At 46.2% G+C, this 115,343-nt stretch carries 106 protein-coding genes, 4 tRNA genes and 1 riboswitch (2 of these 111 running past the window's edge); of the genes, 55 read left to right on the top strand and 55 right to left on the bottom strand.

Annotated features, from left to right (window positions below):
* Positions 1-1,512, top strand: partial view of an NAD(P)/FAD-dependent oxidoreductase gene (locus F0U83_RS10535; protein WP_138987578.1) — the 3' portion only. 87 nt of this gene lie to the left of the window's left edge; the window shows 1,512 of its 1,599 coding nt (coding positions 88-1,599); its start codon lies off the left edge, out of view; its stop codon occupies positions 1,510-1,512.
* 28 nt (positions 1,513-1,540) lie between these two features.
* On the opposite strand, the gene F0U83_RS10530 is transcribed toward F0U83_RS10535, so the two are convergent.
* The 9 genes from F0U83_RS10530 to F0U83_RS10490 all read right to left on the bottom strand — a co-directional run bounded on the left by F0U83_RS10530 (position 1,541) and on the right by F0U83_RS10490 (position 13,914).
* Positions 1,541-4,180 (bottom strand): nitrate reductase, encoded by a 2,640-nt coding sequence (locus F0U83_RS10530; protein ID WP_138987579.1) that lies wholly within the window; start codon positions 4,178-4,180, stop codon positions 1,541-1,543.
* 301 nt (positions 4,181-4,481) lie between these two features.
* On the bottom strand, positions 4,482-4,820 hold the full coding sequence (gene nirD, locus F0U83_RS10525; protein ID WP_211343660.1) for a nitrite reductase small subunit NirD: 339 nt from the start codon (positions 4,818-4,820) through the stop codon (positions 4,482-4,484).
* Between the two features lie 13 nt (positions 4,821-4,833).
* Entirely contained in the window at positions 4,834-7,386 is a 2,553-nt protein-coding gene (gene nirB / locus F0U83_RS10520) for a nitrite reductase large subunit NirB (RefSeq protein WP_138987580.1), read from the bottom strand.
* Positions 7,383-8,705, bottom strand: a complete 1,323-nt coding sequence (locus F0U83_RS10515) for an NAD(P)/FAD-dependent oxidoreductase (RefSeq protein ID WP_138987581.1) — start codon at positions 8,703-8,705, stop codon at positions 7,383-7,385. Before F0U83_RS10515 ends, nirB begins: the two co-directional genes overlap by 4 nt.
* Positions 8,680-9,465, bottom strand: a complete 786-nt coding sequence (locus tag F0U83_RS10510; RefSeq protein ID WP_138987582.1) for an ABC transporter ATP-binding protein — start codon at positions 9,463-9,465, stop codon at positions 8,680-8,682. Before F0U83_RS10510 ends, F0U83_RS10515 begins: the two co-directional genes overlap by 26 nt.
* Positions 9,466-9,497: 32 nt before the next feature.
* On the bottom strand, positions 9,498-10,421 hold the full coding sequence (locus F0U83_RS10505; RefSeq protein ID WP_246077763.1) for an ABC transporter permease: 924 nt from the start codon (positions 10,419-10,421) through the stop codon (positions 9,498-9,500).
* Between the two features lie 129 nt (positions 10,422-10,550).
* Entirely contained in the window at positions 10,551-11,900 is a 1,350-nt protein-coding gene (locus F0U83_RS10500) for a CmpA/NrtA family ABC transporter substrate-binding protein (protein WP_246077765.1), read from the bottom strand.
* Between the two features lie 293 nt (positions 11,901-12,193).
* A complete protein-coding gene (locus tag F0U83_RS10495; protein ID WP_138987584.1) occupies positions 12,194-13,333 on the bottom strand; it encodes a CmpA/NrtA family ABC transporter substrate-binding protein in 1,140 nt (379 codons plus the stop codon).
* Positions 13,330-13,914, bottom strand: a complete 585-nt coding sequence (locus tag F0U83_RS10490) for an ANTAR domain-containing response regulator (RefSeq protein ID WP_138987585.1) — start codon at positions 13,912-13,914, stop codon at positions 13,330-13,332. The genes F0U83_RS10495 and F0U83_RS10490 overlap by 4 nt, the downstream gene beginning before the upstream one ends.
* Positions 13,915-14,067: 153 nt before the next feature.
* On the opposite strand from F0U83_RS10490, the gene gltX reads away from it, so the two are divergent.
* The 4 genes from gltX (at position 14,068) to F0U83_RS10470 (ending at position 21,885) form a co-directional block, all read left to right on the top strand.
* On the top strand, positions 14,068-15,555 hold the full coding sequence (gene gltX, locus F0U83_RS10485; protein ID WP_138987586.1) for a glutamate--tRNA ligase: 1,488 nt from the start codon (positions 14,068-14,070) through the stop codon (positions 15,553-15,555).
* Between the two features lie 136 nt (positions 15,556-15,691).
* Positions 15,692-16,963 carry a sensor domain-containing diguanylate cyclase gene (locus tag F0U83_RS10480; protein WP_138987587.1) on the top strand — a complete coding sequence of 424 codons (1,272 nt, stop codon included), beginning with the start codon at positions 15,692-15,694 and terminating at the stop codon, positions 16,961-16,963.
* A gap of 111 nt (positions 16,964-17,074) precedes the next feature.
* A tRNA-Ala gene (locus F0U83_RS10475) sits at positions 17,075-17,150 on the top strand.
* A 220-nt stretch (positions 17,151-17,370) separates the two neighbouring features.
* On the top strand, positions 17,371-21,885 hold the full coding sequence (locus F0U83_RS10470) for an NACHT domain-containing protein (protein WP_150036810.1): 4,515 nt from the start codon (positions 17,371-17,373) through the stop codon (positions 21,883-21,885).
* 151 nt (positions 21,886-22,036) lie between these two features.
* On the opposite strand, the gene F0U83_RS10465 is transcribed toward F0U83_RS10470, so the two are convergent.
* The 4 genes from F0U83_RS10465 to creB form a co-directional block, all read right to left on the bottom strand.
* The gene (locus tag F0U83_RS10465; RefSeq protein WP_138987589.1) at positions 22,037-24,268 is read right to left on the bottom strand and encodes an NADP-dependent isocitrate dehydrogenase; all 2,232 of its coding nucleotides are present in this window, start codon (positions 24,266-24,268) and stop codon (positions 22,037-22,039) included.
* 171 nt (positions 24,269-24,439) lie between these two features.
* On the bottom strand, positions 24,440-25,789 hold the full coding sequence (gene creD / locus F0U83_RS10460) for a cell envelope integrity protein CreD (protein WP_138987590.1): 1,350 nt from the start codon (positions 25,787-25,789) through the stop codon (positions 24,440-24,442).
* Between the two features lie 92 nt (positions 25,790-25,881).
* Positions 25,882-27,336 (bottom strand): two-component system sensor histidine kinase CreC, encoded by a 1,455-nt coding sequence (creC, locus tag F0U83_RS10455; RefSeq protein ID WP_138987591.1) that lies wholly within the window; start codon positions 27,334-27,336, stop codon positions 25,882-25,884.
* A complete protein-coding gene (gene creB, locus F0U83_RS10450) occupies positions 27,326-28,003 on the bottom strand; it encodes a two-component system response regulator CreB (protein WP_138987592.1) in 678 nt (225 codons plus the stop codon). Before creB ends, creC begins: the two co-directional genes overlap by 11 nt.
* A gap of 158 nt (positions 28,004-28,161) precedes the next feature.
* On the opposite strand from creB, the gene F0U83_RS10445 reads away from it, so the two are divergent.
* The gene (locus F0U83_RS10445) at positions 28,162-29,754 is read left to right on the top strand and encodes an ABC-F family ATPase (RefSeq protein WP_138987593.1); all 1,593 of its coding nucleotides are present in this window, start codon (positions 28,162-28,164) and stop codon (positions 29,752-29,754) included.
* Between the two features lie 54 nt (positions 29,755-29,808).
* Here the strand turns inward: F0U83_RS10445 and F0U83_RS10440 are convergent, their stop codons facing one another.
* A complete protein-coding gene (locus F0U83_RS10440; protein WP_138987594.1) occupies positions 29,809-30,927 on the bottom strand; it encodes an HD-GYP domain-containing protein in 1,119 nt (372 codons plus the stop codon).
* Between the two features lie 184 nt (positions 30,928-31,111).
* Between F0U83_RS10440 and pyrC the strand changes: the two genes are divergently transcribed.
* Positions 31,112-32,149, top strand: coding sequence for a dihydroorotase (gene pyrC, locus F0U83_RS10435; protein WP_138987595.1), 1,038 nt, complete (start codon positions 31,112-31,114; stop codon positions 32,147-32,149).
* Between the two features lie 32 nt (positions 32,150-32,181).
* Here the strand turns inward: pyrC and F0U83_RS10430 are convergent, their stop codons facing one another.
* From F0U83_RS10430 to thiB, 3 genes are all read right to left on the bottom strand, one after another.
* On the bottom strand, positions 32,182-32,778 hold the full coding sequence (locus tag F0U83_RS10430; RefSeq protein WP_138987596.1) for an ATP-binding cassette domain-containing protein: 597 nt from the start codon (positions 32,776-32,778) through the stop codon (positions 32,182-32,184).
* The gene (locus F0U83_RS10425) at positions 32,762-34,360 is read right to left on the bottom strand and encodes an ABC transporter permease family protein (RefSeq protein ID WP_246077742.1); all 1,599 of its coding nucleotides are present in this window, start codon (positions 34,358-34,360) and stop codon (positions 32,762-32,764) included. Before F0U83_RS10425 ends, F0U83_RS10430 begins: the two co-directional genes overlap by 17 nt.
* Positions 34,339-35,313, bottom strand: a complete 975-nt coding sequence (gene thiB / locus F0U83_RS10420) for a thiamine ABC transporter substrate binding subunit (protein ID WP_138987597.1) — start codon at positions 35,311-35,313, stop codon at positions 34,339-34,341. The genes F0U83_RS10425 and thiB overlap by 22 nt, the downstream gene beginning before the upstream one ends.
* Positions 35,306-35,403, bottom strand: a riboswitch (TPP riboswitch). It overlaps the preceding gene by 8 nt.
* 74 nt (positions 35,404-35,477) lie before the next feature.
* On the opposite strand from thiB, the gene F0U83_RS10415 reads away from it, so the two are divergent.
* Complete coding sequence (locus F0U83_RS10415; protein WP_138987598.1) at positions 35,478-36,215, top strand: phosphotransferase; 738 nt, start codon at positions 35,478-35,480, stop codon at positions 36,213-36,215.
* On the opposite strand, the gene purT is transcribed toward F0U83_RS10415, so the two are convergent.
* The gene (purT, locus tag F0U83_RS10410) at positions 36,205-37,386 is read right to left on the bottom strand and encodes a formate-dependent phosphoribosylglycinamide formyltransferase (protein WP_138987599.1); all 1,182 of its coding nucleotides are present in this window, start codon (positions 37,384-37,386) and stop codon (positions 36,205-36,207) included. The two genes, F0U83_RS10415 and purT, sit on opposite strands and share 11 nt — an antisense overlap.
* 304 nt (positions 37,387-37,690) lie before the next feature.
* Between purT and F0U83_RS10405 the strand changes: the two genes are divergently transcribed.
* The 6 genes from F0U83_RS10405 (at position 37,691) to F0U83_RS10380 (ending at position 41,004) form a co-directional block, all read left to right on the top strand.
* Positions 37,691-38,302, top strand: a complete 612-nt coding sequence (locus tag F0U83_RS10405; protein ID WP_138987600.1) for a methylthioribulose 1-phosphate dehydratase — start codon at positions 37,691-37,693, stop codon at positions 38,300-38,302.
* The gene (mtnC, locus tag F0U83_RS10400) at positions 38,302-39,003 is read left to right on the top strand and encodes an acireductone synthase (protein WP_138987601.1); all 702 of its coding nucleotides are present in this window, start codon (positions 38,302-38,304) and stop codon (positions 39,001-39,003) included. Before F0U83_RS10405 ends, mtnC begins: the two co-directional genes overlap by 1 nt.
* Positions 39,003-39,548 (top strand): 1,2-dihydroxy-3-keto-5-methylthiopentene dioxygenase, encoded by a 546-nt coding sequence (locus tag F0U83_RS10395; RefSeq protein ID WP_138987602.1) that lies wholly within the window; start codon positions 39,003-39,005, stop codon positions 39,546-39,548. The genes mtnC and F0U83_RS10395 overlap by 1 nt, the downstream gene beginning before the upstream one ends.
* An 11-nt stretch (positions 39,549-39,559) precedes the next feature.
* A complete protein-coding gene (locus tag F0U83_RS10390; RefSeq protein WP_138987603.1) occupies positions 39,560-39,964 on the top strand; it encodes a phnA protein in 405 nt (134 codons plus the stop codon).
* 87 nt (positions 39,965-40,051) lie between these two features.
* Entirely contained in the window at positions 40,052-40,591 is a 540-nt protein-coding gene (locus tag F0U83_RS10385; RefSeq protein WP_138987604.1) for an HD domain-containing protein, read from the top strand.
* 206 nt (positions 40,592-40,797) lie between these two features.
* The gene (locus F0U83_RS10380) at positions 40,798-41,004 is read left to right on the top strand and encodes a cold-shock protein (RefSeq protein WP_138987605.1); all 207 of its coding nucleotides are present in this window, start codon (positions 40,798-40,800) and stop codon (positions 41,002-41,004) included.
* A 120-nt stretch (positions 41,005-41,124) separates the two neighbouring features.
* Here the strand turns inward: F0U83_RS10380 and F0U83_RS10375 are convergent, their stop codons facing one another.
* From F0U83_RS10375 to xdhA, 7 genes are all read right to left on the bottom strand, one after another.
* On the bottom strand, positions 41,125-42,012 hold the full coding sequence (locus F0U83_RS10375) for an EamA family transporter (RefSeq protein ID WP_138987606.1): 888 nt from the start codon (positions 42,010-42,012) through the stop codon (positions 41,125-41,127).
* 32 nt (positions 42,013-42,044) lie between these two features.
* A complete protein-coding gene (gene rapA / locus F0U83_RS10370) occupies positions 42,045-44,912 on the bottom strand; it encodes an RNA polymerase-associated protein RapA (protein ID WP_138987607.1) in 2,868 nt (955 codons plus the stop codon).
* 84 nt (positions 44,913-44,996) lie between these two features.
* Positions 44,997-46,016: an S-methyl-5-thioribose-1-phosphate isomerase gene (gene mtnA, locus F0U83_RS10365; protein WP_138987608.1), complete on the bottom strand. Its 1,020-nt coding sequence runs from the start codon at positions 46,014-46,016 to the stop codon at positions 44,997-44,999.
* Positions 46,017-46,123: 107 nt separating this feature from the next.
* Positions 46,124-47,428 (bottom strand): guanine deaminase, encoded by a 1,305-nt coding sequence (guaD, locus tag F0U83_RS10360; RefSeq protein WP_138987609.1) that lies wholly within the window; start codon positions 47,426-47,428, stop codon positions 46,124-46,126.
* 78 nt (positions 47,429-47,506) lie between these two features.
* Positions 47,507-48,295: a xanthine dehydrogenase accessory protein XdhC gene (xdhC, locus tag F0U83_RS10355; protein WP_138987610.1), complete on the bottom strand. Its 789-nt coding sequence runs from the start codon at positions 48,293-48,295 to the stop codon at positions 47,507-47,509.
* Positions 48,292-50,670 (bottom strand): xanthine dehydrogenase molybdopterin binding subunit, encoded by a 2,379-nt coding sequence (gene xdhB / locus F0U83_RS10350; protein WP_138987611.1) that lies wholly within the window; start codon positions 50,668-50,670, stop codon positions 48,292-48,294. Before xdhB ends, xdhC begins: the two co-directional genes overlap by 4 nt.
* Complete coding sequence (gene xdhA, locus F0U83_RS10345; RefSeq protein WP_138987612.1) at positions 50,657-52,102, bottom strand: xanthine dehydrogenase small subunit; 1,446 nt, start codon at positions 52,100-52,102, stop codon at positions 50,657-50,659. Before xdhA ends, xdhB begins: the two co-directional genes overlap by 14 nt.
* A 227-nt stretch (positions 52,103-52,329) precedes the next feature.
* Here xdhA and hypF point away from each other — a divergent pair, with 227 nt between their 5' ends.
* Positions 52,330-54,648, top strand: coding sequence for a carbamoyltransferase HypF (gene hypF / locus F0U83_RS10340; RefSeq protein WP_138987613.1), 2,319 nt, complete (start codon positions 52,330-52,332; stop codon positions 54,646-54,648).
* On the opposite strand, the gene F0U83_RS10335 is transcribed toward hypF, so the two are convergent.
* Positions 54,649-56,085 carry an aminotransferase-like domain-containing protein gene (locus tag F0U83_RS10335; RefSeq protein WP_138987614.1) on the bottom strand — a complete coding sequence of 479 codons (1,437 nt, stop codon included), beginning with the start codon at positions 56,083-56,085 and terminating at the stop codon, positions 54,649-54,651. It abuts the gene before it with no gap.
* 169 nt (positions 56,086-56,254) lie between these two features.
* Between F0U83_RS10335 and F0U83_RS10330 the strand changes: the two genes are divergently transcribed.
* The 6 genes from F0U83_RS10330 (at position 56,255) to F0U83_RS10305 (ending at position 63,636) form a co-directional block, all read left to right on the top strand.
* Positions 56,255-56,425 (top strand): DUF1127 domain-containing protein, encoded by a 171-nt coding sequence (locus tag F0U83_RS10330; protein WP_138987615.1) that lies wholly within the window; start codon positions 56,255-56,257, stop codon positions 56,423-56,425.
* Between the two features lie 2 nt (positions 56,426-56,427).
* The gene (locus tag F0U83_RS10325; RefSeq protein ID WP_138987616.1) at positions 56,428-57,354 is read left to right on the top strand and encodes a DMT family transporter; all 927 of its coding nucleotides are present in this window, start codon (positions 56,428-56,430) and stop codon (positions 57,352-57,354) included.
* Positions 57,351-58,253, top strand: a complete 903-nt coding sequence (locus tag F0U83_RS10320; RefSeq protein ID WP_138987617.1) for a PhzF family phenazine biosynthesis protein — start codon at positions 57,351-57,353, stop codon at positions 58,251-58,253. The genes F0U83_RS10325 and F0U83_RS10320 overlap by 4 nt, the downstream gene beginning before the upstream one ends.
* 114 nt (positions 58,254-58,367) lie before the next feature.
* A complete protein-coding gene (locus tag F0U83_RS10315; RefSeq protein ID WP_138987618.1) occupies positions 58,368-58,970 on the top strand; it encodes a CBS domain-containing protein in 603 nt (200 codons plus the stop codon).
* Between the two features lie 125 nt (positions 58,971-59,095).
* Complete coding sequence (locus F0U83_RS10310; RefSeq protein WP_138987619.1) at positions 59,096-60,253, top strand: type III PLP-dependent enzyme; 1,158 nt, start codon at positions 59,096-59,098, stop codon at positions 60,251-60,253.
* 191 nt (positions 60,254-60,444) lie between these two features.
* Positions 60,445-63,636: a sensor domain-containing protein gene (locus F0U83_RS10305; RefSeq protein ID WP_138987620.1), complete on the top strand. Its 3,192-nt coding sequence runs from the start codon at positions 60,445-60,447 to the stop codon at positions 63,634-63,636.
* 43 nt (positions 63,637-63,679) lie between these two features.
* Here F0U83_RS10305 and F0U83_RS10300 read toward each other — a convergent pair whose 3' ends face one another.
* The 19 genes from F0U83_RS10300 to F0U83_RS10215 all read right to left on the bottom strand — a co-directional run bounded on the left by F0U83_RS10300 (position 63,680) and on the right by F0U83_RS10215 (position 82,639).
* Complete coding sequence (locus F0U83_RS10300) at positions 63,680-64,321, bottom strand: TatD family nuclease-associated radical SAM protein (RefSeq protein WP_246077744.1); 642 nt, start codon at positions 64,319-64,321, stop codon at positions 63,680-63,682.
* A gap of 90 nt (positions 64,322-64,411) precedes the next feature.
* Complete coding sequence (locus tag F0U83_RS10295) at positions 64,412-67,102, bottom strand: bifunctional diguanylate cyclase/phosphodiesterase (protein WP_170221812.1); 2,691 nt, start codon at positions 67,100-67,102, stop codon at positions 64,412-64,414.
* A gap of 196 nt (positions 67,103-67,298) precedes the next feature.
* Positions 67,299-67,925, bottom strand: a complete 627-nt coding sequence (gene phnN / locus F0U83_RS10290) for a ribose 1,5-bisphosphokinase (protein ID WP_211343663.1) — start codon at positions 67,923-67,925, stop codon at positions 67,299-67,301.
* Positions 67,898-69,034: an alpha-D-ribose 1-methylphosphonate 5-triphosphate diphosphatase gene (phnM, locus tag F0U83_RS10285; RefSeq protein ID WP_138987623.1), complete on the bottom strand. Its 1,137-nt coding sequence runs from the start codon at positions 69,032-69,034 to the stop codon at positions 67,898-67,900. The genes phnN and phnM overlap by 28 nt, the downstream gene beginning before the upstream one ends.
* Positions 69,031-69,759 carry a phosphonate C-P lyase system protein PhnL gene (gene phnL / locus F0U83_RS10280; protein WP_138987624.1) on the bottom strand — a complete coding sequence of 243 codons (729 nt, stop codon included), beginning with the start codon at positions 69,757-69,759 and terminating at the stop codon, positions 69,031-69,033. The genes phnM and phnL overlap by 4 nt, the downstream gene beginning before the upstream one ends.
* 24 nt (positions 69,760-69,783) lie before the next feature.
* Entirely contained in the window at positions 69,784-70,560 is a 777-nt protein-coding gene (phnK, locus tag F0U83_RS10275; protein ID WP_138987625.1) for a phosphonate C-P lyase system protein PhnK, read from the bottom strand.
* Complete coding sequence (locus tag F0U83_RS10270; RefSeq protein WP_138987626.1) at positions 70,557-71,435, bottom strand: alpha-D-ribose 1-methylphosphonate 5-phosphate C-P-lyase PhnJ; 879 nt, start codon at positions 71,433-71,435, stop codon at positions 70,557-70,559. The genes phnK and F0U83_RS10270 overlap by 4 nt, the downstream gene beginning before the upstream one ends.
* Positions 71,432-72,532: a carbon-phosphorus lyase complex subunit gene (locus F0U83_RS10265; protein WP_138987627.1), complete on the bottom strand. Its 1,101-nt coding sequence runs from the start codon at positions 72,530-72,532 to the stop codon at positions 71,432-71,434. The genes F0U83_RS10270 and F0U83_RS10265 overlap by 4 nt, the downstream gene beginning before the upstream one ends.
* Position 72,533: 1 nt before the next feature.
* Positions 72,534-73,130, bottom strand: a complete 597-nt coding sequence (gene phnH, locus F0U83_RS10260) for a phosphonate C-P lyase system protein PhnH (protein ID WP_138987628.1) — start codon at positions 73,128-73,130, stop codon at positions 72,534-72,536.
* Positions 73,130-73,579, bottom strand: a complete 450-nt coding sequence (phnG, locus tag F0U83_RS10255) for a phosphonate C-P lyase system protein PhnG (protein ID WP_211343664.1) — start codon at positions 73,577-73,579, stop codon at positions 73,130-73,132. The genes phnH and phnG overlap by 1 nt, the downstream gene beginning before the upstream one ends.
* A 1-nt stretch (position 73,580) precedes the next feature.
* Positions 73,581-74,273, bottom strand: a complete 693-nt coding sequence (gene phnF, locus F0U83_RS10250; protein WP_138987629.1) for a phosphonate metabolism transcriptional regulator PhnF — start codon at positions 74,271-74,273, stop codon at positions 73,581-73,583.
* 36 nt (positions 74,274-74,309) lie between these two features.
* Positions 74,310-75,095 (bottom strand): phosphonate ABC transporter, permease protein PhnE, encoded by a 786-nt coding sequence (phnE, locus tag F0U83_RS10245; RefSeq protein ID WP_138987630.1) that lies wholly within the window; start codon positions 75,093-75,095, stop codon positions 74,310-74,312.
* A 58-nt stretch (positions 75,096-75,153) separates the two neighbouring features.
* Positions 75,154-76,167: a phosphonate ABC transporter substrate-binding protein gene (phnD, locus tag F0U83_RS10240; protein WP_138987631.1), complete on the bottom strand. Its 1,014-nt coding sequence runs from the start codon at positions 76,165-76,167 to the stop codon at positions 75,154-75,156.
* Between the two features lie 27 nt (positions 76,168-76,194).
* The gene (locus F0U83_RS10235) at positions 76,195-76,842 is read right to left on the bottom strand and encodes a phosphonate ABC transporter ATP-binding protein (RefSeq protein WP_211343665.1); all 648 of its coding nucleotides are present in this window, start codon (positions 76,840-76,842) and stop codon (positions 76,195-76,197) included.
* Positions 76,814-77,023, bottom strand: a complete 210-nt coding sequence (locus tag F0U83_RS17330) for an ATP-binding cassette domain-containing protein (protein ID WP_211343666.1) — start codon at positions 77,021-77,023, stop codon at positions 76,814-76,816. The genes F0U83_RS10235 and F0U83_RS17330 overlap by 29 nt, the downstream gene beginning before the upstream one ends.
* Positions 77,024-77,178: 155 nt before the next feature.
* Positions 77,179-78,939 carry a hypothetical protein gene (locus F0U83_RS17165; protein WP_211343667.1) on the bottom strand — a complete coding sequence of 587 codons (1,761 nt, stop codon included), beginning with the start codon at positions 78,937-78,939 and terminating at the stop codon, positions 77,179-77,181.
* 195 nt (positions 78,940-79,134) lie between these two features.
* Entirely contained in the window at positions 79,135-80,652 is a 1,518-nt protein-coding gene (locus F0U83_RS10225; protein WP_138987632.1) for an alanine/glycine:cation symporter family protein, read from the bottom strand.
* 189 nt (positions 80,653-80,841) lie between these two features.
* Complete coding sequence (locus F0U83_RS10220) at positions 80,842-81,387, bottom strand: hydrolase (RefSeq protein ID WP_138987633.1); 546 nt, start codon at positions 81,385-81,387, stop codon at positions 80,842-80,844.
* A 52-nt stretch (positions 81,388-81,439) separates the two neighbouring features.
* Entirely contained in the window at positions 81,440-82,639 is a 1,200-nt protein-coding gene (locus tag F0U83_RS10215; RefSeq protein WP_138987634.1) for a Bcr/CflA family multidrug efflux MFS transporter, read from the bottom strand.
* Between the two features lie 317 nt (positions 82,640-82,956).
* Between F0U83_RS10215 and paaN the strand changes: the two genes are divergently transcribed.
* From paaN to F0U83_RS10190, 5 genes are all read left to right on the top strand, one after another.
* Complete coding sequence (gene paaN / locus F0U83_RS10210) at positions 82,957-84,636, top strand: phenylacetic acid degradation protein PaaN (protein ID WP_138987635.1); 1,680 nt, start codon at positions 82,957-82,959, stop codon at positions 84,634-84,636.
* A gap of 24 nt (positions 84,637-84,660) precedes the next feature.
* Positions 84,661-85,446, top strand: coding sequence for an enoyl-CoA hydratase-related protein (locus tag F0U83_RS10205; RefSeq protein WP_138987636.1), 786 nt, complete (start codon positions 84,661-84,663; stop codon positions 85,444-85,446).
* A gap of 19 nt (positions 85,447-85,465) precedes the next feature.
* Positions 85,466-86,209 carry an SDR family oxidoreductase gene (locus tag F0U83_RS10200; protein ID WP_138987637.1) on the top strand — a complete coding sequence of 248 codons (744 nt, stop codon included), beginning with the start codon at positions 85,466-85,468 and terminating at the stop codon, positions 86,207-86,209.
* Positions 86,210-86,340: 131 nt separating this feature from the next.
* The gene (locus tag F0U83_RS10195; RefSeq protein ID WP_211343668.1) at positions 86,341-87,003 is read left to right on the top strand and encodes an HAD family hydrolase; all 663 of its coding nucleotides are present in this window, start codon (positions 86,341-86,343) and stop codon (positions 87,001-87,003) included.
* On the top strand, positions 87,000-88,016 hold the full coding sequence (locus F0U83_RS10190; protein WP_246077746.1) for a S49 family peptidase: 1,017 nt from the start codon (positions 87,000-87,002) through the stop codon (positions 88,014-88,016). The genes F0U83_RS10195 and F0U83_RS10190 overlap by 4 nt, the downstream gene beginning before the upstream one ends.
* 20 nt (positions 88,017-88,036) lie before the next feature.
* Here F0U83_RS10190 and F0U83_RS10185 read toward each other — a convergent pair whose 3' ends face one another.
* Positions 88,037-88,615: a Maf family protein gene (locus tag F0U83_RS10185; RefSeq protein WP_138987639.1), complete on the bottom strand. Its 579-nt coding sequence runs from the start codon at positions 88,613-88,615 to the stop codon at positions 88,037-88,039.
* 123 nt (positions 88,616-88,738) lie between these two features.
* Here F0U83_RS10185 and F0U83_RS10180 point away from each other — a divergent pair, with 123 nt between their 5' ends.
* The 15 genes from F0U83_RS10180 to F0U83_RS10110 all read left to right on the top strand — a co-directional run bounded on the left by F0U83_RS10180 (position 88,739) and on the right by F0U83_RS10110 (position 100,928).
* Complete coding sequence (locus tag F0U83_RS10180) at positions 88,739-89,260, top strand: YceD family protein (protein WP_138987640.1); 522 nt, start codon at positions 88,739-88,741, stop codon at positions 89,258-89,260.
* Positions 89,261-89,278: 18 nt separating this feature from the next.
* The gene (gene rpmF, locus F0U83_RS10175) at positions 89,279-89,458 is read left to right on the top strand and encodes a 50S ribosomal protein L32 (protein ID WP_138987641.1); all 180 of its coding nucleotides are present in this window, start codon (positions 89,279-89,281) and stop codon (positions 89,456-89,458) included.
* Positions 89,459-89,463: 5 nt separating this feature from the next.
* Positions 89,464-90,495 (top strand): phosphate acyltransferase PlsX, encoded by a 1,032-nt coding sequence (plsX, locus tag F0U83_RS10170; RefSeq protein WP_138987642.1) that lies wholly within the window; start codon positions 89,464-89,466, stop codon positions 90,493-90,495.
* Between the two features lie 98 nt (positions 90,496-90,593).
* The gene (fabD, locus tag F0U83_RS10165) at positions 90,594-91,526 is read left to right on the top strand and encodes an ACP S-malonyltransferase (RefSeq protein ID WP_138987643.1); all 933 of its coding nucleotides are present in this window, start codon (positions 90,594-90,596) and stop codon (positions 91,524-91,526) included.
* 13 nt (positions 91,527-91,539) lie between these two features.
* Positions 91,540-92,283, top strand: a complete 744-nt coding sequence (gene fabG, locus F0U83_RS10160; protein WP_138987644.1) for a 3-oxoacyl-ACP reductase FabG — start codon at positions 91,540-91,542, stop codon at positions 92,281-92,283.
* A 167-nt stretch (positions 92,284-92,450) separates the two neighbouring features.
* Positions 92,451-92,684: an acyl carrier protein gene (gene acpP / locus F0U83_RS10155; protein WP_127695795.1), complete on the top strand. Its 234-nt coding sequence runs from the start codon at positions 92,451-92,453 to the stop codon at positions 92,682-92,684.
* A 98-nt stretch (positions 92,685-92,782) separates the two neighbouring features.
* The gene (gene fabF, locus F0U83_RS10150) at positions 92,783-94,021 is read left to right on the top strand and encodes a beta-ketoacyl-ACP synthase II (protein WP_138987645.1); all 1,239 of its coding nucleotides are present in this window, start codon (positions 92,783-92,785) and stop codon (positions 94,019-94,021) included.
* Positions 94,021-94,911, top strand: coding sequence for an aminodeoxychorismate lyase (pabC, locus tag F0U83_RS10145; protein WP_138987646.1), 891 nt, complete (start codon positions 94,021-94,023; stop codon positions 94,909-94,911). Before fabF ends, pabC begins: the two co-directional genes overlap by 1 nt.
* Positions 94,908-95,945, top strand: a complete 1,038-nt coding sequence (mltG, locus tag F0U83_RS10140) for an endolytic transglycosylase MltG (RefSeq protein ID WP_138987647.1) — start codon at positions 94,908-94,910, stop codon at positions 95,943-95,945. Before pabC ends, mltG begins: the two co-directional genes overlap by 4 nt.
* Positions 95,945-96,583, top strand: coding sequence for a dTMP kinase (gene tmk / locus F0U83_RS10135; protein WP_138987648.1), 639 nt, complete (start codon positions 95,945-95,947; stop codon positions 96,581-96,583). The genes mltG and tmk overlap by 1 nt, the downstream gene beginning before the upstream one ends.
* Entirely contained in the window at positions 96,583-97,602 is a 1,020-nt protein-coding gene (locus tag F0U83_RS10130; protein ID WP_138987649.1) for a DNA polymerase III subunit delta', read from the top strand. The genes tmk and F0U83_RS10130 overlap by 1 nt, the downstream gene beginning before the upstream one ends.
* A 20-nt stretch (positions 97,603-97,622) precedes the next feature.
* The gene (locus F0U83_RS10125; RefSeq protein WP_138987650.1) at positions 97,623-97,973 is read left to right on the top strand and encodes a PilZ domain-containing protein; all 351 of its coding nucleotides are present in this window, start codon (positions 97,623-97,625) and stop codon (positions 97,971-97,973) included.
* A 16-nt stretch (positions 97,974-97,989) separates the two neighbouring features.
* Entirely contained in the window at positions 97,990-98,787 is a 798-nt protein-coding gene (locus F0U83_RS10120) for a TatD family hydrolase (protein ID WP_138987651.1), read from the top strand.
* A 17-nt stretch (positions 98,788-98,804) separates the two neighbouring features.
* A complete protein-coding gene (locus F0U83_RS10115; RefSeq protein ID WP_138987652.1) occupies positions 98,805-99,704 on the top strand; it encodes a radical SAM protein in 900 nt (299 codons plus the stop codon).
* A 123-nt stretch (positions 99,705-99,827) separates the two neighbouring features.
* Entirely contained in the window at positions 99,828-100,928 is a 1,101-nt protein-coding gene (locus tag F0U83_RS10110) for a malate dehydrogenase (RefSeq protein WP_138987653.1), read from the top strand.
* Between the two features lie 71 nt (positions 100,929-100,999).
* On the opposite strand, the gene F0U83_RS10105 is transcribed toward F0U83_RS10110, so the two are convergent.
* The 6 genes from F0U83_RS10105 to F0U83_RS10080 form a co-directional block, all read right to left on the bottom strand.
* Complete coding sequence (locus tag F0U83_RS10105; protein WP_138987654.1) at positions 101,000-101,560, bottom strand: chemotaxis protein CheW; 561 nt, start codon at positions 101,558-101,560, stop codon at positions 101,000-101,002.
* Between the two features lie 106 nt (positions 101,561-101,666).
* A complete protein-coding gene (locus tag F0U83_RS10100) occupies positions 101,667-102,002 on the bottom strand; it encodes a TusE/DsrC/DsvC family sulfur relay protein (RefSeq protein WP_138987655.1) in 336 nt (111 codons plus the stop codon).
* Positions 102,002-102,295, bottom strand: coding sequence for a sulfurtransferase complex subunit TusB (gene tusB / locus F0U83_RS10095; protein WP_138987656.1), 294 nt, complete (start codon positions 102,293-102,295; stop codon positions 102,002-102,004). The genes F0U83_RS10100 and tusB overlap by 1 nt, the downstream gene beginning before the upstream one ends.
* A 3-nt stretch (positions 102,296-102,298) precedes the next feature.
* Positions 102,299-102,661 carry a sulfurtransferase complex subunit TusC gene (gene tusC, locus F0U83_RS10090; protein WP_138987657.1) on the bottom strand — a complete coding sequence of 121 codons (363 nt, stop codon included), beginning with the start codon at positions 102,659-102,661 and terminating at the stop codon, positions 102,299-102,301.
* 1 nt (position 102,662) lies between these two features.
* Positions 102,663-103,058 carry a sulfurtransferase complex subunit TusD gene (gene tusD / locus F0U83_RS10085; protein WP_138987658.1) on the bottom strand — a complete coding sequence of 132 codons (396 nt, stop codon included), beginning with the start codon at positions 103,056-103,058 and terminating at the stop codon, positions 102,663-102,665.
* 74 nt (positions 103,059-103,132) lie between these two features.
* The gene (locus tag F0U83_RS10080; protein ID WP_138987659.1) at positions 103,133-103,813 is read right to left on the bottom strand and encodes a Bax inhibitor-1/YccA family protein; all 681 of its coding nucleotides are present in this window, start codon (positions 103,811-103,813) and stop codon (positions 103,133-103,135) included.
* A 26-nt stretch (positions 103,814-103,839) separates the two neighbouring features.
* On the opposite strand from F0U83_RS10080, the gene F0U83_RS10075 reads away from it, so the two are divergent.
* Positions 103,840-104,793 carry a pseudouridine synthase gene (locus tag F0U83_RS10075; RefSeq protein ID WP_246077748.1) on the top strand — a complete coding sequence of 318 codons (954 nt, stop codon included), beginning with the start codon at positions 103,840-103,842 and terminating at the stop codon, positions 104,791-104,793.
* 71 nt (positions 104,794-104,864) lie between these two features.
* On the opposite strand, the gene F0U83_RS10070 is transcribed toward F0U83_RS10075, so the two are convergent.
* Complete coding sequence (locus F0U83_RS10070; protein ID WP_138987660.1) at positions 104,865-105,344, bottom strand: S-ribosylhomocysteine lyase; 480 nt, start codon at positions 105,342-105,344, stop codon at positions 104,865-104,867.
* A gap of 93 nt (positions 105,345-105,437) precedes the next feature.
* On the opposite strand from F0U83_RS10070, the gene mtnN reads away from it, so the two are divergent.
* Positions 105,438-106,190: a 5'-methylthioadenosine/S-adenosylhomocysteine nucleosidase gene (gene mtnN, locus F0U83_RS10065; RefSeq protein WP_211343669.1), complete on the top strand. Its 753-nt coding sequence runs from the start codon at positions 105,438-105,440 to the stop codon at positions 106,188-106,190.
* 48 nt (positions 106,191-106,238) lie between these two features.
* The gene (locus F0U83_RS10060; protein WP_138987661.1) at positions 106,239-107,417 is read left to right on the top strand and encodes a pyridoxal-phosphate-dependent aminotransferase family protein; all 1,179 of its coding nucleotides are present in this window, start codon (positions 106,239-106,241) and stop codon (positions 107,415-107,417) included.
* A gap of 74 nt (positions 107,418-107,491) precedes the next feature.
* Here F0U83_RS10060 and F0U83_RS10055 read toward each other — a convergent pair whose 3' ends face one another.
* A complete protein-coding gene (locus F0U83_RS10055; RefSeq protein ID WP_138987662.1) occupies positions 107,492-107,983 on the bottom strand; it encodes a TlpA disulfide reductase family protein in 492 nt (163 codons plus the stop codon).
* 173 nt (positions 107,984-108,156) lie between these two features.
* On the opposite strand from F0U83_RS10055, the gene F0U83_RS10050 reads away from it, so the two are divergent.
* Both F0U83_RS10050 and F0U83_RS16965 read left to right on the top strand, forming a co-directional pair.
* Complete coding sequence (locus F0U83_RS10050) at positions 108,157-109,026, top strand: NAD(P)-dependent oxidoreductase (protein WP_138987663.1); 870 nt, start codon at positions 108,157-108,159, stop codon at positions 109,024-109,026.
* A gap of 55 nt (positions 109,027-109,081) precedes the next feature.
* Positions 109,082-109,231, top strand: a complete 150-nt coding sequence (locus F0U83_RS16965; protein ID WP_170221817.1) for a hypothetical protein — start codon at positions 109,082-109,084, stop codon at positions 109,229-109,231.
* Between the two features lie 51 nt (positions 109,232-109,282).
* Here F0U83_RS16965 and F0U83_RS10045 read toward each other — a convergent pair whose 3' ends face one another.
* Positions 109,283-110,155, bottom strand: a complete 873-nt coding sequence (locus F0U83_RS10045) for a DUF1853 family protein (protein WP_138987664.1) — start codon at positions 110,153-110,155, stop codon at positions 109,283-109,285.
* Between the two features lie 111 nt (positions 110,156-110,266).
* Here F0U83_RS10045 and F0U83_RS10040 point away from each other — a divergent pair, with 111 nt between their 5' ends.
* The 9 genes from F0U83_RS10040 to F0U83_RS10000 form a co-directional block, all read left to right on the top strand.
* A complete protein-coding gene (locus F0U83_RS10040) occupies positions 110,267-110,569 on the top strand; it encodes an excinuclease ABC subunit C (protein ID WP_138987665.1) in 303 nt (100 codons plus the stop codon).
* Positions 110,562-112,379, top strand: coding sequence for an excinuclease ABC subunit UvrC (uvrC, locus tag F0U83_RS10035; protein WP_138987666.1), 1,818 nt, complete (start codon positions 110,562-110,564; stop codon positions 112,377-112,379). The genes F0U83_RS10040 and uvrC overlap by 8 nt, the downstream gene beginning before the upstream one ends.
* A gap of 32 nt (positions 112,380-112,411) precedes the next feature.
* Complete coding sequence (pgsA, locus tag F0U83_RS10030) at positions 112,412-112,960, top strand: CDP-diacylglycerol--glycerol-3-phosphate 3-phosphatidyltransferase (protein WP_138987667.1); 549 nt, start codon at positions 112,412-112,414, stop codon at positions 112,958-112,960.
* Between the two features lie 103 nt (positions 112,961-113,063).
* Positions 113,064-113,138, top strand: a tRNA-Gly gene (locus tag F0U83_RS10025).
* Between the two features lie 19 nt (positions 113,139-113,157).
* A tRNA-Cys gene (locus F0U83_RS10020) sits at positions 113,158-113,231 on the top strand.
* Between the two features lie 32 nt (positions 113,232-113,263).
* Positions 113,264-113,350, top strand: a tRNA-Leu gene (locus F0U83_RS10015).
* Between the two features lie 144 nt (positions 113,351-113,494).
* Positions 113,495-113,926, top strand: coding sequence for a Fur family transcriptional regulator (locus tag F0U83_RS10010; RefSeq protein WP_138987668.1), 432 nt, complete (start codon positions 113,495-113,497; stop codon positions 113,924-113,926).
* Between the two features lie 195 nt (positions 113,927-114,121).
* Positions 114,122-115,120 carry a cytochrome-c peroxidase gene (locus tag F0U83_RS10005; protein ID WP_276469557.1) on the top strand — a complete coding sequence of 333 codons (999 nt, stop codon included), beginning with the start codon at positions 114,122-114,124 and terminating at the stop codon, positions 115,118-115,120.
* A gap of 182 nt (positions 115,121-115,302) precedes the next feature.
* Positions 115,303-115,343 carry the 5' end (the start) of an acyltransferase family protein gene (locus tag F0U83_RS10000; RefSeq protein WP_138987669.1) on the top strand. The gene runs 1,843 nt beyond the window's last position, so 41 of the gene's 1,884 nt are visible here — the first part of the coding sequence; its start codon is at positions 115,303-115,305; the stop codon falls past the right edge of the window.

Raw genomic sequence — 115,343 nt, 5'->3', positions numbered from 1 at the left:
CCCGAGCAGCTGGTGGATATTCATGTACACCGCCGAGGGTATGATGCACGGAAAAAGACAAACATCTTTTTGATCTATACCCTAGATGTTGAGACCACAAATAATGAGGCGTTGCTCGACCAGTTTGCTGATAGCCAGCTGATTAAAGCCACGCCCGATATGGCCTATAAGTTTGTAGCGCAAGCGCCAGAAGGCCTGACGGAACGGCCTATTGTTATAGGGTTCGGGCCCTGTGGGTTGTTAATGGGGCTCGTACTGGCACAAATGGGTTATAAGCCTATTATTCTGGAGCGTGGTAAAGAGGTACGCCAGCGTACTAAAGACACGTTTGGCTTCTGGCGCCAGAAAGTATTGAACACCGAATCCAACGTGCAGTTTGGTGAGGGTGGGGCCGGTACGTTCTCGGATGGCAAACTTTACACCCAAGTCAAAGATCCAAACCACTACAGTCGTAAGGTATTAGAAGAGTTTGTCGCGGCGGGTGCGCCAGAAGAGATTATGTTTGTCAGTAAGCCTCACATTGGTACTTTCCGCTTGGTCTCCATGGTTGAGAAGATGCGCGCGAAAATTATCGAGATGGGTGGTGAAATTCGCTTTGAGTCGCGAGTCGATGATCTGCATATCGAGGATGGTCAGATCACTGGCCTCACGCTATCCAATGGTGAGCAGCTACACTCCCGGCATATTGCGCTAGCGGTAGGGCATAGTGCAAGGGATACCTTCCAGATGCTTTTTGAAAAACAGGTGTATATGGAAGCGAAGCCTTTCTCGATAGGTTTCCGTATTGAGCACCAACAATCCGCCATTGATGAAGCACGTTTTGGCCCTAATGCTGGCCATCCTATTTTGGGTGCGGCGGATTATAAGCTGGTTCATCATTGTAAAAATGGTCGCTCTGTATACAGTTTCTGTATGTGCCCAGGTGGTACGGTTGTGGCTGCAACCTCAGAGGAGAAACGTGTTGTCACCAATGGCATGAGCCAATACTCCCGAAGCGAGCGAAATGCTAATAGTGCGATCGTCGTGGGTATCGACCCTAACGATTATCCGGGTGGCCCACTGGCCGGTATCGATTTTCAACGAGAGTTGGAAAGTAATGCCTACCTATTAGGTGGCGAGAATTATGACGCCCCTGCCCAACGTGTGGGTGACTTCTTAAAAGGGCAACCTTCTGATGCACTGGGTGTCGTCGAACCCTCATTTAAGCCGGGTATTAAATTAACAGACTTATCGAAGGCTTTACCTGACTTCTGTATCGAAGCGATTCGTGAGGCAATACCGGCATTTAACCGAAAAATCAAAGGGTTTGCTTTAGAAGATGCTTTACTGACCGGCGTGGAAACCCGCACTTCGTCCCCTCTGAATATCAAACGTGGCGATGACTATCAGAGCATAAACGTACGTGGTTTATACCCTGCCGGTGAAGGTGCAGGCTATGCCGGTGGCATTATGTCAGCTGCGATTGATGGCATTCGTGTTGCCGAAGCCATCGCCTTGGATATGAAGCCCTAAATATCTGATTAGATTAAGATTCTTGCATCTATGCCTGATGAAGATTAATCAGTGATTTCAATTCTGGGACGCAGGAGCCACACTGCGTTCCGCATTTTAATAGTTCTCCTAGTGTATCAATGTCGCAGGCATTGCCATTTGCTAGTGTGTTGATGATTGTGTTTTCGCCTACTTGGTGACAGGAGCAAACAATCTTACCACATGCTTGAGTGCTATCTTGTGGGACCCCTGTAAGTAGCAGATGGCGAGATAACAGAGGTATTGTTTTCCCCATTTGAGACAACAACCATGGTTGGTCTATGGATGGCATATTGATAGCGGAAAAAAGCAGAACAGTGAGTTGCTTATCAATAAAGCCGGCAGCGTGTAGGAAATTTTCGTTAGAGTCCGTGATAGATACCCAGTCTTTAATACGCGGGTAGTATGCTTTTAATCCACTGAGTGTAAAGGTTTTCCCCTCACTCATTAACTCCCAAAGTGTACAGTGTTCGTATGGAATTCGATGCCATTCGACATAGCTAGGAGGTGAAAATGGCAGACTGCTTATCAATACCCCTTGTGAACGTGGGTTCAGAGATTTTGCTTCTACAGGACTATGCTTAAATTCGGGTTGCCCTGATAGAGCATCCCTAATGGGGCGAACCAAGCTATTTGCCTTACCATGGCTGGAAAAAAAGTCGCTCCAATGCATAGGTATAAATACAGAATCTTGGCGCACACTCCGAGTGATCGTTGCTTTAGCAATATATTTTGAAACCGGAGTTTGAAGAGACACCCAACTGTTCTCTTGAATGTTAAAAGCATTGGCTGTAGCGGGGTGTATTTCAACGAAAGGAACAGAAGTATGAGCCAGCAAACGAGAGGTCTTACCCGTTCGAGTCATGGTGTGCCACTGATCACGAATCCTGCCGGTATTGAGAATCAGCTCATTGTGTGTAGCAGGGTATGCGGGAAGTTTAGGTTGAATAGGAATAAGGTTAGCTTTTCTATCTGCTGTAAAAAACACCCCATCTTCGAAGAAACGGGCTCTACCCTTTGGATAAGCTGAGTTAATCGGCCATTGAATAGGAGGCATATTGTCATAGGCTTGGTCGCTCATTAGCGATAATTCTGAAATATCAAAGTCTCGGTTGCCTGAGTTTCTCAAAGCGGACAACTGTGCATGTTCGCGAAAAATATCTGCGCTGGTTTTATAGCTAAAAGCCTCGTTAAATCCCATTTCTTTAGCGATATCACAAATGATCTGCCAGTCGTGGCGAGCTTCCCCTGGAGGCGTAAGAAAGCTTCGTTGGCGCGAAATGGTGCGCTCGGAGTTAGTAACGGTGCCACTTTTCTCCCCCCATGTTGTTGCGGGTAGACAGACATCCGCGTATTTAAGAGTATCGCTAGACAGTGACACATCCTGAACGATAACCAGATCGCACTGGGTTAATGCTTCACGAATACTCTCTGAATCCGGCATGGATACCAGTGGGTTGGTCGCAATAATCCAGATAGCCTTGATCTTGCCTTGAGCTACTGCTTCAAACATATCCACTGCTTTTAGCCCTTCCTGTTGGGCCATGGATGTCGCATGCCAAAACTGCCCAACTTGATCAATATCTTGCGGATTGCTAAATGTCATATGGGCTGCTAGTTGATTAGCAAGTCCGCCGACTTCTCGTCCTCCCATGGCATTGGGTTGGCCCGTGATAGAAAAGGGTGCTGCGCCCACTTTACCGATTTTGCCTGTTATAAGATGGCAGTTGATGATGGCGTTACCTTTATCGACGCCACTAGATGACTGATTAATACCTTGTGAAAAAAGAGTGACTGTGCGCTCTGTTTCAGCAAACCATTGGTAAAACATAGACACGAGATCGTCTTCAAGATCACATATATGGGAGGTATCAGATAAAGTCTGGTGAGATACTTGCTTCAATAGATCCTCATAGCCATTGCAGTGTGAATTGATATAGTTATGATCGATATAGCCGTGCTCAATAAGGTATTGTGCCAAGCCATTATAAAGATAAGCATCAGTACCCGGACGCAAAGCTAAATGCAAATCTGCGATATCACAGCTGGCTGTCTGACGAGGGTCTATCACAACGATTTTCATATGAGGTCGAGCTTGTTTGGCCGCGCTTAAACGCTGATATAAAATAGGGTGTGCCCAAGCAAGATTGGAACCGGTAAGGACTACTAAATCTGCATGTTCAATATCCTCATAACAGGCTGGTACGGTATCACTACCAAAAGCGCGTTTATGGGCAACAACCGCTGATGCCATACAAAGCCTGGAATTTGTGTCGATATTAGCTGTGCCGATAAAGCCTTTCATGAGCTTGTTAGCGACGTAATAATCTTCTGTTAAAATTTGACCAGAGACGTACATAGCGATGGCTTCTGGACCATGTTGCTCAATGACCTGACTTAATTGCTCGGCTATATAGTGTGTTGCACGATCCCAGCTTACTCTTTCGTTTTTAATCGTAGGGTGGAGTATTCGGTCTTGATAGCCGACCGTTTCATGTAAGGAAGCCCCTTTGACGCACAGACTACCTTTGTTCGCAGGATGATCTTTTGAGCCGCTGACGGCAATTAATTGGTTGTTTTCAACCTTAGCATCGACGCCGCAACCCACTCCGCAATATGGGCAAGTTGTTTTAATTATCTGTGTTGTCATGGACTTTTCCCCAAAAAAAAAAGCGCCACCTGAAATCAAGATTCCAAAGTGGCGCCATTGCCATTGCTCCTCAAAGCAGAGACCACAATCTCAGCTCATAATATCTAATGCATGAGGTGTGCCACTTTACTATAAGGGTCTTTTAGCTTCTCACAGTAGTGAAATAGGGCTTAAGCAAGAAATAATTAAATAAAGAGCCAAAGAACAGTGTTTGATTGTGGTGCACAATTGATTGATGTGCACTATTTCGGGAGCGGTAAAAACCTGCAGCCGCTTGCTATTTGGATGCAGGTTGTTTTTATCAGAGAGCCTGAATCATGACTCTATTGTCTACTAATTGAGCTTTCCATGTAGGCAGGCTCACTTTCTCATCCTCTAAACACTCTCCTGTTTCCAGATAGAAGCGCTGCTTGTAGAGCGGAGAAGCCACATAAAGACGACCTTCTTTTGAACCAATGAGGCCTCTTGATAGGATGTTGGCTTGTCCAAAAGGATCGTACTGACTTAGGGCGTAAACTTTTGTTTCGGCAGGGATGTAGAAAAGGGCCACTTGCTTTTCATCAATTAAAGCACAGACGCCGCTATCTTCTACTAAGTCAGATACATCACAAATGTCTAACCAATTAATATCATTCGTCATACTATTCACCAAATTAACCGACTAGTTTAATGAGATCTGATGCTTCAGAAGGTTTCTCTTCTGTGCGAGCAGGCCGGATTTGTCCGCGCTCTTCTACGAATACAATATTGTCATCTGCAGCGTCGCTGTTAACGAAGGTGCGAAAGCGCTTTAATGCGTGCTCATCTTCTATTGTGCGTTTCCACTCACATTCGTAACGATCGACAATCATCGCCATCTGATTTTCAAGGGTTTCTGCAAGCCCTAGTTGATCGTCTATCACTACTTTTCTTAGATAGTCGAGCCCGCCTTCGAGATTTTCCATCCAAACGGAGGTTCGCTGTAAGCGCTTTCCTGTTTTTATATAAAACATGAGAAATCGATCGATGTAGCGAATTAAGGTTTCTTTGTCTAAATCAGTTGCGAATAGATCACCGTGGCGTGGTTTCATACCGCCGTTACCACAGAGGTAGAGATTCCAACCGTTTTCCGTTGCAATAATACCAACATCTTTGCTTTGGGCTTCTGCGCACTCACGTGTACAGCCCGATACAGCAAATTTTATTTTGTGAGGAGCACGTAAACCTTTATAGCGGTTTTCCAGCGCTATCGCTAAACCTGTACTGTCATCGACACCATAGCGGCACCAAGTTCTACCAACACAGGATTTCACTGTTCTCAAAGATTTTCCATAAGCGTGTCCCGTTTCCATACCTGCATCGATTAAAACTTTCCAAATCTTAGGCAGCTCATCCAGTGTTGCCCCAAATAGATCAACCCTCTGCCCGCCGGTGATTTTGGTATATAAATTGTAATCTTTGGCCACTTGACCAATGGCGATGAGCTGATCTGGTGTGATCTCACCGCCTGGGACTCTAGGTACTATGGAGTATGTGCCATCTTTTTGCATATTAGCGAGGAACGTATCGTTAGTGTCCTGCAAACCTACATGGGGCTTATCCAGAACATATTCGTTCCAGCAGGATGCTAGCAATGAGCCGACAAGTGGCTTACATATTTCGCAGCCATGTCCACCATTGCCATGCGTACGCATTAAATCATTAAAGGTCTTGATCTCTTCTACTCGGATGATGTTGTAAAGATCCTCACGAGTATACGAGAAGTGTTCGCAAATATCGGTACTGACTTCTATACCACGGGCTGACAGTTCATGATTGACTAGATCGGTCAATAATTGCACACAGCCGCCGCACCCTGTGGCGGCTTTAGTATCCGCTTTAACGTCTCCGACAGTCTGTGAGCCTTGTGTAATGGAACCGCATACAGCGCCTTTTGTGACGTCGTGACATGAACAAATTTGTGCTGTATCGGGTAAAGCGCTAACTCCCAAGCCTGTTTGGGCATCATCACCGCCAAAGTTAGGAACGATTAATACTTCAGGGTTGGCAGGCAGATCAATTCCGTTAAGCGCATATTGAAGCAAGGTGCCGTAGTCATTGGCTTCACCGACAAGAATCGCGCCGAGAAGCTTGCTCCCAGACTCAGAAACGACAAGTTTCTTATAGACTTCATTGACTTCATCATTATAAATGTAGCATTTCGAGTGTTTTGTGTGAGCATGCGCATCGCCGATGCTAGCGACATCTACACCCATTAATTTGAGCTTAGTGCTCATATCCGCACCGAGGAACTGACTATCTTCACCAATGAGTTGGGATACAACCACTTTAGCCATCGCATAACCTGGGGCAACCAGTCCGTAAATACGTCCGTTCCAAAGGGCGCACTCGCCAATAGCATAGATGTTTTCATCTGATGTTTGGCAGTTGTTATCTATAACAATCCCGCCGCGTTCACCGACTTCAATATCACATTGACGCGCTAAATTATCCCGAGGCCGAATGCCCGCAGAGAAAAGAATAACATCGGTTTCTAAGACTTCGCCGTCGGCAAATTCCATACGATGAAGTGCACCTTCGCCATCAATTATCTGTAGCGTGTTTTTGCCCGTATGTACTTTAACGCCGAGCTTTTCTATCTTGTGTCGTAGTAGCTGTCCACCCCCTTCATCGAGTTGAACTGCCATTAGGCGAGGTGCAAACTCGACAACATGGGTTTCTAACCCTAGGTCTTTGAGTGCTTTTGCCGCTTCAAGCCCTAATAAGCCCCCTCCAACGACAACACCAATCTTTCCTTTTTCAGCTGCAGCCTTTATTGCTTCTAAGTCTTCAATCGTGCGATAAACCAAACAGTTTTCCCGTTCATGTCCCGGAACCGGAGGAACGAAAGGATAAGAACCAGTGGCTAGAACTAACTTGTCAAAATATAAGATAGTGCCTTTATTGGTGTAGACACGTTGATCGTCACGATCAATGCTTGTCACTGTTTCACCAACTAATACATTTAGCCCCCAGCTCTGGTAGGTTTCAATATCGCCCATCGCAAGATCTTCTGCGGTTGCTCCCGTGAAATAACTACTTAGATAGACTCTGTCGTAAGCTAAGCGCGGTTCTTCGCAAAACACGGTAACATTGAACTGATCAATTTGACCTGAATCGGCAAGGCTTTGTAAAAACTGATGGCCGACCATGCCGTTACCAATCACAATGAGATTTTTCTTCTTCATAAAGTCGCTCCTGTCAGATCATTTTCTGACCCAAGGTGTGCAGATTCGGCAATTGCAGAATGGGTTGTAAGATCCCCAAGTAGCAGGGGAGGCAACAAGTGGGGTATTGGCTGTTGGCTGTCTAGAAGTTCAAAGTAGGTATTACCTCCCTGAACATCACCAAACAGCACGATGCCGACCAAGCGTTGGTTGCGTAGAATGAACTTTCGATAGATATGGCTGGCGGTATCTTGGATTAGAATGACTTGATCATCGGTTTTTTCTGAAATGTCGCCAGCCGAAAACAGATCAATTCCTGATACTTTTAACTTAGTTGGAGAAGGTCGTTGCACATAAGGTGATTGACGCGAGTAGATTAATCTATCTGCAAGGATTTCGACTTGATCCCATATCGGAGCAACTAAGCCGAACGTTGTATTTTTATGTTCGATGCATTCCCCCAGTGCACTGATATTGGCGTCACTGGTTAAGAGGTTATCATCGACTTTAATGCCGCGATTGCAGGCTAAAGATACCTGACGAGCCAAGGTGATTTCTGGCGTTATACCCGTTGCGATGATCACCAGATCGACTGAGAGCGTAAGACCGCTCTTTAGTGTAGCGGTTTTAACCGCTTCACTCCCTTCAAAAGAGGCTACCTCGTCATTGAGTATTGAGTTAACACCGAGCGCCTCCATCGATGTTTGTAACAATGCACCCGCAGCGGAGTCTAGCTGGCGATTAAGCAAATGAGACGAGCGGTGTATGACCGTTGTGTGGACGCCCTGTAGTGCAAGCCCATAAGCGGCTTCAAGCCCCAAAAGTCCGCCTCCAATAACGAGCGCCTTTTTCGCTTTATGGACTACTTGGAGAATACCCTCTACGTCTTTAAGAGTACGAAAAGCAAAAATGTTTTTCAGGTGTTGGCCTGATGCTGGAATCTTAGCGGGGCGAGAACCTGTGGCAAAAACCAGATGGTCGTAACAGAGCTCAGTCCCGACATCAGTTGTCAGAGATTTTCGATCAGTATTGACATGGATGACTTTCTCGCCAGAGTAGAGCGTGATCCTATTGGCCTCATACCAAGCGAGTGAATTTAAAATGAGTGCTTCTTGAGTAATCTCACCCGCCAGTAATGGAGACAGCATAATACGGTTGTAGTTGGGTGTGTTTTCTTCTCCTATAACGGAAATGTGATAGTGCTCTGCATCACGTTTAATTAATGCTTCAAGGAGCTTCCCGCACGCCATCCCGCAGCCAATGATGACTAAATGCGGTTTCTTTAGGTTTGTATGGATAGGGCTATTCATAGGATTATGCTGCTTTACAATGTTTCTCATAGAGGAAACTCAACACTTCGTGGCGGTAATGGTTGTACTCAGGATCATCAGCGAGCTGTATCCGATTCCTTGGGCGTTCTAACCCAATATCCAAAATTTCACCGACGGTAGCAGCGGGGCCATTGGTCATCATGACAATACGGTCAGAGAGTAGAACTGCCTCATCCACATCATGAGTGATCATAATGACGGTGTTATTCAGGTCGTTTTGTATGTCCATCAGAGAGTCTTGAAGGTGAGCACGAGTCAGAGCATCCAAAGCACCAAAGGGTTCATCCATCAGCAACACCGTTGGTTCCATTGATAAGGCTCGCGCGATGCCTACACGTTGTTTCATGCCGCCAGATATTTCATCAGGGCGCTTGTCCAAAGCATGGCTCATATGGACAAGTTCAAGGTTATGGAGAATCCATTCGCGCATCTCCGCTTTAGATTTTTTCCCTTTAAAAACTTGTTTAACTGCAAGCTCTACGTTTTGATAAACGGTTAGCCAGGGTAATAATGAATGGTTCTGAAATACCACGGCTCTTTCTGGGCCGGGCTCAAATACTTCTTTCCCATCAAGAACAACACCACCGCGAGTTGCCTGGTAAAGACCAGCAACGATATTCAGAACGGTTGATTTACCGCAACCCGAGTGTCCGATTAAAGAAATGAACTCACCTTCTTTAATCTTCAAATTAACGCTATCCAAAGCCTTGAATGGTCCATTTGGCGTTGGGAACTCGATAGATACATCGGAAATGTCTAAATGAATCATGATGTTTCTCCAGTAAATTTTTACGATGTTTCTTAACGTAATGCTGATGATTTATCCCAGGAAACCTTGCGCTGAATAACCAGCATCAGACGATCCAATAGGAAGCCGATAAAACCGATAGCAAGTACCGCTACCATGATGCGACCCAACGAATCAGAGCTTCCGTTCTGAAACTCATCCCAAACGAATTTTCCCAAGCCAGGGTTTTGCGCAAGCATTTCTGCCGCAATCAATACCATCCATGCGATGCCCAGCGATAAGCGAAGGCCTGTAAATACGGCAGGTATAGACGCGGGAATCACAATCTTAATAACGTGTGTTAGCCACCCAAGGCGCAACACCTGACTGACGTTCTGTAAATCCTTGCTGATACCTGATACACCAACGGCAGTGTTAATTAAGGTTGGCCACAAAGAGCAGAGGGACACTGTGAGTAGAGAGGTAATGAATGACTTGGCAAACATCGGGTCATCGGAGGTATAAACGGCACTGACGACCATGGTTACCAGTGGTAGCCAAGCTAAAGGAGATACGGGTTTGAATAGTTGGATCAATGGATTAATAGCTGAATATAATGTGCTGTTAAGACCAATCATGATCCCTAATGGAATGGCAATGACGGAGGCCAAAATAAAGCCTGCCATGACTGTAATTAGACTGGTTAATATCTGATCAAAAAAAGTGGGAGAGCCGGTATAAGGGCGAATTTTTATGGTAGCGTCTGGATTTTTTTCGAGTTTCTTAGCATTTCGTGCTTCCTGGCGCTGATAAAAAGCCTCCTCTTTTTGGCGTTCGGCTGTATGCTCTTCAATCAGTGTTAATGATTGCTGATACACCTGCGCGGGGCCAGGGAAGGTGCCCAATGAGGTATTGATATTTTGCGCACCAATATGCCACACAAAAAGGAACGCCAATAACCCGATCAGCGGAACCCCCGTGTGCTTTAGAATCAGCATGAGCTGATCTCCAGGGCGATCACCTTTAATTATCTGTATAAAGGGGGTAAGCCAGTTCATTTTAAGTAAGAGGGTGCTCATTGCTTGGCTCCTTATATGGCCCTCGTTTGAGAGGGCCAGGTACTGATATCACAGTGTTTCGTCGTTTTTTAGGCCGATTTTGAATTGCTTTAGATAGTCATTTGGTTGACGGCCGTCGTAGGTAATGCCGTCAATGAAATGCGTTTGTGGTTCTCGGAAACCTTCCTCAGTTGCAAAGTCAGGGAAGTCACTTGCGTCCATGACGCCATCGTCAATAAGGGATTGAGCTGCTTCTGCGTAGATATCTGGGCGATAGACTTTTTTCGCAATATCCATATACCAGCTGTCTGGCTTTTGATCAGGAATTTGTCCCCAGCGACGCATCTGAGTGAGATACCAAATAGCGTCTGAGTAGTAGGGGTAAGTGGCGTTGTAACGGAAGAACACGTTGAAGTCAGGGACATCTCGTTTGTCACCTTTCTCGTATTCAAAAGAACCGGTCATAGAATTGGCGATCACTTCATAATCTGCCCCCACATAATTAGGCTGAGATAAAATCTTTACAGCTTCTGGGCGGTTGGCGTTGTTGTTTTCGTCTAACCATTTGGCTGCACGAATCATCGCTTTTACAACGCGTTTGTGAGTGTTGGGATAATTTTCTGCCCATTTACTGGACACCCCAAATACTTTTTCAGGGTTGTTTTTCCAGATTTCATAGTCTGTCACGACAGGCACACCGATGCCTTTGAACACGGCTTGCTGGTTCCAAGGCTCACCCACGCAGTAACCATAGATAGTGCCGGCTTCTAGTGTGGCGGGCATTTGAGGGGGAGGTGTTACCGATAGCAGAGCATCGGCATCCAGTTTTCCTGACGTATCACCTTTATGAGGTGCATAATAGCCGGGCTTAATACCACCTGCCGCCAGCCAGTAACGAAGTTCATAGTTATGAGTAGATACCGGGAAGACCATCCCCATATTGAAGGGCTTACCTTCAGCTTTGTATTTTTCGACAACAGGTTTTAGGTAGTCTGCTTTGATTGGGTGGACCGGTTTACCATCGGCATCTTTTGGAATGTGAGGCTTCATCTGTTCCCATATTTCATTAGATACGGTGATTGCGTTACCGTTAAGGTCCATGCTGAACGCTGTAATGATGTGGGCCTGTGTTCCAAAGCCAATAGTTGCGCCCAGTGGTTGCCCTGCGAGCATATGGGCACCGTCAAGTTGCCCATCGATTACTCGGTCTAACAAAACTTTCCAATTGGCTTGGGCTTCTAATGTCACATACAGGCCTTCATCCTCGAAAAAACCTTTCTCGTAAGCGATAGCCAAGGGAGCCATATCGGTGAGTTTTATAAACCCGAATTTTAAATCTTCTTTTTCGGGCTCGCCGATACTTGCCTGTGCTACCGACAAGTTCAGCAATCCTGCCGCTGCCGCCGTACCAAAAGTCATTAATGTTTTACGTATTAAGCTACGGCGGCCAATCAGTGTATTTAATGTATTTTTGGACATAGGAAGTCCTCCCAGATATAAAAAAAGAAAGGCGCCCAGCTCGAGAGGGTGAGATCTCGACTGATGGCGCCTTTGCCTGAAAAACAATTTGTAGTGATAGTTTGGATAAGCAGGTAGTGTGCCAACCCGGTAAAGACTGGATTTTAAAAGGGCTTAGCGCGTTTGTAGTGAATATTAAGGATAAAAAAAGACGCTTGAATGCGCCTTTTTTGGTGCGTTGCACAAAAATAGTGCTAGCGAAAGCGCATATCAGGCGGCATTTCGATAGGTTCCTGAGTGCCGTTTATTACCCATGATTCCGAATGGATGCCTTCTGCTTTAGCATCTGCTGACGGAGTATTCAGTTTCATTAGCTCTGCTACCTTACGATAGACGCCTGTTAGATAGGTGTTTCCCGCTGAGGTCTCAGTATCGGGTAGCTGGTGTAAGTTACGAATATGTCGCGTGAACCAACTGGCTTGAGACAGCCACGGGAATGTTGCAGATGGAGGGCTGAAGCGGTGCTTTCCAAGCATCAGGTTTATATTCCCTAAATCAATATCCATATAATGGCTGTCATGGAGTAGCTGAAAACCTAAGCGTTTGTTTTTCTCATCATCCAACCATAAACACGCTTTAAGAATGGCTGAAATAAGCCGCTGATGTGTGTATGGATGATGGTTATGCCATTCTTTGGTAACACCGAGAACCTTATCGGGTGCATTCTCCCAAATTTGGTGGCCGCTCAATAGTTTATGCCCGACTTGGTGAATTTGAGCTATGCTGTTCCAAGGCTCCCCGGCACAGAAGAGATCAATCATCCCCCGTTCCATTGCATCAACCATTTGCGGTGGCGGAACGACGATCTGCCGGATCTTGTTCTCTGGATCAATATTGTAGTGGTTTAACCAATCTCTCAGTAAAAAGTGATGAGTTGAGTAGGTATGAACGGATGCTATGGTCAGTTCTGAGTCGGATGTTTTTAAGTATGACTTCAGAGCCGTAGCGGCCGATTCACTATTCATCGATAGATTTTGGGGGTTAAGCGCATCATAGAGTGGGTTAGATGCGGTAATGGCATTGCCGTTTTGCCCTAAACCTATAGCGGTTACCATAGGCTGTGATGCGCCTAGACCCATACCACTGGCAAGCACGATACCTGCGGGCATTTGAGCGGCATCTAATAGGCCGAACTTTACTTTATCTCTTATGCTTGCCCAAGAAGCCTCTCTAGAAAGGCTGACATCCAAACCTGCTTCAGCAAAGAAAGCGAGCTCTTTGGCAATAACCAAAGGGATGCAGTCCAGCAAAGGGATGAAACCGATTTTGAGCATAGGCTTTTCTGCCATGGGAAATGTCAGTGGAAGATGAACGCTTGAAAATGGGGTCGTCATGACATTAACTCCAACACAGAAATAATATTGCGGGCGATTTCGTACATCGGCTTTTGTTGATCCATTGCCATTTTGCGCATCGCTTTGAAGGCGTGATCTTCAGAACAGTTATTGTGTTTCATGATCAACCCTTTGGCTTTCTCAACGACTTTTCGATCTTCCAGTTCAGAGCGGGCATCGCTAAGCTCTTGTTTCAACGTCTGAAACTCTCTGAATCTAGCCGTGGCAACATCTAATATCGCGCGAATTCGATGGGCTTCGAGGCCATCAACGACATAAGCACTAACCCCCGACCGGATCGCTTTTTCTATAGTGGTTTGGTCACCTTTTTCAGCAAACATAACCACCGGACGAGGCGAGTGTTGATTTAACAATGCCATATTTTCTAGAACATCTCTGTCAGGCGATTCGAGGTCTATGATGATCATATCTGGCTTTAGTTGCTCAACATGTTCGGCAAGTTGGTCAGTTGAGTCGATACGAGCAAGCACCTGATATCCTTGGTCTATCAGCGCTTGTTCAAGCAAAGTTGCTCTGGATGCGTCTTCATCAATAACGAGAACGGAGACATGTATTTTCAATTGAGCTTCTCGTGCATAAGTAAAATCTTAGTTATGCAAAGCTTGAGCCAATTTATTGGTGAGCTAAACTTCCATGTTCAATAGCGGTGCTATACCTCTAAAGGTATAATGGCTGTTTAATTTCGTTCATACGTAAGCTTTGGCAGGAACATAATGACAGTACGTACTCGCGTTGCGCCTTCACCAACCGGCGATCCGCATGTAGGCACCGCCTATATTGCACTTTTCAATCTGGCCTTTGCGCGCCAACATGGCGGGCAGTTTATCTTGCGTATCGAGGATACCGACCAGACGCGTAGTACGTCAGAATCTGAACAAAAGATCCTCGACTCACTCCGTTGGTTAGGCCTTGAGTGGGATGAAGGCCCCGATGTCGGTGGCCCTCATGGCCCTTATCGCCAAAGTGAGCGCAAAGATATGTATGCCCAGTACGCTCATGAACTGGTCGAGAAAGGCTTCGCATTTCATTGTTATCGCACCTCTGAAGAGTTAGATGAGCTACGTGAAGCTCGTCGTGCAGCGGGCGGCCATACAGCACTAAAACAGAGTGATTTGGCGCTGCCCCCAGAAGAGGTAGAAAAGCGAAAAGCTGCCGGTGCGCCTTATGTTATTCGTATGGTTGTCCCAGAAGGTGAAGGTGTATGCGTGGTGGATGATTTACTACGTGGGCCTATCGAGCTGGAGTGGGGTATGGTCGATGCGCAGATCCTGCTGAAATCCGACGGTATGCCAACTTACCACTTAGCCAACGTCGTGGATGATCACCTCATGGAGATCACACATGTTATTCGTGGTGAAGAGTGGATCAACTCCGCACCCAAGCACAAACTACTGTATCAATACTTCGGCTGGGATATGCCAACGCTGTGCCATATGCCGCTATTGCGTAACCCCGATAAATCTAAACTATCCAAACGTAAGAACCCAACCAGCATTCTTTACTACCAGCGTATGGGTTACATGGCAGAAGCGCTGCTTAACTATTTGGGTCGCATGGGTTGGTCGATGCCTGATGAAAGCGAAAAATTCAGCCGTGACGAGATGTTCGCCAACTTTGATATACAGCGTGTATCACTGGGTGGGCCTGTGTTTGATCAGGAAAAACTGAGCTGGCTCAATGGCTTGTGGCTGCGTGAAAACTTAACCCATGAGCAGTTTGCGGCCAAATTCCAAGAGTGGGCGCTTAACCCCGAATACCTGATGCAGATCGTGCCGCTCATTCAACAGCGTGTTGAGAAATTCTCCGATGTTGCGCCTTTGGCGGGATTCTTTTTATCAGGGATGTTGCCGATTAAAGAATCAGACTTTGAGCACAAAAGTGTCACCCTAGAAGATGCCAAGCGTATCTTGCAGTTCAGTGTCTGGTTTTTGGACACCGAAAATAACTGGGATAAAGACCACTTATTTGCACAACTAAAGCAACTGTCAGAACAGATGGGCTACAAGCTACGTGACTTTTTGTTCCCGCTGTTTATCGCTATTGCAGGCACCAATCAGACCGTATCGGTGATGGACTCAATGTCGATATTAGGGCCAGATATGAGCCGTGCCAGATTGCGCCATGCGGTTAATCTGCTGGGTGGCCCATCCAAGAAAGAAGCTAAACGTTGGGAAAAAGAGTTTAAAGAGCTGACGCTTTAGCCCAATCGTACGACGCTTGAATACAAAACCTGTGCAAGCGCAGGTTTTGTTGTTTAATTGATACATAAATTCTGCCGTGTTCTCGTTTGTGAACTAGAATCAAACAAAACTGAACTCTTTATTACGTGGTATATGCATGTTTCTTAGTGGTACACATTCTGAGCTGGCAAGCCAAATAGAAGCGATAGGCACACCGGTGTCTATTTGGGAGAGAGCGAAAAACGGCAAATTCAACTTTGTCAGCGGCAATACACTCTTTCAGCAAATTGTTGATAGCGAGGTCTCCTCTCTTATTGGGCATGACGTTAATGCAGTCATACCACGGTATATCGTTAAAGATGTGAAAGAAGCACTGATTACCTGTGTAAAAGACCAGAAATCTATCGAAAATGAAATCGTCATAGAGCGGCATGGCCGACCTCGTTGGTGGCGCTTTAACTACTCACCTCTGGTTAGCCGAAATGGGGAGGTGGTGCGCGTCCTGAGTACCAGCATTGAAATCACCGAGAAAAAAGAGCTGGAAAAAAGCCTTGAAACCAGCATGAAACGCTTTGAAGCGGTGATTAACTCCGCTTACGACGGCATCATCACCATTGATAATGACCAAAATATCAAAATGTTTAATCAGGCCGCAGGCGAAATGTTTGATATAGCGCATCAGGATGCCGTTGGCATGCCTTTGGTCAACTTATTACCGGGGCGTTTTAGGCATAAGCATAACGACTATGTTGCAGGCTTTAATGAATCACCTGTCATGTCACGCCCCATGCATACCCGAGCATCCGTAATGGGGCTGCGCCAAGATGGGACAGAATTTCCATTAGAAGTCACCATCTCAAAAATCAGAGTAGGGCAAACCACCGAAATGACGGCGGTACTACGGGATATTTCTGAGCGCGCACGCCTAATTGAAGAGCTTCGTGCAGCCGCCGCCACAGACCCGCTAACAGGTATCAACAATCGTAGAAGCTTTGAAAAGCAACTCGAAGCAGAAAGCGCCCGTTGCATACGTTTTGATCACACAATGGCCATTGTGATGTTTGACCTAGATAAATTCAAAAGAGTAAATGACCAGTTTGGGCATACCTACGGTGATACCGTATTACTCTCCGTGGTTAAGCAAGTACAGTCACAAATCAGAGACGTTGACGTGTTTGCACGCTGGGGTGGAGATGAGTTTGTTGTACTGCTACCAGAAACCGGCTTAGATGGCGCACTTAAATGGGCAGAAAAAACACGAAGCTTGGTAGAGCAACAGCAAAAAAACGAAAACCATGCAGGGCTAACCCTGAGTATGGGCGTTACCATCTCCAGTGGAGAGAAAGACTACGCCCAACTACTGGCAACGGTTGATCAACTGTTGTTCTCGGCAAAAGCTGAAGGGCGCAACCGCATCAAACACGAATAACAACACCTTGAAAACTATACCAAAAATAGAAAATCTATTGACACAACCGCTAAAAATGTAGATGATTAGCGCCGATTACAAGATACACCGCTCGTGTGTATCTTTCTATATGGGGCCTTAGCTCAGCTGGGAGAGCGGTTCGCTGGCAGCGAACAGGTCAGCGGTTCGATCCCGCTAGGCTCCACCATATGTTTCCACATCCTACGATTTTTCTATGCGATTTATTTTTCACAGTAGTTGTGTTAAAGCCTAAAGTTTAAGGAAAAACCATTTAGGGCATTTGCGAAAGATTTTTTGTTAACTCAGAAGATAAGGCCCTCTTAGCTGGTGAGATTTTTTACAGGGAAGTATCAGTGATATGATGTCGCCCAATAAGTGTTTATGCCTTTGGCGGAAAATATTGAATCATGAGTCTTGCTGGTATCCGATCAAATAGAGGAGATGCATATCAACGGTCTGTAGCTGTTTACTGGATCGTTAAGATGCTGACGAAGGATGAAATAATTTCAGTTCAGGTTGATTCAGTAGGCTTGCCAGAAGAGACAGAGCTTGTTTATGGCGATGATATTGTTCTTATCAGTAAAGATAGGAATAGAACTTATATTCAGGCCAAAGTGAATCAGGCAGATCATCACTTTTGGAGACTATCGGACAGTGTCTTAAAAGAAGAACTATTATCAGCCAAGAAACAGTTAACAGTGGACCCTAACTGCCTCTTTTATTTCTATTCCCGTACACCTTTTGGTGTTTTTCAACGATTTATTGAAGAAGCTTGTCTTTATTCGGGGGTTGCTGAGTTTAAGAGAGTTGCCGCTAAAAATGTTAAAACCGTATTAGCTAAATTGTCAGATTTTTGGTCTGTTGATGAAAATGAAGCTTTTCTCTTGTGTAGGCGAATAAAGATTGGCGAACACAATGCAGTGAATAGCTGGGGGGAAATATGTATACAGTTGTTAGAGCCTATCTGTTCCAATCCTACGCTTACATATGAGTTGCTTTGGAGTTATATAGACCACCAACACAGCAAACTAGGTGAACCACAATACCTAATTGATAGGGAAAGTGTTTTAAAAAGTCTGGAATCTAAGGGGGTTTATTTATCCTGTGACTTTAATGAGGAAAGCTTTTTAAACGGTGTTCATTCGTTTTCATCTATTGGACGGCAATGGTCTAGGAGTATTGGGGGAGAGAAAATAGCGCGCCAAGAATGTGCTGATTTAATTCAAGCCATAGAGGATGGGGTATCTTCCGTCCTCCTTGAAGATGTCGCTGGTGGTGGTAAAACTTGCGTGCTGTTAGATGTTGTTGATCATTTAGAGTCTTCAACGAATAAGGATTTTTTGTTTATTCGGGGGGATTTATTCGCCTCTATAACTAGTCTAGAACAACTGAGTGAACATGGACTGCCCACAGATTTGGTAGCGCAGGTTTCTAGGTACTCTTCACGTCATAAGTTCACGGTTATTGTTGATTCCTTGGATGTCTTAGCTTTAGGCAGAAGTCATCATTCTTTGGCGATATTTCTAGGGTTAATAGCCGAATTAGAAAATCTTCCGAATGTAACAGTGATTGCTTCATGCAGAAGCTTTGATGCGAAATATGATCCTTTGCTGCGTGAGAAACAGTGGGCTAGCAAGGTCCGGCTGACATCACTTGATTACAATGCCGATGTGGCACCTTTCTTGATCAAACTTGGGGTAGACCCAGATGGTCTGAGTAAGGAGCTTCAGACTCTATTGATTATCCCGCAGAATTTGAAACTGTTTTATACCTTAATTGAACGTGGGCAGTCCCCTGGAGTAATCCAGGCTGATGAATTGCACGATAATTATATCCAGACGATTGTCGCTGAAGACCCGCTATTAGGTAATGATGTAGTTTCTGCGTTAGAGGTTTTGGCTCAGAGGCTACTCGATGATCGAAGTTATCAATTTTCTGATTCTATTTTATCGCTTTCAAATACAGTGATTCAGCGGTTGTTGAGTTCTGATGTCCTTACTCGTGTAACCTCAAACCAGTTGATGTTTAGTCACCAAACCTTAGCTGATGCTATGCGCGTTAGACTGGTTATTAAGTCTGGTAATGACCTCACAGATTTTGTTCTTTCCCAAGCCCAACTTCCTTTTGTTAGACCGTCTGTTCGCACATATGCTCAGCAGCTTAGGAGTGATGAGAGGCAATATATCAAGCAACTTTTACGTTTTATCAATTCTGATGAAGTTGCAGCCCATCTCAAGCGTTTAGTAATAGAGACTCTTGCTGAAAGTACACCTAGAGAGTCTGATGCCATGGTCTTGATGAAGATATCACGCAGTCAGCCTTTAATGTTCAATCGGTTTCTGGATACCGCGAAGGGAAATGAGTGGTTTGAACTTCTTGAAAGCTTATGGTTACCAAGGATGAATGTTGATGCAGATGGGGGGTTGTTAACGAAGTTCTTTTTTTATGCATCCAAGTTTATGAAATCTTATCCGATGGAACTGTTAACAATTTGGCATCAAGCTATTGATGATGAGTGGATGCATAATCGTCAACTGCTATGGTCTGTGGGGCATGGCATTGAGGACTTTGGGCATTGGAACGAACCTGAGTTTTATCGCCTTCTTAAGCGCCTCTTAGATATGGCTGGTGATGAAAGAGGTAGTCTGGGAAAGGTAATTAGCCAGTATGTCGAAAGTACTAATAGTGGGGATCTATTACTGTGGGAATACATCACTAAAGGGTGCAAATCGCCTGAAGAAGTACTGCGTGGGCGAGAAATACAACTCAATTGTGATCGCCATACGTTTATAGACGAAGAGTTTCTCACTAGAAGACTTCAGAACTCCGATGAGTTGCTTCAATTAGCGTTATCGTACCTGGAGCGGTTTGGTAAGGAGGGGCTATATAAGTATGGTGTGGATCTCTTATATGACACTTCTTGGGCTCGGAGGCATTGTGGCCCTGGAATGCACAGTCATGACTCGTTCTGTGAGCTTATGACCTCTGTTGAGAAGGCTTTGAGAGTGAGGGTAGAGGCTGGTGGTGATGCGTTGTGGCATGATTTCCAGCAGAGGATTCGTTCTAGTCCTGAGTTTGGTCTTCGCTATCTTCTTCTAGAACTATATAAGCTTAATGTACTTGATAACCTCGATGGCATTTCTAGACAACTGACAGATCCCGACTTGCTAAAGTTTGGTTCGTTTGGGTACGAGATTTCAGAATTAGTAAGCTGTTCTTTTCCTTACTTAACCGATGAAATACAAGATCAATACCAAAGAATCGTGCTTGAAATGCACTCCGATGATGGTGAAGAGAATTGGATTGATGAAAAAAAATATGAGCTATTGGTCTGTATCCCTTCTATTTTCCGAAATACAAAGGCTGTTCAGATCATAGATAAACACTCTCCATGGTTTGGTGTTTTAAGAGCGGAGCCAGATAAAAGTTCGATAGGGGGAGTTGTCTCTCCACCTGTATCTTCTGACACGTTGAGAGAGTTTAGTAGTGAGTGGATGATTAAGGTCCTTCGGCATTATGATGGTTATTATTCTTTTGCTGATCGGGTGGGTGCACGTCTCCTCGGAGATATGGAGAGTATCACTCAATCGTTAAAGACTGCAGCAACTCTGGAGCCTATACGGTTTCTACCGCTGATCGAACGTATCGTTCAGGAAGGTCTTTCCAGAAAATACATTGTATCGATACTGGAAGGTATATCAGATCATTTAAACTCCCGCTTTGGTAATTCTTCACATCAAGATTGGCGAAAAATAGATCCTCTCCCTGACGGATATGCGTTAGCACTTAATCTTCTTGGGTTGATTGAAAAGTATGGTGGATTAGATAAAAGAGGATATTGTCTAACCCATGCTGTTCAAGCCTGTAGCTTTATTCTTGAGACTGACAACGAAATTGATAGACTGTGCTTCCAGCTTTGGGTTTTATCGACGTCAAGTAGTCTTGAGGTAGATAAAGACGTATCTAGTATGGGACTGATGGGAGCAGCGATTAACTCCGTTAGGGGTATAGCTGCTGAATCAGTGTTGGTTATAAGTAACCGACTTATAGATCAAGAAAAGAACCTGCCACAAGAGCTGATAGATTTATTGGCTCGCTACTCAAAAGATGCAGCTATGCCTGTTAGGGCTGGTTTCGCGCGCAGGTTTCCTTACTTTCATTCACGGGTTCCTGGTTTGGGTTGGGAGCTGTTAGACAATTTGTTTAGCGGTAGTGATTCGTTACTGTGGAAAGAACTTGAGCAGAGTCTGTATTACCAATACTCGCAAAGCTTTGAGAAAGTTGATCCTTACCTTAATCAATACCTTACTTCTAATAGTGAAGATTGCCATGAAGCTTGGGGTAGATTAGCTGCTCTAAGTTATTTTGCCGGACATTTAACAGAAGATGAGCTGTTTGAAAAAGCTGCTTCTGCTTCTACAAACGGTTGTTGGGTAGGTATTGGGCAGGTTTTCTCACACAACCTTATTTCTACCAAGCAAAAAGGTAAGTGTATTAAAGGTCTTTTACGGTTATTTGATAACAGTGATGTAGCTGAGATTTATACTAATCTTGATTTAGAAATGTCCAAGAGAGATATATCAAAAGTGGTGCCAATTTCTCTGGCAACCAAGTTTGTCAGACACTGTCCGGTGAATAATTATAGAGACTTTGATGGTTTACTGGTCTGGGCAAGTATCTATGTTATGTATGACTTTTTAGGTGTTCTTGAGATATTTGAAGTTTTATTAGATAGGCTCTCTCAAGCAGATGAGCCTGTTCATTTCTATCGCTCAGATGACCTTGTTGTTGCTTTAAAGGTTATGTTGCAAGAAGCTGATATGAGTGACGATATTGAGTTGATTGATCGTATTTTATCGTTGCAGGATAAGTTCATAGGCTTGGGAGTGGGTGATATTCAGGAAATTCAAGAAGGTTATTAAGGAAAAAGAGAATAAAGAGTTTTAGTTGACTCATTATGACAGAGAGGTCACTGCGATAACTACTTCCCGACCATCTAAACGAAAAAACCCTGCCAAAGCAGGGTTTTTTAACTTTTAACATTAGCGAATTACTTCGCTATGTTGGTCGATCTTATGATGGGTTAACGGCAGCTAAGGCAGCGTTTAGCGTTGCGCTTGGGCGCATGACGCGTTTTACTGTTTCACGCTTAGCGTGGTAGTAACCATCTAGGTCTGCAGGTTTGCCTTGGCAGGCAGCCAACTCGCCAATGATCTTTTCTTCGTTCTCGGTCAGTGTTTTTGCAAGGCCTGCGAAATGTGCGGCCAGTTCTGGATCTTCGGTCTGTGCTGCGGTTTCTTGCGCCCAGTACATACCTAGGTAGAAGTGGCTTCCGCGGTTGTCCAGCTCACCTGTTTTACGTGAAGGTGACTTGTTGTTTTCCAACAGTTTGCCGGTTGCTGCATCTAGCGTTTTAGCCAAAATTGCAGCGCGCTTGTTGCCTTGCTTGATACCCATATCTTCTAAAGATACGGCCAATGCAAGGAATTCGCCCAGTGAGTCCCAACGTAGATGGTTTTCTTCTTCTACCTGTTGTACGTGTTTCGGTGCAGATCCGCCTGCGCCTGTTTCGTACATTCCACCGCCTTTCAGCATGGGGACGATCGACAGCATTTTCGCTGAAGTACCTAGTTCCATGATTGGGAACAGGTCAGTCAGATAGTCACGTAGTACGTTACCGGTAACAGAGATAGTGTCTTTGCCACGAATCATGCGATCCATCGAGAAACGGATAGCTTGGCTGTACGACTTAATAGTGATGTCTAGGCCTTCGGTGTCGTGTTCTTTCAGGTACTCTTTAACTTTCTTAGTCAGTTCCAGATCGTGAGCACGTTCTTGGTCTAACCAGAAAACAGCAGGAGTGTTTGATTGGCGAGCGCGGTTTACAGCCAGTTTAACCCAGTCGCGTACAGGCTCATCTTTCGTTTGGCAAGCACGCCAGATGTCGCCAGCTTCTACTTCATGCTGCATCAGTACTGTACCGTCGGCAGCTACCACGCGCATTGTGCCTTCTTCTGTTTCGAAGGTTTTATCATGCGAGCCGTATTCTTCTGCTTTTTTAGCCATCAGGCCTACGTTAGGAACAGAGCCCATGGTTGTAGGGTCGAATGCGCCGTTTGTTTTACAGAAGTTGATCATGTCTTGGTAGATACGCGCGTAAGTGCTCTCTGGCATAACGGCTTTAGTATCTTTTGGACGTCCATCAGGGCCCCACATTTTACCAGAGTTACGAATCATCGCTGGCATAGATGCATCGACGATAACGTCTGAAGGTACGTGCAGGTTCGTGATACCTTTAACCGAGTCAACCATCGCTAGTTCTGGACGGTGCTCATGGCATGCGTGAATCGCTTCTTCGATCTCTTCGCGCTTAGAGCGAGGCAGATCTGCAATTTTGTCATATACGCTACCGATACCATTGTTCGGGTTAACGCCTAACTCTTTGAACAGGTCGCCGTACTTATCGAACAGCTCTTTGTAGAATACGGTTACCGCGTGACCAAATACGATAGGGTGAGACACCTTCATCATGGTTGCTTTAACGTGAAGCGACCACATAACGCCTGTTTCTTTAGCGTCTTGTAAAGACTCTTCGAAGAAGTCGCGCAACGCTTTGCAGCTCATGCGCATGCTGTCCAGAATTTCACCTTTTTCCAGTGAAAGTTCTTTTTTAACTTCTACTTGACCATCTTTAGAGACGAATTCGATACGCACGTCGCCAGCTTCAGGCATGGTAATAGACTGTTCACTGGAGAAGAAATCACCGTTACGCATATAGTCTGCGTGAGTACGAGATGCCTTGCTCCATGCGCCCATAGAGTGAGGGAACTTACGAGCGAAGGCTTTTACTGCAGCCGGCGCACGACGGTCTGAGTTACCTTCACGCAGAACAGGGTTTACGGCACTGCCAAGGATTTTAGAGTAGCGCGCACGGATCTCTTTATCTTCGTCCGTTGATGGCGCTTCTGGGAAGTTCGGGATGTTATAGCCCTGAGATTGCAGCTCAGAGATACAGCCTTTCAGCTGTGGAATAGATGCACTGATGTTAGGTAGTTTAACGATGTTTGCATCAGGATCTTGCGTGAGGTCACCCAAGAAAGCCAAGCCGTCTTCAACCTTCTGCTCGTCTGTCAGGTTCTCGGGGAAAGCGGCTAATACGCGCCCGGCCAATGAGATATCAGTGATTTTAACGTCAATACCTGCTGCCGATGTAAAAGCACGGACAATAGGTAACAGCGAGCAGGTCGCCAGAGACGGTGCTTCATCTGTTAGGGTGTAATAAATTGTATGTTTATTTGTAGTCATTTTTCATCCCCGAATATTCTTAGCTTAGTCGCCAAAGGCTTGATTTTCAGTAACTTGTGGCCACTGATCTCCACGATATCAAGCCATTTCAGTATGTTTTGCGGTCAAGATTATACCGGAAGAGTAAGCTTGGTTATACGTCTGGCCTATGCACTTAAGGATAATACGACCCTATTTTTGTAAAAAATCTACAGGTTTTTTTGCATCCTGACTGACTTGATGCCAGTCGAAGTTTTTCGTGAGCAGCATGACGCCAGCTAGGGCAAGGAATACCAGTATCGACCCAAGCAAGAGTGCGTGATCTTCTGAACTGATGATGATGTAGAGCATACCGTACAACAGCGTAATCATTGCGCCAAAGCCAATCCCCCATACACGGTTTCTTATCATGGCACTGATATAGACGGAGAGTAATAAGCAGCACGCGCTCGTAGCAGATAGGTAAGCGTAGACAAAACCGATATGTTCAGAGAGTGCTATCAATAGTAGATAAAAAAGGCTGATGGATAATCCGACAAGGGTGTATTGCACCGGATGAATTTGTAGCCGTTTGAGGGTTTCAAAAATAAAAACACTCATAAAAGTGAGCCCTACAAAAAGTAGGCCGTATTTAGCTGCCCGGATAGATTGGCGGTAAATATTAACAGGTTCATTAAGTGCGAAACCAAAACGGTTGTTGATTAGCGGGTTACAATCCCCTTGTTGGCAGCTGTTCACGTCTTGCAGTAGGTTGCTGCTGAATTCAGAAACATGCCAGATTGCGGAAAACCCACTCTGCTCTATATGTCGTTCATCCGGTAGAAACTTTCCGATAAAGTTAGGGTGAGGCCAGTTCGCTGCAATGGCGATTTGGGTGTTCTTTCCTGTTGGTGAGAACCAGAGATTATCCATGCCCCGCAAGCCGATCTTAACTGTAAAGTGTGCGGATGAGCCGCTATTTTCTTTTATCAGTGCGTGAACGCCTTGGTTGTTAAAGCTTAAACGGCTACCAGACAAGAAGCTCAGTGGCTCGTTATTCCATTGTATTTCAGGTTGGCTGATGATGCCTCTCATGTCGCTAACAGACACGGCAAGATAGGGCGAGCCTGTCCAGATGACATCGCTACGCTGGCGAAGCTGCTTGATCGGTGTAGTGTTAAAGGAGCCATCAATGTCGAATTGGGTTGAATAGACCGGAAAGGAAAAAATACCGCGGTAGCGGGATTGGGTTGTTAGCTCACTTTGAACGTTTAACTGTTCTGGTACGAGATAAAGTTTGCTGGATCGGGTGACCAACTCTTCAAGTACATTACCCGACTTTTCATCCGTTCTTTTTTTGGTTTCTGTATATTTATAGGGGATCACTAACAGGGGGCCAAGCAGTTGTTGTTCGCCACTCCAGCTGTTGGCTACGCTTTTCCGAGCTTCATCCTGATAGCTCATGCGGTCATAAATGAGGTTCTCAATCAATGTCAGCGCAATAATAGCGACGACACAGCTGAGTATAAGAAAGAGAATTTTTTTACTCAAAAGAGAAAACATGCTTCACGCTCCCGATTTAAAAGGTATGGCGCAATCATAGAAATCGGGTGTGTGACAAGTATGTGGTTTTTGTGTGATTTATCTATGCAATGTTATTTTTTGGCGGGAAAGTGGATGATTGCTTCGGTGCCTTGTGGCAAAGGGTTTAACACGCAAGAGGCTTGGTGTAGATGGCAAATTTGCTGTACAAAGCTGAGGCCTAGTCCTGAGCTTTTTTTACCCGTGTCTAAGCGAGGCAGAGAGTAAAACCGATCAAATACTTTGTTTATTGCATACTCGGGAATGCCTGATCCTTGGTCGGTTACGCTGATGGATACGCCCGCCGTGCTTGTGCGCATAGCGACGCTGATTTCTGCATGTGCGGGGCTAAAGTCGATTGCGTTTTGGATAAGGTTTTCTATCGCTTGCTTTAATAAAAAATGATCACCATTGATGCTGACCTCACCCTGGATTGTGAGTGCCAGTGACTTATCGTCTAAGCGCATCTGAAGCGCATTCTTGAGCGACTCTACTATCGTTTTCAGGTTGACCTTCTCGATGTTATTGAGGGATTGCTGGTTTTCCAATGCGGCTAAACTTAAGAGTTCAGAGATGAGGCGCTCCATCCGCAGGCTTTCTTGATGTACCAGCTTGATAAAATGTTGCTGATCGGTGGCGGGTAGCCCGGTTTCGAGTAGTTCAGCTGCGCTTTTAATGGCGGCAACCGGGCTTTTCATTTCGTGAGTGAGGCTATGGATATAGTTTTCGACGTAGTCTTTACCTTCTAGCTGGGATTTCATCTTCGCCATCGCTTGGGCCAGTTGGTGTAGTTCTAGATCATTGAGTTCAGGCAGTTTAGCGTTACTGCTGCCTTGGCTAACCTCTTGGGCATAGCGGCTGAGTTTGCGAATTGAGCGGCTTAGCCAATAGCTGAGGGTCAGGCCTAATGCGAGCGTGATCAAAATAAGCCAGATACCAAACTGCTTCATGCGGTTTTGTGAACTATCCAGAAAAGGCTGGAGTGATAAATTGGGTTTAATGAGTGTTAAAGCACCAATGATGTCACCTTCCGATAGGATAGGGGCTGCAACGTACATTTCAGTTGAAGTGAGGTCTTTGGGATTGAGGATGGTGCTGCGAGCGCCATATTCTCCTCGAAGGGTTTTGTAGACATCGTTCCAGGTTGAGTAATCTTCACCGATTTGAGAAGGGTCGGTATGAAATTTCACGATGCCCTGTGCGTCGGTTATATAGAGCCGCAATTGTGTCGTTGTTTTTGTGATCGACCAAATAGTGGCATTGAGTTCTCGCTCTTGATAGCGATTTAGTGCCTGTTTGAACAGGCCGTTAGCGAGCCTGTTGTCTAGCAGCTCTGGGGCTGCAAGTTCGGCGAGCAGGTTTGCGCTATCTACTAAGGTGTCTTCAGTCGCTTGGCGAAATCCAGGTTTTAATTCGCCCAGTAGCGCATTCATCAGCAGGTATAAACCTGCCCCAATCAGAAGAAAGAAAAAGAAAAATAGCCTAAGGCTGAATCGTGTTTTAGGGAGGCGAAAAGCCTTAGTTTGCATCTGTGTTACCTAAGCTGATGCTATAGCCTAGCCCGCGATGTGTCTGTATAGGGTCGCGTTCGGGGGTTATCTTGCGAAGTTTGGCCCTTAGCCCTTTTATGTGAGTATCAATCACACGATCAAAACTACCGCTGTTGTCAGGCCAGACGTGTTGCATTAACTGATCTCTTGAGAAAACTTGTTCGGGGCGGGTCAGAAGTGTTGCTAACAAACCATACTCATATCGGGTCAACTCCAGTCTGTGGCCGCTATAACGAATTAGGTGCTGCGATGGCAGGTGCTCGAATAGCTCAGAGGTGGCAGTTAAGGGTTTGATTCGTCGCAGAATGACTTTTACGCGGGCGACCAGCTCTCTGGGGCTAAAGGGCTTCGTTACATAGTCATCCGCGCCAATTTCTAGCCCAACCACGCGATCAATCTCTTGATCCCGTGCCGTTAAAAAGATGATGGGGGCATCGCTAAAGGTACGTATTTTTTTACACAGCTCAAATCCGCTTAAATCAGGAAGACCGACATCTAAAATTAGTAGGTCGTAGGGGTTCTGTTTATGGGCTTCAGCCCCTAACAGCCCTAATAGTTGATGATCAACGCTAAAACCCTCTTGTTTGAGGGCGTATACAAGTGTGTCTGCAATACTTTGTTCGTCTTCTATGATGAGTATTCTCATCGGTCTCCTCCTGCTTGGGAGATCAATATATACAATTAGCTCTGTGAACAAAACATTCGCCAGAATCAATTTGTTTTATGGCATAATGGGCGGCTTTATTGTTGGCATCCAAGCCGCTGAGTTGGTTTGGATAATCATAGAAAAACTGGGATAGAACATTGCTTACAACCGCGAATATCACCATGCAGTTCGGCGCTAAGCCGCTCTTTGAAAATGTATCCGTTAAATTTGGTGACGGGAACCGCTACGGCCTAATTGGCGCTAATGGATGTGGTAAATCCACCTTTATGAAGATTCTAGGTGGCGACCTAGAGCCAAGCAGTGGCAATGTCTCAAAAGATCCGAACGAGCGCATCGGTAAACTAAAGCAGGATCAATTCGCTTATGAAGAGTATCGCGTGATTGATACGGTTATCATGGGCTATGAAGAGCTGTGGAAAGTTAAAGAGGAACGCGATGCCATCTATGCAAACCCGGATATGAGTGAAGAGGATGGTATTCGCGCCGGTGAGCTTGAAGGTGAGTTTGCCGAGATGGATGGCTATACCGCCGAATCCCGCGCAGGTGAATTGTTGCTAGGGGTTGGTATTCCACTAGAGCAGCATTATGGCCCAATGAGTGAAATCGCACCGGGCTGGAAGCTTCGTGTCCTGTTGGCGCAGGTTCTGTTTGCTGATCCAGATATCATGCTATTGGATGAGCCTACCAACAACTTGGATATCAATACGATTCGTTGGCTGGAAGGTGTTTTAAACGAGCGTAACTGCACCATGATCATTATTTCCCATGATCGCCACTTTCTAAATAGTGTGTGCACCCACATGGCCGATCTGGATTATGGTGAGCTTAGGGTTTATCCCGGTTCTTATGATGAGTATATGACCGCATCGACTCAGGCTCGTGAGCGTCTGCTTTCTGAAAACGCTAAAAAGAAAGCCCAGATTTCAGATCTAAAAGCATTTGTTAGCCGCTTCTCGGCTAATGCTTCAAAATCCAGACAAGCCACCTCCCGTGCAAAACAGATTGATAAAATTCAGCTGGAAGAGGTTAAGCCTTCCAGCCGTCAGAACCCTTTTATTCGCTTTGAGCAAGACAAAAAGCTACATCGTTTGGCCCTTGAAGTGGAAGGCTTGAGCAAATCCTTTGATGAGCCGCTTTTCTCTGGCTTCAATTTGATGGTTGAGGTCGGAGAGCGTATCGCGGTCATCGGCCCTAACGGTATTGGTAAAAGTACCTTGCTAAAATGTCTAGTTGGTGATTTGGAGCCCACCTCGGGTGAGGTTAAGTGGTCTGAAAATGCAGAGCTTGGCTACTATGCTCAGGATCATGCGAAAGACTTTGAGACAGATAAAACCCTCTTGGCATGGATGGGGGACTGGGGCAAAGAAGGGGATGATGAACAGGTTATTCGCGGCACATTAGGCCGTTTGTTGTTCTCGCAAAAAGAGATCGATAAGTCGGTTAAGGTGATATCAGGTGGTGAGCAAGGACGTATGTTGTTTGGTAAACTGATTCTTCAAAAGCCAAACGTTATGTTACTGGATGAGCCAACCAACCATTTGGATATGGAGTCTATTGAGTCCTTAAATCTGGCGTTAGAAAACTATCCAGGTACGTTGATTTTTGTCAGTCATGACCGGGAGTTCGTGTCTTCATTGGCAACGCGCATCATCGAGTTAACGCCAACAGGTATCGTAGATTTCCGTGGTACCTATGAAGATTATTTAAGAAGCCAAGGTGTTGCAGGCTAATGCATTGGTAGGTGGGAAAAGCCGTTCGTTTGAGCGGTTTTTCTCGCTAAGTAACTATTTATAGATCAAGTCATCCAAGCCATGTAAGGTGAGGTCTGACTGAGAAGGAAAGTAGTCTTCCAGAATATAGGAGATCTTATCAAAGGTCTCTTGTAAGTCCTCAAACGCATCTACCACAGCTGGATCAAACAGGGTGCCTCTGCCTTGCAGTATAATGTCGCAGGCGCTTGTGTGCTCAATTGCGTCTTTATATGGTCGACGAGAGATAACCGCATCATATACATCTGCCACCGACATTAAGCGTGCAACGACAGGAATTTCATCTCCTTTGAGACCTTGCGGATAACCCTGGCCATCCCAACGCTCATGGTGACTCAAGGTAACTTCTTGAGCAATCTTCAAAAATTTGGAGGCTTTCCCTTTCGTTTCTCTCTCCAAAAGTAACTCTGCAGAGTGAATCGCTTGATACCCATAAATGGTATGCTTTTTCATCTCTTCATACTCTTGTGCATCAAGCTTTCCAGGCTTTTGTAAAATAGCATCTGGGATACCTACTTTGCCGATATCATGTAAGGATGCGGTCTTATAGAAAAGCTCAATAGTTTCATCATCATCCAGTTCCGTTCGGTAATCAGGATGAAAGCGAAGGTGTTCAGCCAGCGCCTTGACGTAGTGCTGGGTTCTTAAAATATGGTTTCCGGTTGAATGATCACGGACTCTGGCAACCGCTGCTAAGCAAAGAATAGCTGCATCTTGCACGGCTAATAACTCATGGTCTAATGAGTCATTACAGTGGTTGGGAGCTGCTACTTTACTGGTGTAGGAGCGTACCATCTCAGCAATATTAATATGTGTTTTTACTTTAGATGCCACAACAGAAGGAAAGAATGGCGGCATTAAAAAGTCTGAAAAGCCAGATTCAAACGCCTGATTACGTAAATCTTGTGATTCATTAGACCAAAATAAAAAACAGGGGACTTGCCTGTGTCTGCATTCTAAAACCACATTGTGGGTATGTTTTAGGTCTTGTGCATCAATCAGTACTAAGGAGGACTCTGGCAGCAGGCGTTGTAGTGGGTGCATGCTGTCTGAAGCAATACGGTAGCTGGCCAGTATTTCTTGCAGAGCGTTGGTTAAAACCTCATTCTGGCTAAATATCTGTATGGTTTTCATTTAAGAGTCCCTTCTGTGATGCTCGAACAGCGTACCATTCGAGGCAGCAGTAATGATGCTTAATAGTACATGAATTTTCTTTTTTTTTCATTTATTTGTCTCTATTTGGGTACTATCGTGTGGAGGGAAATAGCACAGGCATCGTGTATAATTCCATCCTAAATGAGATTGATAAGGATAGGTTATGACAACGCTAACGATTCAGACGCCAGATGATTGGCACTTACATTTTCGAGATGGCGATATGCTCACAGAGACCGTCGCCGCGACCGCTCGATGTTTTCAGCGCGGAATCGTTATGCCTAATTTGGTACCGCCGGTAACCGATGCGACGATGGTGCTGGCTTACAAAGCGCGTATTCTTGCAGCAAGACCGGAGGATTCAACGTTTGAGCCGCTAATGACATTGTTTTTAACCAACCAAACGACCCGCGAACAGATTATTGAAGCCAAATCGGCTGGGATTGTTGCTGCTAAAATGTACCCAGCAGGAGCGACGACTAACTCTGCTGCAGCGGTCAGTCAGTTAGAAGCGCTTTATCCTGTTTTTGAAACCATGCAAGAGCAAGGTATGCTTTTACTGGTTCATGGCGAGGTCACCGATAGCCATATTGATATTTTTGATCGTGAAAAAGTATTTATCGATCAAAAATTAGCCCACATTGTTAAGCAGTTTCCTGGTTTAAAAGTGGTGTTTGAGCACATTACAACGGCGGATGCTGCGCAGTTTGTATCGGAGGCATCAACGAATGTGGCTGCAACTATTACACCTCAGCATCTGTTACTAAACCGTAATGATTTATTAGTAGGGGGCGTACGCCCACATAACTTCTGCTTGCCTGTTTTGAAGCGTAGTACTCATCAGGAAGCGCTCCGTAAAGTGGTGCAAACTGGGTCGGCCAAGTTTTTCTTAGGTACCGATTCAGCGCCTCATGCAAAGGAAGCAAAGGAAAATGCATGTGGCTGTGCAGGGTGTTACAGTGCTTGGAGCGCTATCGAGCTTTATACCCATGTCTTTGAAGAGTTAGATGCGCTGGATAAGCTAGAAGGTTTTGCTAGTCATCACGGTGCAGATTTTTATGGTTTACCTCGTAACGAGGGGACCATTACATTGGTGAGAGAAGACTGGGTTATTCCTGAAGAGATTATCCTACCTAACGGTAAACCTATTGTGCCTTTCTTTGCTGGCCAAACGGTTCACTGGAAAGTTAAGACAGCTTAAGGTTGGTGCGACACCATGCCTAAATGTGCTGACTAGAGTCGAATGGCTCGGTCAGCAACAAGGCTGACATCCTCATCCTGATGAGTGACTAATAGCAATGTTTTACCTGCTCTTTTAGCTTCCTCCCTTGTCCAAAGCGCAGCGGCTCGGCGGCTTTCAGGATCCAATTCTGCAAACGGTTCATCCAATAAAACAATGGGTTCTGGGCGTAAAAGCGTTCTGATCAGCGCGACGCGCTGGCGTTGCCCACCTGAAAGTTGTGGCGGCATTTTTTCCAGCTGGTCGGTAATCCCGAGCGCTTGGCACGCTTGCAGAATCTGTTGCTGGGGGGGCGCTTTTTCAAAACCTAGCTGCAAATTGTTAATAACGGATAGGTGCTCAAAGAGATTATGGTCTTGAAAGAGCATGCTCACTGGTCGTTGCTCAGTCGTTAGCTGGCAGATGTCCATACCATCCCAGAAAATCGCTCCGGATTCGGGTTTGAGAAAACCCGCTATCATATTCAGTAAGGTTGTTTTGCCCACTCCGCTTGCGCCTTGAATGGCAACGCACTCTCCTTTAATTACGTTTAAATCGTAATGTAGCGTATAACCATCCAATACAACGCTAAGGTCAAGAATGTTCAACACGGACGGTATTCCTCGTTTGTGTGCGTTCTAGTAGGAAAAGGATCAACGCACAGATAAATAACAGCAAAAAAGAAGCGGCACTGGCTTCCGCCAACTGATAGCTACCGGCAAACCCATAAATTAGCCAAGGTAACGTGGTCCATTCGGCATTGCCAAAAATGGAGAATATCGCCACATCACCCAAGCCCAGTACAAAAACAAGCCCGAATGTAGAAAGCCATACCGGTTTAATAAATGGCCAAAGTAGTCGCCAGCGATGTCGGTTATTGAGTTTTAATGACCGGACTAAACGATCATATTGTTGATCAAATTGGAGTACTCGTGGCTTTAGCTTTTGTATGGCAAAGGGTACCAGCAACAGTGTGTTAAGTATGACTACGGCAATGATGCCATAGCGATCCAGATCAACCTTAGGTAGCAGAAAGACAAACAAGCCTACCGATAACACCATAGCCGGTGTGATCAGCGTGTGTGTAGCGACAGTCTCAAGCCAGAACTGTTGTTGCTCTTTTTGTTGCAGCGCTGCAGTGCGAATCGGCTGCAGCAGAAGGTAGGCGATACCCATGGCCATCATCGCTGCTACAAAAGCCAAGCCTAGACTGATGGCAGCGGGGCGGGTAATCATACTCAGGTCCTGCCATCGGGGTGTGTAATCTAGTAATCCCGGTAGCAACGCAATATAAGGGAGCAACAACAGTATCCAGCTCAGTAGATAGATCAGCTTAAAAATATTGGCTTTTTGTCGGGAGGGTTGGGGTGGGGAGTGCGGGCTTCCATTATCCACTGACTGCCATGAGAGCGTGCCGAAACGTGTCATGACGGCGTATAGAGTGCCTGCAATCAGCAGTTGTGACCATGCCAGAGTGAGTGCTTCGGCTATATTAAAGTCATATTTGAGCGCTTGATAAATAGCTACTTCTAATGTGGTTGAACTCGGGCCGCCCCCAAGTGCTAGAACCACTGCAAAGCTATTGAAGCATAATACAAAAATAAAGCCGCTGATCACAGCGGATGATTGCCTCAGTACAGGCCATTCCACCGTTTTAAAGCGTTGCCAAGGGGAGAGTTTAAGCTGTGCAGCCAAGCGCCAACTGGTTTCAGGGATAGCGCTCAGTTGTAACCAGATCGACCGAATCGCTAATGGTGTATTCAAAAAAATATGGGCCAGTAAGATGCCTGACAACCCATAGAGGTTCCAGCCGTTCTCTGTCAGTTGGTTGAGTAATGGTGTTAAAAGCCCTGAACGCCCCAGCAGCGCAACCATGCCAGTAATGACGATCAGCGTTGGTGTTACAAAACAGAGTAAACAGAAAGCGAGAAACCAGCGCTTTGCGGGAAGTGTCGGGCAGTAAAATAGCGCTCTGGCAACCGGAATAGCGAGCGCAACAGAGAGTAATGCACTAAGCAATGACTGTTTTAGGGTAAAGCCTAACAGTTCATAGAAGTAGCTATCGCTTAGTAGGTTAATGTCAGGTGAGGCGCTCCCAAAACTAATCAGTCCATAAAAGGAAAGACAGGTAAAAGACAGCACCAGACCATAACTAAGCCAATGACTCATGGCTAATTGGCAGAAGCGCGCCACTCTCTAATCCATTGTTGACGCTGCTTGGCAATCTGCTCAGCTGTAAAGCCGATGGTTTTAGGCTTGATCAGACTATCAAATGCTTCGGGCAGTGTAACATCGTCGATGACCGGTAACATCCAGTTCGTGACAGGGATAATGGACTGCGCTTTTGGGGAGATAAGAAACGTCAGGAACTGCTGAGCCAGAGCTGGGTTTTGCGCATAAGCTGAAATGGCAGCAACCTCTGTTTGTACAATGTGTCCTTCGGAAAAACGCGCTGCTTTATATTGATTCTTTTGTTCAGCAACCTGATGGTAGGCAGGGGATGTGTTGTAGCTGAGAACATAATCGGCGTCACCCTTTAGGAACATGCTATACGCTTCCCACCAGCCTTTAGTGACGGTGACAGTGTGGCTTGCAAGTTGTTTCCAGGCAGAGGGTGCTTCATCACCATAAACGGCCTTAACCCATAGCATCAATCCTTGTCCTGGTGTACTGGTGCGCGGGTCCTGATAGATAACGGAGGCTTCTGACTCAATCAGGGCTTTTAGTGAGGTAGCAGGTTGTTGAATTTTCTCACTGTCATAAATGAACGAGAAATACCCATAGTCAAAAGGTACGAAGGTATCGTCCTGCCCATTAAGATGTGCACTAATTGGATCGAGTGAAATATTATGAGGTTGTGTCAGTTTCGCTTCACGGGTAATCTCGGTAAGGGAGTTATCCAGCCCAAGCAGAACGTCAGCCTTCGTGCGTGCTTGTTCAATGCGAGCACGGTTTAAAATGCTGACGCCATCTTCTACCGCGATAAATTCAATATCACATTGGCATTCTTGTTCGAAGGCAGTTTCCAGCTTAGGTCCGGGGCCCCATTCTGATACAAATGAATCATAGGTATAGATGGTCAGATCTGCCGCGTGTAGAGTTGTTGCGCTAGAGAGTAATAAGCCTGTAAAAAGTTTTTTCATCATGTCCTTTATTCCCTACGCCGGTATAACCCGGATCAGGTTCGACGGGTAAAATCTCAGTCTGCACCGATACAGACACCCCGATAAGAGGGCGCTATAGTACCATAAGTGTGATCAACAGTGAGTAGTGGTGAAGGATGATAATCAATGCTTAAGGGCATACTAAAATGGCGTTGACCTTAGCGGGGTGGCGGCCTCTTGAAGGCCATTCAGGTACGACGAATACACTATTTGTTGGTACTTATAAAAATCAGCCTGCCGTCCTTAGGATAAATTGTCGCAGTGATATTCCGGGTATTAATCGGCAAAGAGAGCAGCAAGTATTGGCGCGTATAGCAGGGTTTAGTTGGGCTCCTGATGTTTTAGAGTCTTCGGTAGATCAGTTGATCCTGTGCGAGTATCAGGAACTTAGCAATATGCCAGCGCAAGCTGATCTGTTGGCTATTGTGGCGCAGTGGCAATCAATATCTGATGTGCCTGAACAGAAGTACGATTTAATCTGGAAAGGTTACCAAGAAAAGATAGATGCCATATCAGCATCCGAACAACGGGCTTCCCTTCAAGAAAATCTGGATCGGACAAGGCGGTTATTTGGTGCATTGCCTAAGATTCCATATTGCCTAGCGCACCACGATTTACACATAGGGAATCTTTTGCAGAACAAGCAGCAGCTTGTTGTACTCGACTGGGAGTATGCAGGCTTAGGCTCTCCTTGGCTTGATGTCGCGGCATTGAGTGAAGAGTTTGGCTGCGAGGAGGCGGCACTGGCGAAGTTGCCGCTATTTGAACACCTTAATACAGCAGACTTTCAAAGCGCTTTGAAAACCGCAATCGCGCTACGGTCCGAGCTGAACCAGCTTTGGTATGCGCTGGTTCAGCCTGAATCGGCGGATGTTAAAGGGTAACCGTGATGTTAGAGGAAGCTTTACTGGCTTTAGAGATTGCTGATTCCACCGTATTATCGCGGGCAAGTACAACACCCATGCGCCGTTGTCCGGCCACTTCGGGCTTACCGAATAGGCGTAGCTGAGTATCTGGCATCGCCAGTACAGCGTCTAAACCAGCAAACTGTGCCTTATTAGAGTTGCCCTCAACTAAAATAACACTGGAGGCACTAGGGCCATGAAAATGAATGTTTGGAATAGGCAACCCTAATATAGCGCGGGCGTGCAGTGCAAATTCCGATAAATCTTGAGATATCATGGTAACCATACCGGTATCATGGGGTCTTGGTGACACTTCACTAAAGAGTACTTCATCGCCTTTGATAAAAAGTTCAACACCAAATAACCCTCGGCCGCCTAAAGCTTCGGTAACCTTCAATGCTGCATCTTTGGCTGCGCTTAGTGCTGCTGAGGACATCGCTTGTGGCTGCCAGGATTGGCGATAGTCCCCATCCACTTGAACGTGGCCGATGGGCTCACAAAAAGCGGTGCCATTGGTATGTCGAACAGTGAGCAAAGTTATCTCGTAGTCGAAATCGACGAAGCCTTCTATAATCACCTTACCTTGACCTGCTCGGCCTCCCTCTTGGGCGTATTGCCAAGCGCTCTCTATCTGATCTTCAGTTTTCACCGTACTTTGGCCTTTGCCTGAAGAACTCATGATCGGTTTTACAACACAGGGGAGCCCAATGTCCTGAATGGCCGCGAGATACTCTTCACGGGTTTCAGCAAACTTGAAGGGAGATGTCTTTAAACCAAGAGTTTCGCTGGCTAAACGACGAATTCCTTCACGGTTCATGGTTAAACGAGTTGCATTGGCGGTTGGAATGACAGTAAACCCTTCAGCTTCAAGCTCGATCAATGTGTCCGTGGCAATGGCTTCTATCTCTGGGACGATTAAGTCTGGTTTCTCGGCTTGAATGACTTCTCGCAATGCTTCGCCATCCAGCATCGAGATAACATGGCTTCTGTGGGCAACTTGCATGGCCGGCGCGTTCGCGTAGCGGTCAACCACAATCACCTCTACCCCTAATCTTTGTAGTTCGATGACGACTTCTTTGCCTAGTTCTCCACCACCACACATCAACACACGGGTTGCGTTTGCAGCAAGAGGGGTGCCAATTGTTGCCATGAGTTTTTATCCTTCAATGAAAATAATTCAGTCATTATACGTGATCAGAAGAAAAATCAGACATTGGACTTTGTTACTTATTAGCTATACTGAATCATGTGAATTTAGGTAGTACGCATTGCGAAAGCGTTGGTTAGTTTTTTCATATGTCTCCTTTGCCTTCGGGCACTTCAACCGAAATCATTTCGGTTAATGATGGGGCGGTCGAAATGGCCGCCCCTGTCTTTAAAATAATTCTGCTTTCCCTTCGTCTGATTGAAAACTTCTCGTAAACTATCAATTTTGTTACTTCGTGAATGTTCAAATGCCAGATACTCTTAAACAATCCGTTATTGATGCGGGGAAGTGGATTGATCAGCAAGGTTGGTGCCCAGCAACCGGTGGAAACTTCTCTGTTCGTATAGATGCAAAGCACGCTTGGGTTACGGCGTCAGGTAAGCATAAAGGTGCTTTGACGCCAGAGGATCTACTACAGGTAGATCTCAAGGGTGTGGTGATTGGCTCAGAGAAGCGGCCATCTGCAGAAACTTTATTACATATGGCTCTTTATGGACTAGATGCTGATATTGGCGCTGTACTGCATACTCACTCCGTTTCATCGACAGTATTGTCGCGTCTTGTGGACGGGGATGTACTCACATTGCGTGGCTATGAAATGCAGAAATCCCTGTCGGGAAACACCACTCACGATGCTGAAGCCGCTATTCATGTTTTTGACAACACGCAAGATATGCCTGAATTGGCCGCGCAGCTACACCAACGTTGGCTGCAACGCCCTTTACAGTGGGGGTTTTTAGTAAGGGGGCATGGTTTATACGCTTGGGGACGTGATATGGCAGAGGCGCGTCGCCACCTAGAGGGGTTGGAGTTTCTGTTTGCCTGTGAGTTAGAGATGATCAAGTTGGGACAACGATAATGACGATAAAAGCTATTCTTACTGATATTGAAGGAACGACAACGGATATTCGTTTTGTCCACGATGTATTGTTTCCTTATGCCCGCCAAGCGTTACCTGAGTACGTGAGTGATCATTGGGATGACGCTATGGTACAAGAAATTATGAGTCAGGCTCGTGCTGAAATCTCACAACCTGATGCAGATAAAGATACGCTGGTGCAGGCATTTTTAGGCTGGATTGATGAAGATAAAAAAGTGACAGCGCTAAAAAGTTTGCAGGGGCTTATCTGGGTAGAAGGTTACGAAAAGGGTGATTTTACCGGGCATCTTTACCCCGATGCGTATCAACATTTGATGCTGTGGGATCAACAGAAGGTTGCGTTATATATCTTCTCATCCGGTTCTGTTAAAGCGCAAAAACTGTTGTTTGGCTACAGCGACTACGGTGATTTGACCCCTGTGTTTTCAGGTTACTTTGATACAACTACCGGCCATAAGCGAGAAGGTGTGTCGTATCAAAAAATTGCGTCGGCGATGCAGTATCCCCCTGAAAATATTCTCTTTTTGTCGGATATTATCGAAGAGTTGGATGCGGCAAAATCTGCGGGTATGCAAACGTGTCTATTAGCTAGGGATCAGTTGCTTGATCCAAAAGAACACCCTATGGCCCGCTCTTTTGATGAGGTAGCCATTTTATACCCGACTACGGGGGAGAAGTGATGAGCGCAATTACGGTTTTTCAAGAAAATGACCCTTCTGCTGTTTTATTCCATAGTATGGACGGCGATGAAATCAGCAGGGTTCTAGGTGAGGTAGGTATACGTTTTGAGCGCTGGATGATTGACTGCCCGATTACACTAGAGATGACCCACGAAGAGGTCCTCCAAGCGTACGATCAGGAGATTAACAAGCTGATATCAGAAGAGGGGTATCAAACCGTTGATATCGCAGCGATCACACCAGATAACCCGCAAAAGGATGAGTTTCGACAAAAATTCCTTCAGGAGCATACGCACTCTGAAGATGAGGTTCGCTTCTTTGTGGCCGGCGAAGGGATGTTCTATCTTCACATAGAAGATAAAGTTTATATGATCCATTGCTGCAAAGATGATCTTCTCTCGGTACCAGATCAAACAAAACATTGGTTTGATATGGGGCCTGAGCCGCATTTTACGGCGATCCGTTTTTTCAACAATCCGCAAGGCTGGGTTGCTGATTTCACTGGTGATGATATCGCTAAGCGTTTTCCTTTATTCGATGAATAGGCTGGAGCAATATGTCAAAAGGGCGTGATAAGCATCAAGAGCGGCATCATGGGTTGTCGCTCTATGGGAAGGACTTGGTCAGGCGCTGTGGCGCGCACTGCGAGCTTTGTAACAGCAGTGGTGTGCCTCTGAACATTTTTGAAGTGCCGCCTGTGGCTGCCGATCCCATTTTTGAACACTGTTTAATGATCTGTGAAACATGCCAGACACAAATTGAACGTCCAAAGCGCATCGATCCTAACCATTGGCGATGTCTTGGCACCACGATGTGGAGCGAGGTAACGGCAGCGAAAGTGACTGCGATAGTGCTCTTGAACTGGTTATCGAAAACGGAACCATGGGCTCAAGAGTTACTGGAACAGGCTTATCTGGATGATGACGAAACAGCTTGGATTTCCCAATGGGCGCTAGACTGATCGAATAGAGCGATCTTTAATCTATTTGTCATAACAGAAACTTAGACTCCTGCCTGAAATCAAATCTACAGGTAGCGAGTCATCAGAATGCAAGTAGACGATGTTGTTCAGCAATTAAAAACGATTTATCAGCGCCGTGGTGTTGAACATTATGGAGAACAGGTTACTCAACTCTCCCATGCGGTCAGTTGTGCCAAACTAGCACATCATGATGGCCAGTCAGATAGTTTGGTTATTGCTGCGTTTTTACATGATGTAGGCCATTTAGTCGACGATCTAGATGGTTTTCAAAGCCGCATACATGATCGAGTCGGTGCAGACTATCTTCAGCAGTTAGGTTTTGATGAAGCGGTGGTTGAACCTATTCGCCAGCATGCGGAAGCCAAACGGTACCTCTGTCATCGTGAGCAGGGGTATTTGGATACACTCTCCGAAGCAAGCCTCATATCTTTAGTCTTTCAAGGCGGTATTATGACAGACGCAGAGGCTGATCGTTTTGAAAACCTTGAACGCTTTAACGAGTGTGTAACATTACGCCGTTACGACGACTTAGGTAAGGCTGAAAATTATATTTTTTCAGAGGCTGAATGGGTCTTTGAAAAGATAGAACTATATTTGAATCAATAAAATAGTTGAAAAGTTAGTTGACTGGCAGGTTGAAGCGCTATACTCTGGACACAGCTTGAAGGCACGTCTTGTATTTATGCACACCATTGCGAAGTTCCTTAGTAGTACCTCGTCCTGTTTTTCATAAGTAAATAGCACCACACTTCCAGCCAGACCGCTCGAATTTTCGGGCACAAAATTACTCTTGAATAAGATAGGATATTATTATGTCTACTACTACTGGTACAGTAAAATGGTTCAACGACGAGAAAGGTTTCGGTTTCATCGAGCGTGAAAACGGCCCTGACGTATTCGCACACCACAGTGCAATCACTGGTACAGGCTTCAAATCCCTGAAAGAAGGCCAGAAGGTTGAGTTCACAGTTACTCAGGGTCAGAAAGGTCCTCAGGCTGAGAACATCGTTGCTCTGTAATACAGAAGCAATAAGCCTGATCTAATCAGGTGGAATAAAAAAAGGTGAGATGAGAATCTCGCCTTTTTTTGTGCCCGTGATTTGGAGCAGATGTTTTACTGTTGTTGAATAGCAAGGTTGTCAGCGAAATAGTGCATTCAAGAAACGTTGGCCAAATACATTAATCATCAGACCAAGCATAATCAGTACAATGCCGATGAGCTGAAGCATATTAAGTGTTTCATCCAATATTAGCCATGCAGTCAGCAAGCCAATAACAGGAACAAGTAAGGTCAAAGGTGCCACTTGTGACGCAGGATAATGGCGCATCAGATATGCCCAAGAACCATACCCAAAGATGGTAGCGATAGCCGCTAAGTAGAAGACAGCTGCTACCGATTTCAGACTGATATTTTGTAAACTGCTGATGATTAAATCAGACCCTTCAAAGTAAAGTGACAAACCTAAAAAAGGCAGAGGTGGTATGAGTGCCGCCCAAATCACGAGGCTCATCAGGTTGACATGCCCTAGCTGGCCAATCTTGCGGTTAATAATGTTACCCAAGCCCCAGCTTGCGGCTGCAGCGATCGTTAAGGCAAACCCGATAAATGTCATCTGCGAAGAGGATGTTTGAGTTGCTAAGAGGGTTAGCCCGCCTCCTGCAATGCCTAAGGATAAGATTTGTGGAAGCTTCCAACGCTCTCCTAAAAAGACTAATGCAAATAATAGGGTGAAAAGCATTTGTGCTTGTAGCACTAACGATGCAAGACCTGCCGGCATACCTAAATACATTGCGCTAAATAGCAGCGCAAATTGCCCGAAGCTAATGGTTAAGCCATAAGCGAATAGCCATTTGAGCGGAAGTTTAGGCGGTTTAATAAAAAGGAGTGCTGGAAAGGCAACGAGTAAGAAGCGTAATGCCCCTAATAAAAAAGGGGGGAGTTCGTCCAGCCCCCAACGAATCACAACAAAGTTAACCCCCCAGGCGAGTACGACGAGTAGGGCCAAGCCCCAATCCTTTAAGCGCATCGCACCCTCCTGTAGGTTTTAATTAAGCAGGGCTAATTACTCACCACTGCGATACGTACGGCATCCATTTTTAATTTAGATGTGCGTAAGTGATTTAAGATACTCTCACGATTAGCCAGTAACTGCGATAGTTCATCTTCACGAATTGAAGGATTGACTTTAATCAGTGCTTGAAGACGTTCTACCTCTTCATCAAGCTGATGTGTTGCTTTGTCCAACGCAGCGGCTATGAGGGTATCCTGCTGCTGCTCGGCGGCTGTCTCGGCTTTTTCCAAAACACTGGAGATCTGTTCGCGGCCATGACGTATCAAATTTTGGGACGCATGACGTTTGACGCGCTCGCCAAGTTTGTTCAGGTGCTCTGAGGTAATAATCTGAGTCAGATTATTACCGTTGCTATCAAACAGTACGCGAACCGTCGCTTGAGGTTGATAACGCTGCAGGTTAAGCGCACGGGGAGCTGCACAATAGAGGACGAAAATAGTCTCAACCAATAAAGTGCCTGGCTGTAGTGGCGGGAGTTTAACGGTGCAGACAGCCGTGTTACCAAACTCACTGCCTGTAATCATCTCCATTGCCCCAGAAACCATTGGGTGTTCCCAGTTTAAGAATTGCATGTCCTCGCGGCCAAGCGCCTCCTCTCTGGAATAGGTCGCCGTGCAGCCATCATCCGAGAGCCCCGGGAAGCGGTGATAAATCATCTGATCGGTTGGCTGTAGAATAACCGAGTGTAGACCATGAGTTTGTTGATCTACGCCGAATTGGTCGAATACCCGTTCCATGTAATCAACCAGCTGGCTACGTTGCTCATACTCGGTAACAGCTTCCAACAGTGCCTCTGCCTGAGCTGGGCGACAAGAGCTCATCTCAAGCAGGCGATCTCGTCCCTTTTTGAGTTCGTCGAGAATCTCTTTAGAGGCAGCTTGGGATGTTGTGATCAATTCCTGAAATACAGCCTCATCCGCGCCATCGAGCAGCAGGGAAGTCAGCGTGTCTTCAAATTGATTTAGGAGCAATTGGCCAGCAGGGCAGGTATGACGAAAAGCGTTGATGCCTTCATCCAGCCAGCGTAGCAGAATCGCTTGGGCACTGTTTTCGTAGTAGGGGACATGAATCTGCACATCATGTTTTTGGCCGATACGGTCTAAACGGCCGATACGCTGCTCTAACAGGTCGGGGTTTAGAGGTAGGTCGAACATAATGAGGTGTTGTGCAAACTGGAAGTTACGCCCTTCGCTACCAATTTCAGAGCACACCAGCACCTGTGCGTATTCCTCTTCGTCGGCAAAATAAGCCGCAGCTCGGTCACGATTGATGAGTGTCATCTTCTCATGGAAAACGGCAGAGCGAACGCCTTTACGTAGCCGGATATACTCCTCCAACGCTTGTGCGCTATCTGCGCTGGCACAGATCAGTAAGGTTTTCTCTAAACGATGATCTTTGAGCCAATTGTCCAGCCAAGCGACTCTTGGGTCCTGTTCTAGCCAATCTTCCCCAATCAAGTACTCTGGTTGGAGTACCTGTTGCAGGGTCGCTTCGGCAGTATCTGTCATTAACTGCAGGGGGGCTTCGAGAGGGTAGGTATGAAGTACGCGTTTTGGGAAGCCTTCTACTGCATCTCTGGTATTTCTGAAGAGTACGCGTCCTGTTCCGTGCCGATCTAAGAGGTGGTTAATGCATTCTTCAAGGGCGATATCTCCTTCACCAGATTGAGCTGACTCAATCAAGGCTGCTGAGGTTTCTTCACCCAAGTAACCATTCAGCTCAGCTTGAAGTGCCGCGTCATTAGCGAGCAGGGATACGCCATTCTCAGCGATGAGCTTTTGAACCAGTGTGTTGACTTCAGCGTAGTGAGTCTGTTCTTCACGGAATTGGTCTAAATCTGAATAACGATCAGGATCGAGCAAGCGTAAGCGGGCAAAATGACTTTCAATGCCTAGCTGCTCAGGGGTGGCTGTCAGAAGCAACAAACTGGGGATGTTGCTTGCCAGTGTCTCAATTGTTCTATAAAGCGGGCTGGTTTCGGTTTCGCTCCACACAAGGTGGTGAGCTTCGTCGACAATCAGCATATCCCACTGGCAGGCTAAAATCTGTTCTATCCGTTCGGCGTTATCGTTGATGAACGACTGGGTGCAGAGGATCAGTTGCGCTGATTCGAACGGATTGTCTGTTCCTGACATCTCCATAGCGGTGCAGCGAAGCTCATCCATAATGCTAAAGCGCAGATTAAACCGGCGAAGCATCTCAATTAACCACTGATAAACCAAGCTATCAGGTACGGTAATTAACACGCGTTGTGCGCGGCCGCTGATGAGTTGCTGGTGGAGTATGAGACCGGCTTCTATGGTTTTACCCAAGCCTACTTCGTCAGCAAGTAATACCCTTGGCGCAAAACGATTTGCGACTTCATGAGCGATGTAAAACTGATGAGGTAACAATTGCACACGACCACCTGATAGACCGTAGGCCGGTGATTTCTGCAGGCGATGATGGTGCTCAAGGGTATCCAAACGCAAGCGGTAACGGCTTAGTTTGTCTATTTGTCCTGCAAATAGGCGATCTTGCGGGCGGTTAAATTGGACAGTGCTGTCTAATTCTAACTCAGGAACAATGAGCTCGTTGCCCTCTTTATCCTTACCGAAATAGATAATACATCCATTTTTTTCGAGACGTTCTGTGATCTCGAACTCAACACCTTCAGCTGTTTGGACGGATTCGCCAACGGGGTACTCCACTCGGCTCACTGGAGCGTTGTCGGTGGCGTAAGTACGCTCCTCTTCTGCGGCGGGAAATAGGATGGTAACGCGTCGGTCTAGGTTGGATGTAATGATACCTAGGCCTAACTCGGCTTCGGTATTGCTGATCCAGCGTTGACCTGGAATAAACTCTGTAACTGCCAAACTGATTACTCTCGTTTTGCTCGTTAGGAAAGGCCGTGCATGATAGGAGCTTAGCCAATATCTTTAAAGGCGTAGAGGCATTTTTTATCCTCTTTTTAATACGCCTTTGTGTATTTCGTCTTGTGAGTAGACGGCGTTATCTAAAATCCAGCCAGTGACCAAAAATGCGGGTGTAACATCAAAAGCGGGATTAAACACGGGTGTATCTTCTGGACTCCAACGCACAGCGCCAAAACTGCCGCTGACACCTCGAACTTCTGCTGCATCGCGTTCTTCGATGGGTATCATACTCCCTTCGGGGCATTCAGGATCAACGGTGGTGTAAGGGGCGACCACATAGAAAGGAATCTTGTGATAATGGGCAATGACGGCTAAGGCGTAGGTGCCCACTTTATTGGCAAAGTCACCGTTAGCAGCAATTCTATCAGCGCCGACCAATACATAATCTACTTTGCCATCGCGCATCAACAAAGCGGCCATGTTGTCGCAGATCAGGGTGTGGGGAATATTAAATTTACCCATCTCCCAGGTTGTTAATCGCCCTCCTTGCAGGAGAGGGCGGGTCTCATCCACGTAAACATGAATATTTTTACCTTGATCATGGGCGGCTCTAATAACACCTATGGCTGTGCCAACACCTGCGGTGGCTAAACTGCCGGTATTGCAGTGGGTGAGAATATGGCTATTCGGCTTGATCAATTGAGCGCCGCGGCTCGCCATCGCGTCACATAGAGCGATATCTTCGTGGAACAGCCGTTCAGCTTCTTTGGGGAGCGCGCCAACACCTTGAGTGTTGAGGACGGACAACATGCTGTCCATGTTATTCATGAGGTTAACAGCAGTAGGACGGGCCGCACGCAAGGTGGCGGCTGCTTCCCTTAACCCATTTTCATCAACACCTTGTTCGGCTAAGTACCCGAGCAGCAAGCTTGCCCCAATGCCAATAAGAGGAGCACCACGAATCTGTAGTTTCTTGATCATATCCACCATAGATTTAACGCTATGGCAGGCAAGCCAAACCTCTTTGTCGGGCAGCTGGTGTTGATCTAACACACTCAGGGTGCCTTGTTGATATTTAAGGCTGGTTGCGATCAAGTCTTGCATAAAAATCCTCGGTTGGAGAAAAAACTGACGTCGATGAGTGTCACTGGAGATTATAGCTTGTATGGAAGAAGGGAGCAGCAGGCTTGTTCTTCGATTTCACAGAAAAGCTAACGTTGATGAGAGACTTCTCCCAGTATATAAGTGGCTTTAACTGCTCGGTCATCTCCTAAGGTCATCAATACGAATAAGCGCTCCTCAAGCGTGGTGGCTTGTGCCATGCGGTATTGCATTAAAGGCGTTGCATGATAATCAAGTACCACAAAATCTGCTTCTGTGCCGGGATGTAGTGTGCCGATATAGGCATCAAGATTTAAGGCTTTAGCGCCCCCCAGCGTGGCCAGATATAAAGATTTGAAAGGGCTAAGTTTTTTCTGTTGTAGCTGCATCACTTTGTAAGCTTCGTTTAATGTTTGCAACATAGAAAAACTAGTACCAGCGCCCACATCCGTCCCTAATCCAACGTTAACCTTGTATTGTTCCATTTTACTAAGATCAAAAAGGCCACTGCCTAAAAACAAATTTGAGGTAGGACAGAACGCAAGTGAGGATTGGGTATCAGCGAGTCGCTGACATTCTGATTCGCACAAATGTACGCCGTGGGCAAACACGGATCGCTTACCGAGCAGACCATAGTGGTCATAGACATCCAGATAGCCTTCTCGCTCCGGAAACAGGGCCTTGACCCACTCAATTTCCTGCTTGTTCTCGCTTAAATGGGTATGCAGATAAAGGTCAGGAAACTCATGCAACAATTGGCCAGCCAGTGTGAGTTGCTCTTCACTGCTGGTGGGAGCAAAGCGTGGTGTCACTGCATAATGTAAGCGATTCTTTCCATGCCAGCGCTGGATAAGGGCTTTACTGTCTTGATAACTACTTTGAGGCGTATCGAGGAGGGCATCTGGTGCGTTGCGGTCCATCATGACTTTTCCTGCGATCATTCGCAGGTGCTTGTCGTTTGCGACTTCAAAAAAAGCATCTATGGATTCTGGGTGCACCGTGCCAAATACTAAAGCGGTGGTTGTGCCATTTCTCAGTAGTTCGGTTAGAAAGAGCTTGGCGACTGTATCAGCATGGTTTTTATCGGAGAATTTTTGTTCCTCCACAAATGTATAGTTGTTTAGCCAATCCAATAATTGCTCCCCGTAAGAGGCAATCATGCCGGTTTGTGGGTAGTGTATATGGGTATCCACAAAACCTGGTGTGATCAGTGCATCTGGGTAGGTTGTTATCGGTGTGTTATCCGCTAGCGAAGGGAGGAGGTCCGCCGCATGGCCTATGGCTTTAATCAGCCCATTTTCGATAACCAGCAATCCATCTTCGAAGTATTCATAACTTGCTGTTGGTCCGACTTCGGCGGGGTCAGCAATCGAGTGGAGTAAAGCAGCGCGAAAAGCTTGGATTGTGTGTGTCATGTGAAGATTGTCCGGTTGTGGGTATAGCTGGGTGCTTTAATGGTTTATTTTACTTGGCTGAGGAGCTGTACGTCAGCGTTAATTGAGTTGGGCAGCGTGGCTGGCTCTTTGCTGATAATGCTGAATGATTTCCGCGGCGATTGAAACAGCTACCTCACCAGGAAGTTTGCCGGGTATCTTTACCTCCCCGATGGGGCAGGTGAACTGTGCTATGGCTTCTTCACTAAACCCTTTATGTTTCAGTCTATGCTCAAATTTACGTCGTTTTGTTATTGAGCCAATCATGCCGACGTAGCGGGCATCACCCCGTTTGAGAATAGCCTCGATAAGTGATTGATCTAAGTGGTGATTATGGGTCATGACTAAATAGAAGCTGTTTTGAGGTTGGTTGGCTATTTCGCTGACAGAGTCATCACTAATGCAGGCGGTTGTATTTTCCGGAATGCTTGCCGGAAAAAGCGAAGCGCGTTCATCAATCCATGTAACCTGAACGGGCAGATTAGCTAAGATTGGGACCAGTGCATTTGCAACATGCCCCGCACCACATAGGCAAATATGTAAGCTGCGGGGAATAATCGGCTCAAAAAGCAATGTAACAGCACCACCACAGCACTGACCTAGGCTGGCACCCAAGGAAAAATGCACCTGTGATGGAGTATGAACATTGTCTTTGAGTAGTCGTTGGGCAAGCTTTATCGCCTTGTGTTCTAGGTGACCTCCACCGATCGTATCGAAGCTGCTCTGTGCAGTGACTACCATTTTTGAACCGCTGTTTCTGGGCGTTGATCCCCGGTTTTCAATAATGGTCACAAGGATCGCTGCTTCCCCAAGAGCCTGTAGTTGGTTGAGGGAGGTTAACCACTTCACGACAAAGGTTCTCTATTTGCCAGTTGGTGTTTTAGCTTTTCAATACCCAACAATACTTTTTCGGGAGTGGCGGGGGCATCTATATCGGGGTGGTATCGATAGTCTGACAAGCTAGAGACAGCATCCTTGATCGCGCACCAGACTGAAATGCTCAGCATAAAGGGAGGCTCTCCTACCGCTTTGGAATGGTAGACCGTATCTTCTGGGTTTTTACGGTTCTCGACCAAATCGACATTAAAGATGAGCGGTGTATCAGAGATCGCTGGAATTTTATAGCTCGCAGGACTGTTCGTCATTAAGCGACCGTGTTCATTCCAGCATAATTCCTCGGTGGTTAACCAACCCATTCCTTGTATAAAGCCTCCTTCGATCTGCCCAATATCGATAGCTGGATTTAATGAAGCGCCGACATCGTGCAGAATATCGGTACGAAGGACTTTATATTCTCCTGTTAATGTATCAACGATGACCTCAGAGCAAGCTGCACCCCAAGCAAAATAGTAGAAAGGATGGCCGCTGGCGCTATCTCTATCGTAGTGAATTTTCGGGGTTTTATAAAAGCCCGTGCTGGATAGCGAAACCTGAGAAAAGTAAGCGTCTTGTACCAATGCGTCGAAGCTCACCAGCGTCTCACCGACTTGAACACAGTTGTTTTTGAATATAATGGCTGAGGTATCCACGTTATACCGTTCAGCCGCAAAGTTTGTTAAGCGCTGTTTTAATGTACGTGCTGCCGCTTGCGCCGCTTTGCCATTGAGGTCCGCGCCTGATGAGGCGGCAGTCGGTGAGGTATTGGGTACTTTGCTGGTATCTGTAGCGGTTATCTGTATGCGCTCGATACTGACTTGTAACTCTTCAGCGACAATTTGAGCGACTTTGGTGTTCAAACCTTGCCCCATCTCTGTACCACCATGGTTCAGTTGAATACTACCGTCGGTATAAATATGGATTAAGGCGCCCGCCTGATTAAGAAAGCCCGCCGTAAACGATATGCCAAATTTGACCGGTGTTAAGGCGATACCTTTACGCAGGAAAGGGTGTTTGTTATTGAATTCGCTAATCTGCTGACGGCGCTGGCGGTAGTCTGCGCTTTGTTTCACCTGTTCGAGAATATCCTTGATGGGATTGTCCTCAATCGTCTGGTAATAATGAGTGATGTTTCTGTCGTGCTGGCCATAGAGGTTACGTTCTCGCACGGTGAGAGGGTCTTCACCTAGAAAGCGTGCTATTTCATCCATAATGTTTTCAATAGCAAGCATCCCTTGTGGCCCGCCAAACCCGCGATAAGCTGTATTGGAGGCGATATGTGTTTTACAACGGTGCCCGGTAATGAGAGCGTCACCTAAGTAATAGGCATTATCCGCGTGGAACATGGCGCGATCCACTATGGAGCCTGATAAGTCCGGTGAAAATCCACAGTTGCCCGACAACTCTATATTGACACCTTGTAGCACGCCTTTTTGGTCAAACCCAACATCGTACTCGACAAAAAAAGGGTGGCGCTTACCGGTCATCATCATGTCATCAGAACGAGCCAAACGCATTTTTGCAGGCATCCCTGTTTTTTGCGCTACAACCGCTGCAAGGCAAGCAGGGCCCGCTGCTTGAGTTTCTTTACCGCCAAATCCTCCACCCATTCGGCGCATATCGATGGTGATTTTGTGCATAGACAGGCCCAAGACGCTAGCCACCAGTTTTTGGACTTCAGTGGGGTTCTGGGTGGAGCAATAAACCAGCATTCCGCCATCTTCAGTGGGTATAACGCTGGATACCTGTGTCTCTAGGTAGAAGTGCTCTTGGCCGCCTATATTGAGTTGCCCTTTAATGCAATGTGGCGCGCTGGCTATTGCTTTGTTAGCGTCACCACGTTTGTGCTGGTGGCTCTGCATGACAAAATGCTTTTTGTGTAGTGCTTCTTTTACATCAAGTAGCGCTTCTAGTGGTGCATATTCAATGGTGGCTAACTGTGCTGCTTCTCTGGCTATGTCATAGGAGGTTGCTGCAACAACAAACAGTGGTTGTCCCCAGTATTCCACTTTGCTATGTGCCAGTAGTGGGTCGCCAGGGAGTACCGCGCCAATATCTAATTGGCCTGGAATATCATCGGCGGTAATCACACAAGCAACCCCAGGGTACTGACGGCAGGCGTTCACATCTAATTTTGTGATGGTGGCATGGGCTTGCTCACTCAGTCGCGCATAAAGGTGCAGATGGTTGGGATACTCCAGTTGATCATCAATATAGCGAGCTTCACCGCTAACATGTCGCTCGGCGCTCTCATGGGGGAGTTTTTTGCCGACACCTGACGTAAGCGTCTGTTTGAAAGCAAGTTCCAGCACTTCAGGGGGCGGGGTAGGAGGGTTAGATTTCGACATGGTCACTCACTCGTGTTATCAAGTTACTATCGTGCTGTGACTCCCACCAAAGCTTCATTAATAGATTTCGGGTGGTTAGGGTGCGGTAGTGTGCACTGGCTCTAAAATCAGACAGGGCGCTGAAGTCGTCATTTAAAGCAGGGATAGCCTTTTCTAATACTGAGAATTGCCATGGCTGGCCTGCGAGTGCTTTTTCACACTTAATGGCTCGTTTAGGGATGGCAGCCATACCACCAAAAGCAATACGCACATTAGTAATCAAACCGTTATGCATCTGTAAGTGAAAAGCACCGCATACTGCTGAGATATCATCATCGAGACGTTTAGATATTTTGTAGATCCGATAGAGGCTTTGCGGGTGTTTTCTTGGGATGCAAATCTTCTCTATATACTCGCCGGGTAATAGGTGCGTTTTGCGGTAGTCGATAAAAAATTCATCTAAAGGCATGCAACGTATATGGCCATTGCGCCTCAGTTGTACGCTTGCACCTGCCGCAATTAAGGCTGGGGGGGAGTCACCAATGGGTGATGCGTTGGCAATGTTGCCCCCGAGAGTGCCTTGGTTGCGAATTTGTAAGGATGCGAATCGATCAAGTAATTTACCCAAATCTGGATATTCCTGACTGAGTATAGAGTGGCAGTGGCTTAATGTGCAGGCTGCGCCTATCTCAATATGGCTATCACTGAGATTGATGCGCTTTAGTGCTTCAATGCGACCAAGATAAACGATGGGGCTTAGGCGGTGATGCATCTGTGTAATTTCTAAGGCTAAGTCGGTCCCCCCTGCCAGAATACGAGCGTTAGGGTTTTGGAGGAGTAGCTTGTCCAGCTCATCAAGCGTTCTTGGAGAGAAGCATTCGCTCCCTTGTGCCTGTATACCGCTTAAATGATCATTTTGTAGCGCCTTGAGTTGGGTAATGGTGTTGCCCGTTTGCTGATCGAATACGTCATTGCTGTGTGTGTCGCAAATCTGTTTTGCGGCATTGATGATCGGTTGGTAGCCCGTACAGCGGCAAAGGTTGCCCGATAGGGCTTCGAGCGTAGCCTCTCTTTGGTATGTCGTTACATTTTTCTGTAAAGCAAAGAGAGACATAACAATGCCTGGCGTACAAAACCCACACTGAGATCCATGATGCTCCACCATTGCTTTTTGCACCGGGTGTAGCTGCGCTTGTTTGAGTGCTTCAATGGTAATTAACTGCTTACCCTCTAAAGCGGGTAACAAGGTTAGGCATGTATTGATCGTCTCATAGGAAAGCGTTTCATCCTGCAACGAAACGAGTACAGCGGTGCAAGCGCCACAATCGCCAGAGGCGCACCCCTCTTTTGTACCAGTCAGGTGTTTGTGTTGGCGTAAATAGTTTAGCACCGTCGTATTGGGGTCGATGGCCTCAATGATTTCTGGTGTTTGGTTTAGGAGAAAACGTATCACCTTGTAGAGCTCCAATACTGTTTACTTGACGGAAATACTGAGTTTAAGAATAGGTCTTTTCTGACTTTTAGGTCAAGTAATAGGCATGCCAAAGCGATCTTCTGTGCTGCAGAGAGTAAGCAATTGCTATACCCGTTAGCTTTTCCTTATAGTGCTAGAGTATATGTGTTGTCATGCCAGCACTGGGCAAGGCTGGGAAGCAGTGGTTTGTTGTTTTAGGTAATAAGATGCGTCAAGTGATAAGAAAAGGCTACCGATTAACCGTCACAGGATTGGTGCAAGGCGTAGGCTTTCGCCCCTTTGTGTGGCACCTTGCCCGTCAGCTGAAGTTAATGGGGCAGGTATGGAATGATGCTGCAGGGGTGACGGTAGAATTGGTTGCATCTTCGCAACAGCGGGATCAATTCATTAAAGCATTGACGACAGCGCTTCCTCCTCTTGCTCGAATCGAACATCTTTCCTGCATGGATGCAGAGTTAGTGATTAATTCTCCGGATTTTCAGATTATCAAGAGCCGCAACGGCGATCCACTAACTGGGTGTGTGCCGGACGCAGCAACATGCCCTGCGTGTATTTCGGAGCTAAAAGATCCCTCTAATCGCCGTTATCGCTACCCTTTTATTAATTGCACCCATTGTGGGCCGCGTTTAAGTATTCTTCGTGGGATCCCTTATGATCGTTACCAAACGAGTATGGCTGAGTTCCGATTATGCGAAGACTGCCAAGAAGAGTACGATAATCCAGCTGATCGTCGCTTTCATGCTCAACCCAATGCCTGTGCTGCGTGTGGGCCCAGATTATGGGTATGTGATGGAGAGAGTAGAGAAATAAACCCTGTCTCAGACCCGTTTCAGCTGATAACTGAACAGATTCGGCAGGGCAATATTATCGCAATAAAGGGAATCGGCGGTTTTCATCTCGTCTGTGATGCGACCTCTAAAGAGGCGCTTCAACGCTTAAGAGAGCGAAAGCAACGCCCAGATAAGCCCTTTGCACTTATGTTTCGTGATTGTGAGAGTGTCCAGCGATATGCGTGTCTTGATTCAGACGTTCGTCAGCTCCTGCAATCGGCCAGCGCGCCGATTGTGCTGTTGGCATCTAAGTATCAGTTACCAACAGAGGTAGCACCCGGCCAGTCACGTTTAGGGTGTATGTTACCTCACTCACCTGTGCATCATTTGTTACTGGAATCTTTTGAGTCCCCCCTTGTAATGACGAGTGCGAACCGCTCTGGCTCGCCGCAGGTGATTGATAACGATGAGGTGGTATCTCAGCTGCAGGGGATCGCTGACTATTATGTTTTGCATGATAGGGAGATTGTTAATCGTGTTGATGACTCTGTTGTGGCAATAAACTCCCACTCTGAAGGGAGTAACAATTATCCTAAAATGCAGGTGATCAGAAGAGCACGAGGCTATGCGCCCGCTCCGATAAAGCTGCCTCCCGGTTTTGAGCGCGCACCGGATTTATTAGCATTAGGTGGCGAGCTTAAGAACACTATTTGTCTGATTAAAGGGGGACAGGCGATAGTGAGTCAGCACCTAGGTGATCTCGAAGATGTGCGCACCTATGATGAATACCTCAATACTATCGAGAGGTATCAATGTTTATATGCACTGAAACCATTTTGCTTAGTGGCAGACAATCACCCAGAGTATCTATCCAGCAAATATGCGAAAGCCAGTGGTAAAAGGGTTGAATGGGTCCAGCATCACCATGCCCATTTGTCCAGTTGTCTGGCGGAACATCAGTGGCCGTTAGAAGGTGAAGATCTGCTTGGTCTCGCGCTGGATGGTCTAGGTCTAGGGGATGATGGCACGCTCTGGGGAGGGGAAATTTTTCAGTTTAACTACCGTCAGTACACTCGCGTAGCGTATTTTGACCCGGTACCTTTGGTGGGAGGTGTTCAGGCGATATTGGAGCCATGGCGCTGTCTAGTAGCGCAACTGCATCATTATGGTTTGCTGGATGAAGCATTACCACAACTCCCTTGGCTGGATGACAAACCTATCCCTGTTATTCGATCAATGCTTAAAAAACAACTGAACTCCCCCATGAGCAGTTCGGCAGGGCGGCTATTTGATGCTGTCGCTGCTTTATTAGACTTATCTCGCGACCGGATAACGTATGAAGGGCAGGCCGCTATAGAACTAGAGTCCTTGGCTGAAAAAGTACTATCTGTGGATCGTACCTACCCGATGGATTGGAGATATGACGGTGAGATGCGGATTCTATGTTGGGATCGCTTATGGTCGGCGATGCTGGATGACCTATCCCGTGATACAGATCCCGCATTGATTGCGTGTGCATTCCACCACTCTTTGGCACATGTTTTGGCAAATTTATTGAATGATTTATCTCAAGCAACCTCTATCACAACGGTGGTGCTAAGCGGGGGCGTTGCACAAAACCGGCTATTGTGTCGACTACTTGCAGAAAAATTAGCTAGCTTTGGCCTGGCGCTACTAACCCATAAGCAGCTACCTGCTAATGATGGCGGGCTGAGTTATGGGCAAGCTGTTGTTGCGGCTGCTCGCCAGTTATAGTTATACCGTTACCTTTGTAAGCTCTTGTGTCATTTTTCTAATCTCTTCACCGACGATCTGAACTGCTCGTTCGTTGCGCTCCGATGGGCGGTCAGTGAAATTCAGGCGCATGCAGTGGCGGTATTTACCGCTGGCTGAAAAGAGCACGCCTGGCGCGATACAGACTCCTAGCGCCATGGTGCGCTCATTTAGCATTACGGTATCAATCTCAACGGGTAACTCGACCCACAGTAAAAATCCCCCTTGTGGGTAGCTAATTCGAGTACCTTGCGGGAAATACTTCTCGATCCAGCCGATCATGGCATCACGGCTTTGTTGGTATTGCGTACGCATTTTTCGAATATGACGTTCATATCCACCTTGGGCAATAAACTCCGCTATCGCAACTTGTGGCAGGGTAGCGGTGCTGGCGGTAACGACATATTTCATATGTATGACTTGGTTGACATAACGGCCCGGAGCAACCCAACCTACACGAAGCCCAGGTGCCAGCGTTTTTGAAAAAGAGGAGCATAAAAGTACGCGACCTTCATTATCGAATGACTTAATCGAAGGAGGGCGGGGTGCGTGGTAGGCAAGATCACCATAGATGTCATCTTCGATGATGGGTAGATCATAGGGTGCAGTGATCTCCAGCAAGCGCTGCTTGTGCTCGACTGGCATGGTGTAGCCTAAGGGGTTATTGCAAGTTGGCGTGATTTGGATGGCTTTAATCGGCCACTGCTCCAGCGCAAGTTGGAGTGCCTCTAAACTGATTCCTGTCTCTGGATGGGTTGGTATTTCCAGCGCTTTGAGGCCATGGGCCTTGATCGCTTGCATCGAACCATAGAAACTGGGTGAATCCACGGCAATAATGTCTCCCGGTTGGCTAATAGCCCGTAAGCTGACGGAAAGTGCTTCCTGACATCCCGTCGTGGTAATGATGTCATCTGGATGCAATCGGCATCCAGAGTCCACCATTAGCCTTGCTATCTGTAATCGTAGTTTATCTGACCCTCTTAGGTGCTCATAAGAGAGGATACTCGACTGCGCATAGCGATTAAGGTCCGACATAATCCGACTGAGAGGTTTTAATGTAGGTGCTTCTAAATCAGGAATTGCCCGGCCAAGTTGGACAATATCTTGACTGGTATTTGCGCATAAAAGATTTAACACCTCCTCCCATTGAGAAACCTCTAAAGGTCGCTGCACCGGTCTACTGACATCGGGCAACTGTTGGGGAGCTTTTTGTCGATTGAGTACATAGTACCCCGATTTAGGGCGAGGCTCGGCAAGCCCCTGATCCTCTAATAAACGGTAGGCTTCTTGTGCGGTTGAGATACTGACTTCAAAGGTTTTACTGACGTCGCGAATAGAAGGAAGCCGCTCACCCGCTTGGTAATAGGATTGTTCTATACGTTCAGAAATAGCTTGGGCAACCTGCTCATAACGTTTCATTACAGTTTTCCTGTACAGTTATTTTTTCGGGTACAGATTGTGGTTTCTATAACGATACAGATAAGTGTTTTTGTTATCTGTGCTGGTTTTAATAATATTTGTCTGAATCTGTATCGGTTTCAGTTTAAGGCATAAGCTATCTTCCATCAATGATATGGAGGGCAGAACGATGATTATTATTGAAGTCATCCGGCGAATATTGGAGCGTTTGAAGTTTTTGCGTCAGCGCCAACAAACACGTAAGCAACTAATGATGTTGAGTGCCTACGCTTTGAAAGACATAGGCATTACACGATCAGATGCTCTGAAAGAAGGGTCAAAGCCTTTCTGGAGGGATTAGTTATGTCACTAGTCACTCGATTAGAACAAGGTTCGCTGTCACAACCAACGTGGTCCGCGCCCCAAAAGGGATTGTTATTAGGATTACTTGCAACGGTACTCTTCTCAATGACATTGCCAGCAACGCGCTGGAGTGTGCAGTTTTTTGACCCGATTGCTATTGGCTTTGGCCGCTCGGCAATTGCATCCATAGTCGCAGCGATTTTACTTAGAGCCTTCAATGTACCTTGGCCGAGTGCGCGTCAGATACGATTACTCTTGCTAACGGCTTGTGGTGTTGTGTTGGGCTTTCCTGTTTTGTCAGCGCTTGCTATGAAAGAGATGGGGGCTGCACAAGGTGGTGTATTGATGGGTATTTTGCCTTTGTTAACCGCGGTATTTGGTAGTCTCCTCAATCATGAAAGAAACCCTCTGGGATTCTGGCTATGCAGTTTGGCTGGTGCGCTGGTTGTCATTGCTTTTTCATGCAGAGGAGGTGCGACATCGGTCTCATTTGGCGACTTTGTGTTAATGCTGGGTATCCTGCTATCGGCGATAGGCTACGCGCTGGGGGGCAAATTATCAGCAGAGATGCCTGGGTGGCAGGTGATCTGTTGGGCTCTGGTTTTTACGGCTCCTATTACTTGGAGTGGCTATCTGTGGTTTGGTGTAGCGCCTTTGCAACACAGTTTCTCCGGCTGGTTAGCGTTTATTTATCTGGCGTTAGTCAGTCAACTGTTTGGCTTTTTTCTTTGGAATAAAGGCTTGGCATTAGGCGGTATTTCACGGGTAAGCCAAATACAATTATTGCAGCCATTTTTCACACTGCTGTTAGCAGGTGTTTTTTTGGGAGAGGTCATCGATCTGTGGACACTCATGTGTGCCGCCTTGGTGGTTGCGCTTGTCTACTCAGGCCGACGTTTTAAGTTAAATCAGGAAGTTAAGTCATGAATAAGCTAGATTTCTATACGCTGGATGTTTTTACTAATACCCCTTTTGCTGGAAATCCGTTAGCTGTTTTTGTTGATGCAGGGCATTTGTCTGATCAGCAAATGCAAAGCATCGCCCGGGAAATGAATCTATCGGAAACTGTCTTCATTCGGGAAAAAACAGCAAAAAATCGTTGGTCCATACGAATTTTTATGCCTAACGGTGAAATTCCTTTTGCAGGGCACCCTACGGTAGGTACTGCTCTATTGTTGCGCTCTCTGGGTTGGCTGGAGACATGGGATAAAGAAGAAGATCTGATCCTTGATGAGGTTGCAGGTGCGGTCCCAGTAGTATTTAAAGGGCAAGAGCCAGAGGTGACGGCGATATTTCAAACGCCGCAACTCCCTGTCATTGATGTTGAGAAGAGCACGTTAACCCAAGCGGACATGGCCGCCATGCTGGGTTTAGCGTCGGCTGATATTGCGGAACAGCCCTTTGTTGCTAGTTGCGGTGTGCCCTATCAGATCATACAACTGACTTCAGTAAAGGCACTCTCCTTAGCTAGATTGAACCTTAGCTATTGGCGAGAAAAGCTAGAAGATCATATAGCTCCAGATCTATGTTTGTTTGCGTATAGTGATTCAGATGTAGATATTCAAATGCGAATGTTTGCTCCTGCCGCCGGTATTGCAGAAGACCCCGCAACGGGTAGTGCCGCTGCTGCCTTAGTGGGAGGGTTGGCATTAAAGCACAATTTGAAAAAAGACACCGGTTGGATGATCTCTCAAGGTACAGAGATGGGGCGCCCTAGCCGCATAGGCACGCATGTACGCATCAACGAATCGGGAATTATTGCTGTTGAAGTATTTGGTGGGGCCGTTGTCATCTCACAGGGCACTCTATTGCGCCAGCCATTGTGAGCAGATTTAACGTTTCGTTGAAAAATATCTGATATAGGTGAACTTTCTGCAAAAGCTGTCTATGCTGATTAAAAGTGACTTCAAATTATAAAAACAAAATAAAGGAGGTCGGCGATGTTTCAAGAATTTCGCCATATACGGTTGCAAGAGATAGCAGATGTTAATTACCTGCTCACGCCTGAACAGTCTACTACACCGATTGGCTTACATAGCCCGGCGGCAGCTGTAATGACTGATTTTGAAACGGTGACTCCTGTCACTGTTTCTCAAGATCAGCAAGTGGATGAAGCACTAGAATGGATGAAGAGCCAACATGTGCGCTTTCTTTTTGCCGTAAATGATAATAACCAACTCACGGGTGTGGTGACGGCCAGAGACATTATGGGGCGTCGAGTGATGTCCCATATGCAAACCAGTGGCGCGGCGCGGGAGGATGTACTGGTTAAACATATTATGGTTGGCAAATCTCAGTTACAAGCACTTACATTTGAGCAGTTACAACATGCAAAAATTGGCGATGTGATGCTGACCTTAAAAGGCTCTGGGGAGCAACATGTCTTGATCATTGATGAAAGCTTAGCCAGTGTGAAGCGGGTGAGGGGCATTATTTCAGCCAGCGATATATCTCGAAAACTCAAAGTGGGTTTTGAAGTAATGTACGAAGCAAAATCATTTGCGGAAATAGAACGAATTATTACGCATGGTGGAGGAATTTAACTGAATCTATTGATCTGTGCATAAATTTATTTATACTCGCGAAAAATCAAATAGCCCGTACTGGAAAGACCATTACGGGCTATTTAGTTTATAACCTATGAGAAATAAACGAGGTGACCCCCGTAGTGAAACACCCTGATCTGATTCAACCGTCAACTTGGACAAAAATTAAAAATCTGGCGGATGCTAAAGAAACGCCTTTTATCGTGATTGACCTAGATACGATCAAGCAGAAATATTTAGAGTTGGCGGCTGGTTTTGAGTATGCCCATATCTATTATGCCGTTAAGGCTAACCCGGCGGATGAAGTGATATCGCTATTGGCGGAGTTGGGATCCAAGTTTGATATAGCGTCTACTTATGAATTAGACAAGGTGTTACGTCACAACGTTGCGGCGGATCGCTGTAGCTACGGTAACACCATTAAAAAGCGTAATGACATTCGCTATTTCTATGAGAAAGGCGTTCGGCTGTTTGCTACGGACTCAGAAGCAGATCTTCGAAACATTGCGGAAAATGCGCCAGGATCTCGCGTGTATATTCGAATTCTAACTGAGGGTGCAGAAGGTGCAGATTGGCCGCTGTCCCGAAAGTTTGGGTGTAGCCCTGAAATGGCCGTAGAGCTTGCAGTCCTCGCCAACGACCTTGGATTAGAGCCTTATGGCATCTCTTTTCATGTAGGATCCCAGCAGCGCGAGATAGATGTGTGGGATGGTGCCATTGCTAAAGTGAAAACGGTTTATGACCGACTCTATAATGATCATGGTATTGCACTAAAGATGATTAATTTAGGCGGTGGTTTCCCGGCCCAATATAATCAGAAGACCAATGACTTCCAGACCTATGTTGAAGAGATAACCCGTTACTTAACAGAAGATTTTCCGGATGATATTCCTGAAATTATTATGGAGCCGGGGCGTTCTTTAGTGGGCGATTCGGGTGTCATGGTATCTGAGGTGGTTTTGATTTCCAGAAAATCCTCCTCTTCTCTAGAGCGCTGGATCTACACGGATGTTGGTAAATTTAATGGCCTAATTGAAACGCTGGATGAATCAATTAAGTACCGTATATACACAGAACGTGATGGGGAAGAAGAAGATGTAATTTTGGCGGGGCCTACCTGCGATAGTATGGATATCATGTATGAAAACCACAAATACCAGATGCCATTATCACTAGATATTGGGGATCGGCTTTATTGGTTATCAACAGGAGCCTACACCAGTAGTTATTGCTCCGTGGAGTTTAACGGTTTTCCGCCACTAAAGAGCTATTTTGTATAATTTCACCTTGCTAGAGGGGCGATGGTATATACCATTTCCCTCTATATATGTTTAAAAAGTTTAGATAAATCAACTGATAAAGTGTTTCTTAAATGCTATATTAGAACATGTTGCAATAGGATTTATAGAGCTTTTTGCTTGTAGGTCTTATACAGATATTCGATCTTATAATCATAATAAAAGAGCTGTCGATGAGAAGTGATACGTCTGGGGATTGGCTGGGTAAAGCGGATCAAACCAGCGTTTGTAATGGGTATTATGACCCGAAGAGGGATGAATTAAGGGTCTATAAACACGAGCCTGAAAAATTTTTAGGTTATGACGATAGTGATTGTCTGCGGGAAGGGTTCTTATCCTCGATTGTACACGCAGATGATTTGCCTTTGTTCAGTGCTGTTTGGCAGCGCTGGCTTGATGCAGATGTTTTTCAGGAGATGAACCTGAGACTGAGGAATGGCAGCGGTGATTATACTGCTGTGAGCTTTCGAATAGCGGGCGACTTGCCTGCAAAGGGAGCGCTATTTCCTCTTCGTTTAATTGCTTATCCTAAGTCTCATAATGGCGCAACCTGCTTACAAAAAAATGCGTTGCTCGCTATGCAGCAAGCTGGCTTTCAAGTTTTATGCCTAAGTGCTAACGGAGATATCCTAGAAGCAAACCAAGCTGCATCCGATTTTTTGGGGTACAGCGTAGAAGAACTGCTACAGCTTAAGATTTTTGATATTGATGCAAAGTGCTCGAAAGAGCGATTTGCCAATATTTTGAGTGAGCTCCGAAGTAATAAAGGCCAAATTCGGTTTGAAACCCGCTATGTCTGTAATGGTGGCGCTTCTCATCCTGTTGAAGTTTTTCAATTATCACTGGCTCAGCCGGAAGGTGATGATCTCTTTATTGCGATCGTACAAGACATATCCCGCCGCTATGAAGACCAGCAAGCGATCGCTTTAGAGCACCAACGCGCGAACTATTACCTCGATATTGCCGGTGTCATTATGGTGACATTGGATTTAGAGGGGAGGGTGACTTTACTCAATCGTTTTGCTTGTCAGCTGCTGGGTGTCGATCAATCAGAAGCGATTGGTTTAGACTGGTTTGATAATTTTCTGCCTGAAGTAGGTAGAGTTCCTGCTCGGCGAGCTTATAACCGTTTAATGAGTTTAGGGACAACACCCAATCAAGAGGTTGAAAAACACGTATTGACCCGCTCTGGGGAAGAGCGCTTGATTTTGTGGTACAACCGCGTGTTGGAAGATGAGCATGGCAATCGTGTTGGCATTCTTTCTTCGGGTACGGACATAACTGATAAGACAGAAATGAGTGGTCAACTTTCGTTGGTTAATGCAATGGTTGACCATAGTTTTGACCCGCTTATTTGCTGCTCCCCTGATGAACAGTTCAGGATTGTTTATGCTAACGATGCAGCTATCCAGCACTTTGGTGTTAGTCCTGAACTGCTTTATAAGACCCATATTTTTGACTGGGATCCTGATCATTCCTTGTCGATCCTTAAAAATAACTGGAGATCGATACAAACCCAGCCTCGTAAAATAGAAACACGCCATCGGCTAGCGACAGGGGAAGAGATCCCTATTGAGGCATCCTCTCGGGCATTTGTTTATCATAATACCGACTACATGATCACGGTTTTCAAGGATTTGCGGGACCGTATCAGCTTTCAAACTGCCGTAAAGACAGCGCAGGAGCGCTCTAAGTTATTACTTGAACACAGTAATGAGGGCATATTTGGTTTAGATTGTGATGGGGTAACAACTTTTATTAACCCTGCTGCGGCCATGATGCTAGGTTATGATCCTGACGAGTTAATCGGCAAAAAAAATCATGATTTGATCCACCACTCTAACGCTGATGGTGTCTATATACCGGAGTCAGAGTGTCGTATGATTTTGGCGATTCATAACGAAAAAAGTTATCGAGTTGAAACCGATGTCCTATGGCGCAAAGATGGTACCTGCTTTCCTGTGGAATATTGGAGTTCTCCGATTCTGGATAATGACCATGTAGTTGGCGCAGTGGTGACGTTCCACGATATTACTCACCGAAAACAAGCAGAGGAGCAAATTCGTTATCTCGCTTTTCACGATTCCCTCACAGGCTTACCTAATCGACGCTTATTTATGGATCGTTTTGAGCACGAGTTATCTCAGGAAAAACGCTCTGGCCTGAAATCGGCACTACACATGTTGGATTTGGATCATTTTAAAGAGATAAACGATACCCTTGGACACCCTGCCGGTGACCAGCTACTGATCGCTACGGCTCAGCGTATTGAAGGGTTACTAAGGGAAGGTGATACCTTTGCACGATTGGGTGGTGATGAATTCGCTATTTTGCAGAGTAATATAAAAGATTTATCGGATGTCGCCAGCTTAGCTTCTAAAGTGATTCAAAGTTTTGATAGTTCATTTCTTGTCTCAGGAAGTCGTCTTCGGACCAATACCAGTATTGGTATTGTAATCTGTGATCTTGAAACCTCCGTTAATGAGCTGATCTCTAGAGCGGATGTGGCGCTATATCGAGCAAAAGAACAAGGTCGTGGTTGCTTCGTTTTTTATCAAGAGGAGATGACTGAGAGGGTGCAGCGAGATGCAGAGCTGGCTCATATGCTCAGCAGTGCGCGCTTCTTACAGCAGTTGTATTTGGTTTATCAACCGCAATTTGATTGTGTATCGGGACAGCTAGTCGGCATGGAGGCACTACTGCGCTGGAATCACCCTCAACGAGGCCTGATTCCGCCGCTTACATTTATTCCCATTGCTGAAAAGCGTGGCATGATTGATGACATTGGTTTGTGGGTTGCTCAACATGTTTGCATGGATGCTGTGAAGTGGTTATCGGAAGATCTACGCTTCGGAACCGTGTCATTTAATCTATCCCCTGTTCAACTACGCAGTGAACAAGGTATCAAACAGTTATTATCTGTACTAAATGAATCGGGCATTCCCTTGGAGACTTTTGAAGTTGAAGTGACGGAATCAGCCTGTATGGATGCATCAGATGAAACCCTAGGGATTCTTGAACAGTATGTTGCTCAAGGTCTGAGAATCGCTATTGATGATTTTGGTACGGGCTACTCTTCAATGGTTGCGTTGAAAAAACTTAGCGCATGTCGTTTGAAGATTGATAAGAGCTTCGTCAGGGATATGCTCCATGATGAAAATGATGGCATGATCGTGAATGCTACTATTGCGTTGGCTCACTCCTTGGGTTTATCTGTTGTGGCGGAAGGTGTCGAATCCAAAGAGCAGCTATCGATGCTCAAAACACAAGGCTGTGATGCTGTGCAAGGGTATTTTTTGGGTTATCCCATGAGTAAAGAGGATACTGAGAAGTTCTTGAGGATTCTTGAAGAACGAACCGGATAGTGGTGATCTATCCGGTTAAATTACATTTTAGGGACGGTTAGACTTAACCCACCTGATCAAGTGTACGGGCGCGAAACTGCGCCCCGCGTTCTTTTGCTAATATCTGGCAGGCTGAAATATCTACACCTTCCAATCCATCGATGGCAGTCGCGGTTACCTCTGGTATCCAATGCGATGCCCTTTCTATAAAAGAAAGCACTGCAGAATAACTGTGAGGTAAGCTCGGTGAGCAATGTTTCTCGTACAGGTGTTCATTTTGGGCGTTAAGGGAAACTGATACCGCATCGATACATGTGGCTAAGAGTGGCACGATATCTTCTTTGTGAAAGAGACTACCAAGGCCATCCGTATTTAAGCGGGTTTTACCACCACTGGCTTTAACCGCATTCGCGATCCTGATTAAGGCTTTTAGTCTTAATGTAGGTTCCCCAAAGCCACAAAAAACTACCTCGTCATACTGTTGCGGATCTCCGATTAACTGGATGATTTTTTCAGGGTCAGGGCGGTTCGAAAGCGTTAAGTTGTAGTCACGAACCTCTTTTGAGTTGTTGTGCTTTGGGCAAAAACTACAGGCAAGCGTGCACCGATCAGTTAGATTCACATACAAATTGTGGCCAATAACATAAATGAGCGTATCAGGCTCCGCGTGGCAGACTCTTTTTGCAGGGTTTGGGCGAGGTTTCACAATTGGCGCTCCATCTCTTTATCTGCCGACACTCTAATCCTGAATCCGCTGTGATGTATTGACAGGTATCAAAGAGAGTTTATCTACCTTTTAAATTTCATAACACAGAGAATAATCGCGCGTACTGTGTTGCCCAAGCCATGCTATAAATTGCTTAACAGGCAAGGGTTTACAGATTGAAAATCCCTGTGCTTGGTTACAGTTGTTTAAGGAGAGTTGGTAGAGTGTTGCTTGGTCTTCTACTCCCTCTGCAACGACGTTTAAACCGAAACTATGAGCAAGACCAATAGTAGATCGAACAATTGCTGCATCTTGCTCATTTGACAGCATATCTGCGACAAAACTACGATCAACTTTTAAGGTATGGATCGGCAGCCGCTTGAGATAACTCAGAGAGGAGTAGCCGGTGCCAAAGTCATCGATGGCTAGGCGAATACCTAATTGGCTAATATCCCCCACAACAGTCTCGGCGCGCTCGGGATCGCTGATAAAAGCGCTTTCCGTGATCTCGATCTCTAAAAGTTCAGCGGTAATATTATGATCAATTAGCAATTTCTGAATAATGCTGGGAAGTGATACATCAATCAGATTTCTGGCCGAAAGGTTCACTGCAATCGGAAGGTTTATTCCTAACGCGGCGAAGCCTTTAATTTGCTGGATGGCTGTCTCAATTACCCAAAGGCTAAGGGAGTGGATAATATCGCTCATTTCGGCAAGTGGGATAAACTCCGCAGGAGGAATATTTCCGAGAGTGGGGTGATTCCATCGAAGTAAGGCTTCACAGCCAACACATGCTTGCGTTTGAATATCTATACGAGGTTGATAGTACAAAGAAAGCTGGTTATCTCTGATGGCTTTGCTTAGATCTGCCATTAGTTTGAGACGCCTTGGACTATGAGCGTCTAAGTAGGTTTGATAAACAACGACACCAGAAGATTGTGATTTAGCACTGTACATGGCGACATCGGCACAGCGCAGAAGTTCGTGGCTGTCATCACCATCTGCAGGAAACAGTGCAATCCCAATACTGCCTCCTAACTCAAGAGTAATTCCTTCAATAATGAAAGGTTGGCGAACGCATTGAGTTGCCATTTTGGCGACAGTACATGCTTGATCTTTATGAGAAATAGAGGGCATCAATATGGCGAATTCATCTCCACCCAGGCGATACAGTATTGCCTGCTGGCTGTTGAGAACACTGCTGAGTTTTTCTCCTAACGCTTTTAAAAGTAAGTCGCCGGTATGGTGCCCAAGAGTATCATTAACCTCTTTGAATCTATCTAAATCCAATAGCATTAAAGCGGCGAGATGTTTGTTATTTCGAGCTTCTTGCAGTGCTAGGAAAGCATCAGTGTGAAGTTGCGTACGGTTTGCCAAGCCGGTGAGTGAATCATGACTAGCACGATACTCCAACTCTTTCTGTGAAGCTAATAAGGCTGACTCAGCATTCTTACGTTCAGTAATATCGTAAGCTATTCCTAAATAACCTGTAATGTGTTGATCAACATCTCTTAATGCTGTGACGGATAGAAGAACGGGGATTTCATGACCATCTTTGTGAATATAGGTCCACTCTCTATCCTCTGATTGTAGCTCTTTACACCGAGTAACAAACACCTCAAAACCTGGTTGTATCTCACGTTCTAGCATGGTCGATAGTTCTTTGGCTCTTTCTACCACCTCACTTGCTTTGTGAATGATCTGTGGTGTCTTACGTTGAATCATCTCATTTGCCGTATACCCTAGTAGGTTTTCAGCTGCTTTATTAAAGGTGAGAATAATGCCATTAGGATCGGTAGAAATAATGCTATAACGGGCACTGTCAAAAATAGCTTGTCTCAGAGAATTAAGCTCAAGTACTTTTTCTTGAGCGATTTTAAGGCTATCAATATTATGCAAGGTGGCGATTAAATGGATTTCTTCATTAAGCTCTAGGCGGTTGAGTTTAAGTGAGACATAGAAAAGGGAGCCATCCTCGCGTTTATGTAGCCACTCTGTACTTTGCTCGTGTCCGTGTAGGGCCTGTTCTCCTAATTCATACGCCTTGCCTTTGGATAATTGCCCGTCGGGTTGGTAAGCTGGGGAGAGAGAGTCTAGACTGCTTCCTAATAGTCTATCTTTGCAGTAGCCAAATAGTGTCAGTGCAGTTTGGTTACAATCAATAACCTGATGATTTTTAATAATAAAAACTCCATCCCCGCACTGCTCGTACAGTAGACGATATCGTGTTTCACTATCTTTTAATGCATAGAAAATACGCAGTTGGGCAATCAAGTCAGAGATAGAGATAGCATAATTACATTCATGTTGACTCCACAGTCTTGGTTGCCCCACTTGTTCAAAACAGATTACCCCTTCTGTTTTACCTTCATACCTAAAGGAAGCGTCCAGCATGGCATGTATGTTGAGGGGTTTTAGGTAGGGTTCAGTAAATTCAAGGGTGCGAGAATCGGTTAATGCGTTGTTGGCATCTAATATTCGATGGTGTTCAATAGCATCAAAGTAGGAAGGGAAATCAGTAGCACGTAGGCGCATACCTCGGGATATTTTACTTTCGTCAGCATCGAACAGTACTTGGCATTCGAGTTCATGCTTATCGGTTAAAAACCAAATACTTGCTCTGGATACGTTCAATGCTTGTGTACAATTTAGTGCAATAACTTGGAAAGCCGAGTTTAGGCTTGTGTTCCACAGTTGTGCGTTCTTCATCAGTGCAACATAGGATGACTGCAGCCTTTGCATACGCGGGGCATGAGATGTTTGGGAGAATGAATCGCGCATGTCTCTTTCCATGTATTCTGATTACCATCTATCAGTCCAATCCATGGAAGAAATATCTGTTCTTACTTGATGCTCCTCATAAGTCTAGGCAACAAACAGAGTAACTAGCAACTTTTTAGCCTGTGACGATAGTTGAATAGAAAAGAAGCTAGTGCAGAAATAACACTCGCTTCTTTTGCCGATGTTCAAACAAAATCTAAACGTGCTGAAACGTATTACTCTCAGACGTGACGTGAGTGATGAGCTTAATTAATTGGCTGACCGCTTCATCAATTGAGCCATTATTATGGATGATTAGGCACTCTTTTGAGAGCGCTCGCGCATAATGTTTTGATCGCATAATTCGTGCTTCGATTGCTTCACTGCTCTCTCTCCCGCGGTTAACTAAGCGCTCCCTAAGAGAGTTCTCTTCTACCTCTATCAATACAGGAATGAGGCACTCTCCATAGTGCTCTATCGCTTCGGGCAGGTGCTCGCGAGAGCCGTTCACAATCACGGAATGGTTTGCATTTAGCCAAGTATCAACTTCACAGCCAATGCCGTAGTAGTGGCCATTTGCTTCCCAGCTCATAGCAAATAAGCCGAGTTTTTGCCTTAGGCGGAACTCGTCGACGCTCAGCTCAATATGGTTTTCGCCACCAGATTGCCAGTGGCGAGTGATATAGCGATGCGCGACCATAAAGCCGCTTTCAGGATGCAGTTGCTCTTTCAAACCGGTTAATAGTGAGTCTTTGCCGCTGCCTGATGGGCCCATTAAGTAGATAATTTTAGCCATGATGATCTCGTCTGTTGGTCCTAAAAAACCCGGTTGCCATCTTTCCATACATGCTCAATGTGCACATGATCATTAGTGAGGCTGCTCCACACCAGATCGGCTTTACATCCTGCTTGAATACGTCCGCGATCCATCAGGCCCACTGCATCGGCAGGCTTTTGGCTAACCATTGAGATCGCTTCAGGTATATCATAAGTGTTGTCATTACGCAGCGCTACGTGGAAAGCCGCATCCAAAAGGCTAGCTGGGTAATAATCACTCGACAATATGTCTAATACGCCATCTGATGCAAGCTGGTGGGCTGCAATATTGCCTGAGTGCGAACCGCCACGTACCACATTGGGGGCTCCCATCATGACCTTCATCCCTTTATGGTGAGCTGCCTTAGCCGCTTCCTGCGTCGTTGGGAACTCGGCAATTACCATATTGTACTGGTGGGATTCGTCTACATGGGCTTGTGTGGCATCATCATGGCTGGCCAGTGGGATACTTTGCTCATTACAAGTACGGCAGATCTCTTTTCGAAAGAGGTGACTGAAGCGTTGGCTTGATGCCGTTTGGCGCTGAATAAAATCATCCATCTCGGTGTCAGATAATTTATATTTACCCTGATAGTATTCGCGGTATTTCTCTATTTTTGCAAACTGGCGCTGACCGGGGGAGTGATCCATAACCGATACAAGTTGTACCGGTGTTCGCTCCAGTAGCGCGTTGAACATATCTAATGTATCGGCATGGCTAACCTCACAGCGAAGGTGTAGCAAGTGATCTGCGCGGGTTAGTTTGCGTGCCCGGGTTTCACTTAACGCATCTACCATACGTGTCAGATTTTTCAGGCGTTCACTGCCTTGAACCACATCCCCGATAGAAATGGCATCAAATACAGTAGTAATTCCAGCGGTAACCATTTGAGCATCATGCACTTTAAATGCTGAAATGCCTGGCCAAGCAACGCCGGGGCGAGGGGTAAAGTGCTTTTCCATGTTGTCAGTATGCAGTTCGATCATCCCGGGAGTCAGGTATCCTCCTTGGCAATCGATAGCAGAGGGGAGTGTGACATGACCGTGATCGATGCTTTCTATGAGGCCTTTTTGTACTGTCAGGGTACCTTTAATGACTTCGTTGGAGAGAACAATATTGGCGTTGGTTAAGATCATGGGAGTATGGCTCCACGTTCGTTATCAATAGGTAGGTCAGGCACGGGTTTGACATCAAAATAGTGATCGGCGACCGCTTCTCTGACTGACTCATCATGAAAAATGCCAACGATTGCAGTGTTACGAGCAAGCGCTTCGTGAATCAGCTCAATGACGACTTCGCTGTTGCGTTTATCTAGCGATGCTGTGGGCTCATCTAAGAGTAAAATGGGGTAGTTGTGAATAAACCCTCGGGCGATATTCACCCTTTGTTGTTCACCGCCAGAGAAAGTCCCAGGAGGAAGCGACCAAAGCCGCTGAGGGATATTGAGGCGTGCGAGTAATTCACATGCTCGAGCCTCTGCTTCAGCGTCCTCGATACCGCGTTCCTTAAGGGGCTGCTTGACCACTTCAAGGGTAGTGACTCTGGGTATAACGCGAAGAAATTGGCTAACATAACCTAACGTATCTCGTCGGATGGCGAGTAATGTCTGGCTGTTTGCGCTAACCAGATTCACCATCTCATCATGATGGCGGATCTCTATATCCCCGCCACCGGCTAGGTAGTTGGCGTAAAGGGTGCGTAACAGTGTGCTTTTTCCTGCGCCGCTTTCTCCATGAAGTACCGTGCATTCCCCTGCATTGATTTGCAGGTTAACTCTGTTTAACACCGGCAATTGAATGCCCCCTTGATTGTGCAGTGTGAAACTTTTGCTCAATTCCCGCACATGGATCATGACTGTCATTGTTGATTCCTTTTTGTTGTACGGTTAAGGGGTAAGCACAGACGAAACGAGTAGTTGCGTATAGGGATGCTGAGGATCGTCCAGAACTTGATCCGTCAGGCCCGTTTCGACGATGTGACCATGGCGCATCACGACCAAGCGTTGTGCTAATAACCGAGCAACGGCTAGATCATGGGTAACGATGATGACGGCGAGATTCAGCTCTGTTACTAAGGTTCTTAGCAAGTCGAGTAAACGTGCTTGTACCGAAACATCTAAACCACCGGTTGGCTCATCCATAAAGATTAAGCGAGGGTGAGTCACCAGATTTCGGGCGATCTGCAAGCGCTGCTGCATCCCGCCGGAGTAGGTTGATGGTTTGTCGTCTACGCGGCTCACGTCAAGCTCAACATCTTTCATCCAGCGCAGACCTTTATCGCGTATCTTGCTATAGTTTCGTTCCCCAACTGCCATGAGGCGTTCACCAATATTAGCGCCTGCTGAAACATTCATGCGTAGTCCATCGCGGGCATGTTGATGCACAACTCCCCATTCGGTACGAAGGAGCCTGCGCCTTTCCGACTCTGGCAGCTTATAAAGATCTAGCCACTCGCCATTGCTACGTTTGTAAAGCACACTGCCTGTATCAGGCTCCAAACGAGCTGAGAGGCTATTTAGCAGGGTGGATTTTCCAGAGCCGGACTCGCCGACAATGCCTAATACTTCACCAGGGTAGAGATCAAAACTGATGGACTCACAGCCTTTACCCGGTGCATAAAGTTTGCTGAGGTTATCGACACGCATTAATGGTTCGCTATTCATTTTTTATGCTCCTGAGGCATGTTTGCGGCGACATTTTCTCGGCAATAATCTGTATCTGAGCAGATGTAGCTACGGGTGCCTTGGTCATCCATAACAACTTCATCGAGAAAGCTCTCGCTTGATCCACAGATAGCGCAACTTTCTTCCCAGCGTTGTATTTCAAAGGGGTGATCCTCAAAATCCAGACTTTCTACTTTTGTGTAGGGAGGAATTGCGTAAATACGCTTCTCTCTGCCTGCACCAAAGAGTTGTAATGCGGGCATCCTATCCATTTTTGGATTATCAAATTTTGGGATAGGTGAGGGGTCCATAATGTAGCGATCATTAACGCGAACCGGATAAGCGTATGTGGTAGCGATATGTCCAAAGTGGGCGATATCTTCATAAAGCTTTACATGCATCACGCCATACTCTTCCAGAGCATGCATTTTGCGTGTTTCTATTTCACTGGGCTCAATAAAGCGTAGAGGCTCAGGAATCGGTACTTGATAGATTAAAATCTGATCATTGGTTAGTGGTGCCTCCGGAATGCGGTGGCGGGTCTGAATCAGTGTGGCTTGGGTTGTTCGTTCAGTGGTTTCAACGCCTGTCAGGTTTTTAAAAAAAGCACGGATGCTGACAGCATTGGTGGTGTCGTCAGCGCCTTGGTCAATGACTTTGAGGACATCCGTTTGGCCGATAACAGCGGCTGTGACCTGTATGCCCCCGGTTCCCCACCCGTAGGGCATAGGCATCTCCCGACCCCCAAAGGGAACCTGATACCCTGGAATAGCGACTGCCTTAAGCAGTGCTCGGCGAATCATGCGCTTTGTCTGCTCATCCAGATAGGCAAAGTTGTAGCCCTGTAGAGTGTCTGTTTGTGTTACTGGGTTCATGAGGTAGGCTCCTCAATATCGGATGCTTTGGCTTTTCTTAGGCGTCTGAGCAATTCTAACTCTGCCTGGAAATCAACGTAGTGGGGAAGTTTAAGGTGAGAGACAAAGCCTGAGGCTTCAACATTGTCACAGTGGGAGAGTACAAACTCCTCCTGCTGAGCGGGTGAGAGCCGCTCTTCATCATAGTCATCCGCTTGCAGAGCTCGGTCTACAAGCGCCATCGCCATGGTTTTGCGTTCGCTTTGGCCAAAGGCAAGACCGTACCCACGTGTAAACTGAATATCTCCGTTGTCCAGCTCGGTAAATCCGTTAATCATTTCGCACTCGCTGACTTGCAGTGAGCCAATGTCGATGTTGAATCCTAGCTCGTCTGGTGTGATAGATAGGTCGACTTCTCCAATGCGTATCTCCCCGGCAAAGGGATGATTTCTGCCGTAACCTCGCTGTGTGGAGTAGCCTAATGCCAAGAGAAAACCCTCATCTCCACGAACCAATGATTGTAAGCGTGCGCTGCGATCACAGGGGTAAGTGGGAGGATCTTGAGTAATGTCGGCAGGTTTGTCACCTGTATCCGTTTCTTTAACGATCAGTGATTCCCGCTCTAGCATTTCCAGTACGCGGGTCATGGTTTCGTGATTGGCTGTAGGGGGTTCTGGCGGTGCCTGATGGTCCGCCTGTGGCTGTTCGCCTTCGGCCAGTAAGCTGAAATCCAGCAAACGGTGGGTGTAATCGAAAGTAGAGCCTAATACTTGTCCACCGGGTAAATCTTTAAATGTGGCAGAGATACGTCGTTCAACGAGCATCTTAGTCGTGTCAATAGGGTTACTGGTGTAAAAGCGGCTGAGTGTGGTTCTATAGGCACGGAGTAAGAAGATCGCTTCTACCAGATCGCCCGCCGATTGCTTGATGGCTAATGCGGCAAGTTCTCGGTCATAAACGGAACCCTCTGTCATGACCCGGCCAACCGCCAGAGGAAGCTGTTCGCTAATCTGTTCGACGCTCAGCTCTTTTAAGTCTAAGTTTCCACGACGCTGTTTTGCTAATAATTCATGGGCGGCAGAGATCGCTTTCTCTCCCCCTTTTACGGCGACATACATATCAGCAAACCTCCACATGGGTGCTGCGAGGAATGCAAAGCAAAGCGTCTTCAGCAGCAAGAATGAGATCCAAACCTAGCGGAAAGCGGTCGGGTCGTGTGGTCAGGTACGTTAGTATGGCGGGGGTAAGGTCAGAAATCCGTATATACACGTCGGTTTCGATACCGGGCCCAGACAGTTTGAGTGTATCTCCATCATCGCCATTTAATGCGTTGACCTGCAAAAGTAGAGTGCATGCGGTTTCAGGGTATTCTACATCGCCCTTATGGAAGCTTTCGGTACTTTGAATTTCCCCGGCAAAGGCGATAGCAAACTGTGCTTTTGCAGCGTCGTCTAGTATGGGGGCTCCTGTGTGGAAGCTTAGGTTATGGCGAATATCTGGTGTATCGAACTCCTTCGACAGCCAAATGGAGGTTTGTTGATCCAGTAACGTTTGGCAGGTGGCAAATAGCGCTTCACTCATGGGGTCTAAAGACTCGGGTGTGGTCAGTTTGCACAGTAAGCCAGGTTCGCTCATCGCTTTAAGTAGTTGGCGAAACGCAAATTGGCTGTCGCTGACTGGATCGGCAAAACCTTTTATCAAGTCGATCCTGCTCATTAGTCTTCTCCTCGCACTAAGGTAAAAAAGTCCACTCGAGTTTTGCTGGTTTGCGTGATTTTCTGTTGGCGGTGAGCATCCTGTTCGGCTTTCAGCGGGATAAGGACAGCCTCAGTAATCTGTGCGTGGTAGGCTTCTAACTGCAAAAGCGCATCGAGTTCGGCTGCGCGTAGTGCATGGGCCTTATTACGTCCGGCTATGTAGCTGTATCCATAGATGCCATCGGGTGTACGAACCACGCAGCGGGTAAGCGGCGTATCGCCTAAATTGAAGGGTTTACCTGTCCCCCCCATGCGTGCTTGTACCTGTGTTAGGCCAATTTCAGGGGCACGAATAGTTTCAAACGGGTGTGTTTTTACCAGAGAATCAGAAAGAGCAATCAACGTCTTAGCAGGGGCCTTCGCCATCACTGATATCCATTGTTGCCTATCATATTGAGAAGTGTTCACTTCAAGGCTCCAAACTGTATTCGAAAATATCGCTGCGGCTGATACTGATGGAGTACTCCATTAAGTCGCCACTAGCGTTAAGGTAATAAAGAGAGTGGATTTCCATCACTGGAATACCACGACCAATGCCGAGCTTTTGGCACTCTTCAAAGGTGGGCATACGTGCTCGAAGGCGCGTTGTTCCTCGTGAGGCATCAAATTGGTAATGCTCTTTTAGATATTGATGCAAGGATCCGGTGTGGTAGGCCTGCATGGTTTCAATATCCACACCAAAAAGGTGGTGCCGAATGAGTGTTGTTGGCTGTTCATCAATGTAACGACAAGTGGATATGACAACGGCATGAGTTCCTGCTGGTTGCTTTATGCGCTTCAGTAGTTCTTGAGGTAGTTCCTGCTCAACGCATTGGGTAACTTCAGTATTGGTTGTCAGTCCTTGTTTGGATAAGTTAAAGGTAAAGCAGGACTGGTGGTGCAAGGCATAATCGATAGGGGATTGGATAACTTGGTTGCCGAGTCCCTGAAAACGTTTCACTAATCCATCTTGCACGAGTTCATCAACTGCGCGTCGTAGGGTATGTCGATTGACGCTGAATCGCTCGGCTAACTGCTTTTCAGGAGGGAGTAAATCTCCTGGGGTATAGTGATCCCTAATTTCATCCCTGAGCTTTGTCGCAATCTCTAAATAAACGGCCATGGTGACTTATCTATACAAGTTAAATGAGCAAAAAAATTAGATAAAGGCTTTACGCAACCGCTGAGAAAGCAAGTCGATCAGGGTGACGCATATAATGATGACGATCATGACCGCAGCGGTTTGTTGAAACTGAAAGCCACGAATACTTTCCCATAGGATGACGCCAATACCGCCAGCGCCCACCATGCCGACAACTGATGCAGAACGAACATTAGATTCAAAGCGGTATAACGAATAGGAGATCCACAAAGGGAGTACCTGAGGGATAACACCATATAAAATCTCTTCTAGCTTATTGGCACCGGTTGCACGTACCCCTTCGACAGGGCGAGGGTCAATCGCTTCTACAGCTTCAGAAAAGAGTTTGGCGAGCACGCCTGTGGTGTGGATAAATAGGGCGAGTACACCGGCAAAGGGGCCAAGACCTACGGCGACAACAAACAGCATAGCAAACACCATCTCGTTAATGGCACGAGTGGCATCCATTAATCGTCTTGTCGGTTGATAGATCCAAACAGGCGCTAGATTTTCTGAGCACATCAAACCTAAAGGAATTGAGCAGACAATCGATAGTACAGTACCCCAAAGTGCGATATGAACGGTGATCGCCATCTCTTCTAGATAGTAATTTATGTCATTAAAGTCTGGAGGGAAAAAGTCTGAGGCAAACTCCAGCATGTTGTCACTGTCTCGGATCAACACCCAAGGGTTCATCTCTGCGGCATCCCAACCCCAGGCAAGCATGATCATGAGTAACCCCCAGCTGAGGGCAGACATCCAGTTAAAAGGTTGGCGAGGTATCGTAGGAGTTAACGTAGTCATAAAAACTTCCGAGGGTAAAACAGGGCAGAGTTCGTCTGCCCTGTGGGGTCTTATTCGATTATTGAGCAGCGGCAGCCAATGCATCCATACGGCGATTTAACTCAGCTAACTGGTTATCGATCTCTTTAATTTTGGCGGCTTTGTCAGCAGCGCTCATATTTGAGTCGTTAACCAATTTGATGCGGTTTTTGAAAAGCACCAACTGGCGAATCGGTAGTAATTGATCATCGCTAGATGCTTTGAAAGGTGCCCACTGGAGTGATTTAAGAATATCCAGCTCTTTGGCGTCATTGGTTTTTCCATAGCTCATCATAAAGTCATAAACTTTGCCTTTTACTTCTTCCGGCAAATTCTTACGCCATACAATAGGGTCTGAAGGGATAAGCGGTGATTTCCAGATGATCTTTACCTCATCCAGCTTTTCCGGATTAGTACGTTCGATTCGACCTAAGCTTTCAGTGTTGTTAGTTGCAACATCAACCTGACCATTAGCCACTGCGAGGAAGTTCGATTCATGGCTAGCATTGGTCATGCGCTTAAACGCTTTTTTCGGGTCAACACTGTTCTTGGCAAACACATAGTAGCTAGGTACGAGGAAGCCAGAAGTTGAGTTAGGGTCGCCATTGCCAAAGCTAAGTTCGGCACTATGCTTTAGCATGTCTTCGACATTGTTGATCTTATGGTTGTCCTTGTGTGCAATTAGCAAGCTCCAGTATCCTGGGTTACCTGTCACATCAACGGTTTGAGCGAAAATTTCACCGCCGGCGCGATCCACGGCTTCCATTGCTGACTTGTTGCCATACCATGCAACATCGACCTTATCAAAACGCATACCTTGGATGATGCCCGCATAGTCAGATGCAAAAAAGGGTTTAACTTCCATGCCTAGTTTTTTAGACATATCTTCCAGGAAAGGGACCCAAATAGTTTTTAGGTTCTGTGAAGATTCTGTAGAGATGATGCCGAAGTTCAGGGTTTTCATCTCTTCAGCCTGAGTAAGGGCAGCGCCTGCAATGGCTGTAGTCAATGTCAGGCCAGTAGCCAGTTTAGACAGCAGTGATTTTAATTTCATGGATCGAGCTCCAGAGTGGGTTAGTTTTTAAACAGGGTTGAGTTGGTAGTTATCAGAAGTCTTTGGTAAAGATGCGGCATCCTGCTGCTGTGTAGCCTGTGGGGTTCCATAAATGTGTGTTAGCTTTTCCGCGCTTAATACGTTCATATCGCCAATGAAGAAAATCTCTCCCTCTTTAAGTGCAACGGCTGTACGGCAATATTTTTGGGCGTAATCAACTTGGTGTAAGGTCACAACGACCGTGATATCGTCGTCTTGATTAATGCGCTGCAGGGTTTCCATGACTAGACGGGATGATTCAGGGTCCAAAGAGGCAATAGGTTCATCGGCGAGAATAATATCGGCCTTTTGCATCAATGCTCGGGCAATGGCTACCCGTTGTTGTTGTCCGCCGGAAAGTTCTGATGCTTTATGCAGGGCAAAGTCCTTTAGGCCGACTCGATCCAGTGCCTCTAGCGCAGCGCGTTTTTCCTCTTCCGTAAACCAGCCTAGTAGGCTGCGATAGCTTGGGATTCGGCTGAGCCCACCGATGAGTACATTGGTCATAACAGATAAGCGATTGACAAGATTAAACTGCTGGAAGACATGACCTATGCGGGCGCGGTTAGCGCGAATGTTTTTGTTAAGACGACCATTACGTTGGATATCATGGTCGAATACACGGTACAAACCCATCCGTGTCTTTGTTGGCGAGTGTCAGCCCTGAAATATGTCTCATCAGTGTTGACTTACCTGAGCCCGAAGGGCCTATAAGGGCAACCATATCGCCGGATGCAACCGTTAGATTGATCCCTTTAAGTGCGATGCTGCTTTTTGAAAATGTTTTTTTCAGGTTATGTATTTCGATGACTGACATTCAGGATTCCTCATGGCTTTATGAGTATCCTATGGGCGAGATGTGACAGATCAGTTATCTAGACATGTCGGTTTTATGAAGCGTTTGTGACAGGAATATGTATTGGAAAAAAAGAACCCAGCAAAAGCCGGGTTCTGATGAGGGGGTAAACTCTGTTACTGAACCGTTATAGTTCTTACCGTGGTTACTTTTCCAGCATAAGCAGTGCCAGGGTATGAGGTTGTTTGACCATTGATAGTGACATTAACGGTAAACGGTATTGAACTAGGGCCGCCGGTATTACAGGCCTCGTAGAAATCGACCTCTATTACATAGTTCCCTTTTGGCGCTGTCGTCCAAGATATGTTCTCTGTTTTACCATTGGCGTAGTTATAACATTGGTTATCCCAATCCAAAGAACCTCCCGTTGACGAACTCGTATTATCCCAGTCGATCAACTCACCATTAGGATCAGTAACGCGAATGTCCAAGTCAACAGGGGAAGCGCTACTGTTCCATGTTAAGCTGACATTGAGCGCTCCCGCCTTGCTGCCCGGTGTCGCTTCGGAGTTACATGCGCAACGTTCTGAAGATAAGCCATGATAGCTACCTACTTGCTCTAGATTAGAGACATAGATCGTGGGTGAACAAAACAGGCCATTCTCATCATAGGGTACAAAAACATCCTTGATTATCTTACTGCCGATGAATTTAGGGGTGGCTATCTGGTTAGTACGGGAAACCTCCTCAATGCACACATCATAGTTACCAGGAGGAATATGCCATTTAGCCGTTGGCCCAAGGTCCTGATTAGTATAAGCGGTGACTAGGCCCTGAAACTGGCTTTGATAGGGGAACGCATCAGGGAATGTAAGATAGTTCACTTTATCAACACAGAATAACTTGTTCTCATAAGCTGAAGCCCCTGTGTTATCCACCAAAATACATTGGTTAGAAAACAGACCGCGTGGAGCTGATACTAAGAACGGTGATGAAAAATGTGTCGTATAGGCTTTTACCGTGTTAGTGCCTGCATCATACTCGCCACCCAGATTTTGAAGAGTGCCATCCTCATTTTGGATATACATAGCCAATTGATTGCCCGGTATATTGCTGGTAACAGGTAATGTCACTGCCACTGGCGTCTGAAAAACATGGCCGGAGGGTGATAGCTTGTACACTTTAGAGGCTAACGCGGTGCCTACTGGTATTGTTACCTTCGCAGTGGTGTCCACCCCCATAGTGATAGAGAGTACACCAGACTCCCCAGAGGGGGTATTAGCGACGGCTCCGACGGGTACTTCTAATTTCGCGCCGCCAGAGGTGGCAATGCTTCCCGCTGTATTTGTAGCAACTGTGACAGACTTTTGCTCTGGCAGTTGACCATTGTTTGTTGATGCTTCGGTAGAACACATGGCGACACCTTCTGCGGCCCAACCAAGCGCTGTCATATCGCTTTGGATATTGCTCAACGTCATATAACGATGATTTGAATCGTTATTAGCAAAACCGTTGTTATAGGATCTCAACACTGGCACACCCGAAGCGCAGACACCATTAACCGGTGTTTCTATATAAAAAGCGATGCCCTCGTACTCCCAGCCGGGATCGTTTGCTTTGACATATTCACACTCCTCCGGGCTAGCAGTATAAAAGTGAGAGTTCGGCCCTCTGCCGTAGAAACGACAAACCGCTTTAGCTGAACTTGGAGCTTCGCCAGCTGTTGGCCATGCTTTAAAAGACTGGCCGGTACGAATCCAGTTACCGCCAGCCCCACCGTTATCTAATATTTGCGTTTCCCCAGATGTAATAAAGTAATGACCAAGAATAGGGTGGTAATACTCTACAACATCAACGCTTCCTGCTTGGGTTGCTGAAGAGAAAGTGCACAAACTCCAGCAGCTTATAAGTGCTAGTGCTTTCTTTGTAGTTATCATTTTAATCAGCCTCCACTGTTCATATCTTGCCTATAAGTAAAATATGACTTTTGCTTATTCTTAGCACTCGTTATCAAAGCGAAGGATGATGAAGATCAATATTAGTATCTAGTTATTTAGTTGTATCTGATGTTATTTGTGAAGAAATAAAAAAGCCGCTGAAATTCAGCGGCTTTGATGGAAGAGAGTCAAGTGTTAGACAGCTTCTTTCTCTTGCTCTTTTTTACCTTCTTTTTTCATCTTATTTACCCAGAAGTCAGCGTCTTCGATGCCTAATTTTTCAGGATCGAAAGTGTACTTCGTTACACCGGCTTTGCGCTGCGCTTCATAGTCTTTAAGCGCTTTAATAGCAGGTTTAGAGATAAAGAAGATGATTAAGATACCAACGATATTCAGCCAAGCCATTAAGCCTACGCCTACGTCACCTAAGCCCCAAGCTAAGTTTGCTGTTTTAACTGTACCGTAGAAAGTAGCAGCTAAAAGCACAAGTTTTAGCAGGAAGTCAAAGCCAGGCAGCTTCAGTGAGCGCTTAAGGTAAGCGAGGTTAGTTTCTGCAATGTAGTAGTAAGCTAAGATAGTTGTGAAAGAGAAGAAGAATAACGCCAACACAATGAAAGGCTTACCTACACCAGGTAGTACCTGTTCTACTGCCGTTTGAGTGTAAGCAGGGCTGTTTGCTGCGATATCAGCGGCGATGTTTTGTACAAGGAATACGCCTTCTGCAGCACCGTGTACGTTGTATGCACCAGTAATAAGGATCATAAACGCAGTTGCAGAGCAAACGAACAAGGTATCAATATAAACCGAGAAGGCTTGAACCAGACCTTGCTGAGCAGGGTGGTCAACTTCTGCCGCAGCTGCAGCGTGAGGGCCAGTACCTTGACCGGCTTCGTTGGAATATACGCCACGCTTTACACCCCAGCCAATCGCAGCACCAAATCCAGCCATAGGCGTAAACGCATCAGAAATGATCATGCCAATGATGCCGGGTAATTGCTCAAGATTGAGTGCTACAACAGAGCAAGCGATAACAATATAAGCAAGTGCCATAAAAGGAACGACAACCTGCGTAAAGCTCGCGATACGCTTTACACCACCGAAGATAATGAAGCTTAAAATCAGCACGATGCTAATAGCAGCAATGATTTTAGTGAAACTGAGATCGCCCATAGAGGTGCTGATCATAGCGCCTGAGCCAAAAGCAAGCTCAGCTGCGTTACCAATACCATTAGACTGAACACCAGGTAGCATAACGCCACAAGCCATAATAGTTGCAATTGCAAAAATCCAGGCAAACCACTTTTGTCCCATCGCTTTTTCAAAGTAAAAAGCAGGGCCGCCACGGTATTGGCCTTCATGTTCTTCTTTATAGATCTGACCTAGAGCTGATTCAGTATAAGCAGTTGCCGCTCCTAAAAAGGCAACGACCCACATCCAAAAAACTGCACCTGGGCCGCCAAAGCCGATCGCGGCTGCGACACCAGCGATGTTACCTGTACCAACACGTCCTGACAGAGAAACCGCCAGTGCCTGGAAAGATGAGATACCTTTGTCAGAACTGTTGCCAGAAAACAGCAAGCGCCACATTTCGCCGAACATACGAACCTGAACGAAACGGGTGAGAATTGAGTAAAATAAGCCTGCGCCGAGGCACAAGTAGATGAGTGCAGGACTCCAGATGATTCCGTTTAGAGAATCGACAATTGATTGCATATGACCATGTCTCCGAAGGGGTGATGCGCGCAAGGCGCTAGTTAGAATTATTGTCCCGAGATTCTATAGATAAATACGCAGAGGATTTTTGGGTTTTTAAGAGGTTTTTTGGGGGATGTTTTCTGTAAAAGAGGAAAATGAGAATATTTTACTAAAGTAGGGGCTAAGGGTTAGCCCCTGATAATTATGCTAGCGGATGTATTGCTGGCTGATATGTCTAAATTCGGGAGTGCCTGCTTTTTGCAGCCATTCAAATGCAACCATCTCACGAGTGACTATGTGGATACCACAGGCTCTCATTCTTTGAAGCGCGCAAGCTTTATCCGTGGGGTTTCTTGAAGATATACAATCTTCTACAACAAAGACTTCTCTGGCTTGTTGCCTTAATTGAATAGCCGTTTGCAGTACACAAACATGTGCTTCCATGCCTATGACGACAACTTGGTCAGGTCGTTTGTTATTGATGGCTTGGTTGCAAGCAGGTTCTGACATACATGAGAAAAACGTTTTCTCCATGTAGGTGCTATCAGTTAATACCTCTTTAAGTGCTTCAATTGTATGGCCTAACCCTTTTGGGTACTGCTCGGATGTGAACACGGGTACTTTCAAAAAGTTAGCAATTTCAATTAACCACTTACTGTTTTCTACCAATGTTTCTCGTTGGTGAATGGCAGGGACTAGCTTGTCCTGTATATCAACAACCAGCAGACATGATTTATCGGGGTGAATGAGCATCCTGTTCTCCTTTTGTCTTCAGACAAGCGCTAAGAAAGAGCCCTTATTAGCTTCAGTTTGGTTGATTGGCTGAAATAGGCTTAATAATAATTAGGTAGCTGAGTAACGCTAAAGTTCCCATAGCGGCAATGCTGGCTGCCATAACCGTTGGCGTCCCTGTATGGCTATGGCCAACTATCAAGCCCACGACGGCAGCTATGGCTGACTGGGTAAAACCTAGCAGTGCTGAGGCTGTACCTGCCATTTTTGGGAAGGGGCCCATAGCACCGGCCATTGCTTGGGGCATCACCATACCTACAGCTATCATAAAAACGACCTGGCAGCTGATTAGCCAATACAAGTTGTGTATTGAAAGTAACGATGCGCTAAGCATTGCACCCCCTGCGATTGTGGCGATGGATGTGCCTAACACTAGCATTTTATTAATACCCAATTTGGGGCCTAACCTTTGGGCAAGCTGTGTGCCTGTCATGTAGCCTAAAACAACGGCGGTGAAGTAGAAGCCGTAGTTCTTCTCGGGTACACCGAAGAAGTCGATCAAAACAAAAGAGGAGCCAGATAGAAAAGAAAACAGTCCTGAGAATGTAAAACTGCAACACAAGGTATAACCTAAAAACACTCGGCTGCTGATTAATTCGCCGTAATTTCTCAGGATAGCGCTGGGCCTTAGGCTATTAACATTTTCAGGTTGCAGAGATTCTCTGATTTTAAAGAAAATCATGAGCGTGACTATAGCTCCGTAGACACCTAGAAAAATAAAAATGGCACTCCAGTTAAATACCAGCAGCATATAACCACCAATAATGGGAGCAACCGCAGGGGCTAAGGCCATGATGGTGCCCATCATAGATAGTACGCGTGCCGATTGGGTAGGGCCATAGATATCCCGAATCATGGTGCGGCCTAATACTGGCCCGCCACAAGCTCCCAGTGCCTGTAAAAAACGATACAGAATCAGCTCTTCAATGCTGGTCGCTGTCGCACAGCCGAAAGAGGCTGCTGTAAACAACACTAAACCACCCAGCAGGATAGATTTTCTTCCAAACCGGTCAGCGAGTGGGCCATACAGAAGCTGGGCAAAGGCAAAGCCTGCAAAAAAGATGGATAAAGTGATTTGAACTTGATCAACAGAGGCATTCAGTTCATCGGTAAGCCGGGGAAGTGAAGGTAAGTACATATCGGTGGAAAGAGGGCCAAGTGCGACGACCGATGCGAGAAGTAAAATAGTAGCTAAAGATGTAGGTACGAACATGGTTGATCCTTTATATCTATAGCGGGTTACTCTAGCGAAATATAATGATCTGTAACAACATCGATTACGGCAACAGATTATTGCGTGAAAAGAAAAAAGGCGGAATCCTCCGCCTGAAGGGCATCGTGCAAAAGTACCAAACAACCTATAAGCAAACCAATGATGGAGAGCAAGGTCGACGAGTGGGTGAATTTTATACATAAGCATAAAGGGATACAATATTTAAACCTGTTTAATGTGTTTATGTATCAAAATAATTGTTGTATTGTTCTCTCATATAGCATGCCACTCCTACAGATTAACGACAGAGAATCATCATGAGCGAAGCATTGAATACCCTGTTTGCCAAACATCAGGACACCCTGAACGCCGCTACCCATGCCATCAAAACCCGTGACTACTGGAGCCCTTACCCAGAAAACCCCAGCCCACGGGCCTATGGTGAAACCGCCAATGCCGATGGCGAAGCCGCGTTTAAAAGCTACCTGAACCAATCCTTCGCACTGGCGATGCCCGGAATCACCGGCGAAGCGGGCAGTGAAGTCTCTCCTTACGGTATTGACCTGAATATCAAATACCCGCTGGTAGACTTGGATGTACTATTACCGGCCATGAACGATGCTCGCAAAGCTTGGCGTGGCGTGGGCCCGCAAGGACGTGCCGCGATCTGCTTAGAGATACTAGAACGCATCAACCAACGTAGCTTTGAAATTGGCTATGCGGTGATGCACACCTCCGGCCAAGGCTTCATGATGGCTTTCCAAGCGGGTGGCCCCCATGCACAAGACCGTGGCCTAGAAGCCGTTGCCTACGGCTACGAAGCGATGATGCATACCCCCGCGAATACCGTCTGGACCAAGCCTCAGGGTAAACATGACCCACTGGTACTCAACAAAACCTACACCGCTGTCGGCCGCGGTATCGGCTTAGTGATTGGTTGTTCCACCTTCCCAACATGGAACACCTACCCAGGCCTGTTCGCTGACTTAATTACGGGCAACCCGGTGATTGTCAAACCCCATCCAGCCGCCATACTTCCTGCCGCGATCAGCGTCAAAATCGCACAGGACGTACTCACCGAAAACGGCCTACCGGCGCACATCGTCTCTATGGTGATTGATGCAGACCCCGCTAAGCCTTGCACCGCCGACCTTGCAAAACGTGACGAGATCAAACTGATCGACTTCACCGGCAACACACCGTTTGGTAACTGGCTAGAAGCGAACTGCACCCAAGCGCAGGTCTACACCGAGAAAGCCGGCGTGAACACCATCATCATCGACTCCAGTGATGACTACAAAGGGATGCTCCGCAACCTATCGTTCACCCTCAGCCTCTACTCTGGGCAGATGTGTACCACCCCTCAGGATATCTTCGTACCTAAAGGCGGTATCGATACAGACCAAGGCCACAAAACCTTTGATGACGTTGCCAACGACATCGCCAGCGCCGTCAGCAAATTCTTATCCGATCCTGAACGTGCTGCTATGGTACTGGGTGCTATCCAAGCCCCGGTCACCGCTGAGCGTATCGAAAACAGCAAAACACTGGGTAACGTTCTGCGGGAATCCGAAGCACTCACGCACCCGCACTTCCCGAACGCACGCGTACGTTCACCGCTGTTGATGAGCATCGATGCTGACCAAGCAGACACCTACATGCAAGAACTGTTTGGCCCCATCAGTTTTGTGGTAAAAACCGACAGCACCGCACACTCCATCCAATTGGCCAGTGAAGCGATTAAAACCCACGGCGCCATCACCCTAGGATGCTACAGCAACAACGACAGCGTACTGGACAGCATTGAAGAAACCGCCTTGGATGCCGGCGTTGCCCTAAGCTGCAACCTGACCGGTGGCGTGTTCGTCAACCAAAGCGCGGCTTACAGTGACTTCCATGCCACGGGCAGCAACCCAGCGGCGAATGCGTGTTTATCCGACTTGGCGTATGTAGCGAACCGCTTCCGAGTGGTACAGAGCCGTCGTCATCCAAAGTGAGCTTGAGTGCTGAGGAATAAAACAATGAGTTACGAAACAATATTAGTAGAAGTTAAGCAAGGCGTAGGCATCATTACGCTGAATCGCCCTAAAGTAATGAACGCATTGAATAAAACGTTGACCTTTGAAGTGGGTCAAGCCGTTGATGCACTTGAGAAGGATGAAGAAGTCGGCTGTATCATTATTACCGGTGGTGATCAGGTATTTGCAGCAGGTGCTGATATTAAAGAGATGAAGGACTTATCTTTTCATGAGCTGCATATGGCTAACTTTCCTTACATTCAGCGGGATTGCTGGCGTGCTATAGATGACGCGCGTAAGCCTGTTATTGCAGCCGTTGCCGGGTTTGCATTGGGTGGTGGTTGTGAAATGACCATGGCTTGCGACTTTATCATCGCTGCGGATACGGCGAAATTTGGACAGCCAGAAATCAGTATCGGAACGATACCTGGTGCAGGTGGTACGCAGCGCCTAACTAAAGCTGTTGGCAAAGCAAAAGCTATGGAGATGTGCCTAACAGGTCGCATGATGGATGCTCAGGAAGCTGAGCATTGCGGCTTGGTTTCTCGTATTGTACCAGCGCAAGAGCTATTAGAAACAGCGTTTAAAACAGCTCGCAAAATAGCCTCTAACTCCCGCCCTGCGGTTATGATGATCAAAGAGTGCGTGAATATGGCGGTTGATGCAGACCTAGGTGATGGTATTGCGTTTGAACGACGTAACTTTGCAGCTTCGTTTGCGTTTGAGGATTGCAAAGAGGGTATGAACGCGTTCGCTGAAAAGCGAAAGCCTGAGTTTAAACATCGTTGATCTGAAATAGAGGACTCACATGCTTGAAGGTAAAAAAGTCTGGATTACAGGGGCTAGCTCTGGCATAGGGGAGGCCACGGCGAGGTGCTTGGCAAAAGCGGGGGCTGAGTTAGTACTCAGTGCTCGCAGGGCTGAGCGCTTGGCGGTTCTAGCTGCTGAATTATCAGCAACGGGTGCGAAGGTACGCGTTGAGCCGGTAGATGTCTCAAGTCGTGCTGCAATGCAAGCCTTGGGTGAAAAGCTTGAAGAGGCTGGCGGCATTGATATTTTGATCAACAACGCAGGTACTATGCCCATAAGCCCTATTCTGGCTGGTCGAGTGGATGAATGGGAGCAGATGATTGATGTAAATATTAAAGGCGTCCTCTATGCAATACATGCGGTGTATCCGGGCATGGCAAAGCGAAAAGATGGACATATTGTTAACATAAGTTCTATCGCTGCTCGACAGACTTACCAAAGCGCAGGTGTTTATGCAGGTACTAAACATGCAGTCAGGGCGATATCCGACACACTAAGAAAAGAAGCAATTCGTTATGGTGTGCGAGTGACTGATATTCAACCTGGTGCGGTTGATACTGAACTGCCAGATAGTATTAATCACGATAAAATTCGCGAAGCTGTTAAGGCTAACATGTATGCAGAGGGTTCGGAGATCCTTAAGCCTTCTGACATTGCTAACGCTATCTTTTATGCGATCACTCAACCCGCCTATATTGATGTGAGCGAGCTTCACATACGCCCCGTAATCCAAGAAAATTGACCCTATAGTGACATAACAAAGCTGAGTGTGTGCTTTGTTATGTCTATAAACTTTTATCTGAGCGGGGCTGTGTGATAAGGTCGCGACCATTCTTTTGATCATGAGCGCTATCGTACTCAAGGAGTTTGAGGGTGTATTCACTGTTGATATTTGATTGGGATGGTACGGTAATGGACTCCACTGACCGAATCGTTTCCAGTATCCAATCCGCCGCGCAGGATTTGGATTTGCTTGCGCTGCAAGATCACGAAGCAAGGGAGATCATAGGGCTTGGATTGAGGGCAGCGATACAGCAACTCTACCCCGGTATTAATGACGCCTTGATCGAGCCTTTAAAAGAGCGCTATTCATACTATTATTTAGAGGCGGATCGAACGCCTACCAGTCTATTTCCTGGGGCTAAAAAGACACTGGAAAGCCTGCATGAAAAGGGCTTTAGGCTTGCTGTGGCAACCGGAAAAAGCCGTCGAGGCTTAGATAGGGTCTTAGCCGAAACCGGTCTAGGTTGGCTATTTGAAGTGACAGCTTGTGCTGATGAGACGGCTTCCAAGCCTAAGCCTGACATGCTAATGGATATATTTCAGCGAACTGGGGTCGAACCTGAGCAGGCTGTTATGATCGGAGATACGGAATTTGATCTTGAAATGGCGGTACGTGCAGGTGTGGATAGAATGGCGGTTAGTTATGGAGCGCATCATATAGAGCGTTTGCGTAAGTATCAGCCGATATTGGAGATTCACAATTTTCATGAGTTAGAAGCGTGGCTAGATGACAACGCAGGAGAGAATAAGTGACGGATAATCACTGGGGCGAACAACAGGATAGTGGTTTAGAAAAGGAGCTTAGCCGTGCCCGAGAAAAAGGCTCAGGCAAAGAATGGAAGCTGATAGAAAAGATGCTCAATGGGCTATTTGTTGAGCAGAGGCGAGCACGTAGGTGGGGTATCTTTTTCAAAGTACTAACGTTTGCGTACTTGTTTGCGTTATTAGCAGTGTTTTTCATGGGTAGAAACATTACAGATGATATTACCGGCGAAAATGTTGAGCATACCGCTGTTATTGAAGTGATGGGCCCTATTTCGGCAGAAGAAGAGGCTAATGCCGATAGCTTGGTTTGGTCACTACGAGAGGCCTTTGAAGCTGATAACTCAAAAGCTGTTATCTTGCGTATTAATAGCCCAGGTGGTAGCCCTGTACAGGCCGGTTATGTATACGATGAGGTTAAACGTCTGCGCGCGCTTTACCCTGAAAAGCCTTTATATGCTGTCATTATGGACATAGGTGCATCAGGCGCTTATTACATCGCTGCGGCAGCCGATGAAATCTATGCGGATAAAGCTAGCTTGGTCGGTTCTATCGGAGTGATTTCGGGCGGATTTGGGTTTGTTGATCTGATGGATAAAGTTGGTGTTGAACGTCGAGCAATGACGGCGGGTGACAATAAAGGCTTCCTTGATCCGTTTAGTCCAATGAAGGAGAGCGATAAAGTGTTCTGGCAGTCGGTTTTGGATACAACGCACCAGCAGTTTATTGATCAGGTTAAAAAGGGACGTGGAGACAAGCTAAAAGAGGATCCTAAGTTGTTCTCGGGTCTAGTTTGGACGGGGGAACAGGCATTGGAGAAGGGCTTGGTCGATGGATTGGGGAGTACTAGTTATGTCGCACGTGAAGTTGTTGGTGTCGAAAAAATAGTAAACTACTCCCCGAAAGTCTCCCGACTCGAGGAGATGATTGATCGATTAGGTGTATCTTTCGGTAAAACCGTAGCTACCAGCTTGGGTTTGAGCAACGGTTTATCCATACGCTAAAGGCAAATGGGCTTGTTAGTTTACAAAACTGACAAGCCCGCTTTTTCCAGCATGGTTGTTAATTTAATTAAAGGAAGCCCTATCAGCGCGTTAGGGTCTTCACCTTCTAACTTTTCAAAAAGAGCAATGCCTAACCCCTCGGATTTGAAACTTCCTGCACAGTTTAGGGGTGACTCTCTATCAATATAGCTCTGGATTTGAGAGTCGCTTAGTGTTCTGAAATACACATGGAAGGGTACGATATCGACTTGAGTGCTGCCTGACTGGTTATCATGGAGGGCAAGGCCCGTTAGAAAAGTAACCTTTTTTCCTGAACAGGCTGTCAATTGCTGGATAGCATTTTCCCGAGTACCCGGCTTGCCTAATATGTGTTGGCCAAGCACAGCGACTTGATCTGAACCGATTATCAGAGCACCGGGAAATTGGTGCTTAAGTGCTTCAGCTTTTGATTGGGCAAGTCGAAGCACCAGTTGTTGCGCGGTTTCTCCGGGTTGCTGAGATTCATCAATATCTGGACTGGCGCATAAAAAGGGCAAACAAAGCTTTTCCAACAAGGCATGTCGATAAGTAGAGCTTGAGGCCAGAACCAGAGGCTGCATGTTTCTTTTTCCTAAAGGGTTATCTATTTATGAATGAAGGCGTAAAATAGTAACGCTTTTTTTTAATAATGGAACCCGTTTTCCTTTGACAGGAGGGCCTTAGAGCCCTAGAATTGCGCGCTTATGTCGTACGGTAACTTACCGAGAATAATTGACCCGCGAAAGCTTGCTGAGCGGGAGATACGGTTGACAGGTACAGCCAGTGTAGAAAAGATGCCGCGTCTGGCGTCCTATCTTTGTGGAGATAGCGATGTTGTGGATGTCGATTTGCTTTTTTCTCTGGATGAATTAAGGATCCGTATTATTACAGGCAATGCCAAAGGTCGTGTACACATGACTTGCCAGCGTTGTCTAGAACCGGTCGAAGTCGATGTCCAGGCAGAGTTCAATCTGGCTATCGCGTTCAACGAAGATAAGGCAAAACAACTGCCTAGATACTATGACCCGTTGATCGTTGAGGACGAAGAGATCGAATTGTTGGACATTGTTGAAGAGGAATTGATCCTCAGTCTGCCTTTAGTTCCATACCATGCAGACTGCAGTATTCAGACCCAATTCGGCGATGAGGATATGGCTAAAGAAGCCGAAATAGAGAAACCGAACCCGTTCAGCGTATTGGCCCAGCTGAAGGCCGATAAGAAATGATTTAGGAGTTAGCTAACCATGGCAGTACAGAAAAACAAAAAGTCTCGTTCACGTCGTGACATGCGTCGTTCGCACGATGCACTTTCTGGTCCGACTTTGTCTGTAGACGCAACAACTGGTGAAACGCATCGTCGTCACCAAGTGACAGCTGACGGTTTCTACCGTGGCCGTCAGGTTGTAAACAACGATAGCGAATAATTTCGTTGTCAAATCGCGTCATTCTATCGGTTGATGCGATGGGCGGGGACTTCGGTCCCCGTGTTACCCTTCCTGCTTGCACTTCTGTTTTAAAAAAACATCCTGCGCTTGAAATTCTCCTTGTCGGCGAAGCTGATTTGCTGAATAAGCAATTAGGGCGTATGCGTTTGTCTGATGATATCAAAGCTCGCTTAACAATTGTCGCTTCAGGTGATTCGGTGCAGATGGATGACAAGCCTTCGGCTGCTATTCGCCATCGTCAGGATTCATCGATGGCTGTGGCTGTGAAAATGGTTGCAGAGGGCAGCGCCGCAGCTTGCGTAAGTGCGGGAAATACGGGGGCTTTGATGGCGTTTGGTCGTCAGCATTTAAAAATGCAGCCCGGTATTGATCGACCTGCGATTATTGCATCTGTGCCAACGATGCAAGGGCATTGTTACATGCTCGATTTGGGGGCTAATGTGGATTGCAGCGAGGAGCATTTACTGCAGTTTGCGATTATGGGAAGTGTTATGTTTGAGGCTCTTGAGGGTGTCCCTGCACGTATTGGTCTTTTGAACATTGGTGAAGAAGCTATTAAGGGAAATGAACAAGTACGCCTAGCCCATGAACTAATACGTCAGCAGAAAGGGTTAAATTATATCGGTTTTATAGAAGGTAATGATGTCTTTGCGGGAAAGGCGGATGTTATTGTTTGTGATGGCTTTGTTGGTAATATCGCACTAAAAAGTAGTGAAGGGTTGGCTAAATTGATCTCTCGTAAAGTACGTCGAAGCTTTACGCGAAACTTATATAGGCGCTTGCTCGCTTTTTTGGCTTACCCTGTATTGCGTGAGTTACAAGAGCAAATGGACCCTTCTCGGCGAAATGGGGCTACTTTGTTAGGGTTGCAGGGTATTGTGATGAAGAGCCATGGTGGCGCTAACAAAAACTGCTTTGCTTATGCGCTTGAGCAAGCCATTATCGAGGTAGAGCAAAACGTACCCAGTAAGATCAGTGAGCGGTTGGCTTCATATCTCACGTCCAAAGATCAATAGGGCGTTCTAATTCCTGCTTAATATTGTAAACTACAACCTTTTTGTAGCATAACATTCATTATGTTCGTGTATAGAGTTCAATGAGTAGAGGGCATCTAATGTCGCAGTCTGTTGCATTTGTTTTTCCGGGCCAAGGCTCCCAACATTTGGGGATGTTGGCTGATTTGGCGTCTGAAAACCCAATTATTCAAGCGACTTTCTCGGAAGCTTCCGGCGTTTTGGGATATGACTTGTGGAACCTAGTTCAACAAGGGCCTGAAGCTGAATTAAACCAGACAGATAAAACCCAACCTGCTCTTTTGACCGCAGGCGTAGCATTATGGCGGCTTTGGCAGGAAAAGGGTGGAAAACAACCGGTAATGATGGCCGGACATAGCTTAGGTGAGTACACTGCGTTGGTGTGTGCAGGTGCTATTTCATTGGTAGATGGTGTTAACTTAGTACGGCTGCGTGGTGAGTTTATGCAACAGGCTGTTGCAGAAGGCAGTGGTGCAATGGCGGCCATTCTTGGGTTAGCAGATGATGCGATTGTGGCAGCTTGTGAGTCTGCTCAAGAAGGACAGATAGTATCCCCTGTAAACTACAACTGCCCAGGGCAGGTGGTTATCGCAGGTGAAAAAGATGCGGTTGATCGTGCCATTGTCGCCTGTAAAGCGGCGGGTGCTAAACGTGCAATCCCTTTGGCGGTGAGCGTTCCATCACATTGTGCCTTAATGAAGCCTGCTGCCGAGCAGTTGGCTGACGCATTGGCTGCTATTGAGGTAACAATGCCCAGTATTCCTGTGATTCAAAATGTGTCTGCATCCGTACCAAGCAGCATTGAGGTGCTTAAGGCTAACCTTTTGACGCAGCTTTATAGTCCTGTATTGTGGACGAACAGTGTACAGTCCATGGTAGATCAGGGTGTTGATATCACTCTGGAGTGCGGTCCGGGTAAAGTGCTATCTGGCTTAAATAAGAAAATTCATAAAGCATTAGTGGTGCAGGCTATTAATGAACCAGCGGGTCTCGACGCTGCTTTGACACTTTGAGAAGGAATACACGATGAGTATTGAGGGTAAAGTTGCGCTGGTAACAGGTGCGACACGTGGTATTGGTAAGGCGATTGCGCTTGAGTTGGGTCGTCAAGGTGCAGTCGTGGTAGGCACGGCAACCAGTGATACAGGGGCACAGTCTATTAGTGACTACCTTGCTGAAGCAGGCATTCAAGGGCGTGGACTGACGTTAGATGTTTCTTGCGCAGAGTCGGTGGAATCTGTCGTTAAATCCATACAGGAAACGTTTGGACCTGTTGCGATTCTCGTCAATAATGCAGGCATCACGCGTGATAACATCATGATGCGCATGAAAGATGATGAATGGGATTCTGTTCTTAACACTAATTTGACTTCTGTCTATAGGGTCGTAAAAGCTTGCTTGCGTGGTATGACAAAAGCGCGCTGGGGGCGTATCATCAGTGTCAGCTCTGTCGTGGCTTCTATGGGTAATGCCGGTCAAGCTAACTATGCTGCTGCAAAATCAGGAATGGAAGGTTTCACTCGCGCTTTAGCAAGGGAAATCGGTTCGCGTAATATTACAGTGAATTGTGTGGCACCTGGATTTATTGATACAGATATGACCAGTGGCCTTCCAGAGGAGCACAAAGCGGCTCTGCAATCACAGATTCCTATGAATCGTCTGGGACGTCCAGAAGAGGTTGCATCGGTCATCGGATTTCTTGCCAGCGAAGGTGGGGCGTATGTTACCGGTGAGTCTATTCAGGTGAATGGCGGCATGTACATGAGTTAAATCAGAGTATTTGACTGAAAGAATTGTTTTTTTCGGCGATTTGTTGATAATTGGCCGTCAGCTGATATGAATTTAAACACACCTCCTTGCTAAGGCAGGGTTGGTTCTAATAAAATCACGATTTCGTACCTTCGGTGTGAAGGGTTGATAAAAAGATAGGAAGAGTTATGAGCAATATTGAAGAGCGCGTTAAGAAGATCATCGCGGAACAGCTGGGTGTTAAAGAAGAAGAAGTAACTAACGAAGCTTCTTTTGTTGAAGACTTAGGTGCTGATTCTCTGGATACCGTTGAGTTGGTTATGGCTCTGGAAGAAGAGTTCGAAACTGAGATTCCTGATGAAGAAGCTGAAAAGATCACAACTGTTCAGCTAGCAATCGATTACGTAAACGCTCATCAGTAATCGACTCGTCATTGAGATCAAGGTTTGACCGAAAAGCCGCATCTATTCCGTAGAGTGCGGCTTTTCTATTTCTATAGATTTTAGACTGGAGTGACGTTATGTCTCGAAGAAGGGTGGTAGTTACCGGATTAGGTATGTTGACACCGGTAGGTAACACTGTTACGGGTACTTGGGAGAGTATTCTCGCTGGAAAAAGTGGCGCTGCAGCGATCGAGCATTTTGATGCTTCCCAGTTTTCTACACGTTTCTCTGCTTCGGTTAAAAACTTCGATGTCTCGGAATATATGAGCCCGAAGGATGCCCGAAAAATGGATCTCTTTATCCAGTATGGTATGGCGGCTGCATCTCAAGCGATCAAGGATTCAGGTATCGAGGTGACTGATGCAAACGCAAGCCGTATCGGTTGTGCTATTGGCTCTGGCATTGGCGGCTTAAGCCTAATCGAAAGCACTTACAATACCCTGAAAACCAGCAGCCCACGACGTATATCCCCCTTCTTTGTACCTGGTAGTATCATCAATATGATATCGGGCAACTTGGCAATTCAATATGGATTCAAAGGGCCAAATATCGCTATCACTACCGCTTGTACAACGGGTACGCACAATATTGGTTCGGCAATGCGTATGATTCAGTATGGTGATGCAGATGTTATGTTGGCCGGTGGTGCGGAGATGGCGACGACAGAGCTGGGTGTTGGGGGCTTTGGTGCTGCGAGGGCGCTTTCGACTCGTAACGATGAGCCACAACGTGCCAGCCGTCCTTGGGATAGAGATCGTGATGGATTTGTACTAGGTGATGGTGCCGGTGTTGTTGTTATTGAAGAGTATGAACATGCCAAAGCACGAGGCGCTCAGATTTACTGTGAATTGGTAGGTTTTGGTATGAGCGATGATGCGCATCATATGACAGCACCTCCCGAAACGGGCGAAGGTGCAGCAAGCTCGATGGCGAATGCTATTCGTGATGCGGGCCTGAATCCTGATCAGGTGCAGTATATCAATGCGCACGGCACCTCGACTCCGGCTGGAGACCTAGCTGAAACGAATGCAGCGAAGTTGGTTTTTGGATCATCCGTTGCGAATGTTCGAATGAGCTCTACCAAATCGATGATTGGACACCTATTAGGCGCTGCTGGGGCGGTTGAAGCGATCTTCTCGATTCTAGCTATTCGAGACCAGGTAGCTCCTCCAACGATTAATTTGGACAACCCATCTGACGGGTGTGACCTGAATTACGTCCCCCATCAAGCGCAAACGTGTGAGATTGAGGCTACCGCTTCTAACTCTTTTGGGTTTGGTGGTACGAATGGCACACTGGTTTTCCGTAAAATCTGATGATAAGGGCCGTAAGGCCCTTATCGCTATTTCATAGGATGGGCGCTATTCGTTCTGCTGCAATATTAGTCAATGGACAATTTTCCTCCTCGGTATCTGCCGCTGACCGTGGTCTTAGTTACGGAGATGGTTTGTTTGAGACTATTCAGATTCGAAAGGGTAGAGCACTGTTATGGGATGATCATATACAACGGCTCCATCATGGGTGTATCCGCCTTGGAATCTCTACTGAAGGTTTGCGCCAACGAATTGAAGCGGATTTTCAGGTATTACTGACGACTGTCGATAACGCTAAGTATGCTCATGGGGTGTTTAAGGTCATAGTTACGCGCGGAGAAGGTCTTCGGGGTTACTTTCCTACACCTGATAATCCTACTACCACTGTTAGCCAAATAAGCAGTGCACCGGATTGGTCTCAGCAATCACGGCATGGAATTTCAGTACGTACATGTAAGACCCCTCTATCCATTAACCCCTTACTTGCTGGAATTAAGCACCTTAATCGACTGGAACAGGTTATAGCCCGAGGGGAGTGGGATGATCCATTTATTGCTGAAGGGCTGATGATGGACACTGAGGGCTTTCTGGTAGAAGGTACGATGAGCAATCTGTTCTTTATTCGTGATAGTGTTTTGCACACACCGCTATTAGACCGGTGCGGCATAGTCGGTGTTGTAAGGCAGGCTGTATTGAAAATCGCGCAGAAAGAGGGTATTCAGACCCGTGAAGAGCGTTATCGTTTAGATGATCTACTTCAGTCTACCGAAGTTTTCCTATGTAACTCGGTGATAAACATCTGCCCTATCGTTCGCTTGGGAAACACAACATGGCCGGTAGGAAGGCTCACTCAAACATTACAGTCGTTGCTTGAAAAGGAATATTGCGTTTGAAAGCTTTGTTGAAATTATCTGTTGTTCTGTTACTGGTGGCTATGACCGTTGCGTATTGGCTGTGGCAGGATATGAATCGTTATATTAAATCCCCTCTAGTACTTTCAGAGCCTGTTTCCTCATTTATCGTGCCTAAAGGAAGTTCTTTTAATCAACTGCTAATGAAGTTGGAAGGTGAAGGTATTATCACTAAGCCGCTTTATTTTAAAATTTTTGCGACCTTAGAGAAACTTAGCCATCAAGTGAAAGCAGGTGAGTACCGTATTGATGAGAATATGACGCCTAAGTCGCTTTTAATGTTATTCGTGTCGGGCAAAAGTGTTCAGCATTATTTTACAATTATCGAAGGCAGTACCTTTGCTCAGGTCAGGCAAGCGCTTGAGAAACACTCTGATATCCTAGCGATCGAACTGAGTGATAAAAGTGATAGGGAGATACTGGAGGCGATTGGTGCTAAAGAGCTTCACCCTGAAGGTCTGTTTTTGGCAGAAACCTATGGTGCTGAAAGAGGTACAAGCGATCTAGATATTCTTAAGCGTAGCTATCGTGCTCAGCAGGACTTGTTGCGTTCTTTATGGGAAAAGCGAAATAAAGACCTACCTTACGCAACTCCTTATGACGCTTTGGTTATGGCATCAATAGTAGAGAAAGAGACTGCCGTACCTGAAGAGAGACCTGTTATTGCTGGTGTGTTTGTAAAGCGTTTAAATATCGGTATGAAGTTGCAAACCGATCCTACCGTGATTTATGGTATGGGGGATAAATATCAGGGTAATATTACACGCAAGGATTTACGAACACCGACCCCTTACAATACCTATACAATAGAGGGGCTACCGCCTACGCCGATTGCAATGGTGGGACCAGAAGCGATTCAGGCTGCATTAAATCCAGAGGTGGGTAAATGGCTCTATTTTGTAGCGAAAGGTGATGGCACTCATCAGTTTTCCGCATCACTTAAAGACCATAATAGAGCCGTCAGGGCTTATCAATTAAAACGCAAGCAAAGTTACCGATCTACGCCGGAGTCATGATGAGCAGTCAAACAACAGGTCGCTTTATCACCATTGAGGGCACAGAAGGTGTGGGCAAGAGCACCAATATTGAGTTTATTGAAGCCTTCCTTAAAGAGCGAGGCATTAATCTGTGCCTAACAAGGGAACCCGGTGGTACCCCCTTGGCTGAAGAGATTCGTGAATTGTTACTTGCTCCTCGCGAAGAGACTATGTGTGATGATGCTGAGATCTTGCTCGTCTTCGCTGCGCGTGCCCAACATATAAACCAAGTGATTAGACCTAAGCTAGAAAAGGGCCATTGGGTCTTAAGCGATCGCTTTACCGATGCAACCTTTGCTTATCAAGGAGCAGGACGGGGCATCTGTTGGGATCGTATACAGCAACTTGAAGCCTATGTTCAAGGAGAGTTAAGGCCGAACTTGACGCTGCTATTAGATATGCCTGTTGAGTTAGGTATGGAGCGAGCGAAATTGCGCAGCGCCCCCGATCGTTTTGAACAAGAAAAACAGGCGTTTTTTGAAAAGGTCCGCCAAGGCTACCATCATCGCATGCGAGCGGAACCTGATCGTTTTGCATTGATTGATGCCTCTCAATCATTATCGAATGTACAGGAACAAATTGCAGCGGCTTTAGAAAAGCATCTGGGGCTTGTTTAATGGAAATAAGTGATCGTTATCACTCATTAAATGCGGTTGTTTATCCTTGGTTTGACGGCCAGTGGCAGCGGGTATTAAAGCTGTTTAATGACCAGCGTCTTCCTCATGCGTTGCTATTAAATGGTATGCCGGGTATCGGGAAGGTGCGTTTGGCGGAAGCGATCGCAGGTTATGTGATGTGCCATCAACCCCTGAATGATAAAGCATGTGGGGAGTGTCGTAGTTGTCAACTACTCAATAGCAGTGGCCACCCTGATCTTTATTTCCTACAGCCTGAAGCGCCGGGTAAGGCGATTAAGGTGGATCAGGTGCGCCAATTAACCGAATTTATGCATAATACTTCTCAGCAAGGTGGGTATAGGGTTGTATTGTTAGAGCCTGCTGAAGCGATGAATACCTCCGCAGCAAACGCATTGCTCAAGACTTTGGAAGAGCCAGGTAGAGACACGCTCCTCATTTTGATTACCCATCAGCTTGGTCAGGTTATGCCGACTATTAAAAGCCGTTGCCAGCGTTTGGATTGTCATCTTCCAAATTCTGAGGTGGCCGCTAATTGGCTATCTGCTGAGTTAGAAATCGATACGGATGCCGCCCGTAAATTGCTGAATATTGTGCATGGTGCACCTATTGCCGGGCTGACCTTTAAGAAGGAAGGGCTGCAAGCCTTGAGAGCTGATTTCTTAACCGCATTACGTGATTTGCTCAGACAGAAAGTGACGCCACTTGAGGTCGCTAGCCAATTTAGTAAAGAGGATATAGAGCAGCTTTTAGGCTGGCTTCATGGTCTATTAGCTGACATTACCCGTATTCTGATGACACAAAATAATGATATGATACGCAACGTTGATATGCTTAAAATGCTGTCAGGTGTTGCCAAGCATACAACGCCAGAGAAAGTTTTCACTTTGTCTGATTTCGTTCAGAGCGAATGTTTGGGGTTGCAACGAAGACAAAACCCAAATAAACAGTTATTGTTAGAACGTACACTAATCGACTGGACAGCACTAGTACGGTCGTAAGAGGGAGTTTCAAGGAGCCGATGTCAGTAGTTCCTCGTATAAGTCACGGCATTCTGTCGCTCAATATAGAGACTAAGGAAGATCTCTACAGAGCTTATATGCCCTTCGTTACTAATGGAGGCATATTTATACCCACGCCCCGCGCTTATCAATTAGGCGAGGAGGTATTCATGCTGCTCACATTAATGGATGAGCCCGATAAAGTCCCAGTTACGGGAAAGGTGATCTGGGTGACCCCTAAAGCGGCACAAGGTGGTAAGCATCCAGGTATCGGTATCCAGTTCTCAGCAGAAGATACCGCTTTAGTACAAAAAATTGAGACTTACCTTGCGGGTGCTTTAAATTCTGGCCGCCGTACCAACACACTTTAATACAGATTTTCTTCCTATGTTTATCGATTCACATTGTCATCTCGACAAGATTGATCTATCTCTCTACAACAATAACTTCTCAGCCATGCTGGACGCAGCACATGAGCGAAATGTTTCCCGTTTGCTATGCGTCTCAATAGATTTAGAACAGTTTCAAGGCATGTATGAGATGATTGCAGAGAACGAAAACGTTTTTGCCTCTGTTGGTGTACACCCGCTACATGTCGAAAATGAGAATGGGATCGTATCTGAATCGCACCTGCAAGCATTGCTTGCAGATCATCATCGTGTGGTAGCACTGGGCGAGAGTGGTTTAGATTACTATTATCAAACCGAAACAAAAGCTTATCAGCAACAAAGCTTTATCAATCACCTAAGGGTGGCTGATCAATCAGACCTGCCGGTGATTGTGCATACCCGGGATGCCCGTGAAGATACCTTGCGTTTAATAAAGGAACACGGTGGCGATGCTGGTGGAGTGCTGCACTGCTTTACCGAATCAGTAGAGATGGCAAAAGCCGCATTAGATTTAAACTATTACATCTCGTTTTCAGGAATTATCACGTTTAAAAATGCTCAAGAGTTACGTGATGTCGTTAAAACGATACCGTTGGAGCGTATTTTAATCGAAACTGATGCCCCTTATTTAGCTCCGGTACCACATCGCGGCAAGAAAAATGAGCCAAAGTATGTAGTTGAAGTGGCACAGTGTATTGCCGATCTAAAGGGTGTGTCTATAGAGCGGGTTGCTGAGACGACATCAGCAAATTTCTACCAGTTGTTCAAGCGTGCAAAACAACTGGAAGCCAATTAAGCGTTAGGAGGCTCAGAATGTGGACGATGCCACCTGTTAGCTACATAGAACCTCTTTTTCGGCCACCGAGTGAGGCGCGTTCCTTGATTCTGCAAGTGACTAACGGTTGCAGTTGGAACCATTGTGCTTTTTGCGAAATGTACACGGCTGAGCAAAAAAAGTTTCGGCCAAAGCCTGAGTCTGAGTTGATCGAAGAGATAAAAAGATGCGGTGAACAACTATCGGGTATTCGTCGTGTGTTTCTCGCTGATGGTGATGCAATGGTACTGTCCTACCGTCGCTTGAAAACGATATTGGAAGCGATTCGGCAGTACTTGCCATCGGTCTCTCGTGTAACAGCTTATTGTTTGCCGCGAAACCTGAATAATAAAACCGTAGCGCAGTTGGCTGAACTGCAGGCCTTGGGGTTGTCTATGGTGTATGTGGGCGTCGAAAGTGGCGATGATGAAGTACTCTCGATCATCAATAAAGGCGAAACCTGGCAAACCACCCATGATGGGCTTCATAAACTGCAGCTTGCGGGTATTAAGCGATCAGTGATGGTCATTAATGGACTTGGTGGCTCGCTTTATAGTGATCAGCATGTTCGAGAAACAGCACGCTTAATGAACGCAACACAACCTGAATACCTAGCGAGTCTGGTGCTGTTTTTCTCACAGGGAGATCAGCGCTATAAAGCTTCTTTTACTGGGAAGTTTCATGCAATGGATTCAGTTGAGTTATTTAAAGAGATGAAGCACTTTATCTCGCTGTTGGAGATGAAGAAAACGATTTTTCGTAGTGATCATGCATCGAATCTCTTGGCGCTCAAAGGGGTGCTCGGTGCCGATAAGTCAAAATTTTTAATGCAGCTGGATCAGGTGATTGATAACCAGCACAGTGTATTTTTACGGGACCCTTCCTACCGAAGTCTTTAATCCTTCCTTCTTTGGTGCTTTTCTAACCCGATTTCATTTTTAATTCCTAGTGGCTGTGGTATATGTACTTTAGTCGTAATCATGATTGACGTTATTAAAATCATAGCTAACAGGAATAAAAAGATGAGACGTCCCGTAAGAATTGCTGTGACCGGTGCTGCAGGTGCTATCAGCTATAGTTTGTTATTTAAGATAGCTGCAGGGGAGATGATGGGGAAAGACCAGCCTGTTATTTTGCAGTTAATTGAGCTTCCTCATGCAATGGACTCGCTACGAGGGGTTGCTATGGAATTGATGGATTGTGCTTATCCACTTCTGCACACCATCACACTCCATGACAATGTAGAAGATGGTTTTAATAACGCACATTATGCATTGTTGGTGGGTGCTAAGCCCCGTGGCCCTGGTATGGAGCGTAGTGACTTGCTCGAAGAAAATGCCGCCATTTTTGCTCGCCAAGGTAAAGCCCTGAATGATTATGCAAACCGTGATGTTAAGGTATTAATTACCGGGAATCCTGCGAATACTAATGCGCTGATTGCAAGCCGTAATGCGCCGGATCTCAGCCCTTCTCAGTTTACCTGTTTGACCCGGTTAGACCATAACCGTGCTAAGGGAATCTTGGCGAATCACTCAGGGGCAACCACCCGCGATATTGGTGGTATTATGATTTGGGGAAATCATTCAGCCACTCAATATCCCGACCTGCATCAAGCAACGATCCTAGGAAAACCTGCGTTGTCTCAGATAGATACGGCGTGGTATCGAGATGAGTTTATTCCCAAAGTCCAAAAGCGTGGTGCAGAAATCATAGAAGCGCGTGGATTGTCTAGTGCTGCCTCTGCCGCTCAAGCTATTGTTGATCAGATGCGCGACTGGGTGTTAGGTACCGAACCTGGTGAGATCACCAGTATGGGTATTCTCAGTGATGGTAGTTACGGCATTACCAAAGGGATCTTCTTCTCATTCCCTGTGCGTTGTAATTATGGGCGCTACCAAATCGTTCAAGATATCAGTGTGAATGAGTTTGGCCGCAAGCGTTTGACGGAAACTGAAGAGGAGTTATTGGAGGAGAAGGCGGTTGTTGAGCATTTACTGCCCAAAGAAACGGAAGCTTCTCATCAAAGCCTATCGATCTGTTTGCGTTCAGGCGTCACTTTGTATGCTGACAATACCGGTCCGGACTCAGAGAGCAAATTCATGACGACAAATCGCGTGATGTAAGCCAACAGGTATTTAGTGCACATTGAAGAAAAACCGCTACTTCGCTGAAAAGGGAGTAGCGGTTAGATGGTTTAGTGAAAATCTTCTTCTGTCACGGGTGTAATGCTGCTAAGCATTTTTCCAATATCAAGGAGGATGGTGAGGATGTTGTTGTGGTAGCAGACACCTTGTACAAAACGGCGGCTGGTTTCATCACTGGTAACGCTTGGTGCGCGCTCTGTTTCATTTTGCGGGATGTTGATGACTTCATCCACGCTGTCTACCACTAAACCGATCACTTCCTGTTCGTTATACTCGACCATTATGATGCGGGTATCGTCATCAATATCCACATTTGGCATATTGAACAAGCGCCGTGTATCAATAACCGTTGCTACGTTGCCGCGTAAGTTGATAATACCTAAGATGTAATAGTCCGCACCAGGAACTGGGGTGATGTCGGAGTAGCGCAGGACTTCCTTCACCTGCATTACATCAATACCGTACAGTTCATTGTTAACTTTGAAGGTCGCCCATTGGTGATAGATCACCTCTTCTTGATTGGCGCGCTTAGCACGCTCCATCTTGTCTTGCTTGGACTGCTGCATCCCTTCAATCATTTTCAGTTGGTCTGATTCAGCTCGTAAACTCATCTTGGTTATCTCTTTATTCTACATATGATCCAGCATAGACCAGATTTTCAATAAATGTATTTTCGGCTGATTTTTCTTCAGCATAAGCGATAAAAAATAAAAAAAATTACAGACAGTTAGTGGGTTTAGGTAAGCCTGCAAGCTTAGCAGCTTGTTTCGCTGGGCCTTTTGGGAAGAGTTTCATGAGGTAGATGCTCTTGCCCTTGTTGGCGCCTAGAGCTATGCCAACGGCCTTCACTAAGGGGCGCATAGCTGGTGACAGCTGGTATTGATGGTAAAAATCACGGATGACCTGAATGACTTCCCAGTGTGACTCGGTGAGCGTGAGGTTTTCTTCATCCGCTAGGTAGTTGGCAACCTCGGGTGACCAGTCATCAAGATTTAGCAGATAGCCTTCATCATCCAGTGTAATTTGGCGATTGTTTAGCGAAATCTCACGCATCAGAACCAACTCACAACTTTTTGGTGCTCACATGCTAGCTGTACAAAGGTTTCATCTGAAACAGCAATAACGTTTGGGGCGAGTTGCCCTGCTATTCCTCGTGTTTGTAGATCAGGTGTCAGAGCGTATATGAGAACGGAGTTTGGCACCGCGGCAAAGCGATGAGCTTGTGTTCCACCCAATACGCCGTTTTCTATCAATAACAGTGTGTCTTCGGGTAACAGTGCTGCTAAGCAAGACGACCAAAGCTGACTGTTAGACGGTGCTTGGTTGATAGTGTGTAGTGTGCGCATCGTTTAGAACCTCAAGACAATATCACTTTCACGAATCAAGGAGGCAATTGCTGCTTGATCGACTTCGTGAGCAGGTAAAATTAGATCAGAGGCGTTTATCCCATTTTCTTTCAGAGCTCTCTGTTCGACATATAGCGTCTCGATATCATACATCGGCAAGGCAGAGCAGATGCTCGCTAAGTTTTTTTGACCTGTTTTCTCTGGTTGTTGTGAGTTCAGTAGTATCGAACAGGCATCCTCACAAAACAGTAACGCAACCTCTTGTTCAAAAGCTGCAGCAGTTAAAGCAATATCGAGTGCATCTTTACTGTGAGCGTTACCATAAGGAGCGCGTGACAGAATAATAAGGAGTTTTTTCTGCTGCATATTAAGCACTCCCAAAGGTGATGAGTCGGTCTGAGGTTAGTGCTGCATCGGTCAGTTGCCCTAGTCCAGATAGACTAAAAGGAGGGGCTAAGTTATAGGCTAATTTCTCGTGGCGTTTTGCCTCTGGTGGGTCTAGCACGCCACGCTTAAGCGCTGCAGCAATACATACAACTACATCCAGATCGTGTGTGTCTGCTAGCTCTTTCCAGGCTTGGAAGCAATCGACTTCATCCCGAGGTGTGACGGACAAACTGGAAGCAGCATAGACGCTCTCACCATAGAAGAATACCCGATGGATCGTGTGGCCGGCGGCCAGTGCCGTTTTAGTAAATCGGTAAGCACTCTCTACCGATAGGCTATTGGTGGGAGAGCCGTAAATAAGAATGGAGAAAATCATCAATAATCCATACAAAGAAAAACGCCCTGTAATCTTATCAAAGAATACAGGGCGCGTGAGCGTCTTGGGATAGATTAATCGTCGCTAAATGCGCCAACTAGGCTCAGTAGGTGGACGAGTAAGTTGTAGATGTTCAGGTACAGGCTGACGGTTGCCATAATATAGTTAGTGTAAGTGCCATTTACGATGTTGCTGGTGTCATACAGGATAAAGCCAGACATCAGCAAAACAACTAAAGCAGAAAACGCTAAGCCGAAGCCACCGACGTTAACCCCAAACATGGGTAACACGAACAGAGCGATCATGGCAATAATCAAAATCATGGAGCCTGCTGCTAAAAAACCACCCATAAAACTAAAATCTTTACGGCTAGTTAGTACATAAGCAGATAGGCCGACGAAGGTCAGTGCTGTCATACCCATGGCGGTCATAACGATTTCACCACCGTTGGGCAGCCCAAGATAATGATTGAGGATAGGGCCAAGTCCAAAGCCCATCAAACCGGTGAATAAAAAGGTGAGTGGCAGTGCGGCTGCGCTGTTTTGCATTTTATTTAAAATGAAAATCATGACGAAACTTACCAACACGCTACCTATGTAAACTATCATAGGTGGGTTGATTGCCATGGAAATACCGGCGGTGATCGCACTGAAAACCAATGTCATAGCAAGCAACAGATAAGTGTTGCGGATCACTTTGTTCGTCTGCAGTACCGACTGTTCGGAACGGGCATCGATTGTACGTACGTTACTCATATCATCCTCGTAAGAGTTTGTAGTGGTTGATCAATCTCTATAATGGCGATTTCTCTGTTCATTTCAACACTTATGACTCTATTACCTTAAAAAGATTCCAAGTAAACTACTCGGATATTCCTTTTCCTTTGTTATTAGTTAATTACCTTATGCCTTATCTGGATATCCTCTATCAGGATGACGATCTTATAGCAGTTCATAAGCCTGCTGGGTTGTTGGTTCATCCTAGCTGGATTACACCCCGTAAAACGCCCAATCTTGTATACTCGCTTAAGTGCTATTTCCGAGGAAAACCTGTCTATACTGTACATCGACTAGATAGGGCAACATCGGGTGTTATTGTATTTGCCAAGAACAAAGAGACCGCGCAGCGGATGAATCATCTGTTTGCGGATCATCAGGTGCAGAAAACCTATTTGTGTGTCACGAGAGGGTTTACACCAGAAGAAGGTGTCATTGACTACCCACTTAAACCTATTTTTGATAAGAAAGTGGATCATCCGCTATCCGATAGGGATAAGCCTGCAAAGGATGCGATCTCTGATTATCGGCGCTTGGGTACTGTCGAGTTGCCTATTCCTATCGGAAAATATCCATGCGCTAGGTACTCTTTGGTGGAAGTGAAGCCTAAGACCGGAAGAAAACATCAGATTCGCCGGCATATGAAGCATATCTTCCACCCTTTAGTGGGAGATACAAAATATGGCGAGGGGCGCCACAATCGCCTTTTTCGGGAAAATTTTCATATCCATCGTATGTTTTTGATGGCAACAGAGCTAGCGTTTCCTCATCCTGCAACCGGTGAACCTATGTTGATACAAGCATCTGTAACAGGAGAGGTTGCCTGCCTATTTGATCAGTTCGGTTGGCAAGGTCTATACCCTGCATCTGAGTCGCTGGAGAAAGAAACGATGGAAGCGTTAGCCGGTGAGGTGGAAGACGATATGCTGAGTCAGGACGATGAACCAGAAGAAGGTTAGTAGCTTACTAACTGTTAGCCACTAAAAAAGGCCGGGATTATCCGGCCTTTATGGGAATTGCGTTATTTAAACTAAGACAACCAGTTATCTGGGTCGTTTTCATCAACGAAAACGGTTGGCCACTCATCTCGGCGAGATAGCATCGTGCGCGCAACATCTTTGGCGCCTTCCAAGTCGTGGCTAGCTGCCCAGCCGCACTGTAACTCGTTACATGCGGGTACTTCGGTTGCAACCAGTACGTCGTTCAGTGCTTTCTCAAGCACTTCGAGCACCTCCGCGTAGTTATCATGATTTAGCAAAGATAGGTAAAAACCTGTTTGGCATCCCATCGGACTGAAGTCCAAAACTGCGTTGGTATGATTGCGAACAAACTCTGCGATCATATGCTCCAATGAATGCAACGATGGCATTGGCATATGTTCTTTATTGGGTTGGCAAAAGCGCACATCGTATTTGTGCACGGTATCTTTTTCGCCTTGAGTGACACCAACAAGACGTACATAAGGTGCGATAACCTTAGTATGATTGAAATTGAAGCTTTCGACGTTCATATTCAGTTTGTTCCAGTGGTTAAATTGCGTATCCTGTATGGCGATGCATCATAGCACGAGATCAACCTATCTACGAAAGGGCAGTTCGGTTACATGACTACACAGCGGTCGCTTAAAGACATTATTCAAAAACAAAAAACGATAAAAGTAGGGATTATTGGTGCCATGGATCAGGAGGTGGAGATTCTTCGTGAAAGCCTCTCAGATCGACAGGACCATGTGATCGCTGGATATGAATTTTATACAGGTACCATGAGAGGGGTAGAGGTTGTGCTCCTGAAATCGGGTATTGGTAAAGTTAACGCCGCCGTTAGTACCACATTGTTGCTGCATGCCTTTGCACCGGACTGTATTTTAAATACGGGTTCAGCTGGCGGTTTCGACCCTGTACTCAATGTGGGCGATATCGTTATCTCCTCAGAAGTGAGACATCATGATGTGGATGTGACGGTGTTTGGCTACGAGCCCGGGCAAGTACCAGGTTTACCCGCAGCGTTTGAACCTGACACAACACTAGCGCAGATTGCTGAGCGTTGTATCGAACGCCTAGAAGGGATGAAGACCGTACACGGGCTCATAGCGACGGGTGATAGCTTTATGAATGATCCAGTGCGAGTTGCTCGAACGCGTGAGCTCTTCCCCTCAATGAAGGCGGTCGAGATGGAGGCAGCGGCAATAGCCCAGACTTGCCACCAATTTGGGACCCCTTTTATTGTCATTCGCGCTTTATCTGACATTGCAGGTAAAGAGTCGGATCAGTCATTCGAGCAGTTCTTAGAGACAGCTGCTCGCCATTCGGCAGAGATGGTCACAGAAATCACTGCTTCAATAGGCGAGCTAGGCTGAACCAAAAAATAACCTTTTGCTAAATTAAGATCTATAAAGAGATATTTCATGATTAAATCATTTCAACCGCCACAACGGGTTCTAATGGGCCCAGGCCCTTCTGATGTAAGCCCGCGTGTTCTGGAAGCGATGTCACGCCCGACTATAGGGCACTTGGATCCTGAATTCATCCGCATGATGGATGAGTTAAAAGCGCTGCTAAAACAAACATTTTTGACCGAGAATGAACTGACCATGCCGGTGTCTGCGCCCGGTTCTGCCGGAATGGAAGCCTGCTTCGTTAACTTGGTTGAGCCAGGTGACAAAGTGATTGTCTGCCAGAACGGTGTGTTTGGTGGACGCATGAAAGAAAACGTTGAGCGTTTTGGCGGCGAAGTGGTGTTAGTCTCTGATGAGTGGGGCACGCCAGTCAGTGTTGATAAAGTAAAAGCTGCGTTTGAAACTCACCCTGACACAAAAATTTTGGCGTTTGTTCATGCAGAGACATCAACGGGCGTACGTTCTGATGCTAAAAGTCTGTGTGCGATTGCTAAAGAGTACGATGCGCTAACCATCGTTGATGCGGTTACTTCACTGGGTGGTTCTGAGTTGCGGATGGATGAGTGGGGGATTGATGCTATCTACTCCGGCTCTCAAAAGTGTCTGTCATGTCCTCCGGGTATTTCGCCTGTTAGTTTTAGTGAGAAAGCGGTAGAAAAAGTACAAAGCCGTGAAAGCCGTACACCAAGCTGGTTCCTAGATAAAAAACTGGTCATGGGTTATTGGGGTGGCGATGGCAAGCGTGCTTACCATCACACGGCTCCTGTGAACTCACTCTATGCCTTGCATGAGTCGCTTGTTATTTTACAGGAAGAGGGGCTAGAGAACTCTTGGGCTCGTCATGCCAAACATCATGAAGCGTTGAAAGCTGGTTTGGAAGCAATGGGTATATCCTTCCTTGTTGAAGAAGCATACCGCCTGCCGCAATTAAACTCTGTTATGATTCCGGAAGGTGTTGATGATGCCGCTGTTCGATCAGCGCTATTGAGCAACTTTGGTTTGGAGATCGGCGCAGGTTTGGGTGCTTTAGCGGGTAAAGTATGGCGTATCGGCTTGATGGGTGCCGCTTGTAATCGTCGTAATGTGACGCTGTGTTTATCCGCTCTTGAAAGCACTTTGGCTGAAATGGGTGCGCCCATTAAGACAGGCCAAGCGTTAGTGGCAGCAGCAGCGGTTTATCAGGGCTAATTATTTGCCGCGTAGCTCAGATATAGCTATTTCAAAAGCCGGATTAAATTCCGGCTTTTTGCTTTTTAGTATGTTTACTTAGCTAGCTCGGCTTCGATCAAATCGGTCTGTGCTTTTTCATCCCACTCTCTGCCACCCATAAACGTCATTACACTGCGCCCCTCTTTGTTAAGTAGGAAGCTCATGGGAAGTCCTTTAATACCCAATGCGATAAACGATACTCCCTTTTGGTCCAATAAAATGGGGAAAGTGAGTTCGGTATCAAGTTGCAGTAGAAAAGCATCGACGACATCGGGCTCCTCTCCGGCATTAATGGCGACAATCTCAAAACCGTCATCGGCATAGCGTTCTTTAAGACGTTGCATAGAGGGCATCTCTTTCACGCAGGGTGGGCACCACGTTGCCCAGAAGTTTAGAAGTACCACTTTGCCTTTGTAGTCGGTCATATTGACGGTATCCCCTTCCGTATTAGGGAATTCCAGCTCACTAAACATCATGCTGTCATCGGCATAGCTGAATGTTGCGAATATGATTAATAGGCTGGCAAATATATGGCGAAAAAACATCTACAAAGCTCCAAGGGTTGATGTGGACAGCTTATTTTTGAACAACAATAAGCCGTAAAGTTCTTTATGTTCTATCTTAGGATTATCTGATCGATTGGTATATGTTACCGGAGTGTGGCATAAATAATCTTAACTAATCGTTAGTGACCATAACTCAAAAATAGGAATTCGTGATGAAAGTAGCCTTTATCGGATTGGGTACTATGGGCTTTCCCATGGCGGGACATTTGCAAAAAGCCGGACATGAAGTAACGGTATTCAACCGTACACAAGCTAAGGCTCAACAATGGGTTGAGGTGTATGGTGGTAGTTGGGCTGAAACACCCGCTGAAGCAGCTAAAGGAGCCGAAATTGTATTTACCTGTGTGGGTAATGATGATGATTTGAGAGAGGTTACGACGGGAGCACAAGGAATTCTCAAAACAATGTCCGCAGGCTCGATTCTTGTGGACCATACAACCGCTTCGGCTGAAGTAGCACGAGAGCTTTTCGATGTGACAAAAACTCAAACCGTGGGCTTTTTGGATGCACCCGTGTCGGGTGGGCAGGCCGGTGCTGAGAATGGTCTGCTGAGTGTCATGGTAGGTGGTGAACAAGCCGCTTATGATAAAGCGGAACCGGTGATGCAGGCCTATGGCAAGTCCATTCGTTTATTGGGCCAAGCGGGTAGTGGGCAGCTTGCAAAAATGGTGAATCAGATCTGTATCGCTGGGCTTGTACAGGGGTTATCTGAGGCGGTGCATTTTGCTAAGCAAGCTAATCTGGATGCAGCTCAGGTCTTTGATGTTATTCAGCATGGAGCTGCTGGCTCTTGGCAGATGGTTAACCGTCATCAAACGATGATTGATGGTAAATTTGATTATGGATTTGCTGTTGATTGGATGCGGAAAGATTTAGGCATCACCTTGGATGAAGCGCGTCGTAACGGTGCTCAGCTGCCAGTAACCGCTCTGGTCGATCAGTTCTATGCGGAAGTGCAACGCATGGGGGGAGGGCGTTGGGATACCTCAAGCCTTGTAAAACGTTTTGATCCAGATCAATAGATTGTTATAATTACACCATTACGTTTATAACTTATTAGACTAAAGGTGTGGTTCTATGTTTGGTATTGATAAATACAGTTTGATCTCTTTTGCGCCTAGCATCGCGGTTGTTGTTGGCTGTGTTGCTTTGGTGGTTATCGGTGTGCCCATGCTGAAAAAAGCCATGGCTGCTGATGAAGCGCGTGCTAACCGCGACGCAAAATAAGCATGATAAGACTGACGCTAGGGTGAGCGTCAGTCTCTCTATCTATCGTCTTTAGTCTGGCCAGCTGTCCTTTACAATTATCCCACGGCTGATCGTTTGCCATCTTCCCTTGTCTTCTTTAGCTTCAACAATCATGTTGGGTGAGTATGTTCCTGTCACTTGGTTCTTTAACTCAGTTGCCGTTAACGGTGTTGGGTTTTTCTGATGTTCCAGTCCAGCGATCCAATGATGGCGAGGCAGAATAACAAAATACGTGTCAGAGTTTGGCCGAGTACCCAGTTGTTCAATTTCTGAATGCCTCAGCCACCATCCTTTATAGTGATCAGAATGTAGCTCTGTGATCTTCGGCCAGTAGGCAGTGTGATAGGTGCGATAAGGGTAGAATAGGTAGCCGGTCAGTAATGCCGCTCGATGGGTTGGAAAGGGGAGGTCAAGATCTAATAAGGCTTGGTGTACTTCAGCTTTTTTTGTGAGTGGAAGCTGGTGGGTTTGTAAACGGTGCTGCTTAATATCAAGTCGGTCTCTCCCGCCGGGACCAATAAAGCTGCTTAGCCCATGAATCTGTGGGTGGTGCAGATAAAACTTAATCGCTACCTCTAAATGAAGGATTTGCCCCCCTGCCTGCTGCATCAGGTAGTCAAGTTCTCCTAAGGTACGTTTTTTGTCCAGAATGGTTAGGTTTCTAGCTAATAGTTTAGTGCTAGGGCTGTTACGTATCAGTGCTGCTACCACATCTTCAAACTGTTTACCTAAGCGATATGCCGGAGCGCAGGGGTAGGTACGCCATTCTTGGGAGAGTACGTTATGTGATCGATGGTCTGCCGGATTAAAATTGGCCATCATAGTGGTATCAGCCAGTAGCGGTGGAGCATCATAAAGCCATGTTAGATCTTTATGTATATCAACAAGTAACCCATCGCTCATCTTATAAATATCCGCGATTAATAGTTCACATCCGAGTATAACTCACCTACAGTATCCCACTCAGGTGTCGGTGGCGAGCTGTTAAGGCTGCTGCAAAGCATAGGTGCATTTATGAATACAAATCCATTACCCAAACGCAATGATAATGATCGTTTTCCTCTGCTTTCGGATACAAACATCAATACGATATTAATGAATGGCGCTAAAATCGCGCTGAGTAAGCTGCGCCGTGCTAGTAGTTTTGATGCAAGGCTGTATTACTATGCCGAAATTGGTGTGTTTCTTGAGGTATCTCTTTCTCGGGGGGCAGGCATTACTGATGAGACCCGGCGGCGTTTGGAAGCGCTTCATCGAGAAGCGACCTATCTCCATATGCAAGCAAATAAAGAAGATAATGCTGTAGCTGATGTTTGATAGTAAAGCCTTTTTATCTCGCCTTACCCAGCGCCCCGGTGTTTATCAGATGCGGGATAACACTGGAAAACTCCTCTATATCGGGAAAGCTAAAAATCTAAAAAAGCGAGTCAGCAGCTATTTCCGGGCAACAGGGCTGACGGTCAAAACGCAAGCCTTGGTGTCCCATATAGCGGATATTGATATCACGGTGACCAACAGCGAGACAGAAGCGCTGTTGCTAGAACAGAACCTGATTAAGAAAAATCGCCCCCCCTACAATATTTTGCTACGGGATGACAAAAGTTATCCCTATATCTTTGTTTCATCGGGTGAAAACTACCCGGTACTGACTTTTCATCGCGGAGCCAAGCGAAAGAAGGGGCAATATTTTGGTCCCTACCCTGGAAGGGCAGCTGTCAATGATAGTTTAAGTATTCTGCAAAAAGTTTTCCGTATCAGGCAATGCGATGATGCCTTCTTTCGAAATCGTTCGCGGCCTTGCTTACAATACCAAATAAAACGTTGCAGTGCGCCTTGCGTCGAAGCGATATCGACAGAGGATTATGCCGAAGATGTTCGCCATGCCACGATGTTTCTGGAAGGTAAAAGCCACACCATCATGAAAGAGTTAGCGGCGCAGATGGAAGAGGCCTCCAAACGTTTGGACTTTGAGCGAGCAGCCGAGTATCGAGACCAAATTAGTAGCTTGCAGCTAGTCCAAGAGCAGCAATACGTTTCAGGAAGTGCAGGCGATGCAGATGTTATAGCTTGTTCCATTCAGCCTGGCGGTGTTTGTGTGCACGTGCTCTTTGTCAGGGGAGGACGTGTACTGGGTAGTAAAGCTTTCCATCCGAAAGTATCGGTTGAAGATAGTCCCTCCAGTGTGCTTTCAGCCTTTATTGCCCAGTGGTATATCGGCTCCCCTCGTGAAATTCCCAATCATGTGATTATTAGCGATGAGCTGGAAGATCAGGACTGTCTAGAAGAGGCGCTACGTGAGCAGCGCGGTAAAAAAGTTCAAATTAGCCATCGAGTAAAGGGGGAGCGTCAAGGGTGGTTGAAGCTGGCTGTGACCAATGCGGAGCAGAATCTAACGAGCCATCTGGCGAGTAAACAGAATATCTATCAACGCTATTTAGCCCTGCAAGATGTCTGCGGTTTGGATGAAACGCCTTCACGGTTGGAGTGTTTTGATATCTCCCACAGTAGTGGTGAGGCAACGGTCGCTTCCTGTGTGGTATTTGACCGTAACGGCCCGCTAAAAAAAGACTATCGGCACTTCAATATTGAGGGCATAACTGGCGGAGATGACTACGCTGCTATGCATCAAGCGCTGACGCGCAGATATACCCGCATTAAAAAAGGTGAGGGGGTGCTACCTGATATCCTTTTAATAGATGGGGGAAAAGGGCAGGTTACCCAAGCAATAGCTGTGTTAAATGAGCTGCAAATAGGTGATGTTCAGATTATCGGGGTAGCGAAAGGCACAACGCGCAAAGCGGGTTTTGAAACACTGATCATGGCAGACAGTGGAACGGAGGTGACATTAGCCTCGGATTCAGCAGCGCTTCATTTGATACAGCATATACGTGATGAAGCTCACCGCTTTGCGATTACTGGCCATCGGGCAAGGCGAGGGAAGGCGCGGCAAACCTCACAGCTAGAAGGCATTCCCGGTGTTGGGCCCAAGCGCAGACGTGAATTACTCAAGCATTTTGGCGGAATTACCATGATTGAGCGTGCGAGTATTGAAGAAATCACAAAAGTCTCTACCATAAGCCGGGCGTTGGCAGAGGAGATCTATGCCGCGTTACACCCAGAGGCCTGATTGCGGAGTTTTCGGCACTGATGTTGTTATCTATGAACATACCTAACTTGCTTACACTCCTTAGGATCTTTCTAATTCCGGTGTTTGTGTTGTTTTACTACTTGCCCTACAGCTGGGCTCCTTTAGCCACGGGCGCTATTTTTGCCGTCGCGGCTGCAACCGATTGGTTGGATGGTTATCTTGCACGTCGATGGAATCAAACATCGGCGTTAGGTGCTTTTCTTGATCCTGTTGCTGACAAGTTGATGGTTGCTGTTGCCTTAGTGATGCTAACGGAAACCTTTGCGCAAGTGTGGATGACGATTCCTGCCATGATTATCATTGGTCGAGAGATTATTATCTCCGCGTTGCGAGAGTGGATGGCGGAGTTAGGCAAGCGCGCCAGTGTAGCCGTATCCTACATCGGCAAAATAAAAACAGCTTTACAGATGCTGGCAATTTTTTTGTTAGTCTCTGTAGAACCTGCTTCAACAATCTCTTGGGTTGGTGTGGGGGCGCTCTATATTGCTGCTTTGTTGACCTTATGGTCGATGTTTGTTTATCTAAAAGCGGCTTGGCCTGAACTAACTTCCGAAGATTAAAGCGATAGTGCGCTAAGTGGTTAATCTTTAAGCAAAAATAAATGCTAAACATGGTTGACACGGGCTCAGATCTCTCTATAATACGCCCCACTGTTTGCACAGGGCGGGAATAGCTCAGTGGTAGAGCACAACCTTGCCAAGGTTGGGGTCGCGAGTTCGAACCTCGTTTCCCGCTCCAAATAATTGTGCAAAGCATAGGCGCGGTGGCAGAGTGGTCATGCAGCGGACTGCAACTCCGTGTACGCCGGTTCGATTCCGACCCGCGCCTCCATTGATCCTATAGCATAAGCTATTGGACCATCCGCCCGGATGGTGAAATTGGTAGACACACAAGACTTAAAATCTTGCGCTCTAACGAGCGTGCCGGTTCAAGTCCGGCTCCGGGCACCACTTAACAATGACAGGTTAAGTGGTATCATTTCTTAAAGTTTCTTCTTTTGGGGTCTCTCTGTACCAATTAATGATTGAGTGTTCGGTGTGACTTAGCCTCAAGTCTCGTAGTGCATTAGTAAGAATTGATCTACAATTTTCCCTATGAATACACAAGTTTCTCATATTGTTTTGGCCGATAAAGAGCAGGTTACCGCAAGGTTAACTGCTGCTGGTGTTTATCCGACATCGCAGCGTGTTGCAATCGCGCAAGTGCTGCTTGCAGAGCATCAGCATGTCACTGCGGATAAACTGCAGGAGATGTTATATCTCAGTGGTAGTAAAATATCTAAGGCAACGGTCTATAACAGTCTAAAGCGCTTTGTTGAGAAAGGTCTTGTCAGTGAGCTTGTGATTGATAACCAAAGGGCGTTTTACGACACTAACACCTCCCATCATCACCACGTCTATAACCTTGATACCGGAGAGTTGTCAGATATCGACAGCTTCAATTTATCCCTGCTGCAGAGTGTGGAACTGCCTCAAGGAACTGAGATCGATTCGGTAGATTTGGTACTCCGCGTACGTAATACCTAAAATAAATTGCGCTTACACCTCCTTATGGTTACGGCTGATTCAAATCAATGTTTCATATTTAGAATAAGTCTAAGTTTAGTTTGCCGCGAAGATGAGCATTGCCAACTAACTCAGATTGACCTGTGATCTCTGCGGCTAAGCTTTAGCCCTACTTACTTAAAGGGCTATGTTTTGGACGATAGAGAGGACTCCAAAGTGAAACTGAAAAAACACGTTACTAGTAGTGTGGCGCTTGGGTTAGTGGTAACTTCATTTATGGTTAGTGCTAATGAGCCTATTGAAACGATCAAGCCTGTCAAAGAGATCAACTTGGCTCAGGTGGAGTTGGGGAAAAAATTGTACTTTGATCCCCGCTTATCCAAGTCGGGTTTTATATCTTGTAACTCCTGTCATAACCTAAGCATGGGAGGAACTGATAACCTTAAAACCTCTATTGGGCATAATTGGCAGCAGGGGCCTATTAATGCGCCCACCGTTCTTAACTCCAGTTTGAATTTGGCTCAGTTCTGGGATGGTCGAGCGGCAGATCTTAAAGCTCAGGCTGGTGGCCCTATTGCGAACCCAGGGGAGATGGCTTCCTCTCATACGTTAGCCATTGATGTGATTCAGTCCATACCGCAGTATGTGAGAGAATTTAAGCAGGTATTTGGGCATGACAAAGTGAGTATTGATGAAGTCACCCAAGCCATTGCTGAATTTGAAAAAACACTAGTGACGCCGAACTCTCCTTTCGATCAGTGGTTGATGGGTGATAAGGATGCGATCACAGAGTATGAGTTGTCTGGATATGCACTCTTCAAAAACTCTGGATGTGTTGCATGCCATAACGGAGAAGCGGTGGGTGGTAACTCTTTCCAAAAAATGGGTGTGGTTGAGGCTTATCAGGCAAAAGGCAACGCTGAAGGTTTGAGTGCGGTAACGGGTAAAGATGCAGACCGGTTTAAGTTTAAAGTACCAACTCTGCGTAACGTTGAACTTACCTATCCCTATTTCCATGATGGAGAAGCGGAGTCTCTAACTGAAGCGGTAGATTTAATGGGGCGTTTACAGTTAGGTAGGAAATTTAGTGAAGATGAAACGGCGAGAATCGTCGCATTCCTAAAAACACTAACAGGGGATCAACCTAACTTCCAGCTTCCTCAGCTTCCTCCTTCGACAGATGCGACGCCAAAACCGCAACCATTTGATTCGTGAGATCTTTCACTTCCCTAGTTTGAGGAGCATTAAGGCCTTAGGGTAGGGGAGTGCTGATTGACAACTGTCTTAAGAAGTCCTTAGTGATGCATTTGCTGATATATCTGAAAGGCTTCAATATCTGAGCCTGCATGATAGAATGGCTCTCCTGTATTGGTTAATGGATAAGGACTTCCTCCTTCATGTCTTCTTCTGTCTCGTATCGCCCCGAAATTGATGGCTT

This window comes from Neptunomonas concharum, assembly GCF_008630635.1.
Taxonomy (GTDB): domain Bacteria; phylum Pseudomonadota; class Gammaproteobacteria; order Pseudomonadales; family Balneatricaceae; genus Neptunomonas; species Neptunomonas concharum.
Note: the sequence above shows the minus strand (reverse complement) of the source record. Positions and strands in the feature narration are given on the sequence as shown.

Bases quoted from the DNA above. Each gene is read 5' to 3' on its own strand.
- F0U83_RS10530 (WP_138987579.1), bottom strand. From the start codon at position 4,180: ATGACAACACAGATAATTAAAACAACTTGCCCATATTGCGGAGTGGGT.
- nirD (WP_211343660.1), bottom strand. From the start codon at position 4,820: ATGACGAATGATATTAATTGGTTAGACATTTGTGATGTATCTGACTTA.
- nirB (WP_138987580.1), bottom strand. From the start codon at position 7,386: ATGAAGAAGAAAAATCTCATTGTGATTGGTAACGGCATGGTCGGCCAT.
- F0U83_RS10515 (WP_138987581.1), bottom strand. From the start codon at position 8,705: ATGAGAAACATTGTAAAGCAGCATAATCCTATGAATAGCCCTATCCAT.
- F0U83_RS10510 (WP_138987582.1), bottom strand. From the start codon at position 9,465: ATGATTCATTTAGACATTTCCGATGTATCTATCGAGTTCCCAACGCCA.
- F0U83_RS10505 (WP_246077763.1), bottom strand. From the start codon at position 10,421: ATGCTGATTCTAAAGCACACGGGGGTTCCGCTGATCGGGTTATTGGCG.
- F0U83_RS10500 (WP_246077765.1), bottom strand. From the start codon at position 11,900: ATGACTTTTGGTACGGCGGCAGCGGCAGGATTGCTGAACTTGTCGGTA.
- F0U83_RS10495 (WP_138987584.1), bottom strand. From the start codon at position 13,333: ATGACGACCCCATTTTCAAGCGTTCATCTTCCACTGACATTTCCCATG.
- gltX (WP_138987586.1), top strand. From the start codon at position 14,068: ATGACAGTACGTACTCGCGTTGCGCCTTCACCAACCGGCGATCCGCAT.
- F0U83_RS10480 (WP_138987587.1), top strand. From the start codon at position 15,692: ATGTTTCTTAGTGGTACACATTCTGAGCTGGCAAGCCAAATAGAAGCG.
- F0U83_RS10470 (WP_150036810.1), top strand. From the start codon at position 17,371: ATGAGTCTTGCTGGTATCCGATCAAATAGAGGAGATGCATATCAACGG.
- F0U83_RS10465 (WP_138987589.1), bottom strand. From the start codon at position 24,268: ATGACTACAAATAAACATACAATTTATTACACCCTAACAGATGAAGCA.
- creD (WP_138987590.1), bottom strand. From the start codon at position 25,789: ATGTTTTCTCTTTTGAGTAAAAAAATTCTCTTTCTTATACTCAGCTGT.
- creC (WP_138987591.1), bottom strand. From the start codon at position 27,336: ATGCAAACTAAGGCTTTTCGCCTCCCTAAAACACGATTCAGCCTTAGG.
- creB (WP_138987592.1), bottom strand. From the start codon at position 28,003: ATGAGAATACTCATCATAGAAGACGAACAAAGTATTGCAGACACACTT.
- F0U83_RS10440 (WP_138987594.1), bottom strand. From the start codon at position 30,927: ATGAAAACCATACAGATATTTAGCCAGAATGAGGTTTTAACCAACGCT.
- pyrC (WP_138987595.1), top strand. From the start codon at position 31,112: ATGACAACGCTAACGATTCAGACGCCAGATGATTGGCACTTACATTTT.
- thiB (WP_138987597.1), bottom strand. From the start codon at position 35,313: ATGATGAAAAAACTTTTTACAGGCTTATTACTCTCTAGCGCAACAACT.
- F0U83_RS10415 (WP_138987598.1), top strand. From the start codon at position 35,478: ATGGCGTTGACCTTAGCGGGGTGGCGGCCTCTTGAAGGCCATTCAGGT.
- purT (WP_138987599.1), bottom strand. From the start codon at position 37,386: ATGGCAACAATTGGCACCCCTCTTGCTGCAAACGCAACCCGTGTGTTG.
- F0U83_RS10405 (WP_138987600.1), top strand. From the start codon at position 37,691: ATGCCAGATACTCTTAAACAATCCGTTATTGATGCGGGGAAGTGGATT.
- mtnC (WP_138987601.1), top strand. From the start codon at position 38,302: ATGACGATAAAAGCTATTCTTACTGATATTGAAGGAACGACAACGGAT.
- F0U83_RS10395 (WP_138987602.1), top strand. From the start codon at position 39,003: ATGAGCGCAATTACGGTTTTTCAAGAAAATGACCCTTCTGCTGTTTTA.
- F0U83_RS10390 (WP_138987603.1), top strand. From the start codon at position 39,560: ATGTCAAAAGGGCGTGATAAGCATCAAGAGCGGCATCATGGGTTGTCG.
- F0U83_RS10385 (WP_138987604.1), top strand. From the start codon at position 40,052: ATGCAAGTAGACGATGTTGTTCAGCAATTAAAAACGATTTATCAGCGC.
- F0U83_RS10380 (WP_138987605.1), top strand. From the start codon at position 40,798: ATGTCTACTACTACTGGTACAGTAAAATGGTTCAACGACGAGAAAGGT.
- F0U83_RS10375 (WP_138987606.1), bottom strand. From the start codon at position 42,012: ATGCGCTTAAAGGATTGGGGCTTGGCCCTACTCGTCGTACTCGCCTGG.
- mtnA (WP_138987608.1), bottom strand. From the start codon at position 46,016: ATGCAAGACTTGATCGCAACCAGCCTTAAATATCAACAAGGCACCCTG.
- guaD (WP_138987609.1), bottom strand. From the start codon at position 47,428: ATGACACACACAATCCAAGCTTTTCGCGCTGCTTTACTCCACTCGATT.
- xdhB (WP_138987611.1), bottom strand. From the start codon at position 50,670: ATGTCGAAATCTAACCCTCCTACCCCGCCCCCTGAAGTGCTGGAACTT.
- hypF (WP_138987613.1), top strand. From the start codon at position 52,330: ATGCGTCAAGTGATAAGAAAAGGCTACCGATTAACCGTCACAGGATTG.
- F0U83_RS10335 (WP_138987614.1), bottom strand. From the start codon at position 56,085: ATGAAACGTTATGAGCAGGTTGCCCAAGCTATTTCTGAACGTATAGAA.
- F0U83_RS10330 (WP_138987615.1), top strand. From the start codon at position 56,255: ATGATTATTATTGAAGTCATCCGGCGAATATTGGAGCGTTTGAAGTTT.
- F0U83_RS10325 (WP_138987616.1), top strand. From the start codon at position 56,428: ATGTCACTAGTCACTCGATTAGAACAAGGTTCGCTGTCACAACCAACG.
- F0U83_RS10320 (WP_138987617.1), top strand. From the start codon at position 57,351: ATGAATAAGCTAGATTTCTATACGCTGGATGTTTTTACTAATACCCCT.
- F0U83_RS10315 (WP_138987618.1), top strand. From the start codon at position 58,368: ATGTTTCAAGAATTTCGCCATATACGGTTGCAAGAGATAGCAGATGTT.
- F0U83_RS10305 (WP_138987620.1), top strand. From the start codon at position 60,445: ATGAGAAGTGATACGTCTGGGGATTGGCTGGGTAAAGCGGATCAAACC.
- F0U83_RS10295 (WP_170221812.1), bottom strand. From the start codon at position 67,102: ATGCGCGATTCATTCTCCCAAACATCTCATGCCCCGCGTATGCAAAGG.
- phnN (WP_211343663.1), bottom strand. From the start codon at position 67,925: ATGGAAAGATGGCAACCGGGTTTTTTAGGACCAACAGACGAGATCATC.
- phnM (WP_138987623.1), bottom strand. From the start codon at position 69,034: ATGATCTTAACCAACGCCAATATTGTTCTCTCCAACGAAGTCATTAAA.
- phnL (WP_138987624.1), bottom strand. From the start codon at position 69,759: ATGACAGTCATGATCCATGTGCGGGAATTGAGCAAAAGTTTCACACTG.
- phnK (WP_138987625.1), bottom strand. From the start codon at position 70,560: ATGAATAGCGAACCATTAATGCGTGTCGATAACCTCAGCAAACTTTAT.
- F0U83_RS10270 (WP_138987626.1), bottom strand. From the start codon at position 71,435: ATGAACCCAGTAACACAAACAGACACTCTACAGGGCTACAACTTTGCC.
- F0U83_RS10265 (WP_138987627.1), bottom strand. From the start codon at position 72,532: ATGTATGTCGCCGTAAAAGGGGGAGAGAAAGCGATCTCTGCCGCCCAT.
- phnH (WP_138987628.1), bottom strand. From the start codon at position 73,130: ATGAGCAGGATCGACTTGATAAAAGGTTTTGCCGATCCAGTCAGCGAC.
- phnF (WP_138987629.1), bottom strand. From the start codon at position 74,273: ATGGCCGTTTATTTAGAGATTGCGACAAAGCTCAGGGATGAAATTAGG.
- phnE (WP_138987630.1), bottom strand. From the start codon at position 75,095: ATGACTACGTTAACTCCTACGATACCTCGCCAACCTTTTAACTGGATG.
- phnD (WP_138987631.1), bottom strand. From the start codon at position 76,167: ATGAAATTAAAATCACTGCTGTCTAAACTGGCTACTGGCCTGACATTG.
- F0U83_RS10235 (WP_211343665.1), bottom strand. From the start codon at position 76,842: ATGGGTTTGTACCGTGTATTCGACCATGATATCCAACGTAATGGTCGT.
- F0U83_RS17330 (WP_211343666.1), bottom strand. From the start codon at position 77,023: ATGTCAGTCATCGAAATACATAACCTGAAAAAAACATTTTCAAAAAGC.
- F0U83_RS17165 (WP_211343667.1), bottom strand. From the start codon at position 78,939: ATGATAACTACAAAGAAAGCACTAGCACTTATAAGCTGCTGGAGTTTG.
- F0U83_RS10225 (WP_138987632.1), bottom strand. From the start codon at position 80,652: ATGCAATCAATTGTCGATTCTCTAAACGGAATCATCTGGAGTCCTGCA.
- F0U83_RS10220 (WP_138987633.1), bottom strand. From the start codon at position 81,387: ATGCTCATTCACCCCGATAAATCATGTCTGCTGGTTGTTGATATACAG.
- F0U83_RS10215 (WP_138987634.1), bottom strand. From the start codon at position 82,639: ATGTTCGTACCTACATCTTTAGCTACTATTTTACTTCTCGCATCGGTC.
- paaN (WP_138987635.1), top strand. From the start codon at position 82,957: ATGAGCGAAGCATTGAATACCCTGTTTGCCAAACATCAGGACACCCTG.
- F0U83_RS10205 (WP_138987636.1), top strand. From the start codon at position 84,661: ATGAGTTACGAAACAATATTAGTAGAAGTTAAGCAAGGCGTAGGCATC.
- F0U83_RS10200 (WP_138987637.1), top strand. From the start codon at position 85,466: ATGCTTGAAGGTAAAAAAGTCTGGATTACAGGGGCTAGCTCTGGCATA.
- F0U83_RS10185 (WP_138987639.1), bottom strand. From the start codon at position 88,615: ATGCAGCCTCTGGTTCTGGCCTCAAGCTCTACTTATCGACATGCCTTG.
- F0U83_RS10180 (WP_138987640.1), top strand. From the start codon at position 88,739: ATGTCGTACGGTAACTTACCGAGAATAATTGACCCGCGAAAGCTTGCT.
- rpmF (WP_138987641.1), top strand. From the start codon at position 89,279: ATGGCAGTACAGAAAAACAAAAAGTCTCGTTCACGTCGTGACATGCGT.
- fabD (WP_138987643.1), top strand. From the start codon at position 90,594: ATGTCGCAGTCTGTTGCATTTGTTTTTCCGGGCCAAGGCTCCCAACAT.
- fabG (WP_138987644.1), top strand. From the start codon at position 91,540: ATGAGTATTGAGGGTAAAGTTGCGCTGGTAACAGGTGCGACACGTGGT.
- acpP (WP_127695795.1), top strand. From the start codon at position 92,451: ATGAGCAATATTGAAGAGCGCGTTAAGAAGATCATCGCGGAACAGCTG.
- fabF (WP_138987645.1), top strand. From the start codon at position 92,783: ATGTCTCGAAGAAGGGTGGTAGTTACCGGATTAGGTATGTTGACACCG.
- pabC (WP_138987646.1), top strand. From the start codon at position 94,021: ATGATAAGGGCCGTAAGGCCCTTATCGCTATTTCATAGGATGGGCGCT.
- tmk (WP_138987648.1), top strand. From the start codon at position 95,945: ATGAGCAGTCAAACAACAGGTCGCTTTATCACCATTGAGGGCACAGAA.
- F0U83_RS10130 (WP_138987649.1), top strand. From the start codon at position 96,583: ATGGAAATAAGTGATCGTTATCACTCATTAAATGCGGTTGTTTATCCT.
- F0U83_RS10125 (WP_138987650.1), top strand. From the start codon at position 97,623: ATGTCAGTAGTTCCTCGTATAAGTCACGGCATTCTGTCGCTCAATATA.
- F0U83_RS10120 (WP_138987651.1), top strand. From the start codon at position 97,990: ATGTTTATCGATTCACATTGTCATCTCGACAAGATTGATCTATCTCTC.
- F0U83_RS10115 (WP_138987652.1), top strand. From the start codon at position 98,805: ATGTGGACGATGCCACCTGTTAGCTACATAGAACCTCTTTTTCGGCCA.
- F0U83_RS10110 (WP_138987653.1), top strand. From the start codon at position 99,828: ATGAGACGTCCCGTAAGAATTGCTGTGACCGGTGCTGCAGGTGCTATC.
- F0U83_RS10105 (WP_138987654.1), bottom strand. From the start codon at position 101,560: ATGAGTTTACGAGCTGAATCAGACCAACTGAAAATGATTGAAGGGATG.
- F0U83_RS10100 (WP_138987655.1), bottom strand. From the start codon at position 102,002: ATGCGTGAGATTTCGCTAAACAATCGCCAAATTACACTGGATGATGAA.
- tusB (WP_138987656.1), bottom strand. From the start codon at position 102,295: ATGCGCACACTACACACTATCAACCAAGCACCGTCTAACAGTCAGCTT.
- tusC (WP_138987657.1), bottom strand. From the start codon at position 102,661: ATGCAGCAGAAAAAACTCCTTATTATTCTGTCACGCGCTCCTTATGGT.
- tusD (WP_138987658.1), bottom strand. From the start codon at position 103,058: ATGATTTTCTCCATTCTTATTTACGGCTCTCCCACCAATAGCCTATCG.
- F0U83_RS10080 (WP_138987659.1), bottom strand. From the start codon at position 103,813: ATGAGTAACGTACGTACAATCGATGCCCGTTCCGAACAGTCGGTACTG.
- F0U83_RS10070 (WP_138987660.1), bottom strand. From the start codon at position 105,344: ATGAACGTCGAAAGCTTCAATTTCAATCATACTAAGGTTATCGCACCT.
- mtnN (WP_211343669.1), top strand. From the start codon at position 105,438: ATGACTACACAGCGGTCGCTTAAAGACATTATTCAAAAACAAAAAACG.
- F0U83_RS10060 (WP_138987661.1), top strand. From the start codon at position 106,239: ATGATTAAATCATTTCAACCGCCACAACGGGTTCTAATGGGCCCAGGC.
- F0U83_RS10055 (WP_138987662.1), bottom strand. From the start codon at position 107,983: ATGTTTTTTCGCCATATATTTGCCAGCCTATTAATCATATTCGCAACA.
- F0U83_RS10050 (WP_138987663.1), top strand. From the start codon at position 108,157: ATGAAAGTAGCCTTTATCGGATTGGGTACTATGGGCTTTCCCATGGCG.
- F0U83_RS16965 (WP_170221817.1), top strand. From the start codon at position 109,082: ATGTTTGGTATTGATAAATACAGTTTGATCTCTTTTGCGCCTAGCATC.
- F0U83_RS10045 (WP_138987664.1), bottom strand. From the start codon at position 110,155: ATGAGCGATGGGTTACTTGTTGATATACATAAAGATCTAACATGGCTT.
- F0U83_RS10040 (WP_138987665.1), top strand. From the start codon at position 110,267: ATGAATACAAATCCATTACCCAAACGCAATGATAATGATCGTTTTCCT.
- uvrC (WP_138987666.1), top strand. From the start codon at position 110,562: ATGTTTGATAGTAAAGCCTTTTTATCTCGCCTTACCCAGCGCCCCGGT.
- pgsA (WP_138987667.1), top strand. From the start codon at position 112,412: ATGAACATACCTAACTTGCTTACACTCCTTAGGATCTTTCTAATTCCG.
- F0U83_RS10010 (WP_138987668.1), top strand. From the start codon at position 113,495: ATGAATACACAAGTTTCTCATATTGTTTTGGCCGATAAAGAGCAGGTT.